The organism is Pseudomonas sp. HMSC076A11, from assembly GCF_001810205.1.
Classification (GTDB): Bacteria; Pseudomonadota; Gammaproteobacteria; order Pseudomonadales; family Pseudomonadaceae; genus Pseudomonas; species Pseudomonas aeruginosa.
Genome location: NZ_KV800299.1, coordinates 67,578 through 174,627, shown reverse-complemented (window position 1 = coordinate 174,627; position 107,050 = coordinate 67,578). Strand labels below are relative to the sequence as shown.

Annotated in this window: 102 protein-coding genes and 1 other RNA gene; 33 read left to right on the top strand and 70 right to left on the bottom strand. The window is 65.5% G+C overall.

Annotation, left to right across the window (positions count from 1 at the left end; translation table 11 throughout):
* Positions 1-114: 114 nt before the first annotated feature.
* A complete protein-coding gene (locus HMPREF2716_RS13130) occupies positions 115-594 on the bottom strand; it encodes a YajQ family cyclic di-GMP-binding protein (RefSeq protein WP_003106526.1) in 480 nt (159 codons plus the stop codon).
* A 103-nt stretch (positions 595-697) separates the two neighbouring features.
* Here HMPREF2716_RS13130 and HMPREF2716_RS13125 point away from each other — a divergent pair, with 103 nt between their 5' ends.
* Genes HMPREF2716_RS13125 through HMPREF2716_RS13110 form a run of 4 tightly spaced genes read left to right on the top strand, consistent with a single transcriptional unit; the run spans position 698 to position 5,476 of the window.
* Positions 698-1,798, top strand: a complete 1,101-nt coding sequence (locus tag HMPREF2716_RS13125) for a GGDEF domain-containing response regulator (RefSeq protein ID WP_003106524.1) — start codon at positions 698-700, stop codon at positions 1,796-1,798.
* 36 nt (positions 1,799-1,834) lie between these two features.
* A complete protein-coding gene (locus HMPREF2716_RS13120; protein WP_003110160.1) occupies positions 1,835-2,746 on the top strand; it encodes a putative 2-dehydropantoate 2-reductase in 912 nt (303 codons plus the stop codon).
* A gap of 50 nt (positions 2,747-2,796) precedes the next feature.
* Positions 2,797-4,893 carry a sensor histidine kinase gene (locus HMPREF2716_RS13115; RefSeq protein ID WP_003106517.1) on the top strand — a complete coding sequence of 699 codons (2,097 nt, stop codon included), beginning with the start codon at positions 2,797-2,799 and terminating at the stop codon, positions 4,891-4,893.
* 4 nt (positions 4,894-4,897) lie between these two features.
* On the top strand, positions 4,898-5,476 hold the full coding sequence (locus HMPREF2716_RS13110) for a cob(I)yrinic acid a,c-diamide adenosyltransferase (RefSeq protein WP_003106516.1): 579 nt from the start codon (positions 4,898-4,900) through the stop codon (positions 5,474-5,476).
* Between the two features lie 70 nt (positions 5,477-5,546).
* Here the strand turns inward: HMPREF2716_RS13110 and HMPREF2716_RS13105 are convergent, their stop codons facing one another.
* The 5 genes from HMPREF2716_RS13105 to HMPREF2716_RS13085 form a co-directional block, all read right to left on the bottom strand.
* Entirely contained in the window at positions 5,547-6,494 is a 948-nt protein-coding gene (locus tag HMPREF2716_RS13105; protein WP_003112754.1) for a Nudix family hydrolase, read from the bottom strand.
* A gap of 50 nt (positions 6,495-6,544) precedes the next feature.
* Complete coding sequence (locus HMPREF2716_RS13100) at positions 6,545-7,180, bottom strand: glutathione S-transferase family protein (protein WP_003116203.1); 636 nt, start codon at positions 7,178-7,180, stop codon at positions 6,545-6,547.
* A 120-nt stretch (positions 7,181-7,300) separates the two neighbouring features.
* Positions 7,301-8,518 (bottom strand): bifunctional glutamate N-acetyltransferase/amino-acid acetyltransferase ArgJ, encoded by a 1,218-nt coding sequence (gene argJ / locus HMPREF2716_RS13095; RefSeq protein WP_003094095.1) that lies wholly within the window; start codon positions 8,516-8,518, stop codon positions 7,301-7,303.
* A 146-nt stretch (positions 8,519-8,664) separates the two neighbouring features.
* Positions 8,665-11,415 carry a preprotein translocase subunit SecA gene (gene secA / locus HMPREF2716_RS13090; protein ID WP_003112752.1) on the bottom strand — a complete coding sequence of 917 codons (2,751 nt, stop codon included), beginning with the start codon at positions 11,413-11,415 and terminating at the stop codon, positions 8,665-8,667.
* A gap of 133 nt (positions 11,416-11,548) precedes the next feature.
* Entirely contained in the window at positions 11,549-12,472 is a 924-nt protein-coding gene (locus tag HMPREF2716_RS13085; RefSeq protein WP_003094103.1) for a M23 family metallopeptidase, read from the bottom strand.
* Positions 12,473-12,552: 80 nt separating this feature from the next.
* On the opposite strand from HMPREF2716_RS13085, the gene HMPREF2716_RS13080 reads away from it, so the two are divergent.
* Positions 12,553-13,014, top strand: coding sequence for a DciA family protein (locus HMPREF2716_RS13080; RefSeq protein ID WP_003148130.1), 462 nt, complete (start codon positions 12,553-12,555; stop codon positions 13,012-13,014).
* Positions 13,015-13,074: 60 nt separating this feature from the next.
* Here the strand turns inward: HMPREF2716_RS13080 and lpxC are convergent, their stop codons facing one another.
* From lpxC to rsmI, 18 genes are all read right to left on the bottom strand, one after another.
* Positions 13,075-13,986: a UDP-3-O-acyl-N-acetylglucosamine deacetylase gene (gene lpxC / locus HMPREF2716_RS13075; protein ID WP_003094111.1), complete on the bottom strand. Its 912-nt coding sequence runs from the start codon at positions 13,984-13,986 to the stop codon at positions 13,075-13,077.
* Between the two features lie 112 nt (positions 13,987-14,098).
* The gene (gene ftsZ / locus HMPREF2716_RS13070) at positions 14,099-15,283 is read right to left on the bottom strand and encodes a cell division protein FtsZ (RefSeq protein ID WP_003103118.1); all 1,185 of its coding nucleotides are present in this window, start codon (positions 15,281-15,283) and stop codon (positions 14,099-14,101) included.
* A gap of 50 nt (positions 15,284-15,333) precedes the next feature.
* Positions 15,334-16,587, bottom strand: coding sequence for a cell division protein FtsA (ftsA, locus tag HMPREF2716_RS13065; RefSeq protein ID WP_003094115.1), 1,254 nt, complete (start codon positions 16,585-16,587; stop codon positions 15,334-15,336).
* 21 nt (positions 16,588-16,608) lie between these two features.
* Positions 16,609-17,472 (bottom strand): cell division protein FtsQ/DivIB, encoded by an 864-nt coding sequence (locus tag HMPREF2716_RS13060; protein WP_003094118.1) that lies wholly within the window; start codon positions 17,470-17,472, stop codon positions 16,609-16,611.
* 3 nt (positions 17,473-17,475) lie between these two features.
* Complete coding sequence (locus tag HMPREF2716_RS13055; protein ID WP_023518066.1) at positions 17,476-18,435, bottom strand: D-alanine--D-alanine ligase; 960 nt, start codon at positions 18,433-18,435, stop codon at positions 17,476-17,478.
* Positions 18,432-19,874 (bottom strand): UDP-N-acetylmuramate--L-alanine ligase, encoded by a 1,443-nt coding sequence (gene murC / locus HMPREF2716_RS13050; protein ID WP_003094121.1) that lies wholly within the window; start codon positions 19,872-19,874, stop codon positions 18,432-18,434. Before murC ends, HMPREF2716_RS13055 begins: the two co-directional genes overlap by 4 nt.
* Positions 19,867-20,940 carry an undecaprenyldiphospho-muramoylpentapeptide beta-N-acetylglucosaminyltransferase gene (gene murG / locus HMPREF2716_RS13045; RefSeq protein WP_009315945.1) on the bottom strand — a complete coding sequence of 358 codons (1,074 nt, stop codon included), beginning with the start codon at positions 20,938-20,940 and terminating at the stop codon, positions 19,867-19,869. The genes murC and murG overlap by 8 nt, the downstream gene beginning before the upstream one ends.
* Complete coding sequence (gene ftsW, locus HMPREF2716_RS13040; RefSeq protein ID WP_003094125.1) at positions 20,930-22,129, bottom strand: putative lipid II flippase FtsW; 1,200 nt, start codon at positions 22,127-22,129, stop codon at positions 20,930-20,932. Before ftsW ends, murG begins: the two co-directional genes overlap by 11 nt.
* Positions 22,129-23,475, bottom strand: coding sequence for a UDP-N-acetylmuramoyl-L-alanine--D-glutamate ligase (murD, locus tag HMPREF2716_RS13035; protein WP_003103104.1), 1,347 nt, complete (start codon positions 23,473-23,475; stop codon positions 22,129-22,131). The genes ftsW and murD overlap by 1 nt, the downstream gene beginning before the upstream one ends.
* 13 nt (positions 23,476-23,488) lie before the next feature.
* Positions 23,489-24,571 (bottom strand): phospho-N-acetylmuramoyl-pentapeptide-transferase, encoded by a 1,083-nt coding sequence (mraY, locus tag HMPREF2716_RS13030; protein ID WP_003094129.1) that lies wholly within the window; start codon positions 24,569-24,571, stop codon positions 23,489-23,491.
* A complete protein-coding gene (gene murF / locus HMPREF2716_RS13025) occupies positions 24,571-25,947 on the bottom strand; it encodes a UDP-N-acetylmuramoyl-tripeptide--D-alanyl-D-alanine ligase (RefSeq protein WP_070621910.1) in 1,377 nt (458 codons plus the stop codon). The genes mraY and murF overlap by 1 nt, the downstream gene beginning before the upstream one ends.
* Positions 25,940-27,403: a UDP-N-acetylmuramoyl-L-alanyl-D-glutamate--2,6-diaminopimelate ligase gene (locus HMPREF2716_RS13020; protein WP_003094133.1), complete on the bottom strand. Its 1,464-nt coding sequence runs from the start codon at positions 27,401-27,403 to the stop codon at positions 25,940-25,942. Before HMPREF2716_RS13020 ends, murF begins: the two co-directional genes overlap by 8 nt.
* A complete protein-coding gene (ftsI, locus tag HMPREF2716_RS13015; RefSeq protein ID WP_003094139.1) occupies positions 27,403-29,142 on the bottom strand; it encodes a peptidoglycan D,D-transpeptidase FtsI in 1,740 nt (579 codons plus the stop codon). The genes HMPREF2716_RS13020 and ftsI overlap by 1 nt, the downstream gene beginning before the upstream one ends.
* Positions 29,139-29,432, bottom strand: a complete 294-nt coding sequence (gene ftsL, locus HMPREF2716_RS13010; protein WP_003094142.1) for a cell division protein FtsL — start codon at positions 29,430-29,432, stop codon at positions 29,139-29,141. Before ftsL ends, ftsI begins: the two co-directional genes overlap by 4 nt.
* The gene (gene rsmH, locus HMPREF2716_RS13005) at positions 29,429-30,370 is read right to left on the bottom strand and encodes a 16S rRNA (cytosine(1402)-N(4))-methyltransferase RsmH (protein ID WP_003110151.1); all 942 of its coding nucleotides are present in this window, start codon (positions 30,368-30,370) and stop codon (positions 29,429-29,431) included. Before rsmH ends, ftsL begins: the two co-directional genes overlap by 4 nt.
* A 2-nt stretch (positions 30,371-30,372) precedes the next feature.
* The gene (gene mraZ / locus HMPREF2716_RS13000; protein ID WP_003103101.1) at positions 30,373-30,828 is read right to left on the bottom strand and encodes a division/cell wall cluster transcriptional repressor MraZ; all 456 of its coding nucleotides are present in this window, start codon (positions 30,826-30,828) and stop codon (positions 30,373-30,375) included.
* Positions 30,829-31,142: 314 nt separating this feature from the next.
* An RNA gene (gene rnpB / locus HMPREF2716_RS12995) (RNase P RNA component class A) lies at positions 31,143-31,492 on the bottom strand.
* A gap of 40 nt (positions 31,493-31,532) precedes the next feature.
* Entirely contained in the window at positions 31,533-32,381 is an 849-nt protein-coding gene (gene rsmI, locus HMPREF2716_RS12990; RefSeq protein WP_070621909.1) for a 16S rRNA (cytidine(1402)-2'-O)-methyltransferase, read from the bottom strand.
* Positions 32,382-32,507: 126 nt separating this feature from the next.
* On the opposite strand from rsmI, the gene HMPREF2716_RS12985 reads away from it, so the two are divergent.
* From HMPREF2716_RS12985 to HMPREF2716_RS12970, 4 genes are read left to right on the top strand one after another with little or no spacing between them, the layout of a single operon-like run.
* A complete protein-coding gene (locus HMPREF2716_RS12985) occupies positions 32,508-34,322 on the top strand; it encodes a penicillin-binding protein activator (protein WP_023518069.1) in 1,815 nt (604 codons plus the stop codon).
* Positions 34,319-34,696 (top strand): YraN family protein, encoded by a 378-nt coding sequence (locus HMPREF2716_RS12980; protein ID WP_003110149.1) that lies wholly within the window; start codon positions 34,319-34,321, stop codon positions 34,694-34,696. The genes HMPREF2716_RS12985 and HMPREF2716_RS12980 overlap by 4 nt, the downstream gene beginning before the upstream one ends.
* Before the next feature lie 28 nt (positions 34,697-34,724).
* Complete coding sequence (locus HMPREF2716_RS12975) at positions 34,725-35,318, top strand: phosphoheptose isomerase (protein WP_003094149.1); 594 nt, start codon at positions 34,725-34,727, stop codon at positions 35,316-35,318.
* Complete coding sequence (locus tag HMPREF2716_RS12970; RefSeq protein ID WP_003094151.1) at positions 35,315-35,893, top strand: BON domain-containing protein; 579 nt, start codon at positions 35,315-35,317, stop codon at positions 35,891-35,893. Before HMPREF2716_RS12975 ends, HMPREF2716_RS12970 begins: the two co-directional genes overlap by 4 nt.
* Before the next feature lie 55 nt (positions 35,894-35,948).
* Here the strand turns inward: HMPREF2716_RS12970 and HMPREF2716_RS12965 are convergent, their stop codons facing one another.
* The 7 genes from HMPREF2716_RS12965 to rplM all read right to left on the bottom strand — a co-directional run bounded on the left by HMPREF2716_RS12965 (position 35,949) and on the right by rplM (position 40,742).
* Complete coding sequence (locus tag HMPREF2716_RS12965; protein WP_003094153.1) at positions 35,949-36,356, bottom strand: ClpXP protease specificity-enhancing factor; 408 nt, start codon at positions 36,354-36,356, stop codon at positions 35,949-35,951.
* A gap of 11 nt (positions 36,357-36,367) precedes the next feature.
* Complete coding sequence (locus tag HMPREF2716_RS12960; protein ID WP_003094155.1) at positions 36,368-36,985, bottom strand: glutathione S-transferase N-terminal domain-containing protein; 618 nt, start codon at positions 36,983-36,985, stop codon at positions 36,368-36,370.
* An 85-nt stretch (positions 36,986-37,070) separates the two neighbouring features.
* A complete protein-coding gene (locus HMPREF2716_RS12955) occupies positions 37,071-37,853 on the bottom strand; it encodes a cytochrome c1 (protein ID WP_003455493.1) in 783 nt (260 codons plus the stop codon).
* Positions 37,853-39,064, bottom strand: a complete 1,212-nt coding sequence (locus tag HMPREF2716_RS12950) for a cytochrome b (RefSeq protein WP_003094159.1) — start codon at positions 39,062-39,064, stop codon at positions 37,853-37,855. Before HMPREF2716_RS12950 ends, HMPREF2716_RS12955 begins: the two co-directional genes overlap by 1 nt.
* The gene (gene petA, locus HMPREF2716_RS12945; protein WP_003100631.1) at positions 39,064-39,657 is read right to left on the bottom strand and encodes a ubiquinol-cytochrome c reductase iron-sulfur subunit; all 594 of its coding nucleotides are present in this window, start codon (positions 39,655-39,657) and stop codon (positions 39,064-39,066) included. Before petA ends, HMPREF2716_RS12950 begins: the two co-directional genes overlap by 1 nt.
* Positions 39,658-39,906: 249 nt before the next feature.
* Entirely contained in the window at positions 39,907-40,299 is a 393-nt protein-coding gene (gene rpsI / locus HMPREF2716_RS12940) for a 30S ribosomal protein S9 (protein ID WP_070621908.1), read from the bottom strand.
* 14 nt (positions 40,300-40,313) lie between these two features.
* Complete coding sequence (gene rplM / locus HMPREF2716_RS12935; protein ID WP_003094164.1) at positions 40,314-40,742, bottom strand: 50S ribosomal protein L13; 429 nt, start codon at positions 40,740-40,742, stop codon at positions 40,314-40,316.
* Between the two features lie 245 nt (positions 40,743-40,987).
* Here rplM and HMPREF2716_RS12930 point away from each other — a divergent pair, with 245 nt between their 5' ends.
* Positions 40,988-42,025, top strand: coding sequence for an NADP(H)-dependent aldo-keto reductase (locus HMPREF2716_RS12930; RefSeq protein ID WP_043494738.1), 1,038 nt, complete (start codon positions 40,988-40,990; stop codon positions 42,023-42,025).
* 84 nt (positions 42,026-42,109) lie between these two features.
* On the opposite strand, the gene HMPREF2716_RS12925 is transcribed toward HMPREF2716_RS12930, so the two are convergent.
* Positions 42,110-43,255: an acyl-CoA dehydrogenase family protein gene (locus HMPREF2716_RS12925; protein ID WP_003120905.1), complete on the bottom strand. Its 1,146-nt coding sequence runs from the start codon at positions 43,253-43,255 to the stop codon at positions 42,110-42,112.
* 253 nt (positions 43,256-43,508) lie between these two features.
* On the opposite strand from HMPREF2716_RS12925, the gene HMPREF2716_RS12920 reads away from it, so the two are divergent.
* Both HMPREF2716_RS12920 and HMPREF2716_RS12915 read left to right on the top strand, forming a co-directional pair.
* Complete coding sequence (locus HMPREF2716_RS12920) at positions 43,509-44,408, top strand: GlxA family transcriptional regulator (RefSeq protein WP_003120906.1); 900 nt, start codon at positions 43,509-43,511, stop codon at positions 44,406-44,408.
* 158 nt (positions 44,409-44,566) lie between these two features.
* Complete coding sequence (locus tag HMPREF2716_RS12915) at positions 44,567-45,529, top strand: hypothetical protein (protein WP_003116213.1); 963 nt, start codon at positions 44,567-44,569, stop codon at positions 45,527-45,529.
* A gap of 64 nt (positions 45,530-45,593) precedes the next feature.
* On the opposite strand, the gene zapE is transcribed toward HMPREF2716_RS12915, so the two are convergent.
* The 3 genes from zapE to HMPREF2716_RS12900 form a co-directional block, all read right to left on the bottom strand.
* Positions 45,594-46,688, bottom strand: coding sequence for a cell division protein ZapE (gene zapE / locus HMPREF2716_RS12910; protein ID WP_003150430.1), 1,095 nt, complete (start codon positions 46,686-46,688; stop codon positions 45,594-45,596).
* Positions 46,689-46,782: 94 nt separating this feature from the next.
* Complete coding sequence (locus tag HMPREF2716_RS12905; protein ID WP_003098821.1) at positions 46,783-48,129, bottom strand: tryptophan--tRNA ligase; 1,347 nt, start codon at positions 48,127-48,129, stop codon at positions 46,783-46,785.
* A gap of 67 nt (positions 48,130-48,196) precedes the next feature.
* A complete protein-coding gene (locus tag HMPREF2716_RS12900) occupies positions 48,197-48,826 on the bottom strand; it encodes an alpha/beta hydrolase (protein WP_070621907.1) in 630 nt (209 codons plus the stop codon).
* Between the two features lie 144 nt (positions 48,827-48,970).
* Here HMPREF2716_RS12900 and HMPREF2716_RS12895 point away from each other — a divergent pair, with 144 nt between their 5' ends.
* Positions 48,971-49,417 carry a Z-ring associated ZapG family protein gene (locus HMPREF2716_RS12895; RefSeq protein WP_003094304.1) on the top strand — a complete coding sequence of 149 codons (447 nt, stop codon included), beginning with the start codon at positions 48,971-48,973 and terminating at the stop codon, positions 49,415-49,417.
* A 73-nt stretch (positions 49,418-49,490) separates the two neighbouring features.
* Here HMPREF2716_RS12895 and cysN read toward each other — a convergent pair whose 3' ends face one another.
* Together cysN and cysD are read right to left on the bottom strand one after the other, a co-directional pair.
* A complete protein-coding gene (gene cysN, locus HMPREF2716_RS12890) occupies positions 49,491-51,392 on the bottom strand; it encodes a sulfate adenylyltransferase subunit CysN (protein ID WP_004352874.1) in 1,902 nt (633 codons plus the stop codon).
* Positions 51,393-51,403: 11 nt separating this feature from the next.
* Positions 51,404-52,321 carry a sulfate adenylyltransferase subunit CysD gene (cysD, locus tag HMPREF2716_RS12885; RefSeq protein ID WP_003094311.1) on the bottom strand — a complete coding sequence of 306 codons (918 nt, stop codon included), beginning with the start codon at positions 52,319-52,321 and terminating at the stop codon, positions 51,404-51,406.
* Between the two features lie 344 nt (positions 52,322-52,665).
* Here cysD and mltB point away from each other — a divergent pair, with 344 nt between their 5' ends.
* Entirely contained in the window at positions 52,666-53,769 is a 1,104-nt protein-coding gene (mltB, locus tag HMPREF2716_RS12880; RefSeq protein ID WP_003116214.1) for a lytic murein transglycosylase B, read from the top strand.
* On the opposite strand, the gene HMPREF2716_RS12875 is transcribed toward mltB, so the two are convergent.
* Complete coding sequence (locus HMPREF2716_RS12875) at positions 53,756-54,514, bottom strand: Nif3-like dinuclear metal center hexameric protein (protein ID WP_003094318.1); 759 nt, start codon at positions 54,512-54,514, stop codon at positions 53,756-53,758. The genes mltB and HMPREF2716_RS12875 overlap by 14 nt on opposite strands.
* 116 nt (positions 54,515-54,630) lie before the next feature.
* Here HMPREF2716_RS12875 and algW point away from each other — a divergent pair, with 116 nt between their 5' ends.
* Positions 54,631-55,800, top strand: coding sequence for a Do family serine endopeptidase AlgW (gene algW, locus HMPREF2716_RS12870; protein WP_003098831.1), 1,170 nt, complete (start codon positions 54,631-54,633; stop codon positions 55,798-55,800).
* Between the two features lie 42 nt (positions 55,801-55,842).
* Here the strand turns inward: algW and hisC are convergent, their stop codons facing one another.
* The 10 genes from hisC to HMPREF2716_RS12820 all read right to left on the bottom strand — a co-directional run bounded on the left by hisC (position 55,843) and on the right by HMPREF2716_RS12820 (position 63,688).
* Positions 55,843-56,898, bottom strand: coding sequence for a histidinol-phosphate transaminase (gene hisC, locus HMPREF2716_RS12865; RefSeq protein WP_003098833.1), 1,056 nt, complete (start codon positions 56,896-56,898; stop codon positions 55,843-55,845).
* Positions 56,899-56,900: 2 nt separating this feature from the next.
* A complete protein-coding gene (gene hisD / locus HMPREF2716_RS12860) occupies positions 56,901-58,223 on the bottom strand; it encodes a histidinol dehydrogenase (protein ID WP_003094326.1) in 1,323 nt (440 codons plus the stop codon).
* A 125-nt stretch (positions 58,224-58,348) separates the two neighbouring features.
* Positions 58,349-58,984, bottom strand: a complete 636-nt coding sequence (gene hisG / locus HMPREF2716_RS12855) for an ATP phosphoribosyltransferase (RefSeq protein ID WP_003098837.1) — start codon at positions 58,982-58,984, stop codon at positions 58,349-58,351.
* A gap of 17 nt (positions 58,985-59,001) precedes the next feature.
* Complete coding sequence (gene murA / locus HMPREF2716_RS12850) at positions 59,002-60,267, bottom strand: UDP-N-acetylglucosamine 1-carboxyvinyltransferase (protein WP_003094332.1); 1,266 nt, start codon at positions 60,265-60,267, stop codon at positions 59,002-59,004.
* A 20-nt stretch (positions 60,268-60,287) separates the two neighbouring features.
* The gene (locus HMPREF2716_RS12845; RefSeq protein ID WP_003094334.1) at positions 60,288-60,527 is read right to left on the bottom strand and encodes a BolA family protein; all 240 of its coding nucleotides are present in this window, start codon (positions 60,525-60,527) and stop codon (positions 60,288-60,290) included.
* A 116-nt stretch (positions 60,528-60,643) separates the two neighbouring features.
* Entirely contained in the window at positions 60,644-60,952 is a 309-nt protein-coding gene (locus tag HMPREF2716_RS12840) for an STAS domain-containing protein (protein ID WP_003162785.1), read from the bottom strand.
* Positions 60,949-61,596, bottom strand: coding sequence for an MlaC/ttg2D family ABC transporter substrate-binding protein (locus HMPREF2716_RS12835; protein ID WP_003094337.1), 648 nt, complete (start codon positions 61,594-61,596; stop codon positions 60,949-60,951). The genes HMPREF2716_RS12840 and HMPREF2716_RS12835 overlap by 4 nt, the downstream gene beginning before the upstream one ends.
* An 11-nt stretch (positions 61,597-61,607) precedes the next feature.
* A complete protein-coding gene (gene mlaD, locus HMPREF2716_RS12830) occupies positions 61,608-62,081 on the bottom strand; it encodes an outer membrane lipid asymmetry maintenance protein MlaD (RefSeq protein WP_003094339.1) in 474 nt (157 codons plus the stop codon).
* Positions 62,082-62,879 carry a lipid asymmetry maintenance ABC transporter permease subunit MlaE gene (gene mlaE / locus HMPREF2716_RS12825; protein ID WP_003094341.1) on the bottom strand — a complete coding sequence of 266 codons (798 nt, stop codon included), beginning with the start codon at positions 62,877-62,879 and terminating at the stop codon, positions 62,082-62,084.
* Positions 62,879-63,688 (bottom strand): ATP-binding cassette domain-containing protein, encoded by an 810-nt coding sequence (locus tag HMPREF2716_RS12820; protein ID WP_003094343.1) that lies wholly within the window; start codon positions 63,686-63,688, stop codon positions 62,879-62,881. Before HMPREF2716_RS12820 ends, mlaE begins: the two co-directional genes overlap by 1 nt.
* A gap of 413 nt (positions 63,689-64,101) precedes the next feature.
* Between HMPREF2716_RS12820 and kdsD the strand changes: the two genes are divergently transcribed.
* From kdsD to HMPREF2716_RS12770, 10 genes are all read left to right on the top strand, one after another.
* Positions 64,102-65,082 carry an arabinose-5-phosphate isomerase KdsD gene (gene kdsD, locus HMPREF2716_RS12815; RefSeq protein WP_023518072.1) on the top strand — a complete coding sequence of 327 codons (981 nt, stop codon included), beginning with the start codon at positions 64,102-64,104 and terminating at the stop codon, positions 65,080-65,082.
* Positions 65,082-65,621, top strand: coding sequence for a KdsC family phosphatase (locus tag HMPREF2716_RS12810; RefSeq protein ID WP_003098849.1), 540 nt, complete (start codon positions 65,082-65,084; stop codon positions 65,619-65,621). The genes kdsD and HMPREF2716_RS12810 overlap by 1 nt, the downstream gene beginning before the upstream one ends.
* A gap of 8 nt (positions 65,622-65,629) precedes the next feature.
* Complete coding sequence (lptC, locus tag HMPREF2716_RS12805) at positions 65,630-66,202, top strand: LPS export ABC transporter periplasmic protein LptC (RefSeq protein WP_003094353.1); 573 nt, start codon at positions 65,630-65,632, stop codon at positions 66,200-66,202.
* Positions 66,189-66,716, top strand: coding sequence for a lipopolysaccharide transport periplasmic protein LptA (gene lptA, locus HMPREF2716_RS12800; RefSeq protein WP_070621906.1), 528 nt, complete (start codon positions 66,189-66,191; stop codon positions 66,714-66,716). Before lptC ends, lptA begins: the two co-directional genes overlap by 14 nt.
* Complete coding sequence (gene lptB, locus HMPREF2716_RS12795; RefSeq protein WP_003094355.1) at positions 66,716-67,441, top strand: LPS export ABC transporter ATP-binding protein; 726 nt, start codon at positions 66,716-66,718, stop codon at positions 67,439-67,441. The genes lptA and lptB overlap by 1 nt, the downstream gene beginning before the upstream one ends.
* A gap of 225 nt (positions 67,442-67,666) precedes the next feature.
* A complete protein-coding gene (locus HMPREF2716_RS12790; protein WP_003094357.1) occupies positions 67,667-69,160 on the top strand; it encodes an RNA polymerase factor sigma-54 in 1,494 nt (497 codons plus the stop codon).
* A gap of 77 nt (positions 69,161-69,237) precedes the next feature.
* Positions 69,238-69,546, top strand: coding sequence for a ribosome hibernation-promoting factor, HPF/YfiA family (gene hpf, locus HMPREF2716_RS12785; RefSeq protein ID WP_003094359.1), 309 nt, complete (start codon positions 69,238-69,240; stop codon positions 69,544-69,546).
* Between the two features lie 13 nt (positions 69,547-69,559).
* Positions 69,560-70,024 carry a PTS IIA-like nitrogen regulatory protein PtsN gene (ptsN, locus tag HMPREF2716_RS12780; protein WP_003098853.1) on the top strand — a complete coding sequence of 155 codons (465 nt, stop codon included), beginning with the start codon at positions 69,560-69,562 and terminating at the stop codon, positions 70,022-70,024.
* A 1-nt stretch (position 70,025) separates the two neighbouring features.
* Positions 70,026-70,886, top strand: coding sequence for an RNase adapter RapZ (gene rapZ, locus HMPREF2716_RS12775; RefSeq protein WP_003094361.1), 861 nt, complete (start codon positions 70,026-70,028; stop codon positions 70,884-70,886).
* 29 nt (positions 70,887-70,915) lie between these two features.
* Positions 70,916-71,188, top strand: coding sequence for an HPr family phosphocarrier protein (locus HMPREF2716_RS12770; RefSeq protein ID WP_003094362.1), 273 nt, complete (start codon positions 70,916-70,918; stop codon positions 71,186-71,188).
* 96 nt (positions 71,189-71,284) lie between these two features.
* On the opposite strand, the gene HMPREF2716_RS12765 is transcribed toward HMPREF2716_RS12770, so the two are convergent.
* From HMPREF2716_RS12765 to pmbA, 6 genes are all read right to left on the bottom strand, one after another.
* Positions 71,285-72,217 (bottom strand): ZIP family metal transporter, encoded by a 933-nt coding sequence (locus HMPREF2716_RS12765; RefSeq protein WP_003120918.1) that lies wholly within the window; start codon positions 72,215-72,217, stop codon positions 71,285-71,287.
* A gap of 18 nt (positions 72,218-72,235) precedes the next feature.
* Positions 72,236-72,847, bottom strand: coding sequence for a superoxide dismutase (locus HMPREF2716_RS12760; protein ID WP_003098862.1), 612 nt, complete (start codon positions 72,845-72,847; stop codon positions 72,236-72,238).
* A gap of 12 nt (positions 72,848-72,859) precedes the next feature.
* Positions 72,860-73,309 (bottom strand): hypothetical protein, encoded by a 450-nt coding sequence (locus tag HMPREF2716_RS12755; protein ID WP_003094369.1) that lies wholly within the window; start codon positions 73,307-73,309, stop codon positions 72,860-72,862.
* A 27-nt stretch (positions 73,310-73,336) separates the two neighbouring features.
* Positions 73,337-74,713, bottom strand: a complete 1,377-nt coding sequence (gene fumC, locus HMPREF2716_RS12750) for a class II fumarate hydratase FumC (protein ID WP_003116218.1) — start codon at positions 74,711-74,713, stop codon at positions 73,337-73,339.
* Positions 74,706-75,101 (bottom strand): hypothetical protein, encoded by a 396-nt coding sequence (locus HMPREF2716_RS12745; protein ID WP_003094374.1) that lies wholly within the window; start codon positions 75,099-75,101, stop codon positions 74,706-74,708. The genes fumC and HMPREF2716_RS12745 overlap by 8 nt, the downstream gene beginning before the upstream one ends.
* A 147-nt stretch (positions 75,102-75,248) precedes the next feature.
* Positions 75,249-76,598, bottom strand: a complete 1,350-nt coding sequence (gene pmbA, locus HMPREF2716_RS12740) for a metalloprotease PmbA (RefSeq protein ID WP_003110024.1) — start codon at positions 76,596-76,598, stop codon at positions 75,249-75,251.
* 98 nt (positions 76,599-76,696) lie between these two features.
* On the opposite strand from pmbA, the gene yjgA reads away from it, so the two are divergent.
* A complete protein-coding gene (yjgA, locus tag HMPREF2716_RS12735; protein WP_003094378.1) occupies positions 76,697-77,221 on the top strand; it encodes a ribosome biogenesis factor YjgA in 525 nt (174 codons plus the stop codon).
* Positions 77,222-77,251: 30 nt separating this feature from the next.
* On the opposite strand, the gene tldD is transcribed toward yjgA, so the two are convergent.
* The 8 genes from tldD to mreB form a co-directional block, all read right to left on the bottom strand.
* Positions 77,252-78,694, bottom strand: coding sequence for a metalloprotease TldD (tldD, locus tag HMPREF2716_RS12730; RefSeq protein WP_023518073.1), 1,443 nt, complete (start codon positions 78,692-78,694; stop codon positions 77,252-77,254).
* 2 nt (positions 78,695-78,696) lie between these two features.
* Positions 78,697-79,545 (bottom strand): carbon-nitrogen hydrolase family protein, encoded by an 849-nt coding sequence (locus HMPREF2716_RS12725; protein ID WP_003141315.1) that lies wholly within the window; start codon positions 79,543-79,545, stop codon positions 78,697-78,699.
* A 49-nt stretch (positions 79,546-79,594) separates the two neighbouring features.
* Complete coding sequence (locus HMPREF2716_RS12720; RefSeq protein ID WP_023518074.1) at positions 79,595-83,425, bottom strand: YhdP family protein; 3,831 nt, start codon at positions 83,423-83,425, stop codon at positions 79,595-79,597.
* A gap of 14 nt (positions 83,426-83,439) precedes the next feature.
* Positions 83,440-84,897 carry a ribonuclease G gene (gene rng / locus HMPREF2716_RS12715; protein WP_003094386.1) on the bottom strand — a complete coding sequence of 486 codons (1,458 nt, stop codon included), beginning with the start codon at positions 84,895-84,897 and terminating at the stop codon, positions 83,440-83,442.
* A 33-nt stretch (positions 84,898-84,930) separates the two neighbouring features.
* Complete coding sequence (locus tag HMPREF2716_RS12710; protein WP_023518075.1) at positions 84,931-85,536, bottom strand: Maf family protein; 606 nt, start codon at positions 85,534-85,536, stop codon at positions 84,931-84,933.
* Positions 85,537-85,625: 89 nt separating this feature from the next.
* Entirely contained in the window at positions 85,626-86,120 is a 495-nt protein-coding gene (mreD, locus tag HMPREF2716_RS12705) for a rod shape-determining protein MreD (protein ID WP_003094389.1), read from the bottom strand.
* The gene (gene mreC, locus HMPREF2716_RS12700) at positions 86,120-87,160 is read right to left on the bottom strand and encodes a rod shape-determining protein MreC (protein ID WP_071533941.1); all 1,041 of its coding nucleotides are present in this window, start codon (positions 87,158-87,160) and stop codon (positions 86,120-86,122) included. The genes mreD and mreC overlap by 1 nt, the downstream gene beginning before the upstream one ends.
* 31 nt (positions 87,161-87,191) lie before the next feature.
* Complete coding sequence (gene mreB / locus HMPREF2716_RS12695) at positions 87,192-88,229, bottom strand: rod shape-determining protein MreB (protein WP_003094393.1); 1,038 nt, start codon at positions 88,227-88,229, stop codon at positions 87,192-87,194.
* A 239-nt stretch (positions 88,230-88,468) separates the two neighbouring features.
* Between mreB and gatC the strand changes: the two genes are divergently transcribed.
* The 5 genes from gatC (at position 88,469) to HMPREF2716_RS12670 (ending at position 92,633) form a co-directional block, all read left to right on the top strand.
* Complete coding sequence (gatC, locus tag HMPREF2716_RS12690) at positions 88,469-88,756, top strand: Asp-tRNA(Asn)/Glu-tRNA(Gln) amidotransferase subunit GatC (RefSeq protein ID WP_003094397.1); 288 nt, start codon at positions 88,469-88,471, stop codon at positions 88,754-88,756.
* A 15-nt stretch (positions 88,757-88,771) separates the two neighbouring features.
* Positions 88,772-90,226: an Asp-tRNA(Asn)/Glu-tRNA(Gln) amidotransferase subunit GatA gene (gene gatA / locus HMPREF2716_RS12685; protein WP_023518076.1), complete on the top strand. Its 1,455-nt coding sequence runs from the start codon at positions 88,772-88,774 to the stop codon at positions 90,224-90,226.
* A gap of 91 nt (positions 90,227-90,317) precedes the next feature.
* On the top strand, positions 90,318-91,778 hold the full coding sequence (gene gatB, locus HMPREF2716_RS12680) for an Asp-tRNA(Asn)/Glu-tRNA(Gln) amidotransferase subunit GatB (protein ID WP_071536084.1): 1,461 nt from the start codon (positions 90,318-90,320) through the stop codon (positions 91,776-91,778).
* A gap of 59 nt (positions 91,779-91,837) precedes the next feature.
* Positions 91,838-92,215, top strand: a complete 378-nt coding sequence (locus tag HMPREF2716_RS12675) for a septal ring lytic transglycosylase RlpA family protein (RefSeq protein WP_023518077.1) — start codon at positions 91,838-91,840, stop codon at positions 92,213-92,215.
* 31 nt (positions 92,216-92,246) lie between these two features.
* On the top strand, positions 92,247-92,633 hold the full coding sequence (locus HMPREF2716_RS12670) for a carboxymuconolactone decarboxylase family protein (protein WP_003094405.1): 387 nt from the start codon (positions 92,247-92,249) through the stop codon (positions 92,631-92,633).
* Positions 92,634-92,731: 98 nt separating this feature from the next.
* Here HMPREF2716_RS12670 and HMPREF2716_RS12665 read toward each other — a convergent pair whose 3' ends face one another.
* The 8 genes from HMPREF2716_RS12665 to HMPREF2716_RS12630 all read right to left on the bottom strand — a co-directional run bounded on the left by HMPREF2716_RS12665 (position 92,732) and on the right by HMPREF2716_RS12630 (position 105,020).
* Complete coding sequence (locus HMPREF2716_RS12665) at positions 92,732-93,523, bottom strand: YfaP family protein (protein WP_003116226.1); 792 nt, start codon at positions 93,521-93,523, stop codon at positions 92,732-92,734.
* A gap of 4 nt (positions 93,524-93,527) precedes the next feature.
* Entirely contained in the window at positions 93,528-95,177 is a 1,650-nt protein-coding gene (locus HMPREF2716_RS12660) for a YfaQ family protein (RefSeq protein WP_023119051.1), read from the bottom strand.
* Complete coding sequence (magD, locus tag HMPREF2716_RS12655) at positions 95,174-99,724, bottom strand: alpha-2-macroglobulin MagD (protein WP_023518079.1); 4,551 nt, start codon at positions 99,722-99,724, stop codon at positions 95,174-95,176. The genes HMPREF2716_RS12660 and magD overlap by 4 nt, the downstream gene beginning before the upstream one ends.
* A gap of 26 nt (positions 99,725-99,750) precedes the next feature.
* Positions 99,751-100,389 carry a DUF1175 domain-containing protein gene (locus HMPREF2716_RS12650; RefSeq protein WP_003112865.1) on the bottom strand — a complete coding sequence of 213 codons (639 nt, stop codon included), beginning with the start codon at positions 100,387-100,389 and terminating at the stop codon, positions 99,751-99,753.
* Positions 100,386-102,155, bottom strand: a complete 1,770-nt coding sequence (locus HMPREF2716_RS12645; protein ID WP_004352865.1) for a DUF2138 domain-containing protein — start codon at positions 102,153-102,155, stop codon at positions 100,386-100,388. Before HMPREF2716_RS12645 ends, HMPREF2716_RS12650 begins: the two co-directional genes overlap by 4 nt.
* A gap of 38 nt (positions 102,156-102,193) precedes the next feature.
* Positions 102,194-103,003, bottom strand: coding sequence for a YfaP family protein (locus tag HMPREF2716_RS12640; RefSeq protein ID WP_003094417.1), 810 nt, complete (start codon positions 103,001-103,003; stop codon positions 102,194-102,196).
* A gap of 162 nt (positions 103,004-103,165) precedes the next feature.
* Entirely contained in the window at positions 103,166-103,726 is a 561-nt protein-coding gene (locus HMPREF2716_RS12635) for a response regulator transcription factor (protein ID WP_003106283.1), read from the bottom strand.
* A 25-nt stretch (positions 103,727-103,751) separates the two neighbouring features.
* Positions 103,752-105,020 (bottom strand): ATP-binding protein, encoded by a 1,269-nt coding sequence (locus HMPREF2716_RS12630; RefSeq protein WP_003094421.1) that lies wholly within the window; start codon positions 105,018-105,020, stop codon positions 103,752-103,754.
* Between the two features lie 276 nt (positions 105,021-105,296).
* Here HMPREF2716_RS12630 and HMPREF2716_RS12625 point away from each other — a divergent pair, with 276 nt between their 5' ends.
* The gene (locus HMPREF2716_RS12625; RefSeq protein WP_003094423.1) at positions 105,297-106,007 is read left to right on the top strand and encodes an SIMPL domain-containing protein; all 711 of its coding nucleotides are present in this window, start codon (positions 105,297-105,299) and stop codon (positions 106,005-106,007) included.
* Positions 106,008-106,259: 252 nt separating this feature from the next.
* Positions 106,260-107,050 (top strand): ABC transporter substrate-binding protein (locus HMPREF2716_RS12620; RefSeq protein WP_256548118.1); only part of this gene is annotated, 791 nt, incomplete at its 3' end.

Sequence of the window (107,050 nt, the reverse complement as noted above, 5' to 3'; positions counted from 1 at the left end):
GCAGCGCGGACGAACCGACGCTGCGCCGACAGGGGCGGACAACGCGGGAGAGGTCGCGGCGGCGCTACTCCCTATTGCGATGCCCGGGATGGCGAGAGGTTCCGAAAAACCTCGTCAATCGCGGAAGTTGGTGAACTGCAACGGCATGCCGAGCGATTCGCCGCGCAGCAGGGCGATGGCCTCCTGCAGATCGTCACGCTTCTTACCGGTGACGCGCACCTGCTCGCCCTGGATGGCGGCCTGGACCTTGAGCTTGCGCTCCTTGATCAGACCAACGATCTTCTTCGCCAGGTCCTTGTCGATGCCCTCGCGGAAGTTGACGTCCTGCTTGACCACCTTGCCCGACGGGTAGGCATCCTTGATCTCCATGCACTGGCTGTCGACCTTGCGCTTGACCAGGTTGGAACGCAGGATGTCGAGCATCTGCTCGAGCATGAAATCGGCTTCGGCGGTGAGGGTCACCGACTTGTCCTTGGCTTCGAAACTGCATTTGCCTTTCAGGTCGAAACGGCGATCCAGTTCCTTGATGGCGTTGTCCACGGCGTTGGTCAACTCGTGTTTGTCCAGTTCGGACACCACGTCGAACGAAGGCATGTCATCTCTCCAGATGGACGGCGCGACAGGGTTCACAGACGGAACCGCGCCTGGCTTGACGGTAAAAAATGCCCGCCCATTATAACCGAGCCCTCGCGAGCGAATGCCCGCCGGTGTGGCGGAGACCGACGATTTCTTCCCGATGGCGCGCGCGACCGCGGCCGGGACCCGGCCTCCCGCGACGAACCGGGCCCTTGCCGGCAGCGTACCGGCGCCCATCCTCTTCTCGAGTCCGTTCATGCCCAACCCCGATCTCAGCATCCTGGTCGTCGACGACGCCAAGTTTTCCAGCGCCATGATCGGCCGCGCCCTCAGCCAGGCCGGCTACCAGGACATCCGCTTCGCCAGCAGCGCCAGCGAGGCCCTGCAGCAGCTCGAACAACGCCCGGTCAGCGTGCTCCTGGCCGACTGGCTGATGCCGGAGATGGACGGCCTGGAACTGACCGCCCGGGTCCGCCAACTGGACGAAAGCATCAACCACTACACCTACATCGTCCTGCTCACCGGCAAGGAAGGCGAGAACGTCCTCGGCGAGGCCTTCGACCGCGGCGTCGACGACTTCGTCAGCAAGGCCGCGATGAACGAGCAACTGGTGCCGCGCATCTACGCAGCCGACCGCCTGTGCAACACCCTGCAACGGTTGCTGGTGGAAAACCGCCTGCTCACCGAAAACATCGCGCGGATGGAAGAACGCAACCTGGTGGATACCCTCACCGGCCTCGGCAATCCCCGCTACCTGCGACAGAAGCTGGCCGACAGCCTGCGCCAGGTGGAAACCCGCGGTGGAGCGCTGTGCTACCTGCTGGTCGGCATGCCCGAGGCACCGGTCCTGCGCCAGCGGCACGGCGAGGCCTTCCATCGCGAGCTGCTGCTCGGCGTGGCCAGGCGCCTGCAACAGCTGGTCCGGCCGCTGGACGTGCTGGTGCGCCTGGACGAGCAGCATTTCGCCCTGATCACCCTGGTGGAGGACCTGCACGAATGCTCGTCGAGCAGCTTCAAGCGGCTGCACGACGGGCTCAACCTGAAGGCCTTCAAGACCAGCGAAGGCTTCATCAGCCTGAAAGCCGGCATCGCCATGCTCGGCCTCGACAGCGGGGCATTGCCGCTGGGCATCGACGAACTGCTGCAGCGCACCGAGGCCCTGTTGCCCGATGCCTATGCCAGCGGCAGGATCGCAACCTGCCGGCTACCGGCACTGCGCTAGACTTCGCCCTATCGTCAGCCATTCGCAGTAGCCACCATGACCTGGCATATCCTCGGCGCCGGTAGCCTCGGCAGCCTCTGGGCCGCGCGCCTCGGGCGCGCCGGCCTGCCCGTCCGCCTGATCCTGCGCGACCGCCAGCGCCTGCGCCGCTACCAACAGGCCGGCGGACTGAGCCTGGTGGAAGACGGCCAGGCCAGCCTCTACCCGATCGCCGCGGAAACCCCGGACGGCGGGCAACCCATCCAGCGCCTGCTGCTGGCCTGCAAGGCCTACGACGCGGAGGAAGCCGCCTCCAGCGTGGCCCATCGCCTGGCCGGCAACGCCGAACTGCTGTTGCTGCAGAACGGCCTGGGCAGCCAGCAGGCGGTCGCCGCCCGCCTGCCGCGCAGCCGCTGCCTGTTCGCCTCCAGCACCGAAGGCGCGTTCCGCGATGGCGATTTCCGCGTGGTCTTCGCCGGCCGGGGGCACACCTGGCTCGGCGATCCGCGCGACACAAGCGCCCCCGCCTGGCTGGCGCAGCTGTCCCAGGCCGGGATCCCGCACAGCTGGAGCGACGACATCCTCGAACGGCTGTGGCGCAAGCTGGCCCTGAACTGCGCGATCAACCCGCTGACCGTCCTCCACGATTGCCGCAACGGCGGCCTGCGGCAGCACCCGGAAGAGATCGCCGCGCTTTGCGACGAACTCGGCCAGTTGCTCCACGCCAGCGGCTACGACGCCGCCGCCAGGAGCCTGCTGGAGGATGTCCGGGCGGTGATCGACGCCACCGCGGCCAACTATTCCTCGATGCATCAGGACGTCACCCGCGGCCGGCGCACGGAAATCGGCTACCTGCTCGGCTACGCCTGCCAGCACGGGCAGCGCCTGGGACTACCGCTGCCGCGCCTGGGAACCTTGCTCGCCCGCCTCCAGGCCCATCTGCGCCAGCGCGGTTTGCCCGACCGCTAAAGCGCGTTACCCTGCCCGCCATTCCTTTTCGCCGCGGACCGCCAGAGCCCATGAACCTGCGCCAGCGCCTCGACAACCTGCCCGTAGGGCAGAAACTGCTCGCCGCCCTGCTGATCCTGCTGGCTACCGTGCTGCTGGTGGCCAACCTGGCGTTCATCAGCGCCGCCTACTGGATTTCCCAGGAGAGCGTCGCCCCCCAGGCGATGCAGACCATCGGCCGGCTGATCGCCAACCCGGCGCTCAGCCAGCCGGCACTCAGTTCGCCGCAGACCGCCGAGGTCCTGCTGCGCCAGCTCAACGATTACCAGCCGTTGCGCGCCGCGGCCCTGTACGACAGCAATGGGCTGATGCTGGCCGACCTGCAACGCGGCGACACCCTCAAGCTGCCGGCCCGCCTGGACCGCCTGGAGCACTGGAGGCGCGGCGAGTACCGCCTCAACGCGCTGATCGAACTGCCCCAGGAAAACGCCCGCCCCGGCTACCTGCTGCTGGTGGCCAGCGGTGAACTTCCGAGCGCGTTCTACACCGGAACCCTCACCGCCAGCCTGGCGATCCTCGGCGTCAGCGTGCTGCTCTGGCTGCTGGTGGCGCAGCAGATACGCCGCCTGATCACCCGGCCGATCCGCGATCTCGAGGAACTGTCGCGGCAGGTCACCCGCGAGGAGAACTACGCCCTCCGCGCCCAGCGCGGCAACGGCGACGAGATCGGCCGCCTGGCCGACGCGTTCAACACCATGCTGACCCGCATCGAGGCCCGCGAGCAGCAGCTCAAGCGCGCCCGCGACGATGCCCAGGAAGCGGTCGAGCAGGCCCAGAGCCTGGCCGAGGAAACCCGCCGCTCGAACCGCAAGCTGGAACTGGAAGTGCAGGTGCGCAGCAAGATCGAGAAGAAGCTCACCGGTTTCCAGCACTACCTCAACAGCATCATCGACTCCATGCCTTCGGCGCTGATCGCGGTGGACGAGCAACTCTACGTCACGCAGTGGAACCAGGAGGCCAGCCAGCTTTCCGGCACCAGCCTGGACGATGCGGTCAACCAGCCGGTGTTCCTCGCCTTTCCCTCGCTCAAGCCGTTCCTTCCGCAGCTCACCCGGGCTGCCGAGAAGCACAGCGTGGAGCGTGTCGAACGGGTCACCTGGGCGCTGATCGACACGCCACGCCACTACGCCCTGACCTTCTACCCGCTGATGGGCGGCACCGGCCGCGGCGCGGTGATCCGCATCGACGACATCACCCAGCGGCTGAGCCTGGAAGAAGTGATGGTGCAATCGGAGAAGATGCTCTCGGTCGGCAGCCTCGCCGCCGGCATGGCCCACGAGATCAACAACCCGCTCGGCGCGATCCTGCACAACGTGCAGAACATCAAGCGGCGCCTGTCCCCGGAGCTGGCGAAGAACGTCGAGCTGGCGGCCGAGGTCGGAGTGCCGCTGGAAGACATCAATCACTACCTCGACGGCCGCGACATCCCGCGCCTGCTGGAAGGCATCCAGCACGCCGGCTCGCGGGCAGCGAAGATCGTCACCCACATGCTCGCCTTCAGCCGCCGCAGCCACCGGCAGATGACCGCTTGCGAACTGCCCGCACTGCTCGAACAGGCGGTGGAAATCGCCGGTAACGACTTCGACCTGGCCGAAGGCTTCGACTTCAAGTCGTTGCAGATCGTCCACGAGTTCGACCCCAACCTCGGCCCGGTGCCGGTGATCGCCAACGAGGTCGAGCAGGTCCTGCTCAACCTGCTGAAGAACGCCGCCCAGGCCATCCACCAGCGCGACGACGAAGAGGAAGGCGAACAGGGCCGGATCGTCCTGCGCACGCGCCTGACGCCGCCCTGGGCGGAAGTCCAGGTGGAAGACAACGGCAGCGGCATGCCCGAACTGGTGCGCAAGCGTATCTTCGAGCCGTTCTTCACCACCAAGGAAGTCGGCCAGGGCACCGGTCTCGGCCTGTCCGTCTCGTATTTCATCATCACCAACAATCACAAGGGCCAGATGGAAGTACGCTCGGAACTGGGCCGCGGCACCTGCTTCAGCATCCGCCTGCCGCTGGAAAGCTCCGAAGCGGTCGCCCCGGCACAAGCCAAGGCCCTGCCGCCCGCTCTGCCGCAACCCGGTAGCAGCCTGCGGCGGGGCGACGAAGAGGAAGGTTGAATCCATGGGCAATCGATTGTCGAAGATCTACACCCGTACCGGCGACCGCGGCGAGACCGGCCTGGCCGGCGGACGCCGGGTGCCCAAGAGCCATCCACGCATCGAGGCGATCGGCGCGGTGGACGAATTGAACAGCCAGTTGGGCCTGCTCCTTGCCGAGCTGCTGGAAGCGCGTGGCGCACATCCCGGCCTGGAGGAGATCGTCCAGGCGCTGGCGCCGGTGCAACACCGCCTGTTCGACCTCGGCGGGGAGCTGGCGATGCCGGAGTATCGGGCCCTGGACGAGACGGAAGTGGCACGCCTGGAAAGCTGCATCGACCGCTGGAACGACGAGCTGGGCCCGCTGAAGAATTTCATCCTCCCCGGCGGTTCCCGCCTGGTCGCCCAGGCCCATGTCTGCCGCAGCCTGGCGCGCAGTGCCGAACGGCGCTGCCAGGCGCTGGACCAGGAGGAAACGCTGGAGGGCGTCGGCCTGTGCTACCTGAACCGGCTCTCCGACCTGCTGTTCGTCGCCGCCCGCGCCATCGCCCGGCGCCAGGGCGTGGCGGAGATTCTCTGGGAGGCGGCGGCAAAACCGGACTGACGGCGAGCGAGGGCTCGGCATCGAGACGAAAAAAAGGAGGCCGAAGCCTCCTTTTTTCTTCATTCCACCGTCAAAGGCCGCCCGGCCAGAACGCACGGATACCCGCCACGCCTTGGGCTCCATGCTCCCAAGCCTGCTCGGCTTGCTGCGGACCGAGGCCACCCAGCAGGTAGACCGGCTGGTTGAAGCCGGCGATCAGTTCGGCGGCCTTGTCCCAACCCAGCGCCGGCTCGCCGGGATGGCTCTCGGTCGGCTGTACCGGCGAAAGAGTGACGAACTCCACTCCCATCGAGGCAGCCAGGGCCAGTTCCTCCGCGTCGTGGCAGGAGGCGGCCAGCAGGCGCCCTTCGGGGAACGGCCGACCGGCGCTGGCGTATTTGCGCAGTTGAGCGGAGGTCAGGTGCCAACCGGCAGCCGGGAAGTCGCCCAGCCACTCCAGCGGGCCTTTCAGCATCAGTTGCGCCTTGCCGGCGCAGAGTCCCTGGATATCGATGGCGAGATCGCGGTATTCGGGACTGAACATGTTCGGCGCGCGCAACTGGATCAGGCGGATGCCCGCCTCCACCGCCTTGCGTACGCCGCTGATCAGCTCGCCCGGCTCCAATCCGTCCGGGGTGATCAGGTAGTGCGCCGGCAGGCGCGCGGCCTGGACGATCGGCGCGTTGGCGGCGGGGAACTCGTAGTCGGCCAGCTCGCGCGGCTCCACCCAGGCCAGCGGTTGGCCCTCGGCGCCGTGGGCTTCGCCGGAAAACCCGTCGACCTCCCAGACATCGAGCAGGACGTGCTTGTCGGCATAGTCGTGCCGGACCTGGATCAGCGGCCGGGCCCGCTCGACACGGATGCCCAGTTCCTCTTCCAGCTCACGGGCCAACGCCGCGCGCACCGGCTCGCCGTCCTCCACCTTGCCCCCGGGAAACTCCCACAGGCCGCCCTGGTGCTTGTCTTCCGGCCGCCGGGCGATCAGCACCCGGCCATCGGAGCCACGAATCACGGCCGCGGCGACATGTACTCGTTTCACGGATCATCTCCTCGCTACTGCCGTCACGCACCGCAAGCGGCGGACGGCCATCAACTACCGGCCTGCTCGCGCAATGCCGCGTCGTACCAGGCGCGGAACGCAGGCCACTGATAAATCGTCTCGACATAGGTCCGGGCGATATCCGGCAACTCCACCGCATAACTGCGGAAACGCGCCGCCACCGGTGCGTAGAACGCATCCGCCAGGCTGGCGTGGCCGAACAGGAACGGACCGTCCTGGCCGAAGCGCCGCCGGCAATCCGCCCAGGCTTCGCAGATACGTTGAATATCCTGTCGTGTCGCCTCGGACAATTCCACCAATGGCTGCTGGCGCCGCAGGTCCATCGGCAGCTCGCCGCGCAACGCGGCGAAACCGCTGTGCATTTCCGCGCAAACCGAACGGGCCAGCGCCCGCGCCGCCTCGCCGCGCGGCCACAGGTGGGCCTCGGGGAAGCGCTCGGCGAGGTACTCGGCGATGGCCAGGGAATCCCAGATGTCGCCATCCTCGCTTTTCAGCAAGGGCACCTTGCCGGTCGGCGAATATTGCAGGATCCGCTCCCGGGTATCGGGCCGCCCCAGCGGGACGAGGATCTCGTCGAACGCCGCCCCGCTCATGCGCAGGGCCAGCCAGCCCCGCAGCGACCAGGACGAGTCATTGCGATTGCCAATCACGATGGTCAGGGCCATGCGCCTCTCCTCTTCGGCCGCCCGACGCGGACGGCCATGCACCAGAGAACTTAAGAGGCGCACGGACCGATGGCAAATTCCCGATTTTCATCCATCGATGAAGGATCGGAATGCCTGGCTTCAGGTGCGGTACTCTGCGTTGATCTTCACGTATTCGTGGGACAGGTCGGTGGTCCAGATGGTCTCGCTGCAGGTGCCGCGTCCCAGTTCGATGCGGATGCCGATCTCGGCCTGGGCCATCACCGCCGCGCCCTGTTCCTCGGTGTAACTGGCCGCCCGGCCGCCACGGCTGGCGATACAGACGTCGCCAAGGAACACGTCGATCTTGCTCACGTCCAGATTGGCCACGCCGGCACGTCCGACCGCGGCGAGAATGCGTCCCCAGTTCGGGTCGGAGGCGAACAGCGCGGTCTTGATCAGCGGCGAGTGGGCCACGGCATAGCCGACATCCAGGCACTCCTGGTGGGTGGCGCCGCCGTTGACCTGAACAGTGACGAACTTGGTCGCGCCCTCGCCGTCGCGAACGATGGCCTGGGCCAGCTCCATGGAAACCTCCAGTACCGCTTGCTTCAACGCGGCGAACAGCGCGCCGCTGGCCTGGGTGACTTCCGGCAGCGCCGCGCGACCGGTGGCGATCAGCATGCAGCAGTCGTTGGTGGAGGTATCGCCGTCGATGGTGATGCGGTTGAAGGACTTGTTGGCGGCGTCGCGCAACAGATCCTGCAGCACGCCCTGGGCGACCTTGGCGTCGGTGGCGATATAACCGAGCATGGTCGCCATATTCGGCTTGATCATCCCGGCGCCCTTGCTGATCCCGGTGACGGTCACGGTCACGCCATCGTGCACGAACTGGCGGCTGGCGCCCTTGGGCAGGGTATCGGTGGTCATGATCCCCGCGGCAGCTTCGGCCCAGCGGTCCTCGGCCAGGTCGGCCAGGGCCGCAGGCAACGCCGCCTCGATCTTGGCCACCGGCAGGGGTTCGCCGATCACCCCGGTGGAATATGGCAGCACCGAAGTCTCGGCGACCCCGGCCAGTTCGGCGAGCTTGGCGCAGGTTTGCGCGGCGGCGACGAGGCCGGCCTCGCCGGTACCGGCGTTGGCGTTGCCGGTATTGGTCAGCAGGTAGCGCACCTCACCGAGGAAACGCTGTTTGGCCAGGGTCACCGGCGCGGCACAGAACGCGTTCAGGGTGAACACCCCGGCCACGCTGGAGCCTTCGGCGCAGCGCATGACCACCACGTCTTTGCGCCCCGGTCGCTTGATGCCGGCGGAAGCGATGCCGAGTTCGAAACCGGGGACCGGGTGCAGGGTGGACAGGGGGCCAAGACCGACAGCCATGGGAACGCGCTCCTTTACCAAACAGTGGACTCGATGCCGTCTGCGACGGCGTGACGGAAAACGCATCGGCGCCGGGCTGGCGCCAATTCGAACAAACGCCGCGAGCGGCAGGACCGGTCGCGGCGTTGGTGAACCAGGCGGGAAGCTTAGTCCAGCTGCCCGTGGCAGTGCTTGTATTTCTTGCCGGAACCGCACGGGCAAGGCTCGTTGCGGCCGATCTTCTGCTCGTTGCGCACAGGCTCGAGCGGCACGACCGGAGCCGGGCCCTCGGGAAGCTCTTCTTCCTCGCCGGCCACGGCCTGCTCCATCGAGGGAGCCTCGGCGTGCTGGAACTGCATGCGCTTGGCCAGTTCCTCCGCCTCGCGACGCAGGCGGGCCTCCTCTTCGGCCGGGTCTTCGCGACGGACCTGGACGTGGGACAGCACGCGGATGGTGTCGCGCTTGATCGAGTCCAGCAGCTCCTGGAACAGGGTGAAGGACTCGCGCTTGTATTCCTGCTTAGGATTCTTCTGCGCGTAGCCACGCAGGTGGATGCCGTGCCGCAGGTGGTCCATGGTCGACAGATGGTCCTTCCACAGGTCGTCCAGCACCCGCAGCAGCATCTGCTTCTCGAAGGCGCGCAGGGCTTCGGCGCCGGCCAGCTCTTCCTTCTCGTAGTAGGCGGCGACGATCTGCTCGAGGATCTTGCTACGCAGGGTTTCCTCGTACAGCTTGTCGTCTTCGTCCAGCCACTGCTGGATCGGCAGGCGCACGGCGAAGTCGCTGTACAGCGCAGCCTCCAGGCCTTCGATGTCCCACTGCTCGGGCAGCGACTGCGGCGGAATGTGCTGGTTGATGGTGGCGCTGAGGGTTTCCTCGCGGAATTCCTTGATGGTCTCGCCCACGTCCTCTGCCGACAGCAGGGTATTGCGCATGTGGTAGATCACCTTGCGCTGCTCGTTGGCTACGTCATCGAATTCCAGCAGTTGCTTGCGGATGTCGAAGTTGCGCCCTTCGACCTTGCGCTGAGCCTTCTCGATGGCGTTGGTCACCATGCGGTGCTCGATCGCCTCGCCGGACTGCATGCCCAGCGCCTTCATGAAGTTCTTCACCCGGTCGGAGGCGAAGATCCGCATCAGGTTGTCTTCCAGCGACAGGTAGAAGCGGCTGGAACCCGGGTCGCCCTGACGACCGGCACGGCCGCGCAACTGGTTGTCGATCCGGCGGGACTCGTGGCGCTCGGAGGCGATCACGTGCAGGCCGCCCGCCTCGATCACCTGCTGGTGGCGCTTCTGCCATTCGGCCTTGATCTGGGCGATCTGCTCCTCGGTGGGGTTCTCCAGGGCCGCGACTTCGACTTCCCAGTTGCCGCCGAGGAGGATGTCGGTACCGCGGCCGGCCATGTTGGTGGCGATGGTCACCGAACCGGGCGCGCCAGCCTGGGCGATGATCTCGGCTTCCTTCTCGTGGTACTTGGCGTTGAGCACCTTGTGCTCGATGCCTGCCTCTTGCAACAGCTTGGAAACGTACTCGGAACTCTCGATCGACGCGGTGCCGACCAGGATCGGCCGGCCGAGGGCCTGGCACTGCTTGATGTCGGTGATGATCGCCGCGTACTTCTCTTCCTGGGTCAGGTAGACCAGGTCGTTGAAGTCCTTGCGCGCGATCGGCCGGTGGGTCGGGATCACCACCACGTCGAGACCGTAGATCTGGCGGAACTCGAAGGCCTCGGTATCGGCGGTGCCGGTCATGCCGGCCAGCTTGTTGTACAGGCGGAAGTAGTTCTGGAAGGTGGTGGAGGCCAGGGTCTGGCTCTCGGCCTGGATCGGCAAGCCTTCCTTCGCCTCGATGGCCTGGTGCAGGCCCTCGGACAGGCGACGGCCAGGCATGGTGCGGCCGGTGTGCTCGTCGATCAGGAGGATCTGGTCGCCCTGGACGATGTACTCGACGTTGCGGTGGAACAGGGTGTGCGCGCGCAGCGCTGCGTAAACGTGGGTCAGCAGGCTCAGGTTGTGCGCCGAGTAGAGGCTCTCGCCTTCGCCGAGCAGGCCGTTCTGGCTCAGCAGGTCCTCGATGAACTGGTGGCCCTGCTCGTTGAGTTCGACCTGGCGGGTCTTCTCGTCGATGCTGTAGTGGCCTTCCTCGGTCGGCTTGCCCTCGACCTCTTCGACCTGGCGCTTGAGACGCGGGATCAGCTTGTTGATCTTGATGTACAGCTCGGAGCTGTCTTCGGCCTGGCCGGAGATGATCAGCGGGGTACGCGCCTCGTCGATGAGGATCGAGTCCACTTCGTCGACCACGGCGAAGTTCAGCTCGCGCTGGAACTTGTCGTCCAGGCTGAAGGCCATGTTGTCGCGCAGGTAATCGAAGCCGAATTCGTTGTTGGTGCCGTAGGTGATGTCGGCGGCGTAGGCGGCGCGCTTGTCTTCCGGCGGCTGGAAGGGAGTGACCACGCCGACGCTGAGGCCGAGGAACTCGTACAGCGGGCGCATCCAGTTGGCGTCGCGGCGCGCCAGGTAGTCGTTCACCGTGACCACGTGCACGCCCTTGCCGGACAGCGCGTTGAGGTAGACCGGCAGGGTGCCCACCAGGGTCTTGCCCTCGCCGGTACGCATTTCGGCGATCTTGCCGTCGTGCAGGGTCATGCCACCGATCAGCTGGACGTCGAAGTGGCGCATGCCCATCACCCGCTTGCCAGCCTCGCGAACCACGGCGAAGGCTTCGGGCAGCAATTGGTCGAGCGTTTCGCCCTTGGCGTAGCGCTGCTGGAATTCAGCCGTTTTCGCCTTCAACTGCTCGTCGGAGAGCGCCACCATCTGGGGCTCGAGCGCATTGATGGCCTGTACAGCCTTGGCCATGCGCTTTACATCACGCTCGTTCTTGCTTCCAAAGAGTTTCTTCAACAAAGGCGCAAACATATCGACTTGGTCATCCACACGTGGGGAATGGAAGGCTCACCCATCCGGCGGCCCGTGCCGATCAACGGCATGAAAGGGAACATTCTACCCGGAAACGGGTATGAGAAAAGTACAGCAGATCAATGCGCGTCGCTCACTCGGAAACAGACGCGCGTGCGATGAAGCTTTGCGGATTCATTACCCGGCCATCCTTCATCACTTCGAAATGTACGTGGTAGCCGGTGGAGCGTCCGGTGCTGCCGACCTTGGCCAGCACCTGGCCGCGCTTGACCAGGTCACCGACCTCGACCAGGTTCTTCTGGTTATGGGCATACAACGTGGTGTAGCCATCGGCGTGCCCGACCTCGACCACGTTGCCATAGCCGTTCTTGCGCCCGGACCAGGTCACCACCCCCGCCGCCACGGCCACCACGTCGCTGCCGGCCGGCGCGGCGAAGTCGATGCCCTTGTGCATGCTCAGGCGGCCGCTCACCGGATTGACCCGGCGCCCGAACGGCGAGGAGATGTAGCCCTGGCGCACCGGCTGGCCGGCCAGGTAGGTCGACTGGCTGATGTGCTTGTCGGCGAGCAGTTGCTCCAGCACCTCGAGCTGCTGCTCGCGGGTATCCAGGCGTGCCGCCAGTTCGTCTAGCGTCGCCATGAACGACGGCGGGGCATAGGCGCTGCCCTCCAGCGGTTCGTCGACGCCACCCTGGCCGACGCTCAGGGAGAAGTCGAACTCGTCGGGGTCGACGTCGGCCAGCTCGGTGAGACGTTCGCCGAGGGCATCCAGCCGAACCAGGCGCGCCTGCAGTTCGCCGAGATGCACGCTCAGTGCGTCCATCTGCCGCTGCGCGTCCTCGCGGGCGCTGCTGATCTCGGCGCTCTGCGCCTGCAGCGCGGCATCGACTTCGATGCCGGCCACCGGAGCCGGCGCGCGGAACAGCCAGGCGCCCATGAAGCCCCCGGCCAACAGGCTGGCACCGACCACGCAGGCCCCGGCCAGCATCAGCAACCGCGGCTGCAGATGGACGGAGCGAGCGGCCCCATGGTGCCGGCTCAGAAAAATGATGTGCATGACTTATCCTTCATACGGGCCGGCAGTAGCGAAACGCTTTCTGCTACCATTCCGACTCAGTAACCCCCAGGCTTCCCGCCATGTCTTTTCGTCCCTTGCCCGCCCAGGCATCGACCCAGTTGCTGCGCCAGGCCAGGCCGCTGCAGATGCTGTTCGCCGAAGCCCAGCGCATCTGCCGCCTGCAGCAACTGCTGGAAAGCCAGTTGCAACCGGCGGCGCGCCCGTACTGCCATGTGGCTTCGTGGCGCGGCGGTTGCCTGCTGCTGATCGTCACCGATGGCCACTGGGCCACACGCCTGCGCTATCAGCAGCGGCGCCTGCAGCGGCAGCTGCAGGCTTTCGAAGAATTCGCGAACTTAGCGAAAATCCTTTTCAAGGTGCAACCCACCACGTCCACACAACGTGCGGCACGTCGCAGCTTGACCCTGTCTGCCGTCGCGGCGGAAAACCTTCGCGAATCCGCCGAGATCGTCGGCAATCCACGCCTGCGGGAAGCGCTCGAGCGGTTGGCAAGCCGCGCCGAGAAAAGCCGGCAAGAATAAATCCCGAAATAAAAAGAGGCCACCCTGAGGTGGCCTCCAAATATGGAAAGGAGAGTTTTCCTACACTGCCGCCGCCGGGCGCATATAGGAAATAGGCGCGGTACGCGCGTCTTCGAAGGTCACCACTTCCCAAGCATCCTTGTCTGCGATCAACGTACGCAGCAGTTGGTTGTTCAGGGCATGGCCGGACTTGAAGCCACGGAACTCGCCGATAAGACTGTTGCCGAGCAGATACAGGTCGCCGATGGCATCCAGGATCTTGTGCTTGACGAACTCGTCCTCGTAACGCAGGCCGTCTTCGTTGAGCACGCGGTTCTCGTCGACCACGATCGCGTTCTCCACGCTACCGCCGAGTGCCAGGTTCTGCGAACGCAGGTACTCGATGTCGCGCATGAACCCGAAGGTACGGGCGCGGCTGACCTCCTTGACGAAGGAAGTACTGGAGAAATCGACCGAGGCCTGCTGGGTGCGACCACGGAAGACCGGATGATCGAAATCGATCTCGAAGCTGACCTTGAAGCCGTCGAACGGAACGAAGACGGCGCGCTTGTCGCCCTCTTCCACGCTGACTTCGCGCTTGATGCGGATGAACTTCTTGGCAGCTTCCTGCTCTTGCAATCCGGCGGACTGGATCAGGAATACGAACGGACCAGCGCTGCCATCCATGATCGGCACTTCCGAAGCGGACAGCTCGACGTAGGCGTTGTCGATACCCAGGCCGGCCATGGCCGAGAGCAGGTGCTCCACCGTATCCACTTTGACGTCACCCTTGACCAGGGTGGTCGACATGGTGGTTTCGCCGACGTTCTCGGCCCGGGCCGGGATTTCCACGACCGGATCCAGGTCGGTGCGGCAGAACACGATACCGGTGTCCACCGGCGCCGGTTTCAGGGTCAGGTAAACCTTTTCCCCCGAGTGCAGACCGACGCCAGTAGCCCGGATGATGTTCTTCAAGGTGCGTTGTTTGATCATGGCTTTGGCCGCTTAAGCGCTGACTGCGAACTGTTTTCAACAATGGCCGGCGATGATAGCAGAACCGGCCTTTGCTGAACACCAATCACATCTCTACTCCTGATTAATTACTTCAATCGGCCTGACGACGCAGGAACGCCGGGATATCCAGGTAATCCAGGTCATCCTGCGGGTTCAGCTTGGCCGCGGTCGCCGCGCTGCCGTGAGACTGGTTGCGCATCACGGTAGGACGGTCGAGGTCGCGGTAGTTCACCGACTGCTGCTCGCGCTGAGCCGGAGCGGCTGCCTGGGTTGCACTGCCCTGCACGGTGTTGTCGACGACCTTCACCGGCTTCTCCAGGCGCGCGCCCAGGCCGGTGGCGACTACGGTGACGTGCAGTTCATCGCGCATGTCCGCGTCGATCACGGTGCCCACCTTCACAGTGGCGTGCTCGGAAGCGAACTGTTCGATGATGTTGCCGACATCGGAGTACTCGCCCAGGGACAGGTCCGGACCCGCGGTGATGTTCACCAGGATGCCGCGCGCGCCCTGCAGGTTGACGTCTTCCAGCAGCGGGTTGCGGATTGCCGCCTCGGTGGCCTCGCGGGCACGGTTCGGACCGCTGGCGCAGCCGGTACCCATCATCGCCATGCCCATTTCGCTCATGACGGTCTTCACGTCGGCGAAGTCGACGTTGATCATGCCCGGACGCTTGATGATGTCGGAGATACCGCGCACGGCACCGGCCAGCACGTCATCGGCCTTGGCGAAGGCGGCCAGCAGGCTGGCGTCCTTGCCGAGGATGGTCAGCAGCTTCTCGTTCGGGATGGTGATCAGCGAATCGACGCTCTCGGCCAGCGCACGGATGCCCTCGTCGGCGATCTGCATGCGCTTGCGACCTTCGAACGGGAACGGGCGGGTCACCACCGCGACGGTGAGGATGCCCATTTCCTTCGCCACTTCGGCGATGATCGGCGCGGCGCCGGTACCGGTGCCGCCACCCATGCCGGTGGTGATGAAGACCATGTCGGCGCCTTCCAGCACTTCGGAAATGCGCTCGCGATCTTCCAGAGCCGCCTGACGACCAACTTCCGGATTGGCGCCGGCACCCAGCCCCTTGGTGACGCCCGGGCCGAGTTGCAGAACGGTGCGCGCCGCGATGTTCTTCAGCGCTTGTGCGTCGGTGTTGGCGCAGATGAACTCGACGCCCTCGACGTTGTTCTTGGCCATGTGATTGACGGCGTTGCCGCCACCACCACCTACACCGATCACTTTTATGACGGCGGTTTGTGCGATGTTATCGACCAGTTCAAACATTTCCCCTCTCCTTCCTTTCTAGTTTTGTCGCCTACTGTTACCGCGTTGAATCAGAAATTGCCCTGGACCCAGCGTTTGAGCCGCTCCAGGACAGGTGCCTTGGGTTCGTCGCTGCTGTAGCTGCTGCCTGACACAGACATCGACATGCCATCGGACTGCTTCTGCAGTCCGTACATCAGCAGGCCGACGCCCGTCGAATAGATCGGGTTGCGCACCACGTCGGTGAGGCCCTTCACGCTATACGGCACGCCGAGGCGTACCGGCATGTGGAAGATTTCCTCGGCCAGCTCGACCGCGCCTTCCATCTTCGAGGTGCCGCCGGTGAGGACGATCCCTGCCGGGATCAGGTCCTCGTAGCCGCTGCGGCGCAGCTCGGCCTGGACCAGGGTGAACAGCTCGTCGTAACGAGGCTCGACCACTTCGGCCAGGGCCTGGCGCGACAGTTCGCGCGGCGGCCGGTCGCCGACGCTGGGCACCTTGATGGTCTCGCCGGCACCGGCCAGCTTGGCCAGGGCGCAGGCGTAGCGGATCTTGATCTCTTCCGCGTACTGGGTCGGCGTCCGCAGGGCCATGGCGATGTCATTGGTGACCTGGTCGCCGGCGATCGGGATCACCGCGGTATGGCGGATCGCGCCTTCGGTGAAGATCGCGATATCGGTGGTGCCGCCGCCGATATCCACCAGGCACACGCCCAGTTCCTTCTCGTCCTCGGTCAGCACCGAATAGGCCGAGGCCAACTGCTCGAGGATGATGTCGTCGACCTCGAGGCCGCAGCGGCGCACGCACTTCTCGATGTTCTGCGAGGCATTCACCGCGCAGGTCACCACGTGCACCTTGGCTTCCAGGCGCACCCCGGACATGCCCAGCGGCTCGCGCACGCCTTCCTGGTTATCGATCACGTAATCCTGGGCCAGGGTATGCAGCACCCGCTGGTCCGCCGGGATCGCCACCGCCTGGGCGGCATCCAGTACCCGTTCGATATCCGCCGGGTTCACCTCGCGATCGCGGATCGCCACGATGCCGTGGGAATTGAGGCTGCGGATGTGGTTGCCGGCGATGCCGACGAACGCCGAGTGGATACGGCAACCGGCCATCTGCTGGGCCTCGTCGATGGCGCGCTGGATCGACTGCACGGTGGACTCGATGTTCACCACCACGCCCTTCTTCAGGCCGCGGGACGGATGAGTACCGATGCCAACGACCTCCAGCTGGCCATCGGCCGTCACCTCGCCCACCAGCGCCACCACCTTGGAGGTACCGATGTCGAGGCCGACGATCATCTTGCCGCTCTGCACGCTTGCCATGGTTATTACTGTCTCCTCAACTCATTGCACGGCGCTGGCCGTGGCCACCGTCGCGGGCGTGACCGGCTCGCGCCACGCAACGGCGAGGCCGTTGGGGTAACGCAGGTCGATCCGCGCAATGTTCGAAATCTGATCTTTGAGTGCCTTGTCGTAGATGCTTACGAAGCGGCGAATCTTGTCTACCACGTGGTCGCGCCCGATCTGGATCTCGACGCCCTGGGCCGTGGTCAGCGCCCAACCGCCGCGATCGCTCATTTCCAGGCGGGCGATGGAGAACCCGAGGGGACGCAGCAACTGGCTGAGCAACTGGTATTGCTGCATCACCTGCTGTTGCGCCCGCTGTGGACCATGCAAGCGGGGCAGATGTTCATAATTCGCCAGTTCCTTTGGCGTAAAAGCCTGTCCCTGGTTGTTCAGCAGCGCTTCGTCGCCCCACCGCGCGATCGGCAGTTGCTCGTCCAGGCGGATCACCACCTGGTCCGGCCACACCCGGCGCACCTCGGCGTGGGCGATCCAGGGCATCTGTTCCAGTTGCCCGCGCATGCCCGCCAGGTCGATGGTGAAGAAGCTCGCCGCCAGGTACGGGGAGATCCGCTGCTGCACCGCGCGCTGGCTGATGTAGCTGAGGTCGCCCTCGACACTGACCTTGGCGATCGGCCGGTCGGCGTACGGCAGGATGTACTCGGCGCCGCGATAGGCGCCATAGCCGAGAACGGCCAGCAACAGCGGCCAGGCCAGGTACTTGAGGAAACTGAAGTCGGCTTTCGGCAGGCGCACGCTCAGCGGTTCCTTGGCCACCAGACGGCTGGCGCCGCGCGGCATCGGCTTGCGCGGAGCGCGGCCGAGTCCACCGGGTTGCTGATGACGGAGCAGTACGCCATTCATGGCTTATCCCCTCGCCTCGCGGCTATCGGCCAGGATCGCCAGCACCAGTTGCTGGAAATCCAGGCCGGCGGCCCGCGCGGCCATAGGCACCAGGCTGTGGTCGGTCATGCCTGGTGCGGTGTTGACTTCAAGCAGCCAGAAACGCCCTTCGGCGTCCTGCATCACGTCCGCCCGCCCCCAGCCCTGGATGCCCAGGGCGTCGCAGGCGCGCGCGGTGAGTTCCTTCAGCTCGCGTTCCTTGGCCTCGTCGAGACCGCAGGGCACCTGGTAGCGGGTATCGCTGGCCAGGTACTTGGCGTCGTAGTCGTAGAAGGTGTGCGGCGTGCCCAGGCGGATCGCCGGCAGCACCTGCCCGCGCAAGGTCGCCACGGTGAATTCCGGGCCGCTGATCCACTGCTCGACCAGCACCTGCGAGTCGTAGCGGGCCGCTTCGCGCCACGCCGCGATCAATTCGTCTAGCCCGCCGACCTTGGCCATGCCGATGCTCGAGCCTTCGTGAGCCGGCTTGACGATCAGCGGGAAACCCAGTCGCTGCGCCGCTTCGCGGCAGTCATCCTCGCTGGCCAACACCGCGTAGTCCGGGGTCGGCAGGCCGAGGCTGAGCCAGACCCGCTTGGTCCGCAGCTTGTCCATCGCCAGCGCCGAGGCCAGCACGCCGCTGCCGGTGTAGGGAATGCCCGCGCACTCGAGCAGGCCCTGCATGCTGCCATCCTCGCCGCCACGACCGTGGAGAATGATGAAGACACGGTCGATCTTCTCCTCGACCAGGCGTTGCAGCAGGTCTTCGCCGACATCGATGCCGAAGGCATCGACCCCGGCGGCCAGCAGGGATTGCAGGACCATCGCGCCGGACTTCAGCGACACCTCGCGCTCGGCGCTCTTGCCGCCGAACAGCACGGCGACACGGCCGAACGCCTTGGGATCCTGGGTGCCGTTCAGCAGGCTATCGAGGCAAAGGTTCATGCGCCCTTCCCTCCCTTGCCGGCGAACAGCGGGTTCTTGATCAGTTGCGGGGCCAGGCCGCCGACATCGCCAGCGCCCTGGCAAAGCAGGATGTCGCCAGCGCGCAGCAGCGGCTTGACCAGCGGCGCCAGGTCGGCGTCGCGCTCGAAGTAGATCGGGTCAAGCTGGCCGCGCTGGCGGATGCTGTGGCACAGCTGGCGGCTGTCGGCTCCCGGGATCGGCTCTTCGCCGGCCGGATAGACCTCCATCAACAGCAGCACGTTGGCTTCGCCCAGCACCTGCACGAAGTCTTCGTACAGGTCGCGGGTACGGGTATAGCGATGCGGCTGGTAGACCATCACCAGGCGACGCTCCGGCCAACCGCCACGGATCGCCTTGATCACCGCGGCGACTTCGCGCGGATGGTGGCCGTAATCGTCCACCAGCATCACGCTGCCACCCTCGACCTGCAGCTCGCCGTAGACCTGGAAGCGCCGGCCTACGCCCTGGAAGCCGGACAGCCCCTGGACGATGGCTTCGTCGGAGATGCCCTCGTCGGTAGCGATGACGATGGTCGCCAGGGAATTCAGCACGTTGTGCAGGCCGGGCATGTTCACCGAGACGTCCAGCGGCTCGCGCTCCGGGCGCAACACGGTGAACCAGGTGCGCATGCCTTCCTGGCGGATGTTGATCGCGCGCACGTCGGCGTCTTCGCTGAGGCCGTAGGTCACGGTCGGGCGGGCGATCTGCGGGAGGATCTCACGCACAACCGGATCATCCACGCACATCACCGCCAGTCCGTAGAACGGCAGGTTGTGGAGGAACTCGACGAAGGTCTTCTTCAGCTTGTTGAAGTCGCCGCCGTAGGTCGCCATGTGGTCGGCGTCGATATTGGTGACCACCGCGACCATCGGTTGCAGGTGCAGGAAGCTGGCGTCGCTCTCGTCGGCCTCGGCCACCAGGTAGCGGCTGGCGCCGAGCTGGGCGTTGGTCCCGGCGGCGTTCAGCCGGCCGCCGATGACGAAGGTCGGGTCCAGGCCGCCGGCGGCGAACACCGAGGCGATCAGGCTGGTAGTGGTGGTCTTGCCGTGGGTGCCGGCTACCGCGATGCCGTGCCGGTAGCGCATCAGCTCGGCGAGCATCTCCGCACGCGGCACCACCGGAATCCGCCGTTCCAGGGCCGAGGCCACTTCCGGGTTGGCCCGGTTGATGGCACTGGACACCACCAGCACGTCGGCACCGTCGGCGTTTTCCGCCTGGTGGCCGATGAAGATCTGCGCGCCGAACTTCTCCAGGCGCTCGGTCACCGCCGAGGCCTTGAGGTCCGAGCCGGATACCTCGTAGCCGAGGTTCAGCAGCACTTCGGCGATCCCGCACATGCCGGCGCCGCCGATGCCGACGAAATGGATGCGGCGGATACGGCGCATGGTCCGGGTGACGCCATTCGGTTCTTTAACCACGGGCCACCTCCAGGCAGGCATCGACCACCGTCCGGGTAGCCTCGGGTTTCGCCAGGCTGCGTGCCTGGTCTGCCATGGAGCGCAGGGTTTCGGGATGCATCAGGACCTCGGACAGCTGCGCGGCCAGTTCGGCCGCGCCGGTAGACTTTTGCGGCAGCAGGCGGCCGGCGCCGCTGCGTACCAGGAATTCGGCATTGCGGGTCTGGTGATCGTCGATCGCGTGAGGCAACGGCACCAGGAAGGCGGGTAATCCCGCCGCCGTCAGCTCGCTGACGGTCAGCGCGCCGGCGCGGCAGATCACCAGGTCGGCCCAGGCGTAGGCCGCGGCCATGTCGCTGATGAAGGGCGCGACGTCCGCTTCGACCGCCACTGTGCGATAACGCTCGGCGGTAATCTCGGCATGCTGACGACCGGCCTGATGGCGGATTGCCGGACGGATTTCCCGCGGCACCTGCGCCAGGGCCTCTGGCAACAGCTTGTTCAGCGGTTCCGCGCCAAGGCTGCCGCCGAGCACCAGCAGGTTGACCCGACGGCCGGTCAGCGGCGCGCGGGCGTGCGCGTCGAGGAACAGCTCGCCGCGCACCGGATTGCCGGTGGTCAGACGCTTGTCACTGGCCGGGAAGGTATCCGGGAATGCCTCGCAGACGCGCCTGGCGATCGGCGCCAGGCTGCGGTTGGCGGTGCCGGCCACGGCGTTCTGCTCGTGGATCACCAGCGGCACGCCGTTGAGGCGCGCAGCCAGGCCGCCCGGGCCGGTGACATAGCCACCCAGGCCGAGCACGCAGACCGGCCTCAGCTGGCGAATCACCCGCAGCGCCTGGAACAGCGACTTGAGCAGTTCCAGCGGCGCCTTGACCAGCGACTTCAGGCCCTTGCCGCGCAGCCCGCTGACCTGGATCAGGTGCAACGGCAGGCCGGCCTTGGGTACCAGGTCATTCTCGATGCCGCGCGGCGTCCCCAGCCAGTGCACGGCATAGCCGCGCGCCTGGAACTCCCGCGCACAGGCGAGCGCCGGGAACACGTGTCCGCCGGTGCCACCCGCCATGATCAGGACATTACCTTTCATCGGCAAAGTCCTCTTCGTTGAACTCATATTCCTCGCTACCCAGGTGGGTTCGCCGTTCCCATTCGATGCGCAGCAACATCCCCAGACAGGCACAGCAGATCACCAGCGAACTGCCGCCGTAGCTGAGGAACGGCAGGGTCAGGCCCTTGGTCGGCAGCAGGCCGACGTTCACCCCGATGTTGATCAGGAACTGGCCGATCCAGAGGAAGGCCAGGCCGTAGGCCACGTAGGCGGAGAAGAACTGCTTGGCCTGCTCGGCCCAGATGCCGATGTACAGCGCGCGCAGGCTGACGAACACGAACAGGGCGACGGTCGCCAGGGCGCCGACGATGCCCAGCTCCTCTGCAAGCACGGCGAAGACGAAGTCGGTGTGCGCCTCCGGCAGGTAGAACTGCTTCTGGATGCTGTTGCCCAGTCCCATGCCCAACCAGCCGCCGCGGCCGAAGGCGATCAGCGCCTGGCTCAACTGATAGCCGGCGCCGAACTGGTCGGCCCAGGGGTCGGTGAAGTTGGTCAGGCGTGCCATCCGGTAGGGCTGGGTCTGGATCAGCAGGACCACCGCGCCGACCGCCAGCAGCACCATCAGGCCGAAGCGGAACAGCCCCACCCCGCCGAGGAACAGCATGGCCGCGGCAGCGCCCATCATTACCACGGTGGCGCCGAAGTCCGGCTCGCGCAGCAGCAGGCCGGCCATCGGCAGCAACACCACGAAGGGCTTGAAGAAGCCCATCCAGCTTTCCCGGACCTCCTGCTGGCGGCGGATCAGGTAGCCGGCCATGAAGATCACCACGCAGACCTTGGCGATCTCCGAAGGCTGGATGTTGAACAGGCCGAAGCCGATCCAGCGCATCGAGCCGTTCACCTCGCGGCCGATACCGGGGGTGATCACCAGCACCAGCAGGCCGAAGGCGACCAGCAACAGCTTCCAGCCCCAACGCTGCCAGGTGGCCATCGGGACCATCATGGTCAGGCCGCAGGAAATCAGGCCGATCACCAGGTAGATCAGGTGACGGACGGAGAAGTACAGCGGGTTGCCCGACTGCGCCGCCGCCACCTCGGAAGAGGCGGAAGTCACCATCACCAGGCCGAGGCCGAGCAGCGCCAGGCAACCCGCCAGCAGCGGGAAGTCCAGGTCGATGCCGTGCCGGCTCAACAGCGGCGACGGGAAGGGGCGCAACACCGACAGCATCACGCTAGCTCCTCTACGGCTTTGGCGAACAGGCGTCCGCGTTCTTCGAAGTTCTTGAACATGTCCAGGCTCGCGCAGGCCGGCGACAACAGCACCGCATCGCCCTCGCGGGCCAGCTCGGCGGCCTGCCGGACTGCCTCGTCCAGCGTTGCGACGCGCACCAGCGGTACCGCGTTGCCCAGCGCCTGGGCAATCAGCCCGGCGTCGCGGCCGAGCAGTACCACCGCCCGGCAGAAGCGCGCGACCGGCTCGCGCAGGTCATGGAAATCGGCGCCCTTGCCGTCTCCGCCGGCGAGCAGCACCAGCTTGCCGTCGATGTCGGCACCCAGCCCCTCGATCGCCGCCAGGGCGGCGCCGACGTTGGTGGCCTTGGAATCGTCGTAGTAGCTCACGCCCTGCCGCTCGCGTACCCACTGGCAGCGATGAGCCAGGCCGGAAAACGCCTTCAGCGCGCCGAGCATGGCGTCGAACGGCAGGCCGACCGCATGGCCCAGCGCCAGCGCGGCGAGCGCGTTGGAATAGTTGTGGGCGCCACGGATCTTCAGTTCGCCAACCGGCAGCAGCTTGTCGAACTGGAACGCCAGCCACTTCTGGCCGTCTTCCTCGATCAGGCCGAAAGCCTTGAAGTCCGGCTTGTTCAGGCCGAACGACCAGCACGGCACGGTATCGGCGATCAGCGGTCGGGTCAGGGCATCGGCGCGATTCACCACGACCTGGCGGGCACCGCGGAAGATCCGGTGCTTGGCCAGGTGGTAGTCAGCCATGCCGTCGTAGCGATCCATATGGTCTTCGCTGACGTTCAGCACGGTCGCCACCTCGGCGTTGAGGCGATCGCAGGTTTCCAGCTGGAAGCTCGACAGCTCCAGCACGTACAGCTCGATGTCGTCGGCCAGCAGGTCGAGCGCCGGGGTGCCGAGGTTGCCGCCGACGGCGACACGCTTGTCCGCGGCCACCGCCATTTCGCCCACCAGGGTGGTCACGGTGCTCTTCGCGTTGGAACCGGTGATGGCGACGATCGGGGCCTTCGCCTCGCGGGCGAAGAGATCGATGTCACCGGAGATGCGCACGCCTTTCGCGGCGGCCTGTACCAGCGCAGGGGTGCGCAGCGACAAGCCGGGGCTGACATAGAGTTCGCGGGCGGAGCAGAGGAACTCGGCGTCGAGTTCGCCGCAACGCACTTCCACCTGCGGATACTGGGCACGCAGGGTGGCCAGCTCCGGCGGGTTCTCTCGGGTATCGACCACGGCGAAAGGCAAGCCGCGGCGCGCCAGGTAGCGCACCAGGGACATGCCGCTCTTGCCGAGGCCGACAACGATGCGGAAGTGGTCGGAGGCGATCAGGCTCATGCTCTCTTCGTCCTCAACGCAGCTTCAGGGTGGCGAGGCCGATCAGCACCAGGATCACGGTGATGATCCAGAAGCGCACGATCACGCGCGGCTCCGGCCAGCCTTTCAGTTCGAAATGGTGATGGATCGGCGCCATGCGGAAGACGCGGCGTCCGGTCAGCTTGAAGGAAGCGACCTGGATCATCACCGAGAGGGTTTCCATGACGAACACCCCACCCATGATGAACAGCACGATCTCCTGGCGCACGATCACCGCGATGGTGCCCAGCGCGGCGCCCAGCGCCAGCGCGCCGACGTCGCCCATGAAGACCTGCGCCGGATAGGTGTTGAACCAGAGGAAGCCGAGGCCGGCGCCGACCAGCGCGGCGCAGAACACGATCAGCTCGCCGGCGCCCGGTACGTTGGGAATCAGCAGGTACTCGGCGAACTTCACGTTGCCCGACAGGTAGCAGAAGATGCCCAGCGCGCCGGCAACCATTACCGTCGGCATGATCGCCAGGCCGTCGAGACCGTCGGTGAGGTTCACCGCATTGCTCGAACCGACGATGACGAAGTAGGTCAGGACCACGAAGAAGATGCCCAACTGGATCTCGACGCTCTTCAGCATCGGCACGATCAGGGTGGTCTCGATCGGGGTTTCGGCAGTCATATAGAGGAACACGGCGGCGCCGATGCCGAACACCGACTGCCAGAAGTACTTCCAGCGGCTCGGCAGGCCGCGGGAGTTCTTCTCGATCACCTTGCGGTAGTCGTCCACCCAGCCGATGGCACCGAACAGCAGGGTAACGACCAGCACCACCCACACGTAGCGGTTGGAAAGATCCGCCCACAGCAGCGTGCTGATGGCGATGGCGGTAAGGATCAGGGCGCCGCCCATGGTCGGGGTGCCCTTCTTCGACAGGTGCGACTGCGGACCGTCGTTGCGCACGGCCTGGCCGATCTGGCGGATCTGCAAGGTACGGATCATCCAGGGCCCCAGCCACAGCGACAGCGACAGCGCGGTGAGCACGCTGAGAATGCCGCGCAGGGTCAGGTACTGGAAGACGCCGAAGCCCTTGTAGAACTGTTGCAGGTATTCGGCCAGCAGCAGGAGCATTAGTGACTCTCCTCGGAGGAACCGCACAGCGCCGCGACGACTTTGTCCATCGCCGCGCTGCGGGAACCCTTGATCAAAATGGTGGTTGTCGGTTGTTCGGTGGCCAGCGCCCCGATCAGGCTGGCCTGGTCGGCGAAGTGCCGGCCCGTGGCGCCGAACGCCTGTACGGCGTGGGCCATCAGCGGTCCGACCGCATAGAGCGCGGACACCTTGCCAACGGCGTAGGCGCCCACCTCGCGGTGGGCCTGCTCGGCCCAGGAACCGAGTTCGCCCATGTCTCCGAGGACCAGGACGGTGCGCCCGGAAAAGTCGCTCAGTATATCAATCGCCGCCAGCATTGACGCGGGGTTGGCGTTGTAGCTGTCGTCTATCACACGCAGCCCGCTGGCGGTCAGTTGCGCTACCGCGCGGCCCTTGACCGGCTGCAGCGCCTGCAGCCCGGCGACGATCCCATCCAGCGGCACGCCCAGTGCATGGGCGGCAGCGGCGGCAGCCAGGGCATTGGCGACATTGTGCCGCCCCAGCAGGTTGAGCTGGACCTGCGCTTCACCCGCTACGCCCTGCAGCCTGAAGCCCATGCAGCCGCGCGCATCGCGCTGCAGATCGGCGGCGCGGAAATCGGCCTGGGGCCGGTCGAGGGAGAAAGTCAGCAACGGACGGCCGCTGGCACGGGCCTTCCAGGTGTCGAAGGCCTTGTCGTCCAGGTTCAGCACGGCGGTGCCGTCGGCGGCCAGCCCTTCGAGTATCTCGCCCTTCGCCTCGACGATCTTCTCCGGTCCGCCGAACTCGCCGACATGGGCGGTTCCGGCATTGGTGATGATCGCCACGTGCGGGCGGGTCAGCTCAACCGTGTAGGCGATCTCGCCGATGCGCGAGGCGCCCAGTTCGATCACTGCGCTACGGTGCTGCGGCGCCAGTTGCAGCAGGGTCAGCGGTACGCCGAGGTCGTTGTTCAGATTGCCACGGGTAGCCAGCACCGACTCGGCATCGCCGGCCTGGGTACGCAGGATGCTGGCGAGCATCTCCTTGACCGTGGTCTTGCCGCTGGAGCCCGTCATGGCCGCCAGCGGGCCGGTGAACTTGCGCCGGTTCAGCGCGCCCAGTCGCCCCAGGGCCGCACGGGTATCGCGCACCAGCAATTGCGGCAGGGGCGCGTCGGCGACTTCGCGCTCCACCAGCGCAGCCACCGCGCCCTTGGCGGCAACCTCGGCGAGATAGTCGTGGCCGTCGAAACGCGGCCCACTCAGGGCAATGAACAGTTGGCCGGGCCCGATGGCGCGACTGTCGGTGGAAACCGCCGAAAAGACGGCGTCCTCGCCGATCAGGCGGGCGTCCAGCGCGACCGTCAACTGGCTGAGGCGAAGAGGCTCAAGCATGCGGCACCTCCCAGGCGGCCAGGGCGCGCTCGGCCTGCTCGATGTCGGAGAACGGATGGCGTACGCCGTCGATCTCCTGATAATCCTCGTGACCCTTGCCAGCCAGGAGCACCACGTCATCCACCGCAGCGGAAGCGATCAGATGGGCGATCGCCTCACCGCGCGACGGCAGGAAGGTAACCTTGTCAGCGGCAGCGAAGCCTTTGCGGATATCGGCGATGATCGCCGCACTGGCCTCGGTGCGCGGGTTGTCGTCGGTGACCAGCACCCCATCCGCCAGGCGTTCGGCGATCGCAGCCATCAGCGGACGCTTGCCGGCATCGCGATCGCCACCGCAGCCGAACAGGCACAGCAGGCGCGCGGCCGCGTGCGGACGCAGGGCCTCCAGGACTTTTTCCAGGGCGTCGGGAGTATGCGCGTAGTCCACCACCACCAGCGGCTTGTCGCCGCCTCCCAGGCGCTGCATGCGGCCGACCGGCCCCTGCAGTTGCGGCAAGGTGCGGAGGATATCGCCCAGGGGATAACCCAGGCCAAGCAACGCACCGACCGCCGCCAGCAGGTTGCTCAGGTTGAAGCGGCCGAGCAACGGGCTGCGCAGCAGGCCCTCGCCGTGCGGAGTGACCAGCGCCGCCTCGATGCCGGCGTCGCCGAAGCGCGCTTCGCGGCAATAGAGGAACGCCGAGCTGTCGGTGAGGCTGTAGGTGATCAGCTCCGAGTCCTGCTCCTCGCCGGCCAGTCGACGGCCGAAGTCGTCGTCCAGGTTGATCACCCGGCAGCGCAGGCCCGGCCAGGCGAACAGCTTGGCCTTGGCGGCGGCATAGGCTTCCATCGAACCGTGATAGTCGAGGTGGTCGCGGGACAGATTGGTGAACACCGCAATATCGAAACCGAGCGCCGCCACGCGGCCCTGGTCGAGGCCGTGGGAAGACACTTCCATCGCTACCGCGCGGGCGCCGGCCTGCTTCAGCGTGGCCAGCGTGGCCTGCACCGCGAGCGGGTCCGGCGTGGTGTGCCGGCCGCTCTCCAGGGCGCCGTAGAAACCGGTGCCGAGGGTGCCGACGATGCCGCAGCGCTCGCCGAGCAGATCCAGGGCCTGGGCCACCAGTTGGCTGACGCTGGTCTTGCCGTTGGTGCCGGTGACGCCGATCAGGTCCAGCCCGCGGCTCGGCTCGCCGTAGAAACGCCCGGCGACCGCCGACAGTTGCGCGGCCAGCCCCTTCACCGCGATCAGCGGCGCATCGCTGGGCGGCAGCTCTCCGGCGCCTTCCGCCTCGTAAGCCACGGCAGCCGCGCCCTTGGCCAGGGCATCGGCGATGTGCGCACGACCATCCTGGCGCCCGCCCGGCACCGCCAGGAACAGGTCGCCCGGACGAACGCCGCGGCTATCCAGGGTCAGCTCGCGGATCAGCAGATCGCGCTCGGCCTGGGGAAACAGTTGGTTCAGGCTCATAGGCATCAGCCACGCCCTCCTTTTGCGGGCGCAGCATTGACCTGCTGCTGTTCGGTGGCCGTCGGCAGGTTATCCGGCGGCACGTTCATCAGGCGCAGCGCGCCAGCCATGACCTTGCTGAACACCGGCGCCGACACCAGGCCGCCGAAGTAGCCCGCCTTGCTCGGCTCGTCGATCACCACGACCATCGCGATGCGCGGATCGGTGGCCGGGGCGAAACCGGCGAACAGCGAGCGATAGGCGTTTTCCCGGTAGCCCTTGGTGCCGACCGAGACCTTGCGCGCGGTCCCGCTCTTGCCGGCGGCGTGGTAACCCGGCACCTGGGCGCGGAACACCCCGCCCTGGGCCTCGACCACTTGTTGCAGCATGCCCTGCACGGTGGAAGCCACTTCAGGCGAGATCACCTGCACGCCATCCGGCACGCGGTCGACTCGGGTCATGCTCAGCGGCACGCTCTTGCCGTCGTTGGCCAGGGCCGCATAGGCATGCGCCAACTGGATCGCGGTTACCGAGAGACCGTAGCCGTAGGCCAGGGTCGCGGTTTCCGCCTTCGGCCACTTGCGGTGGTTGGGCAGGTTGCCGACGCGCTCGCCGGGGAAGCCCAACCCCGTGTCCTGCCCGAGGCCGACCTGTTGCATGACCGAGTAGATGGATTCGGCGCCGATGTCGAAGGCGATCTTGCTGATGCCGACGTTGCTCGACTTGATCAGGATGCCGGTGAGATCGAGTTGCCGCGAATTGCGCGATACGTCGCGAATGGTGTAGCGGCCGATCTGCAGGGTGCCCGGGTAGACGTCGACGATATCGCTGGGTTTCCAGCGCCCGCTGGCCAGCGCCGCGCTCATCGAGAACGGCTTGACCGTCGAGCCCGGCTCGAACACGTCGATCATCGCCCGGTTGCGCATGGCCGCCGGCTGCAGGTTACGACGATTGTTCGGGTTGTAGGTGGGCTGGTTGGTCATGGCCAGGATCTCCCCGGTCTTCACGTCCATGATCACCAGGCTGCCGGCCTTGGCGCCGTTTTCCAGCAGAGCGTTGCGCAGTTCGCGATGAGCCAGGTACTGCAGGCGCAGGTCGATGGACAGCGCAAGGGTCTTGCCCGGTTTGGCATTCTTGGTGACCTGCACGTCCTTGATCACGCGGCCACGGCGATCCTTGAGCACCTGGCGCTTGCCCGGCACGCCGGCCAGCCATTCGTCGAAAGCCAGCTCGATACCTTCGCGACCGCGGTCGTCGACATCGGTAAAGCCGACCGCATGGGCCACCACTTCGCCAGCCGGGTAGAAACGCCGAAACTCCTCGATGGAGTACACGCCGGGCACCTTCAGGGCGATCACGCCTTCGCCCTGCTCCGGGGTCAGCCCACGGACCAGATAGATGAACTCGCGCTCGGCGTTCTGCTCGATGCGGTCGGCGAACAGCTTGGTATCCTGCCCGAGCGCCGCCGCCAGTTGCGGCCAGCGTTCCTTGGCGGTCATCAGCTCCTTGGGGTTGGCCCACAGGGTGGTGACCGGGGTGCTCACCGCCAGCGGTTCGCCGTTGCGGTCAGTGATCAGGCCCCGGTGCGCAGGGATGGCTATATGCCGCACGCTACGCGCGTCGCCCTGGCCCTTGAGGAAGTCATGGTCGATCACGTGCAGGTCGACGATTCGCCAGACGATGGCGCCGACCATCGCCAGCAGCAGGCCGACGATCACGCAGAACCGCCATGGGTAGAGGGCGCCCTGGAAATAATTCAGTTTCATGGCGCCACCATCCTGACCTCGGCCGGGTCGGGAACGCGCATGCGCAACTGTTCCACCGCCAGGCTTTCGATGCGGCTATGGGCGGTCCAGGTGCTCTGCTCGAGAATCAACCGGCCCCACTCGGCCTGCGCCTTGTCGCGCACGCTCAGCTCGGAATACAGCGAGTTGAGCAGTTGCCGGTTCCAGTAGGTGCTGTAGGCCACGGCAATCGCCGAGAGCAGCAGACCTATATAAAGCAGCAACATGAGGAAGCTGCCGGTAGGCAGGCGCTTGACGAAGAGACGGCTCATCTCAGCTTCTCCGCCACGCGCATGACCGCGCTGCGCGAGCGCGGGTTGGCCTTGAGTTCTTCTTCCGAAGCGTACTGCGGCTTGCCCAGCAGCTTCAGGCGCGGCTCGAAGACCTTGGAACGGATCGGCAGGTCGCGCGGCAGGTTGTCCGCCTCGCCCTTGGCGTGCTTGCGCATGAACAGCTTGACGATGCGGTCTTCCAGGGAATGGAAACTGATCACCACCAGCCGGCCGCCGACGGCCAGCGATTCGAGCGCGGCGTCAAGGCCACGCTCGAGATCGCCCAGCTCATTGTTCACATGGATGCGCAGGCCCTGGAATGCGCGGGTCGCCGGATTCTTGCCCTTCTCCCAGGCGGGGTTGGCAACCGTGATCACTTCGGCGAGATCGGCAGTCCGTTCGAACGGCCGCTCCTGACGGCGCTGCACGATGGCGCGGGCCATCCGCTTGGCGAAGCGCTCTTCGCCATATTCCTTGAAGACCCGGGCGATTTCCTCTTCGGTGGCGTTGGCGATGAACTCCGCTGCGCTGATGCCCTGGCCGGGATTCATGCGCATGTCCAGCGGACCATCGTTGAGGAAGCTGAAGCCGCGCTCGGGATCGTCGAGTTGCGGCGACGACACGCCAAGGTCGAGCAGGACGCCATCGACCCGCCCTTCGAGACCGCGTGCGCGCACCTCATCGCCCAGTTCGGCGAACGAGCGCTGCACAATGACGAAGCGGCCGTCTTCGGCCGCCAATGCTTTTCCTGTCTGGATGGCCTGGGGATCTTTGTCGAATCCGAGCAGGCGTCCCCCGGCGCCCAGTTTCTCGAGCAAGGCTCGACTATGGCCCCCTCTTCCGAAGGTACCGTCCAGATAGCAGCCGTCCTCCCGCGGGGCCAGTGCGGAAACGGCCTCCTCGAGCAGAACGGTGATATGGCGGTAGGTGGCATTCATAGTCAAAGGATCAGGTCGCGTAGTTCGTCCGGCAGCCCACCGGGTTGTTTGATTGCCGCCAGGTCGGCTTCAGCCATGGCGTTCCAGGCATCCTCATCCCACAACTGAAACTTGTTCAGTTGCCCCACCAGCATCGCCCGCTTGTCCAGCTTGGCGTACTCGCGCAGGCGCGGCGGAATCAGGAAACGCCCGTTTCCGTCCAGTTCCAGATCGACGGCATTACCGATCAGCAGCCGCTGCAGGCGCCGCGTTTCTTCTCGCAAAGAAGGCAGCTCGCGCAGCTTGGCTTCGATCAGTTCCCATTCGGGTAAGGGGTAAACGGTGAGGCAGGGGTCGACTGCGTCGATAGTGACGATGAGCTGGCCGGCACAACGCGAAACGAGCTCGTCACGATACCGACTCGGCATCGCGAGGCGCCCTTTGGCGTCGAGACTTATGGCATTAGCTCCGCGAAACACGTCAGCGCTTCCCCTGTGGTTGGCTTTCCATGCCAATTGATCCCACTTTTACCCACTTCATACCACTTCTGCACACTATAGAAATCCACACTCCCCACCGTCAAGGCGCGTCAGAAGTGAAAAATCCTTACAGGACGGAGATTTAGCGTGCTTTTGGAAGGTTGCGGAGCGCTTTTAGAAGTAAAAGAGATGACAAAACACAATAAGTCCAAAGTCTTAGCCTTCGAACTTAAAGTGATTTATCAAGAGTTGCGGCTTTTCGCTTTTGCGACGGACGGATAAAACCGGGAAAAAGCGAAGAGAGTGGGAAGAAGTGGGAGAGTCGATCTATAAGCCGGGTTCTGTCGAGGACAGCCATTCCTCTGGGACGCACATCACTGTACGCCTCAAGCGACCTACCCGAATCCAACGCGGGCCGCGCCAATGGATTCCTATTTGGTCTTGCTCCGAGTGGGGTTTACCTAGCCACGCACTGTTGCCAGCCGTGCGGTGCGCTCTTACCGCACCTTTTCACCCTTACCGGCGCTGTTGCGCTTAGGCGGTTATTTTCTGTGGCACTTTCCGTAGGCTCGCGCCTCCCAGGCGTTACCTGGCACTCTGCCCTATGGAGCCCGGACTTTCCTCCACCGCGCTATTGCGCGACAGCGACTGTCCAATCGACTCTCCGCCGACAAGGTTAGCGGGAGCAGGCGCGAAGAACAAGCTCAACTCTTCCCTTGGCGTTGCAAAGCCTGTTGATACAAAAGGTTTTTTCGCAGCCCGGTAATTTCCGCCGCCAGCGCCGCGGCTTTCTTCAACGGCAGCTCGGCAAGCAGCAGGTCGAGCACCCTGAGCGCCTCCGCACCGATCGACTCCTCGCCTTCCGGCGCCTGCCACCCCGCCACCAGCACAACGCACTCGCCGCGCTGCTGGTTGCTGTCCGACGCGACCCAATCGTGCAGTTCGGCCAACGGCAGGCTGCGAATGGTCTCGAAGGTCTTGCTCAGCTCCCGCGCCAGCACCGCACGGCGCTCCCCGCCGAACACGTCGCGCATGTCCGCCAGGCTTTCCAGCAGACGATGGGGCGCCTCGTAGAAAATCAGCGTGCGCGGCTCTTCCTGTACCGCCTGGAGGCGGCTGCGTCGTCCCGCAGCCTTGGCGGGCAGGAAACCTTCGAAGATGAACCGGTCCGACGGCAATCCCGCCGCCGACAGCGCCGCGATCAGCGCGCAGGAGCCCGGCACCGGGACCACCCGGATACCCAGCGCCTGTGCCTGGCGCACCAGGTGGAAGCCGGGATCGGAAATCAGCGGGGTACCGGCGTCCGAGATCAGCGCGACGTCTTCCCCACCCTGCAGCCGGGAGATGAAGCGCCCGCCCTCCTCGCGCTCGTTGTGCTCGTGGCAGGCCGCCAATGGCGTCTCGATGCCGAAGTGCTGGAACAGCCGGATCGAATGGCGGGTATCCTCCGCAGCCACCAGGGCCACCTCCCGCAGCACCCGCAGGGCCCGCGGGCTGATGTCGTCGAGATTGCCGATCGGGGTCGCCACTACGAACAGAGTGCCTGCTGACACGAAAATACCTCGGGAGCTATCTGAAAAGGCGGCATTGTATCGCGATTCAGGGTGCCGCCATCGCACCCGAGGCGGGCCTCCGGTACAATCGGCGACTCTTCGTGAATGCGCCATGAGAAGCCCTATATGATCGCTTGCCTGCGTCCGCTTTCTGCTCTGATCCTGGCCGGTCTGCTGACCGCCTGCGCGACCTCGTCCAATTCCGGACTGGGCGAACTTCCCCGTACGCCGAATGCCAGCATCGAGCAGTTGTTGCAACAGGCCAGCCAGAGCAAGCCCGAGGAAGCGGCGCTGCTGCGCCTCTCGGCAGCGGACCTTGCCTACCAGCAGAAGGACCTCGCCAGGTCCACCGCCATCCTGGGACAGATCCCGCTGGAAAGCCTGAAACCGGCCCAGCAGGTCTTCGCCAGCACCCTGAACGCCGAACTGGCCCTCGCCCGCAGCAAGCCCAAGGCCGCCCTGCAGGCATTGCAGCATCCGAGCATGCAGCATCTCAGCGAACTGCCGGTGACCCAGCAGGTTCGTACCCAGCGCGCCAAGGCCCAGGCCCTCGCCGCCGACGGCCAGGTCCTTGCCGCAGCCAAGGAGCGCATCTACTTCGCACCGCTGCTCGAGGGCCCGGCGGTGATCGAGAACCAGGAAAAGATCTGGACCCTGGTCAGCAGCCTGCCGGTCGACCAGTTGCAACCGAGCGCCAACGAAGGCGACCTCAGCGGCTGGCTGACCCTGGCACGCATCACCAAGACCTCGCCGACCCTGCAGCAACAGCAGGCCAGCATCGAGAGCTGGCAACAGCAGAACCCCGAGCACCCGGCGGCCAAGCACTTGCCGGCGGCGCTGGAGAAACTCAAGACGCTGTCCCAGCAGCCGCTGACCCGCATCGCCCTCCTGCTACCCCAGCAGGGGCAGTTGGCCAACGTCGCCCGGGCCCTGCAGGACGGCTTCCTCGCCGCCCACTTCCAGGCCCAGCAGGCCGGCCAGAACCCTCCTTCGATCAAACTCTACGACAGTACCCAGGTGCGCTCGCTAGATGACTTCTACCGCCAGGCCCAGGCCGATGGCGTCGAACTGGTCGTCGGTCCACTGGAGAAGCCGCTGGTCAAGCAACTCGCCAGCCGCGAGCAACTACCGATCACCACCCTCGCACTCAACTACAGCGACAACAGCCAGGAAGGCCCGGCGCAGCTGTTCCAGTTCGGCCTCGCCGCCGAGGACGAAGCGCGCGCGGTGGCCAGCCGGGCCTGGGGCGACGGCATGCGCCGGGCCGTGGCGCTGGTGCCGCGCGGCGAATGGGGCGACCGCGTGCTGGCCGCCTTCAGCCAGAGCTGGCAGTCCGCGGGCGGCAGCCTGATCGCCGCCGAGCATGTCGACCAGCCGGTCCAACTGGCGCAACAGATCGCCGACCTGCTGCAACTGCGCCAGAGCGAAGGCCGCGCCCAGCGCCTGCAAGGCGCCCTCGGCAGCCAGATCGCCACCCAGCCGTCGCGCCGCCAGGACATCGACTTCGTGTTCCTCGCCGCCACCCCGCAGCAGGCCCGCCAGATCAAGCCGACCCTGGCCTTCCAGTACGCCGGCGACCTTCCGGTCTACGCCACTTCGCACCTCTACACCGGGACCAACAACCCGACCCAGGACCAGGACCTCAACGGCATCCGCTTCTGCGAGACCCCGTGGCTGCTCAACCCCAGCGACCCGACCCGCCAGCAGGTCGCCGCCCAATGGCCCCAGGCCAACGGCAGCATGGGCCGCCTCTACGCCATGGGCGTCGACGCCTACCGCCTCGCTCCGCGACTGCCTGAACTGAAGGCCGTGCCGAGCCTGCAGATCGACGGCCTGACCGGTACCCTGAGCCTGAATCCGACCCAGCGCATCGAACGCCAGTTGCAATGGGCCGAATTCCGCAATGGCCAGGCCCAGCCGCTGGGGACCACCAGCTTTTGACCGATAGGGAAAGCTCCCGGGACAAGGGGCGCCAGGCCGAGGAACTGGCCTGCGCCCATCTACGGCGACAGGGCCTTGCCACACTTGGCAAGAATTGGACCTGTCGCCGCGGAGAGCTCGATCTGGTCATGCTCGACGGCGATACAGTAGTATTCGTCGAAGTCCGCTCCCGCCGGCATCGCGCCTGGGGCGGAGCCCTGGAGAGCATCGACGCGCGCAAGCGGCAACGCCTGATTCTCTCCGCCGAACTTTTTCTGCAACAGGAGGCGCGCTGGGCCAAACGCCCCTGTCGCTTCGATGTGGTCACCGTCGATACCAGCGACGGACAATCACCACCGCGACTGGACTGGATTCAGAACGCATTCGACGCCTGATCAGCCGCCCCACCGAAGGTCATTACCGATGGACATGCAACACCGTATCCGCCAGCTCTTCCAGGCCAGCATCGAGACCAAGCAGCAGGCCCTGGAAGTACTGCCTCCCTATATCGAGCAAGCCAGCCTGGTGATGGTCAATGCGCTGCTCAACGAGGGCAAGATCCTCTCCTGCGGCAATGGCGGCTCGGCCGGCGATGCCCAGCACTTCTCCTCCGAACTGCTCAACCGCTTCGAGCGCGAACGTCCGAGCCTGCCGGCCGTGGCCCTGACCACCGACAGCTCGACCATCACCTCGATCGCCAACGACTACAGCTACAACGAAGTCTTCTCCAAGCAGATCCGCGCCCTGGGCCAGCCGGGCGACGTCCTGCTGGCGATTTCCACCAGCGGCAATTCGGCCAACGTGATCCAGGCCATCCAGGCTGCCCACGACCGCGAGATGCTGGTGGTCGCCCTGACCGGCCGCGACGGTGGCGGCATGGCTTCGCTGCTGCTGCCGGAAGACGTGGAGATCCGCGTTCCTTCCAAGATCACCGCACGCATCCAGGAAGTCCACCTGCTGGCCATCCACTGCCTCTGCGACCTGATCGACCGCCAACTGTTCGGGAGTGAAGAATGAGCCGTACCGCCTTCGTCGCCGCCACCCTGGCCCTGAGCCTGGCCCTGGGAGGCTGCAGCAGTTTCCTCAGCGCCACCCGGGACAAACCGATCGACGACGATCGCGGGACCCGAACCATCGGCAGCAAGATCGACGACTCGCTGATCGAGACCAAGGCCGCGGTGAACATCGCCAAGGCCGATCCGGCCCTGGACAAGGACTCTCACATCGTCGTGGTCAGCTACAACGGCATCGTGCTGATCGCCGGCCAGACCCCGCGCGCCGACCTCAAGAGCAAGGCCGAGCAGGCCGCACGCACGGTGCAGAAGGTCAAGAACGTGCATAACGAACTGCAGGTGACCTCGCCCTCCTCCCTGCTCGCCCGCAACAACGACGCCTGGATCACCACCAAGCTGAAGACCCAGATGCTCAGCGATCCCAACGTGCCCTCGTCGCGGATCAAGGTGGTCACCGAGAACGGCATCGTCTACATGATGGGCCTGGTCAACCAGCAGGAAGCCGCCCAGGCTGTCCGCGTCGCCCAGGGCGTCGACGGGGTGCAGAAGATCGTCAAGCTGTTCGAATACATAAACTGAAGAACAGCGAACGAAAAAAGGCGATCCTTCGATCGCCTTTTTCATTGCCCGCCGTTTACTTGACCACCTTCAGGGATGGCCTGCCACTGGGACGCGGCGGCTCATCGGACGGCCCACCATCGTCATCGCCCGGCTCGTCGTCCACCGGACCCGGCTGCTCCAGATCGAAGACCATGCCCTGTCCGTTTTCCCGGGCGTAGATGGCCATTACCGCCAGCGCTGGAATGTACAGGCTCTGCGCCACGCCGCCGAAACGCCCCTCGAAGCTGACCGCCTCGTTGTCCATGTGCAGATGCCGCACGGCAGAGGGCGAGACATTGAGCACGATCTGCCCATCGCTGGCATAACCCGGAGGCACCTTTACCCCGGCGAACTCTGCGTTCACCAGGATATGTGGCGTGCAATCGTTGTCGACGATCCATTCATAGAGCGCGCGGACCAGATAGGGACGGCTGGAATTCATCTTCATGTTCCTTAACGCATATCTCGTTCAACGGAAGACAGGCTGGCCCGGAAGCTTTCCCGGGCGAATCCGCGCTCCATGTAGTCGAGCAACGGCTTGGCCTGCCGCGGCAACTCGATGCCCAGCAACGGCAGACGCCAGAGGATCGGCAACAGGCAGCAATCCACCAGGCTGAAATCCTCGCTGAGGAAATATGCCTTGTCGGCGAACAGCGGGGAAACCCCGGTCAGGCTCTCGCGCAACTCCTTGCGCGCCTGGACCCGCTCGGCCTCCTTGCTGCGCGCATCCAGGATCCGGTCCACCAGGGAACACCAGTCCCGCTGGATACGATGGATCAACAGGCGGCTGTTGGCACGCTTCACCGGATAATCGGGCAGCAGCGGCGGATGCGGATAGCGTTCGTCGAGGTATTCCATGACCACCGTCGGCTCGTACAGCGCCAGGTCGCGATCGACCAGGGTCGGTACGCTGCCGTAGGGGTTGACCTCCGCCAGCATCGGCGGACAGCGGCCCGCCTCGATATCGATCACCTCTACCGCCACGTTCTTCTCGGCCAGGACCAGGCGGATGCGATGGCAGTAATGATCGGCAGGGTCGGAATAGCAGGTCAGCTTGTTGATTGAAGCCATGGAGCCCTCCTCGCAGGTCGACTTGTGGGAGGTGAAAAGACGCGCGCGCCCCGTAGGGCGCGCGCTTCGAAGACCAACGTGCGGGTTAGTGCACGTCCTTCCAGTACTCGCGCTTGAGGAGATAGGCGAATACGAAGAAGAAGGCCAGGTAGAGCAGGACGTAGGTACCGATACGCTCGGAGGCCAGCTTGTTCGGGTTGGCCGAATAGGCCAGGAAGGTCACCAGGTTCTTGACCTTCTCGTCGAACTGGGCTTCGTTCAGCTCGCCGGTCTTCGGCACCACGGTCAACTGGTCACAAGCTTCGTGAGTCAGCGGGGTACCGGTCAACGGATCGAACTGCTTCTTGCCATCCTCGACCACCTGTACCTGCTTGCAGCCGATCACCTGGCGTCCCTGCAGGGGCGCCAGGACGTTCGGCATGCCGACGTTGGGGAAGATCACGTTGTTCACGCCCCACGGACGCTTGGGATCCTCGTAGAACGAGCGCAGGTAGCTGTACAGCCAGTCGGTGCCGCGTACGCGGGCAACCAGGGTCAGGTCCGGCGGAGCGGCGCCGAACCAGGTCTTGGCGTCGGCCGGCTTCATGCCGATGTCCATGTGGTCGCCGATCTTGGCGCCGGTGAACACCAGCTTCTCCATCATCAGATCGGTAGGAATGCCCAGGTCGGTGGCGACACGCTCGTAACGCTGGAACTTGGCGCTATGGCAGCCCATGCAGTAGTTGGCGAAGGTACGCGCGCCATCCTGCATGGCCGCCTTGTCGGTCAGGTCGATGTCGACATGATCCAGTTGCGGCCCATGGCCGCCAGCGGCGAAACCCAGGACTGGCAGTACCGCCAGAATCAGTGCAGCGAATTGCTTTTTCATCAGCCAGTCACCCTTTCCGGAACCGGTTTGGTCTTCTCCATCCGGGTGTAGAACGGCATCAGGATGAAGAAGGCGAAATACAGGACGGTGCAAACGCGCGACAGGGTAGTACCCAGCGGGCTCGGAGCCTGGGCGCCGTAGTAGCCGAGGATCACGAAGGACACCGCGAAGATCACCAGCCACAGCTTGCTCAGCCAGCCCTTGTAGCGGATCGAGCGAACCGGGCTGCGATCCAGCCACGGCAGGACGAACAGCACGGCGATCGCCGCACCCATCGCCACCACGCCCATCAGCTTGTCCGGAACCGCGCGGAGGATCGCGTAGAACGGGGTGAAGTACCAGACCGGAGCGATGTGCTCGGGGGTCTTGAACTGGTTGGCCATCTCGAAGTTGGGCTTCTCGAGGAAGTAGCCGCCCATTTCCGGGAAGAAGAAGATCACGGTGCAGAAGATGAACAGGAACACCACCACACCGACGATATCCTTCACGGTGTAGTACGGATGGAACGCGATGCCGTCCAGCGGTACGCCGTTCTCGTCCTTCTTCTTCTTGATGTCAACGCCGTCCGGGTTGTTCGAACCGACTTCGTGCAGCGCCAGGATGTGCAGCACGACCAGGCCGAGCAGGACGATCGGCAGGGCGATCACATGCAGGGCGAAGAAGCGGTTCAGGGTGATGCCGGAGATCAGGAAGTCACCGCGGATCCACTGGGCCAGGTCTTCGCCGACCACCGGAATCGCGCCGAACAGGGAAATGATCACCTGGGCGCCCCAGTAGGACATCTGACCCCAAGGCAGCAGGTAGCCCATGAAGGCCTCGGCCATCAGCGCCAGGTAGATCAGCATGCCGAAGATCCACACCAGCTCGCGCGGCTTCTGATAGGAGCCGTAGAGCAGGCCGCGGAACATGTGCAGGTAGACCACGATGAAGAACGCCGATGCACCGGTGGAGTGCATGTAGCGAATGATCCAGCCGTAGTCGACATCGCGCATGATGTATTCGACGGAAGCGAACGCCTCTTCGGCCGACGGCGTGAAGCTCATGGTCAGCCAGATGCCGGTGAGGATCTGGTTGACCAGCACCAGCAGCGCCAGGGAACCGAAGAAATACCAGAAGTTGAAGTTCTTCGGTGCGTAGTACTTGCTCAGATGGTCTTCCCACATCTTGGTCGCGGGAAAACGCGCATCGACCCAAGCCATGAACTTGTTCATCAGGCTTTCTCCTGGTCCACGCCGATGGTGATGACGTCGTCAGCATCGAACGTATAAGGCGGAATCGGCAGGTTCAGCGGCGCTGGCTGGCCTTTGTAGACACGACCGGCGAGGTCGTAGTGGGAGCCGTGGCAAGGGCAGAAGTAGCCACCCTTCCAGTCCGGACCGAGGTCGGCGGGGGCGACTTCGGGACGGAAGGTCGGCGAGCAGCCCAGGTGGGTGCAGATGCCGACGATCACCGCCAGTTCCGGCTTGATCGAGCGAAGCTTGGGATCGACGTACTCCGGCTGCTCCGAGGCCTTGGAGTCCGGGTCGGCCAGTTGTCCTTCGAGGCTCGGCAGGGCGTCCAGCATCTCCTTCGTGCGGTGCACGATGAATACAGGCTTGCCGCGCCATTCAGCGATGATCTGCTGACCTGGATCGATCTTGCCCACGTTCACCTGCACCGGCGCGCCAGCAGCCTTGGCTTTGGCACTGGGGAACCATGACCCTACGAACGGGACCGCAGCACCCACCGCTCCCGCCGCGCCAACCACAGAGGTGGCCGCGACGAGGAAGCGACGCCGGCCTGCATTCACGCCGTCATTACTCATTCAGTCGTCTCCCATCAGCTTCAGACCTGTTCTAATCAGGCCTTTAAGTAAAAATTCGAGCCGCGCAAAAAATTCGCCAAATGGTAAAGAAAACCCCCTTTGATGACAAGGTAATAGCCTGACACAAAACGCCCGAAACCCTTGTAGGGCGCGCCCTTCGGCCATGCGACACCTTGCCGCAGAGTTAAAGCGTAGACATAAAAAAACGCCCAGCTCCGAAGAGGTGGGCGTTTTTCAGCAAGCGTCGAATTAACGCTTGGAGTACTGCGGACGCTTACGCGCTTTACGCAGACCGACTTTCTTACGCTCGACTTCACGGGCATCGCGAGTCACGTAGCCGGCCTTGCGCAACGAGCTACGCAGGGTTTCGTCGTACTCGATCAGGGCACGGGTGATGCCGTGACGGATCGCACCGGCCTGACCGCTTACGCCACCGCCAACGACGGTAACGAAGATGTCGAACTTCTCGACGGTCTCGGTCAGCTCGAGCGGCTGACGCACGACCATGCGAGCGGTTTCACGACCGAAGAACTGATCGAGACCACGGTTGTTGATGGAAATCTTGCCAGTACCCGGACGCAGGAAGACGCGAACGGTAGCGGTCTTACGACGGCCAGTGCCGTAATTTTGAGTCGCCGACATAATGAGCTATCCCGTTAAATCTTCAGTTCTTGGGGCTGCTGAGCGGTGTGCGGGTGGCTGGCACCCTTGTACACCTTCAGCTTGCGATACATATCGCGACCCAGAGGGTTCTTCGGCAGCATGCCTTTTACAGCGGTCTCGATGACGCGCTCAGGGGCCTTGGCGATCAGCTTCTCGAAGTTGATCGACTTGATGCCGCCCGGGAAGCCGGAGTGGTGGTAGTACATCTTGTCGGTGGTCTTGGCACCGGTCACACGCACCTGCTCGGCGTTGATGACGACGATGTAGTCACCGGTGTCAACGTGCGGAGTGTACTCAGGCTTGTGCTTGCCACGCAGGCGGCGGGCAATTTCGGTCGCCAGACGACCCAGGGTCTGGCCGGCAGCGTCGACGACGAACCAGTCGCGCTGTACAGTTTCCGGTTTCGCGGTATAGGTTTTCATTCGTTATAGCCTCAGGGGCCGCCTGAAAATAAGACGGCGAATCTTACTGGACAGTGGTTGCCTTGACAAGTCAAGGACAGCCGAAAACAGACACGAATTGGGGCTCGGGTCGGTGTGCGTCCGTAACGACTAGATACATCGATCGGCAGGCTTGGCATCCCCCACCGATGAAAGGCTGCGGAATTATGCAGATTTCGCCAGAATTTACAACCGCATTAACCACTTAATTTCACGAGGACACCCGCATGGAGTATCGCCCGCTCGGCCGCACCGATCTGAAAGTCAGCGCCCTCTGCCTCGGCACCATGACCTGGGGCGAGCAGAACAGCGAGCAGGACGCCTTCGCCCAGATCGCCAGGGCCAAGGCCGCCGGGATCAATTTCATGGATACCGCCGAAATGTATCCGGTGCCGCCCCGCGCCGAGACCTACGCCAGCACCGAGCGCATCATCGGCAACTGGTTCCGCCGCAGCAGCGACCGCGCCGACTGGATCCTCGCCAGCAAGATCGCCGGCCCCGGCAACGGCATCAGCCATGTGCGCGACGGCAACCTCAAGTTCAACCGCCAGCACATCGTCGCCGCCCTCGATGCCAGCCTGGAGCGCCTGCAGACAGACTGGCTGGACCTCTACCAGTTGCACTGGCCGGAGCGGCGGACCAACTTCTTCGGCCAGCTCGGCTACCAGCACCAGGAAGAGAGCTTCACACCGCTGGAGGAAACCCTGGAAGTGCTCGACGAGCAGGTGCGCGCCGGCAAGATCCGCCACATCGGCCTGTCCAACGAGACGCCCTGGGGCACCATGACCTTCCTCAGGCTCGCCGAGGAGCGCGGCTGGCCGCGCGCGGTATCGATCCAGAACCCCTACAACCTGCTCAACCGCAGCTTCGAGGTGGGCCTGGCGGAAATCGCCATCCGCGAGCAGTGCGGCCTGCTGGCCTACTCGCCGATGGCCTTCGGCATGCTTTCCGGCAAGTACGCGGACGGCGCCCGCCCGGCCAACGCGCGCATCAGTCTGTACAGCCGCTTCACCCGCTACACCAACCCGCAGGCGGAAGCGGCCTGCGCGCGCTACGTAGCGCTGGCCCGCGAACATGGAATGGAACCGGCGCAGATAGCACTGGCCTACGTCACCTCGCGGCCGTTCGTGACCAGCAACATCATCGGCGCGACCTCGCTGGAACAGCTGGAAACCAATCTCGGCAGCATCGACCTGAGGCTGGACGAGGAGGTGCTCGCCGGTATCGATGCGATCCACCGGGAGCAACCGAACCCGGCTCCCTGAGGCTCCAGGGGCCTGGCGCTGCCGCGGGTTCGGCGGACAACCGCGCGATGCGGTCGTCCGCCCCTCCCGGTGACCAGGCGCGCTTCACAGGGCCCGCGCGATGATCTCCTTCATGATCTCGTTGGTACCGGCGTAGATCCGCTGCACCCGGGCATCGGCCCAGGCCCGCGCCACCGGATATTCCCACATGAAGCCGTAGCCGCCGTGCAACTGCACGCATTCGTCGAGCACCTTGCATTGCAGGTCCGTCGTCCAGTACTTGCACATGGCGGCGGTGGGTACGTCCAGCTTGCCCTGGAGATGCTGCTCCATGCAGCGATCGACGAAGACCCGGCCGACCTGGATCTCGGTAGCCATCTCGGCAAGCTTGAAGCGGGTATTCTGGAAGTCCGCCACCGACTTGCCGAACGCCTTGCGCTCGCGAGTGTAGTCGAGCGTCCATTGCAGGGCCGCCTCGGCCGACGCCAGCGCGCCGATACCGACGGTCAGGCGCTCCTGCGGCAGCTCCTGCATCAGGTAGATGAATCCCTGGCCGTCCTTGCCGAGCAGGTTCTCCCGGGGAATCCGCACATCCTGGAAGAACAGCTCGGAGGTGTCCTGGGCCTTCATCCCGACCTTCTCCAGGCGCTTGCCCTTGCTGAAGCCCGGCGTACCCGCCTCGACCACGAACAGGCTTATGCCCTTGGCGCCAGCCTTCGGATCGGTCTTCGCCACCACGATCACCAGGTCGGCGAGGAAGCCGTTGGTGATGAAGGTCTTCGAGCCATTGATGACGTACTCGTCGCCATCCAGTACCGCAGTGGTCTTCACCCCTTGCAGGTCGGAACCGGCCCCCGGCTCGGTCATGGCGATGGCCGCGACCATCTCGCCGGATACCAGCTTCGGCAGGTACTTGCGCTTCAGCGCCTCGCTGCCGTAGTGGAGGATGTAGGGCGCAGCGATGTCCGAATGCAGGGAGAAACCGATCCCGGTCAGGCCGGCCCGACCGATCTCTTCGATGACCACGGCGCTGTAGAGGAAGTCCGCGCCCATCCCGCCATACTCTTCCGGCAGGTGCGAACAGAGCATTCCGGCCTCGCCGGCCTTGTTCCAGAGCGCGCGGTCGACATGCCCATCCTTTTCCCATTGGTGATGGAAAGGCACGGCTTCCTGTTCGAGGAACTTGCGCACGCTGTCGCGAAACAGTTCGTGGTCGGAGCTGAACAGGGTTCTCGGTATCATCGTGGTCACCTGGAAACGGTCTGGGATCGGGTTGGCTGCACGCGGCAGGTCTTCGACTGTAGGGAAATGCCCTGACCGACGCACTGGACAGTTGCGCCAAAAAATAAGACGATCCAGCCGCCTTTTGACCGCTTTCCCTTACTCACAACAACGATAAAAATCCATGCGCGCTCAATCCGCTCCGGTGCTGAAACATGTCGGCATCGTCGCCATCGACGGCGTCTTCGCCTCGACCCTGATGCAGGCCAAGGACTTCTTCCACATGGCCAGCCTGCGCCACGGCAAGCAGCAGGGCCTCGGTCTCCAGCCGGCCTTCCGCACCCGCATCCTCAGCCCCGACGGCCAGCCGGTACGCAGCTTCAGCGGCGACAGCATCGCCGTCGACGGTCCCCTCGCCGCCTGCGATATCGTGGTCCTGCCCGCCTTCTGGGGCGATTTCGACGCGCTCGAACGGCGCTATCCGCAAATCGTTCCCTGGTTGCGCCGCAGCCATGCCGAGGGAACCGCCCTCTGCGGTGAGGCGACCGGGGTCTTCTGGCTGGCCCAGGCAGGTCTGCTGGATGGCAAGGAAGCGACCACCTACTGGCGCTTCTATCGAGAATTCGCCGAACGCTTCCCGAACGTGCTGCTCAATCAGGAGAAGCACCTGACCGATGCCGACGACCTGTTCTGCGCCAGCGGCGTCACCTCCGCCTGCGACCTCTACATCTATCTGATCGAGCGTTTCTGCGGCGGATCGGTGGCCCAGGCGGTGGCCCGGGATACCCTCTACGAAGTACAGCGCAGCTACACCCCAGGGCGCATCGGCTTCGGCGGACAGAAGCTGCACCATGACCCGACGATCCTGCAGATCCAGCAATGGCTGGAAGACCACTTCGCCGACAAGTTCCGTTTCGAGGACGTCGCCCGCGACCACGGCATGAGCATCCGCAACTTCATGCGGCGCTTCCAGGCCGCTACCGGCGACAAGCCGCTGCACTATCTGCAGCGACTGCGGATCGAGACCGCCAAGGGCATGCTCTCGAGCACGCGCAAGAGCATCAAGACGATCAGCTACGAGGTCGGCTACGACGACGCCAGCTTCTTCGCCCGCCTGTTCCGCCAGCACACCGAACTCTCTCCCCACCATTACCGTCGCCAGTTCATGCAGAAGGAAAGCTGAGCCGGACTTCGCCGGGCCTGCCCGAACGGCATCGGCGCCGGCGCTTTTCCTACAGAACCTAGGATAGGTAGCCAGGTCGGCCTTCGCGGGTTCTCATGAATCCGCAGGCCCGCCGCAGACGCGGGCGTTCCGAACAACGACAAGAACGGACCTTTGCCATGCGCCTTTATCTGCTCGCCTTCCTGGCCCTCTTCGGTATGAATGCTATGGCCGCCGACAACTGGAAAGCCTTCCCCTACGACCAGAGCGCCTATGACTATCCAGGCGACAAGTTGAAGGAAGCCTGGCCGCGCCTGACCCGCGGCTTCGGCGACTATCCCTATCCGGACGCCGACTGGGTGGTGAACATGGCGACCGCCCATCCGGATGCCCTGGAAAAGACCGTGAAGGCCGGCACCGGCTTCACCGGCAAGCCGGAAGAGGCCGCGCAATATGCGGCACGACTGCAGGATGTCTGGCGCCTGCTGTTCCGCGGCGACTACGCCAAGGCCAAGGAGCAGGGACTGGCCCTGGGAGTCGGCGGCCAGGTACCGGCGATGTTCGCCCAGGTGCTCTACGCCATGTTCCTGGCTCCCGACCAGGCGGAGAAACAGCGCCTGCTCGAAGAAGTCATCGACTACACCGAACAGGCCGGCCCGCTGGTCAAGGCCGATATCGTCGCCCAGTTCGGCAGCGTCTACGCCAAGGCGCGCCTGGCCGAGGAGCTATCGGTACCGGTAGTGCTCAAGCGCGGCTATACCAGCGAAATACCCAAGGAACTGGACGCTCTCCTGGCCAGGCAACCCAACCAGCCGTTCGCCCTGGCGCTCTACGGCGGCTACGAGGCGGGAGTGATCCGCAAGGTCGGCAAGCTGGTCGGCAAGATGACCTACGGGGTCAGCGCCGACAAGATGGAGCAGTACTTCGCCCGCTCCTTCCGCCAGGCCAACGACCTGCCGATCGGCCACTACGAGTACGCCAACGCGCTGACCTACGTATACGGCGACAACGAGCGGGAGAAGGCCATCGCCCAACTGAAGCAGGCCGTGGCGATCAAGCCGATCAACGCCATGGAAGCCCTCGAAGTGGCCCATGCGAAGAAGCTCCTCGCCGGCTTCGAGCAGAACACCGCGCAGCGCTGAAACGCCGCGCGCCCATGAAAAAAGGGGTGGCCATCGGCAACCCCTTTCTCGTTTCCGCCCCGGATCAGGGCCGGTGCGGACGCGTCAGGTATTCGTGGGACTGCATTTCCAGCAGACGACTGAGGGTGCGCTGGAATTCGAACTCCAGCCGGCCGCCGCTGTAGAGATCCTTTAGCTCGACCTCGGCGGAGATGATCAGCTTGACGCTGCGGTCGTAGAACTCATCCACCAGGTTGATGAAACGCCGCGCCATGTCGTCCTTGGCGACGCCCATCTGCTCGACGTTGGAGATCAGCACGGCGTGGAAAATCTTCGCCAGTTCGATGTAGTCGTTCTGGCTGCGCGGGCCGTCGCACAGCTCACGGAATTCGAACCAGGCCACGTCGTCGCAGGTCAGGCGCGCGCGGATCTCGCGGTTCTCGATCATCAGCGCCTCGTCGCGCTGGGCCTTGGCACAGTCCGGGGTCAGGGCCTTGAAGCTGCGCGCCATCTCCTCCTCGACCTGTTCGCTGAGCGGCCAGTGGAACAGCTCGGCCTGCTCCAGCGCGCGCAGGCGATAGTCGACGCCGCTATCGACGTTGACGATCTCGGTATGCTCCTTGAGCAGGGCGATCGCCGGCAGGAAACGGGCGCGTTGCAGGCCATCCTTGTACAGGCCGTCCGGCACGATGTTGGAGGTCGCCACCAAGCTCACGCCGTTCTTGAACAGCTCTTCCAGCAGGGTGGCGAGGATCATCGCATCGGTGATGTCGGAGACGAAGAACTCGTCGAAGCAGATCACCCGCGCCTCGTCGGCGAAGCGCTTGCCGATGATGGTCAGCGGGTTCTTCTCGCCCTTGAGGGTCTTCAGTTCTTCGTGCACCCGCTTCATGAAGCGGTGGAAGTGCGTGCGCACCTTCTGCTCGAACGGCAGCGACTCGAAGAAAGTGTCCACCAGGTAGGTCTTGCCACGGCCGACGCCGCCCCAGAAATACAGGCCCTTCACCGGCCCGCCGGACTTCCTGCCGAGCAGCTTGCCGAACAGGCCGGGCTTGGCGTGGTCGGCGGCGACCAGGTCATCGTAGAGGCGTTGCAGATGCTTCACGGCATTCGCCTGTGCGGCATCGTGGAAGAAATCGGGGCGTTGGAGATCGGCCTGGTAGCGCTCGAGGGGCGTCATGATCGGTAGCAATGCAACGAAAACGGGGCCGTCACTTTAGCGACGACCCCGTCTCTTGGCAATCGGCCATCCGTCGAGGATGTACCGGGGCTGCCTACTCCTGCGGTGCCAGCGCTTCGCGGGTGCGCTCGATGGCGGCGTCACGGGCGGCGGCGTCGGCGAAGGCCGGGCTCTGCGCCACCGCCTCGCCATCCAGCCACAGGCCAAAGGCATTGCCCTCGGCCCGCAGGTCGGCAGTCTCGCCAGCCAGCAGGCGCTTGCTCACCGCACCGGCGGCCTTGCCGTCGGCGAAGGCGCGGGACAGCAGTAGCTGTTCGCCGGCGGCGTCCAGCAGGCGGAAGCGGAAGCTGCCGTCGTCGTCGCGGAAGCTGACCAGGCGCGCAGCCTTGGCGGCCTTCTTCTTGCCGCTCTCGGCACTTTTCAGCGGCTCGCGCAGGGAGCGCAGGCCGACTGCCTCGCGCAACTCGGCGATGAATGGGGTGGCGATGCGGCGCGCCTTGGCGGCGCCGGCGAGGAGAATGTCCTCGATATCGTCGGGCTTGGCGATCAGCGCCTGGTAACGCTCGCGAGCCTCGCCCAGTTCGTTGTCGAGCAACTGGAACAGGCGCTGCTTGGCTTCGCCCCAGGCCAGGCCGTCGAGCAGTTCCTGGCGGAACGCGGCGACCTGTTCGGCGCTGGCGAAGGCCGAGTAAAGAAGGAACAGGTGCGAACTGTCCGGGTCCTTCGGCTCACCCGGCGCGCGCGAGTCGGTGACGATGCGTGCGATGGCGTCCTTGAGCTGCCTGGACGGGCTGAACAGCGGGATGGTGTTGTCGTAGCTCTTGGACATCTTGCGTCCGTCCAGGCCCGGCAGGGTGGCGACGTTTTCCTCGATCACCGCTTCGGGCAGGACGAAGAACTCGCGGCCGTTGCCGAACAGGTGGTTGAAACGCTGGCCGATGTCGCGGGCCATCTCCACGTGCTGCACCTGGTCGCGGCCGACCGGGATCTTGTGCGCGTTGAACATCAGGATGTCCGCGGCCATCAGCACCGGATAGCTGTAGAGGCCCATGGTCACGCCGGCGTCCGGGTCTTCGCCGGCCTCGACATTGCGGTCCACCGCGGCCTTGTAGGCATGCGCGCGGTTGAGCAGACCCTTGGCACTGACGCAGGTGAGCAACCAGGTCAGCTCGGGAATCTCGGGGATGTCCGACTGCCGGTAGAAGGTCGCACGCTCGACGTCCAGGCCGCCGGCCAGCCAGGTCGCGGCGATTTCCAGGCGCGAGCGCTGGATACGAGCGGGATCGTCGCACTTGATCAAGGCGTGGTAGTCCGCCAGGAAGTAGAACGAATCCACGTCGCTCCGACGGCTGGCGAGGATCGCCGGGCGGATGGCGCCGGCGTAGTTGCCCAGGTGCGGAGTGCCGGTAGGAGTGATGCCGGTCAGGATACGAGTAGTCATGCGATACCAGATGTCAGGCAAAGAAAAGAATGGCGCGCCGGATGGTAGCAGGGCCGGCGCGACGACGTCAGTCCTGCAGGCGTGGCAGCAACAGGTCCTTCAGATCGATCAGCTTGCCATGGAAGAAATGTCCGCTTTCTGCCACCCGCAACAGCTCATGCGGTCGTGCCAGGGACTCGCTCCAGGCATATACCGCGGCCGGCGTGACCACGTCGTCGTCCTCCGGCTGCACCACGGTCAGCGGGCAACGCGCAGGCAGGCTGACCGCGAAGCGTTCCACCGGCGGCGCGATCATGAACAGCCGCGCCAGCCCGACGCCCTGCGCTTCCAGGCGACCCGCCAGATTGCCGGCGACGCAGGAGCCGAAGGAAAAGCCCATCAGTGTCAGCGGCAACCCCGGATGGCGTGCCAGCAACCAGCGCGCGGCGGCCTCGGCGTCGTCGATCTCGCCGATCCCCTCGCCATAGCTGCCAGCGCTCTGGCCAACGCCACGGAAGTTGAAACGCAGGGTCGCCAGGCCGGCATCGCGGGCGCTGCGTTGCAGAGTGGCGACCACCTTGTTCTGCATGGTGCCGGCGAACAGCGGGTGCGGATGGCAGACCAGGGCGATGCCGCGGGCATCGGGCAGATCGAGGGGCAGGGCTTCCAGCGGCCCGCAGGGGCCATCGATGGATACAGGGATTTCGCGGGTAGACAAACAGGAACTCCGTGACCCCGGCTCGGGTCGACTCGTCTAGCAGATTACTCCAAGCGACACAGGCACTTACTCGCGTGCCGTGGTATACAGCTCGGACTCAAGCCGTTAACGTAAAGCAAAGCCGTCTATAGAGGAAGGATTCGCGTGGAACAGTCGCTCACCGCCTGGCTGCTGCCGGCCCTCGCCCTGGTCGCCGGGGTCGCCATCGGTTTTCTGATCGCCCGCCTGCTGCCCAACGCCGCGCCGAACAAGGTGCAACGCCAGATGGACGACCTGCAGGACCGCTTCGACAGCTATCAGCGCGAAGTCGTGACCCATTTCAACACCACCGCCAGCCTCGTGAAGAAGCTGACCCAGAGCTACCAGGACGTGCAGGAGCACCTCTCCGACGGCGCCCAGCGCCTGGCCCTGGACGAACAGACCCGCCAGCGCCTGCTGGCTGCGCTGCATGCCGACGAGGCCTATCCGGCCGAGCGCCGCGAGCGCCTGACTCCGCCGGCCTCCGGCGAAGTGCCGAAGGACTATGCGCCGAAAAGCCCGGACAGCCCCGGCACCCTCGACGCCACCTACGGCCTGAAAGGCAAGTACTGACGCGCTGCGCGAACCTGCCGACGCCCATGAAAAAGCCCCGCATCCGCGGGGCTTTTTCATGGCTGCGAGACGATCAGATCGCCTGGCGCTCGCGCAACAGGTCGAGCACCTGCTTCACGCCGTCCTCGACGCTCAGCGCCTGGGTATCGATCACCAGGTCGGCATCCAGCGGCACGTCGTAGGGGAAGGACTCGCCGGGGATATTGTCCTCGCCCGCCGCATACAGCCCCTGTGGATCGCGTTCGCGGCAAACCTGCGGCGACGCCTGCACATAGACGGTGATCAGGCGCTCGGCGCCGATCAGCGCCCTGGCCTGCTCGCGCCCTTCCGCGCTCGGCGCGACGAAGGCGCAGAGGCTGATCAACCCGGCCTCGTTGAACTGCTTGGCGACATGGGCGGTGCGCAGCCAGTTCTCGGTGCGTCCGGCGCGGTCCTGCGGCAACCCCTTGTTCAGGTCGTGGCGCAGGTTCTGCCCGTCCAGCACGTAGACCGCGCGGCCCATATCGAACAGCTTGCGCTCCACGGCGTAGGCCAGGGTGCTCTTGCCGGCGCCGGAGAGGCCGCTGAACAGTACGGTCGCCGGCTGCTGGCCGAAGCGGCCGGCACGCTCCTCGCGCGTCACATGGGCATTCGAACCGTGATGCGCGCTGCTGCCATGGGCCGCCGACGGAGCGGAGATGATCATGCCGGCGCCAACGGTGCCGTTGGTCAGGCGATCGATGACGATGAAGGCGCCGGTGGTGCGGTTCTGCTCATAGCCATCGAGCGCGATGGGCGCGTCCAGGCTGACCTTGACCCTGGCGATCTCGTTCAGCTTCAGCTCGCTGCCCGGGGTCCGCTCCAGGGTATTCACGTCCACCTTGTGGACGATGCTCGGAATCGAACCCGGCACATAGCTGGTAGCGCGCTTGATATCGTACTTCTTGCCCGGAAGCATCGGCTCCTCGGCCATCCACACCAGCATGGCATCGAAGCCGTCGGTGACCAGCGGGCGATTGTCGGCATGCACCAGCATGTCGCCGCGGGAAACGTCGATCTCGTCTTCCAGGGTCAGGGTGACGGCCTGGCCGGGACCGGCCTGCTCCAGTTCGCCCTCGAAGGTGACGATGGATTTCACCTTGCTGCCCTTGCCCGACGGCAAGGCCACCACCTCGTCGCCCTTGCGCACCACGCCGCTGGCCAGGGTGCCGGCGAAACCGCGGAAGTTCAGGTTCGGCCGGTTCACGTACTGCACCGGGAAGCGCATGTCATCGAGGTTGCGGTCGGCGGCGATCTCGACGGTTTCGAGGATTTCCATCAGCGACTGGCCGGCGTACCAGGGCGAACGCTCGGACTTGTTGACCACGTTGTCGCCCTTGAGCGCCGACATCGGCACGAAGTGCAGCGAACTGGTCTTCAGACCGATCTTCTCGGCAAAGGCCAGGTAGTCGGCCTTGATCTGTTCGAAGACACCCTGGTCGAAGTCCTTCAGGTCCATCTTGTTGATGGCGACCACGATATGCCGGATGCCCAGCAGGGACGCGATGAAACTGTGCCGGCGGGTCTGGGTCTGCACGCCGTAGCGGGCATCGATCAGGATGATCGCCAGGTCGCAGGTCGAGGCACCGGTGGCCATGTTGCGGGTGTACTGCTCATGGCCGGGCGTGTCGGCGATGATGAACTTGCGCTTGGCGGTGCTGAAGTAGCGGTACGCCACGTCGATGGTGATGCCCTGCTCGCGCTCGGCCTGCAGGCCGTCGACCAGCAGCGCCAGGTCGACGTCGTCGCCCGTGGTGCCGACTTTCTTCGAGTCGCGGGTGATGGCCTCGAGGTGATCCTCGTAGATCATCTTGGAGTCATGCAGCAGGCGCCCGATCAGGGTGCTCTTGCCGTCATCGACGTTGCCGCAGGTAAGGAAGCGCAGCAGTTCCTTGCGTTCGTGCTGCCCCAGGTAGGCGAGGATGTCCTCGCTGATCAGATCGGATTGATGAGACATGCTGCGTACCCTCAGAAATAGCCCTGACGTTTCTTTTCTTCCATCGAACCGGCCTGGTCATGGTCGATGACCCGGCCCTGGCGTTCGGAAGTACGCGTCAGGAGCATTTCCTGGATGATTTCCGGCAGCGTGGTGGCGCTGGACTCGACCGCGCCGGTGAGCGGGTAGCAGCCGAGGGTACGGAAGCGCACCATGCGCTTCTCGATGCGGGCTTTCTCTTCGTCAGAGAGATGCTCGAGGATGCGCTCGTCGTCGATCATGATCAGCGTGCCGTTCTTCTCGATAACCTCGCGCTCGGCGGCGAAGTACAGCGGGACGATCGGGATGCCTTCCAGGTAGATGTATTGCCAGATATCCAGCTCGGTCCAGTTGGACAGCGGGAAGACGCGGATCGACTCGCCCTTCTTCACCTTGCCGTTGTAGATGTTCCACAGCTCGGGACGCTGGTTCTTCGGGTCCCAGCGGTGCTTGCTGTCGCGGAACGAATAGACCCGTTCCTTGGCCCGCGACTTCTCCTCGTCGCGGCGCGCACCGCCGAAGGCAGCGTCGAAACCGTACTTGTCCAGGGCCTGCTTGAGTCCCTCGGTCTTCATCACATCGGTGTGCTTGGCGCTGCCGTGGGTGAACGGGTTGATGCCCTGGGCGACGCCGTCCGGGTTGACGTGGGTGATCAGGTCCAGGCCCATTTCCTCGACCATCCGATCGCGGAACCTGTACATCTCCTGGAATTTCCAGCGGGTGTCCACGTGCATCACCGGGAAGGGCAGCTTGCCGGGGAAGAAGGCCTTGCGGGCCAGGTGCAGCATGACCGCGGAATCCTTGCCGATCGAGTACAGCATCACCGGGTTATCGAACTCGGCGGCCACCTCGCGGATGATGTGGATGCTTTCCGCCTCCAGCTGTTTCAGGTGCGTCAGTTTGTCGACCATGGCTACTCACGGAATTGCTTATGGACGGCCGTCGGGCCGTAGACGAACGCGCACTCTATCACAGCGCAAGGCTCTAAAAGATTCGCCATTTATACCGAAAAAATATAGCCATATAGCCATCCGCGCTCAGGGTTGCAGCCGGCGAAAACACTGGCATGGAGAGGCTTTCCTGGGCGTTTCGCGGAGCGGACGGACAGGCCTGCGACGGCATCGCCCCCGGACCGAGCGAAGCCACCGCCGCGACAGCGAGCAGACGGTCCGCCCCCCTTTCGGCGGCTCGACTTGTACGCCAGCGGCACTGCGCTAGCATAGCGGGCATCGTCATTCCGCCAAGAAGCCCCCAGATGCGCCGTACCGCCCTCGCCCTGCCCCTGTTCCTTCTGGTCTCAGCATGCAGCAGCGAACCGACGCCACCACCGAAACCCGCCGCCAAACCCCAGGCCCGCACCGTCATTTCCCCCCGCCCCGTACGCCAGTCGGTGCAACCGATACTGCCGCTGCGCGGCGATTACGCGAACAATCCGGCGGCACAGCGCTTCATCGACAGGATGGTCAGCCAGCACGGCTTCAACCGCCAGCAACTGCACGACCTGTTCGCCCAGACCCAGCGCCTGGACTGGGTGATCCGCCTGATGGACCGGCAAGCCCCGACCTATACCCCACCCAGCGGACCGAACGGCGCCTGGCTGCGCTACCGGAAGAAGTTCGTCACGCCAGGCAACGTACAGAACGGCGTGCTGTTCTGGGACCAATACGAAACCGACCTGCAACGGGCATCGCGCGTCTACGGCGTGCCGCCGGAGATCATCGTCGGCATCATCGGCGTGGAAACCCGCTGGGGGCGTGTGATGGGCAAGACGCGGATCATCGATGCGCTGTCCACCCTGTCCTTCTCCTACCCTCGCCGCGCGGAATTCTTCAGCGGCGAACTGGAGCAATTCCTCCTCCAGGCGCGCAAGGAAGGCACCGACCCGCTGGCCCTGCGCGGTTCCTATGCCGGCGCCATGGGCTACGGCCAGTTCATGCCGTCTTCATTCACCAAGTACGCGGTGGACTTCGATGGCGATGGGCATATCGACCTGTGGAATCCGCGTGACGCCATCGGCAGCGTCGCCAACTATTTCAAGCAGCACGGCTGGGTCAGCGGCGATCGCGTGGCGGTTCCCGCCAGTGGCCGGGCTCCCTCGCTGGAAGATGGCTTCAAGACGCTGTACCCGCTGGACGTGCTCGCTTCCGCCGGATTACGCCCGCAGGGTCCGCTCGGCGGCCACCGGCAAGCCAGCCTGCTGCGCCTGGACATGGGCAGGAACTACCAGTACTGGTACGGCCTGCCGAACTTCTACGTGATCACCCGCTATAACCACAGCACCCACTACGCGATGGCCGTCTGGGAACTGGGCAAGGAAGTCGACCGGGTGCGTCACCGCTCCGTCGTCAGGCAGGATTAGGACAGTCGATGAACAAGTGCTCGATGGCGAAGCGCTTGCCCAGGTAGTCGCCCAGCGCCTGTACCCCGTAGCGCTCGGTGGCATGGTGTCCGGCGGCGATGAAGCTGATGCCGTTCTCCCGCGCGCTGTGCACGGTCTGCTCGGAAACCTCGCCGGTCAGGTAGGCATCGACGCCAGCGGCGATCGCCTGGTCGATATAGCCCTGGGCGCCGCCGGTGCACCAGGCGATGCGCCGGATCGGCTGACCGGCATCGACCAGCAGCGGCTCACGCCCCAGCGCATCGCGCACATGCCGAGCGAAATCGGCAGGCTGCATCGGCTCGGCAAGCGAACCGAGGAGGACGATGGAACGCGGGTTGCCCGGCTCCAACGGCCCTTCCACTTCGAAGCCGAGCTGCCGGGCGAGCTGCACGTTGTTGCCCACCTCCGGATGCAGATCCAGCGGCAGGTGGTAAGCGAGCAGACTGATATCGTTGTTCAGCAGGGTCTTCAGGCGCCGTTGCTTCATGCCGACCACGCAGGGGTTCTCACCCTTCCAGAAGTAACCGTGATGCACCAGCACCACGTCGGCGTCGGCCTCCACGGCGGCATCCAGCAGCGCCTGGCTGGCAGTGACCCCGCTGACGATCCGCCGCACCTGCGGCCGGCCTTCGACCTGCAGGCCGTTCGGGCAGTAGTCCTGGATGCGCGCGGCATCCAGATAACGGTCGGCCTCTTCGACCAGGGTGCTCAGGGCGATAGCCATGCAAATTCCTCTTCATTCAGGCAGGGCGCGCCGCTCCTCTAATGGACGGCTTCCCCCTATAATGGGCGCCACCTTATCGGCCGCTTTTCGGCCTCGCAACCCCAAGGATTTTCCCGATGCCCAAGGCCCTGCGTTTCCTCGGCTGGCCCGTGCTGGTCGGCGTGCTGCTGGCCCTGCTGATCATCCAGCACAACCCCGAGCTGGTCGGCCTGCCACGCCAGGAGGTGCACGTCGAGCAGGCGCCTCTGCTCAGCCGCCTGCAGGAAGGCCCGGTGTCCTATGCCAACGCGGTGAGTCGAGCGGCTCCGGCAGTGGCCAACCTGTACACCACCAAGATGGTCAGCAAGCCCTCCCACCCCCTGTTCGACGACCCGATGTTCCGCCGCTTCTTCGGCGACAACCTGCCGCAACAGAAGCGCATGGAGTCGAGCCTCGGCTCGGCGGTGATCATGAGCGCGGAAGGCTACCTGCTGACCAACAACCACGTGACCGCTGGCGCCGACCAGATCATCGTGGCCTTGCGCGACGGCCGCGAAACCATCGCCCAGTTGGTCGGCAGCGACCCGGAAACCGACCTGGCCGTGCTGAAGATCGACCTTAAGAACCTGCCGGCGATGACCCTCGGCCGCTCCGACGGCATTCGCACCGGCGACGTCTGCCTCGCCATCGGCAACCCGTTCGGCGTCGGCCAGACCGTGACCATGGGCATCATCAGCGCCACCGGACGCAACCAGCTCGGCCTGAACACCTACGAAGACTTCATCCAGACCGACGCGGCGATCAACCCCGGCAACTCCGGCGGCGCGCTGGTGGACGCTGCCGGCAACCTGATCGGCATCAACACGGCGATCTTCTCCAAGTCCGGCGGCTCCCAGGGTATCGGCTTCGCCATCCCGACCAAGCTGGCCCTGGAGGTCATGCAGTCGATCATCGAGCACGGCCAGGTGATCCGCGGCTGGCTCGGCGTCGAGGTCAAGGCGCTGACCCCGGAACTGGCGGAGTCGCTGGGCCTCGGCGAAACCGCCGGGATCGTCGTCGCCGGCGTCTATCGCGACGGCCCGGCGGCGCGCGGCGGCCTGCTGCCGGGCGACGTGATCCTGACCATCGACAAGCAGGAAGCCAGCGACGGCCGCCGCTCGATGAACCAGGTGGCGCGCACCCGTCCGGGACAGAAGATCAGCATCGTGGTGCTGCGCAACGGACAGAAGGTCAACCTGACCGCCGAGGTCGGCCTGCGTCCGCCGCCGGCACCGGCTCCACAGCAGAAACAGGACGGCGGCGAGTGATCCCCGCCATTGAAAACGGCGCCCTCGGGCGCCGTTTTCGTATCACTTGAGGAAGTGCAGGGCGTCCAGTAGCGCCTGGTTCTGCTCCGGACTGCCGATGGTGATACGCAGGAACTGGTCGATCCGCGCCTGCTTGAAATGGCGGACGATCACTCCCTGCTCGCGCAGGGTCGAGGCAATCTGCCCGGCATCGTGCCGCGGATGACGGGCGAAGACGAAGTTGGCGGCCGACGGTAGTACCTCGAAGCCCAGCGCCTGCAAAGAGGCGCTCAACGCCTCGCGGCTATCGATCACTGCCTGGCAGGTCCGACGGAAATAAGCGTCGTCCTCGAAAGCCGCCGCCGCGCCGGCGATCGCCAGGCGATCCAGCGGGTAGGAATTGAAGCTGTTCTTGATCCGCTCCAGCGCCTCGACCAGATCGGCATGGCCGACCGCCAGGCCGACCCGCAGGCCGGCCAGGGAGCGCGACTTGGACAGCGTCTGGGTGACCAGCAGGTTCGGGTAGCGATCGACCAGGGCGATGGCGCTCTCGCCGCCGAAGTCGACATAGGCCTCGTCGACTACCACCACCGAATCCGGCGACGCCTTCAGCATCGCTTCGATGGCGTCCAGCGGCAGCAGGCAGCCGGTCGGCGCGTTCGGATTGGGGAAGATGATTCCGCCGTTGGGCCGCGCGTAGTCTTCGACGCGGATGCGGAACCTTTCATCCAGCGCGATCTTCTCGTGCGCGATCCCGTACAGGCCGCAATAGACCGGATAGAAGCTGTAGGTCACGTCCGGAAACAGCAGCGGCAGGTCGTGTTGGAAGAGGCCATGGAAAATGTGCGCGAGCACCTCGTCGGAGCCGTTGCCGACGAACACCTGGTTGGCCTGTACGCCGTAGTGCGCGGCGACCGCCTGCTTCAACCGCTCGCCGTTGGGATCGGGATACAGGCGCAGGTCGTCGTTGAGTTCCGCCTGCATCGCGGCGAGCGCCTGTGGCGACGGACCGTAGGGATTCTCGTTGGTGTTCAGCTTGACCAGCCGCGACAGCTTCGGCTGCTCGCCCGGCACATAAGGCACCAGGTCCTTGACGAAGGGACTCCAGAATTTGCTCATGCTCAGGCCTCCTTCTCGTCGAGGATGCGGTATTCGGCACTACGCGCGTGGGCGGTCAACGACTCGCCGCGAGCCAGCACCGAGGCGGTACGACCGAGGACCGAAGCGCCCTCGGCCGAGCAGTTGATGATCGACGAACGCTTCTGGAAGTCATATACCCCCAGCGGCGAAGAGAAACGCGCGGTACCGGAGGTCGGCAGCACGTGGTTCGGGCCGGCGCAATAGTCGCCCAGGGCCTCGGCAGTGTAGCGGCCCATGAAGATCGCGCCGGCATGGCGGATCTCCGGCAGCCAGCTTTCCGGATCGGCCACCGACAGCTCCAGGTGTTCCGGGGCGATGCGGTTGGCGACCGCACAGGCCTGGGCCTGGTCGGCGACCTGGATCAGCGCGCCGCGCCCCTCCAGGGAGGTGCGGATGATCTCGGCGCGCTCCATGGTCGGCAGCAGGCGAGCGATGCTGTCCGCGACGCGGTCCAGGAACGCCGCGTCCGGACTGACCAGGATCGACTGGGCGTCTTCGTCGTGTTCGGCCTGGGAGAACAGGTCCATGGCGATCCAGTCGGGATCGGTCTGGCCGTCGCAGACCACGAGGATTTCCGAGGGACCGGCGATCATGTCGATGCCGACCTGGCCGAACACGTGACGCTTGGCGGTGGCCACGTAGATGTTGCCGGGGCCGACGATCTTGTCCACCCGCGGCACGCTTTCGGTGCCGTAGGCCAACGCGGCCACGGCCTGTGCCCCGCCGATGGTGAAGACACGGTCGACGCCGGCGATGCAGGCGGCGGCGAGGACGATCTCGTTGATCTCGCCGCGCGGGGTCGGTACGACCATGACCACTTCGGACACCCCGGCGACCTTGGCCGGGATCGCGTTCATCAGCACCGAGGACGGGTAGGACGCCTTGCCGCCCGGCACATAGAGCCCGGCGCGGTCCAGGGGGGTGACCTGCTGGCCGAGCACAGTGCCGTCGGCCTCGGTGTAGCGCCAGGAACCCTGCTTCTGCTTCTCGTGGTAGCTGCGCACGCGCTCGGCGGCGACTTCCAGGGCTTCGCGCTGGGCTACGGTGATGCGGGTGAGAGCCAGCTCCAGGCGCTCGCGCGGCAGGATCAGGTCAGCCATCGAGGCGGCCTGGAGACCGTCGAAGCGCTGGGTGAACTCGACCACGGCGGCGTCGCCACGGCTGCGTACGGCGGCGATGATGTCGAGGACGCGCTGGTTGACCGAATCGTCGGAGACACTTTCCCAGCTCAGCAGATGATCCAGATGACGCCCGAAGTCCGGATCAGCGGCATTGAGTCGACGGATAGCGAAGGGAGCGGTCATAGCGAGCCTCTTTTATGGATGGCGTTGTCTCGGGCGCCGCTAGACTACCAAGCCCACCGTGCGGGCACCCGAGAAAATTTGGCTATGACACGGATAGGCAGGTGCGGCGCGGAGCCGCACGGGTATCAGTGACGGTGTCGCGCCTCGACGGCGTCGCGCAGGGTATCGATCAGCGACTGGATGCGACCGTGCTGCATCTTCATCGAGGCCTTGTTGACCACCAGGCGCGAGCTGATCGTGGCGATCAGTTCCTGGGGCTCCAGGCCGTTGGCGCGCAGGGTATTGCCGGTATCCACGACGTCGATGATCTTGTCGGCGAGACCGACCAGGGGCGCCAGCTCCATCGAGCCGTACAGCTTGATCACGTCGACCTGGCGGCCCTGCTCGGCGTAGTAGCGCTTGGCGACATTGACGAACTTGGTGGCCACCCGCAGGCGTCCCTTGGGTTCAGGCGCGCCAATGGCGCCGGCGGTCATCAGCTTGCAGTTGGCGATACGCAGGTCCAGCGGTTCGTAGAGCCCCTGGCCGCCGTACTCCATCAGCACGTCCTTGCCGGCCACGCCGAGATCGGCGGCGCCATGCTCGACATAGGTCGGCACGTCGGTGGCGCGCACGATGAGCAGGCGCACATCGGACAGGGACGTCGGGATGATCAGCTTGCGGCTCTTGTCCGGGTTCTCCGACGGCACGATGCCCGCCGCTGCGAGCAGCGGCAGGGTATCGTCGAGAATCCGGCCCTTGGACAAGGCGATGGTCAGCATTTGCGCGACAGCCTCCGCTAGCCCGGTACGCGGCGGATCTTGGCGCCGAGCAGCTGGAGTTTCTCTTCGATGCACTCGTAGCCACGATCGATGTGGTAGATGCGATCGATCAGGGTGTCGCCTTCGGCCACCAGGCCGGCGATCACCAGGCTCGCGGATGCGCGCAGGTCGGTCGCCATGACCGGAGCGCCCTTGAGCTTGGGTACGCCGGTGACGATGGCGGTGTTGCCTTCGACGAGGATTTGCGCGCCCATGCGGTTCATTTCGTAGACATGCATGAAGCGGTTCTCGAAGACCGTCTCGATGACCGCGCCGGTGCCTTCGGCAACCGCGTTCATGGAGATGAACTGGGCCTGCATGTCGGTGGGGAACGCCGGGTACGGCGCGGTACGCACGTTGACCGCCTTCGGCCGGTTGCCCTTCATGTCCAGCTCGATCCAGTTGCTGCCGGTGCTGATGTGGGCACCGGCCTCTTCCAGCTTCTGCAGGACCGCCTCGAGGATGGTCGGGTCGGTATCCTTCAGCTTCACCCGGCCGCCGGTCGCGGCCGCGGCCACCAGGTAGGTGCCGGTCTCGATACGGTCGGGCAGTACGTCGTAGCGAGCGCCGCCGAGGCGCTTCACGCCTTCGATGACGATGGTATCGGAGCCAGCGCCCTGGACGTTGGCGCCCATGGCGTTCAGGCAGTTGGCCAGGTCGACCACCTCCGGCTCGCGAGCGGCGTTCTGCAGCACGGTGCGGCCGTTGGCCAGCGCGGCGGCCATCATCAGGTTCTCGGTGCCGGTCACGCTGACGGTATCGAAGAAGAAGTGACCGCCACGCAGGCCGCCGGCCGGCGCCTTGGCCTTGATGTAGCCGCCTTCGACCTCGATCTGCGCGCCCATGGCCTCGAGACCGCGGATATGCAGGTCGACCGGACGCGAACCGATCGCGCAACCGCCCGGCAGGGCCACTTCGGCCTCGCCGAAGCGCGCCAGCATCGGGCCCAGCACCAGGATCGAGGCACGCATGGTCTTCACCAGTTCGTACGGCGCGACCAGGGTCTTGATGCTGCTGGCGTCGACTTCGACGTTGAGCTTCTCGTCGATGATCGGCTGCACGCCCATGCGGCCGAACAGTTCGATCATGGTGGTAATGTCGTGCAGGTGCGGCAGGTTGCAGACGGTGACCGGAGTATCGGCCAGCAGGGTCGCGGCCAGGATCGGCAGCGCCGAGTTCTTCGCGCCGGAAATGCGGATTTCGCCATCGAGGCGGTTACCGCCGGTAATAATCAGTTTATCCATTGCAATGATCCCCCGTGGGCTCAGGAACGCTCGGCCCAGGCGGCGCGGCTGAAGAATTTCATGGTGACGGCATGGATGCTGCCATCGGCGATCCAGGCGTTCAAATGGGCGTAGACCTGCTGCTGACGCTTGACCGGGCTCTGGCCGGCCAGTTCGTCGCTGATCAGATTCAGTTGGAAATTGCACCCTTCGCCCTCGACTTCCACCTGGGTGCCGGGGAGTTTTTCCTGGAGAAGGCTCTTAACGTCTTCGGCCTGCATGCTCAACCTCAATCGGGCGCCCTACGCGCACGGTCGGCCATCATACAAAAAAGCCCTCCGCCTGCGAACCCCAGGAAGGGACGCGCAGACGGAGGGCCGCTCGTTCCGCCGGCCGGTCATTCCTGCAAAGGCAGGATCTCCAGAAGGCTGCTGACCTTGGCAATCTCCCGCATGTCTTCCGGCAACGCCCTGACGCTCAGGACCTTGCCGGCCTTGCGTGCGTCGCGCATGAAGGCCAGCAACAGGGAAATGCCCACGCTGCTGGAGCGCTCCACCGCCGAGCAGTCGACGACCAGTTCCGCCGCCTGGCTGGCGCGGATCAGCCGACCGCCCTGCTCGCGCAACGCCGGCCCGCTGCTGTAGTCGAGCACGCCGGCGAGCTGCAGTTCGCCGGCCGCGCCTTCGCGCAGGCTGGCCTGGCTCATTTCGCCCCGGCCTCTTCCGCTTTCGCGGTTTCCTTGGCCTTGGCGACCACCTCGCCCCAGCCGGCGATGGTCTTCTCGAGGTCGTTGCGGTTCTTCTGCATGGTGTCGGCGAACTGGTCGCGGAACAGCTTGCCGATGTTGATGCCGTTGATGATCACGTTGCGGACCTTCCAGCCACCGGCCAGGTTGGTCATGGTGTAGGAGACCGGATAGACCGTGCCCTTGCTGTCACGGATCTCCATGTTGACGCTGGCGCGATCGTCGCTCGGCTTGGCCGAACTAGGCAGCACGCGGATGTCCTGGTTGTCGTATTCGAGCAGCGCGTTGCCGTAGAACTGCATCAGGCTGTTCTTGAACACTTCCTCGAAGCGCTTGATCTGCTCGGGTGAGGCCTGGCGCGAGTACTTGACGGTCATCACGCTCTTGGCGATGCCTTCGGCATCGACCACCGGCCCAAGGATACGATCGAGAGTGGCGTAGAGCTTTTGCGGATCGGCCTTGTAGGCGGCCTTGTTGGCCTTGATGTCGGAAAGCAGTTCGTCGACCGTGCCCTGCACCACCTGTTGCGGGGTCGGCGCCGCCATGGAAAGCAGCGGGAAAGCCGCCAGGAACACCAGCAGGCCGCGACGCAGAAGAGTCAGCATGGAAGAAAACCTCACTTTTTGGCTTCGTCTTTGTTAACCGAGTTCAGCAGGAACTTGCCGATCAGGTCTTCCAGCACCAGCGCCGACTGGGTGTCGTGGATGGTGCTGCCGTCCTTCAGAACGTCCTCGTCGCCGCCGACGCTGATGCCGATGTATTTCTCGCCCAGCAGGCCGGCGGTCAGGATCGACGCCGTGGAATCGACCGGCAGGTTGTTCACGTTCTGGTTGATCTCCATGGTCACGCGACCAGTGTAGCTGTCGCGATCCAGGTCGACCGCCGTCACCTTGCCGATCGTCACGCCGGCCAGGGTGACCTTGCCGCGCACGGTAACACCGGCGATGTTGTCGAAGTAGGCGTAGACCTTGTAGGTATCGCCGGCGTTGCCCACGCTCAGGCCGCTGACCCGCAGGGCCAGCAGCAACAGGGCCAGCAGGCCGGCCAGGAGGAACAGGCCGACACCGATTTCCAGGGTGCGGGTTTGCATTCAGAAATCTCCAAACATCAAAGCAGTCAGAATGAAGTCGAGCCCCAGCACCGCCAGGGAGGCATAGACCACGGTCCGGGTCGTCGCCCGGCTGATTCCTTCCGAGGTCGGCTCGCAGTCGTAGCCTTGGTAGACCGCGATCCAGGTCACCACGAAGGCGAATACGATACTTTTGATCACGCCGTTGAGCACATCCTCGGTGAACTGCACGCTGTTCTGCATGTTCGCCCAGAACGACCCCTCGTATACGCCCAGCCAGTCGACCGCGACCATCGCCCCGCCCCAGATGCCGACCACGCTGAAGATCGCGGCGAGCAGCGGCATGGAGATGAAACCGGCCCACAGGCGCGGCGCGACGATGTACTTGAGCGGGTCGACACCGATCATTTCCAGGCTGGAAAGCTGTTCGGTGGCCTTCATGTTGCCGATTTCCGCGGTAAGCGCAGAGCCGGCACGGCCGGCGAACAGCAGGCCGGTCACCACCGGCCCCAGTTCGCGCAGCAGGGTCAGGGCCACCATCTGCCCGACCGCCTGCTCGGAACCATAGGAAATCAGGATGTTGTAGCCCTGCAGGGCCAGCACCATGCCAATGAACAGGCCCGAGACGACGATGATCGCCAGCGACAGCACGCCTACCGAGTAGAGTTGCTTCACCAGCAGGTGCAAACCGGTGCCTGGCGTGCGCCGGCCGAGCAGGGCGTGGCCGAGGAACAGGGTCGAGCGGCCGAGCGCGGCGACCACGTCCAGGCCGGCGCGGCCGAACAGGCGGATACGTTCGAGGGGAGAGACTCTACGCATCAGCGCTCTCCCAGCAGGTCGGCCCGGTAGTCGCGGGCCGGATAATGGAACGGAACGGGACCATCCGGGATTCCCTTGACGAACTGGCGGATACGAGGATCGTCGGTTTCCTTGAGGACGTCCGGCGTCCCGTGGCCAAGTACCCGGCCGTCGCCGACGATATAGATGTAGTCGGCGATGCTGGCGGTCTCGGCCAGGTCATGGGAAACCACGATGCTGGTGATGCCGAGGGCATCGTTGAGCAGGCGGATCAGGCGCACCAGGACGCCCATGGCGATCGGATCCTGCCCCACGAACGGCTCGTCGTAGAGCAGGATCTGCGGGTCCAGGGCGATCGCCCGGGCCAGGGCGACGCGGCGCTTCATGCCGCCGGAAAGCTCGTCCGGCATCAGTTCCACGGCGCCGCGCAGGCCGACGGCCTGAAGCTTCATCAGGACGATGTCGCGGATCATCTCTTCCGGCAGTTGGGTATGCACGCGCAGCGGAAATGCGACGTTCTCGAAGACGTCGAGATCGGTGAACAGCGCCCCGCTCTGGAACAGCACGCCGAACTGCTTGCGCATGTCGAACAGGTCGCCGCGCGAAAGCTGCGGCAGGTTCTGCCCGTTGACCCAGACCTCCCCCTTCGAAGGACGCAACTGGGAGGCGATCAGCCGCAGCAACGTGGTCTTGCCGCAACCGGACGGGCCCATGATGCCGGTCACCTTTCCGCGCGGGATACGCACATCGATGTTGTCGAAAATCGCCCGCGATCCGCGCTTGAAGGTCAGGCCCTTCAACTCGACCGCGTAGGCACTATCGGTGCTCATCAGGACTCCTTGCGATGCGACCCGTCCATGCTGGACGCCTTGCCCCGTTGCAAAGGCACGCATCCCGGAGGGGTCGAATGGGCGCGGACTATAGCACTGCGGCGGGTTCTGGCCCAAGGCCTGGCACCGTGCCGTTCAGCTTGGATTCAGCTTGTTCGGAGCGTTCTCTCAGCCCTTTAGGACATATCGCACACTTCAGGTTCACTACGGACAGAAAAAAATCGCGTCGACGTCGAATATATCGACATTTATGCAGTCATAGCGCGGAGTGCAGATAACGGCGGCGTAACAGAGCATTGCAGTCCATACAACATTGCGCCGCGGGGGATGCGGACCGACTTCACAGCATGGCTGGTGTAAGCGGGGCACGCTTTCCCGTTATAATCCCGCCTTTAATCCAGGCGCCACATTCGTTGAACATGAGCCAGAACCTCGATTTCATCCATTCCGCCCAGCGCACCATCGGCCTCGAGCGCGACGCGGTAAACAGCCTGCTGGCGCGGATTGGCGACGATTTCGTCAAGGCCTGCGAACTGCTGCTGGCCGGCAAGGGCCGGGTCGTCGTCGTCGGCATGGGCAAGTCCGGTCACATCGGCAAGAAGATCGCCGCTACCCTGGCCAGCACCGGCACCCCCTCCTTCTTCGTGCATCCGGCCGAGGCCAGCCATGGCGACATGGGCATGATCACCAAGGACGACGTGGTCCTCGCCCTGTCCAACTCCGGCTCGACTGCCGAAATCGTCACCCTGTTGCCTCTGATCAAGCGCCTGGGCATCACCCTGATCAGCATGACCGGTAACCCCGAGTCGCCCCTGGCCAAGGCTGCGGAAGTGAACCTGGACGCCAGTGTCGGCCAGGAAGCCTGCCCACTGAACCTGGCCCCGACCTCCTCCACCACCGTAACCCTGGTCCTCGGCGACGCCCTGGCGATCGCCCTGCTCGAAGCCCGCGGCTTTACCGCGGAAGACTTCGCCTTCTCGCACCCGGGCGGTGCGCTGGGCCGCCGACTGCTGCTGAAGGTGGAAGACGTCATGCACGTTGGCGAAGGGCTGCCGCAGGTGCTGCTCGGCACCTCGCTGACCGGCGCGCTGATGGAAATGACCCGCAAGGGCCTGGGCATGACCGTAGTGCTCGACGAACATGGCAAGCTTGTCGGCATTTTCACCGATGGCGACCTGCGTCGCGCCCTGGATCGGGGCATCGACGTCCGCCAGGTCACCATCGACCAGGTGATGACCGTCCACGGCAAGACCGTCCGCGCCGAGATCCTCGCCGCGGAAGCCCTGAAGATCATGGAAGACAACAAGATCGGCGCCCTGGTGGTGGTCGACGCGGACGACCGTCCGATCGGCGCCCTGAACATGCACGACCTGTTGCGCGCAGGAGTGATGTAATGAGCGATACCCATTCGGCCGCGGAACTCCCGGTCCGGGCCAGCCGGATACGCCTGGCGATCTTCGACGTCGACGGCGTGCTGACCGACGGCAAGCTGTATTTCCTCGTCGACGGCAGCGAGTTCAAGACCTTCAACACCCTGGACGGACATGGCATCAAGATGCTCATCGCCTCCGGCGTGCGCACCGCCATCATCACCGGCCGCGACACTCCGGTGGTCGAACGGCGCGCGCGCAACCTGGGCATCCAGCATCTCTATCAGGGCCGGGAAGACAAGCTCGCCGTCCTCGACGAACTTCTCGGCGAACTCGGACTAGGCTATGAGCAAGTCGCCTACCTTGGCGACGACCTGCCCGATCTGCCGGTGATCCGCCGCGTCGGCCTGGGCATGGCGGTAGCCAGTGCCGACCCGTTCGTGCGCCAGCATGCCCATGGCGTCACCGCGGCCCGCGGCGGCGAAGGCGCCGCCCGCGAGTTCTGCGAACTGATCATGCGCGCCCAGGGTACGCTCGAAGCCGCCCAGGGCGCCTATCTGTAGAGCCGACCATGCCGAAGACACTACGCCAGAAACTGCTGCTCGCCCTGATCGCCCTGTTGCTGATCGTCGCGGGCTACTACTGGAACGTCGGGCTCGAGCTGTTCAACGAACAGCCGACCCGTCCCGGCCAGGACAATACCATCGACTACTATGCCGAGAATGCCCATAGCCTCCAGTACCAGGAGGACGGCAGCCTCGACTACGAGATGACCGCGGTGAAGCTGGAGCACCAGAAAGCCACGGACATCACTTTCGTCACCACCCCCGACCTGCTGCTCTTCCGTGGCAACGTGCAACCCTGGCACATCCAGAGCGCCCGCGCCGAAGTCGGACCGAAAGGCAAGGAGGTCGAACTCATCGACGACGTGCGCGTCGCACGTACCGATGCCAAGGGCCAACCAAGCATCCTGACCACCACTCGGCTGACCGTATTCCCCGACAAGAATTATGCACAGACCGAGCAAGCCGTTAAAATCGACGCGGCCAATGGAGTGACGACGGCTGTTGGAATGAAAGCGTATCTGAAAGACAGCCGGATGCACCTGCTGTCCAACGTAAGAGGTCAGCATGAGGTTCGTTAATACCCTCCCCCTTATTTTCGGTCTGACTGCCGCCCTCGGCAGCTCCATGGCCTTGGCCCTGCCTTCGGACCGCGAACAACCGATCCGCGTCCAGGCCGACAGCGCCGAACTGGACGACAAGCAGGGCGTCGCGGTCTACCGCGGCGACGTCGTGGTGACCCAGGACAGCACCAAGCTGACCGGCAACACCGTGACCCTGAAGCAGGACAAGAACGGCGACATCGAGGTCGTGACCTCGGTCGGCAAACCTGCCTACTACGAGCAGAAACCCGCTCCGGACAAGGACGTGACCAAGGCCTATGGCCTGACCATCCAGTACTTCGTCACGCAGAACCGGGTCGTGCTGATCGACCAGGCCAAGGTGATCCAGGAAGGCAACACCTTCGAAGGCGAGAAGATCGTCTACGACACCCAGCGCCAGATCGTCAACGCGGGTCGTGCCACCGGCTCCCAGGTGACCAGCCCGCGCCCGCGCATCGACATGGTCATCCAGCCGAAGAAAAAGGCCCAGTAATGGCAACGCTCAAAGCCCAGCACCTGGCCAAAAGCTATAAAGGCCGGCAAGTCGTCCGCGACGTCAGCATGTCCATCGATAGCGGGCAGATCGTCGGCCTGCTCGGTCCGAACGGTGCCGGCAAGACCACCTGCTTCTACATGATCGTCGGCCTGGTCCAGGCCGACCAGGGCGTGGTCCGCATCGACGAGCAGAACGTCACCCACCTGCCGATGCACGGGCGCGCCCGGGCCGGCATCGGCTACCTGCCGCAGGAAGCCTCGATCTTCCGCAAGCTGTCGGTATCCGACAACATCATGGCGATCCTCGAGACCCGCAGCGACCTCGATCGCAACGGTCGCAAGGAAGCCCTGGAAGGCCTGCTGCAGGAATTCCACATCCACCACATCCGCGACAACCTCGGCATGAGCCTGTCCGGCGGCGAACGACGCCGGGTGGAAATCGCCCGCGCCCTGGCCAGCGCGCCGAAATTCATCCTCCTCGACGAGCCCTTCGCCGGCGTGGACCCGATCTCGGTCGGCGACATCAAGCAGATCATCCATCACCTCAAGGCGAAGGGTATCGGCATCCTCATCACCGACCACAACGTCCGCGAGACCCTGGACATCTGTGAAACGGCGTATATCGTCAATGATGGGCAGTTGATCGCGGAAGGGGATGCCGAGAGCATCCTCGCCAACGACCTGGTCAAGGAAGTCTACCTGGGGCACGAGTTCCGCCTCTGAAGAAATCTCCTAGCGCGCCCTCCGGCCTCGCCGGAGCGGTTCCGCTCGCCCGCGGTTTCGCAACCACGAGTGCCGCCTGGAGCGGATGATTTATTCAGAGCAACCCTAGGCAAAGTACGAAAATTCAGGCATATAATTTGCTTCCTGGCGGTGCCGCCACCTCGGCACCCGTAGTAGTGGATGGTGCCATCCGGTACCAGCGAATAAGGTACTAAGCCCTCAGCCATGAAACCATCGCTAGTCCTCAAGATGGGCCAGCAGCTGACGATGACGCCGCAGCTGCAACAGGCCATACGCCTCCTCCAGCTATCCACCCTGGACCTCCAGCAGGAAATCCAGGAAGCGCTGGAATCCAATCCCATGCTCGAACGCCAGGAAGACGGCGACGATTTCGACAACAGCGACCCTCTCGCCGATGGCGCCGAACAGGCGGCCAGCGCGCCCCAGGAGAGCCCTCTCCAGGAAAGCGCCACGCCCAGCGTCGAAAGCCTCGACGACGACCAGTGGAGCGAACGCATACCCAGCGAGTTGCCGGTGGATACCGCCTGGGAAGACATCTACCAGACCAGCGCCAGCAGCCTGCCCAGCAACGACGATGACGAATGGGACTTCACCGCGCGCACCAGCAGCGGCGAGAGCCTGCACAGCCACCTGCTCTGGCAGGTCAACCTGGCACCGATGTCGGACACCGATCGGATGATCGCGGTGACCATCATCGATAGCATCAACAACGATGGCTACCTCGAAGAGTCCCTCGAGGAAATCCTCGCCGCCATCGATCCGGAACTGGACGTCGAGCTCGACGAAGTGGAAGTCGTGCTGCGCCGCATCCAGCAACTGGAACCCGCCGGCATCGGCGCCCGCAACCTGCGCGAGTGCCTGCTGCTGCAACTGCGCCAGTTGCCGTCCACCACGCCCTGGCTGAACGAAGCGCTGCGCCTGGTATCCGACTACCTCGACCTGCTCGGCGGCCGCGACTACAGCCAATTGATGCGGCGCATGAAGCTCAAGGAAGACGAACTGCGCCAGGTCATCGAGCTGATCCAGTGCCTGCATCCCCGGCCCGGTTCGCAGATCGAATCGAGCGAAGCCGAATACATCGTCCCCGACGTCATCGTGCGCAAGGACAACGAGCGCTGGCTGGTCGAGCTGAACCAGGAGGCGATGCCACGCCTGCGCGTCAACGCCACCTACGCCGGCATGGTCCGCCGCGCCGACAGCAGCGCCGACAATACCTTCATGCGCAACCAGTTGCAGGAAGCCCGCTGGTTCATCAAGAGCCTGCAGAGCCGCAACGAAACGCTGATGAAGGTCGCCACCCAGATCGTCGAGCACCAGCGCGGTTTCCTCGACTACGGCGAAGAAGCCATGAAGCCGCTGGTCCTGCACGACATCGCCGAAGCGGTGGGCATGCACGAATCGACCATTTCGCGGGTCACCACGCAGAAATACATGCATACGCCGCGCGGCATTTTCGAGCTGAAATATTTCTTTTCAAGTCACGTCAGTACCGCCGAAGGCGGGGAATGCTCGTCCACCGCGATCCGCGCGATCATCAAGAAACTGGTGGCCGCGGAAAATGCGAAAAAGCCATTGAGCGACAGCAAGATCGCTGGTTTACTGGAGGCACAGGGCATTCAAGTGGCTCGCCGCACCGTCGCCAAATACCGCGAATCCCTGGGCATAGCCCCTTCGAGCGAGCGCAAGCGACTGGTGTGACGTTGATCCACGCCAAGGTGTTCCGGAGGCAGGTTGCTAACCTGCCACTTACACACGGGCAACAAGGAGAACGCGGTATGCAAGTCAACATCAGTGGCCATCAACTGGATGTGACCGACGCCCTGCGCGACTATGTCGGCGAGAAACTGAGCCGTCTGGAGCGCCATTTCGACAAGATCACCAATGTTCAGGTGATCATGGAGGTCGAGAAACTGAAGCAGAAGATCGAAGCCACCCTGCGCATCGCCGGTGGCGAGATCGTAGCCAATGCGGAACATGAGGACATGTACGCGGCCATCGACCTGCTGATCGACAAACTCGACCGTCAACTGATCAAACACAAAGAGAAGTATCTCGAACGGCAGCAAGGCGTAGGCGCCCGCTGATCTCCCCTCCCCTATGATCCGACTTGAGCAAATCCTGACCCCCGGCCGTTCCCTCGTGAACGTGCCGGGCGGCAGCAAGAAACGCGTACTCGAACAAATCGCCAACCTGGTAGCCAGGGAGCTGCCGGAGTTCGACGCCCAGACCATCTTCGAAAACCTGGTGGCCCGGGAAAAACTCGGCTCCACCGGCTTCGGCAATGGCATCGCCATTCCGCACTGCCGCCTGTCTGGCTGCCAGAGCCCCATCAGCGCCGTGCTGCACCTGGATGCTCCCGTGGACTTCGACGCGCTGGACGGCGCGCCGGTCGACCTGCTCTTCGTCCTGCTGGTACCGGAGGCCGCGACCGAAGAACATCTCGAACTGCTCCGGCAGATCGCCGCCATGCTCGACCGTGCCGACGTACGCGACCGCCTGCGCAGCGCTCCCACTGCCGAAGCGCTTTATCAGATCGTGGTAGACGTACAGAACGGGCAATGACATGCGCCTGATCATCGTCAGTGGCCGCTCGGGCTCGGGCAAGAGCACCGCCCTGAACGTCCTCGAAGACAACGGCTTCTATTGCATCGACAACCTTCCCGCCAGCCTGCTTCCCGACCTGGCGCAGCGCGCCCTGTTGCACACGGAGCTACTGCAGCCACAGGTGGCGGTGTCGATCGACGCCCGCAACCTGCCCAGCCAGTTGCAGCGCTTCCCCGAACTGTTGCAGGAAGTGCGGGACAACCACATCAACTGCGATGTGCTATATCTCGACGCCGACGACGAGACGCTGCTCAAACGATTCTCGGAAACCCGCCGGCGCCACCCGCTGACCACCGACACCCGTTCGCTGGCGGAGGCGATTGGCGACGAGAGCCAATTGCTCGGACCGATCGCCGACCTCGCCGACCTGAAGCTGGACACCACCAGCCTCAACCTCTATCAGTTGCGCGACACCATCAAACTGCGCCTGTTGAACAAGCCGGAACCCGGCACCGCGTTCCTCGTCGAATCCTTTGGCTTCAAGCGCGGCATGCCAGTCGACGCCGACCTGGTGTTCGATGTGCGCTGCCTGCCGAACCCCTACTGGAAGCCCGAGTTGCGCGATCATTCGGGGCTGGAGCCGGAAGTCCGCGAGTATCTGGCCGCCCAGCCGGACGTCGAGGAAATGTACCAGGACATCGTCGGCTACCTGAACAAATGGCTGCCGCGCTTCGCCGCCAGTAACCGCTCATATGTAACAGTTGCGATAGGCTGTACCGGCGGGCACCATCGTTCGGTCTACCTCGCCGAGCGGATTGGCGCTGCACTCAGGGATTCCCTGAAGAACGTGCAGATTCGCCACCGCGATCTCAGCAGCTAGCCCATAACAAGAAGGACAGACTCCCCAAGATGCCCGCCCTCGAGATCACCATCATCAACAAGCTCGGTCTGCACGCCCGCGCGGCGGCCAAGTTCGTCGGCGTCGCGGGGCGCTACCCTTGCCAGGTCCGGGTCGGCCGCAATCCTGAAAGCTGCGTCGACGGCAAGAGCATCATGGCCGTGATGATGCTGGCTGCCGGCAAGGGCACCAACCTGCACCTGCATACCGAAGGCGAACAGGAAGACGAGGCGTTGAACGCGCTGGTCGAACTGATCAACAACCGTTTCGACGAAGGCGAGTAGCCTCTTCCCAGCGACAACGAAAAAGCCGCCAACTGGCGGCTTTTCCTTTCCGGCGATTACGGCCGACGTCAATTCAGCGCGGGTCGGATGAGTCCCCTAGCCCAGCGCGGTATCCAGCACCATCATCAGGCAGAAGCCGAACACCAGGCCCAGCGTAGCCTCGGCGGCATGTCCCTGGCGGTGGGACTCGGGAATGATCTCGTGGGTGACCACGAAGAGCATCGCTCCCGCCGCGGCGGCCAGCCCCCAGGGCAGGAGCAGCGCGGAGAGGCCGACCAGCCAGGCGCAGAGCACCGCGAACAGCGGCTCGACCAGGCCCGACGCGGCACCGACCAGCATCGCCTTGAAACGCGACATACCGACTCCGGCCAGCACCAGCGCCACCACCAGCCCTTCCGGTACATCCTGCAGAGCGATGCCCAGGGCGAGGCCGTTGGCCTCGTCCAGGCCGGCACCGGCCGACACGCCAACCGCCATGCCTTCGGGGATGTTGTGCAGGACGATGGCCGTGACGAACAGCAGGATGCGCGGGGGAATGCCACCGGACAGTGGCGCGCCCTCGCAACCGGGATGGACGTCCGGCATCAGCCGGCCGAGGATGAACAGCCCCATCACGCCGACCGCCAGGCCGAAACTGACCAGGAACCCCGCGCCGAACTTCGAGTAGCCGAGGTCGCCGGCCGCGGATAGCGCCGGCATGATCAGCGAGAAGGCCGTCGCCGAGAGCATCACGCCGGCACCGAAGCCCAGCAGCGCATCCGACAGGCGCGCCGGCATGGTCTTCACCACCAGCACCGGCATCGCCCCGAGGGCGGTACCGAAGGCGCAGAGCAGGCCGCCTTTCAACGCCAGCACGATGGGCGCCGGCAGGTTGAGTTCGGCCAGCAACAGCGCGTGGCGGCCGAGCAGGTAGCCGCCGCCGATGAAGATCAGCAGGCCCAGCAGGTTGCGCAGCGTCCGCCCGTTACCTTCGGCGATGCCATGGAGCAACGCCTTCATCGCCGCACCGCCAGGCTGCCGGCCAGCCATCTCGCATCACGGGTAGCATTAGGCCAGGGCTTGCGCATAGCGACGCGCGACCTCCCGCCAGTCGATCACGTTGTAGAAAGCGCCGATGTATTCCGGGCGGCGGTTCTGGTACTTCAGGTAATAGGCGTGCTCCCATACGTCCAGGCCGAGGATCGGCGTATTGCCGTTCATCAGCGGGCTGTCCTGGTTGCCGCTGCTCTCCACCAGCAAGCTGCCCTGGGGAGTCACGCTGAGCCAGGCCCAGCCGCTGCCGAAGCGGGTCAGCGCGGCCTTGGTGAACGCATCCTTGAACGCCTCGAAGCCCCCGAGCTGCTCATCGATGGCCCGCCCCAGGTCGCCATCGGGACGGCCACCGCCCTGGGGCGACATCACGGTCCAGAACAACGAGTGGTTGGCATGCCCACCGCCATTGTTGACAACCGGGGTGCGCAGCTTCTCCGGCAGACCAGCCAGTTGCCGCAGCAGGCTTTCCACCGGCTGCTCGGCATAGGGCGTGCCTTCCAGCGCGGCGTTCAGGTTGTTCACATAGGTCTGGTGGTGCTTGCTGTGGTGGATCTCCATGGTCAGCGCATCGATGTGCGGTTCCAGGGCATCGTAGGCGTAGGGCAAGGGCGGCAAGGCGTGGGGCATGGAAACTCTCCGTCAGTGATAGCGAAGTGAGGGGGGCGGAGCGAGGAACTCGGGTCGGACCTCCGCGTTCGGCGGTCCCTTGAGCAGGCGCTCGGTGCGCGGATAGGCACCGTGTTCGCCGATGAACGACAGCAGTTCGACATAGGTGCGCCGGCTGTGATGCTGGGCCGCCTGGCGCAGGGCCAACGGCAGCTTCTGGTCGGCGCTGACCCGCAACAGGCGCTCGTGGCAGGCGCAGAGGTATTCGGCGGTTTCCTCCGGTTGCTCCAGTTGCAGGTGCAAGTCGGCCAGGTTGTGATGGGAAATGACGAACGCCATCACCGCCTCGTCGGCGTCGCCCCAGCGTTCCAGCAGCACCTGGGCCAGGGCCAGGGCATGGAGGTAGTGCTCACGCGCATCGATCAATGCGCCGGTGACGAAACAGCGGTTGCCCTGTTCGATCGTTCGTTGCCAATGACGCATGGCGGTACCTCCAATGGTGGGGCGGCCTCAGAGGCCGCCAGCCGTGAGTTTTTCCGGATCCAGCAACACCTCCAGGCGCGCACGGTCCAGATCAGTGTTTTCCAGCGCCACATCGATGATCGGCCGTCCCTCGCGATAGGCCTGCTTGGCGATTTCCGCAGCCTTCTGGTAGCCGATGATCGGGTTCAGCGCAGTGACCAGGATCGGGTTGCGCGCCAACGCCTCGCTGAGCTTGCCCTGGTTGACCTTGAAGCTGGCGATGGCCTTGTCCGCCAGCAACCGGCTGACGTTGGCCAGCAACTGGATGCTGTGCAACAGGTTGTCCGCCACCAGCGGCAGCATCACGTTCAGTTCGAAGTTGCCCGATTGGCCAGCGACGGCAATGGCGGCGTCATTGCCGATCACCTGGGCGGCGACCATCGCGGTGGCCTCCGGGATCACCGGGTTGACCTTGCCGGGCATGATCGAGGAGCCTGGTTGCAGCGCTTCCAGCTCGATCTCGCCGAGCCCGGCAAGCGGCCCGGAGTTCATCCAGCGCAGGTCGTTGGCCAGCTTCATCAGGGTCACGGCCAGGGTCTTCAACTGGCCGGACGCAGCGACCGCCGTGTCCTGCGAACCGATCAGGGCGAAGAAGTCGTCGCCGGGGCGGAACGCCAACCCGGTCAGGTCGTTCAGCTCCTGGCTGAAACGTTCGGCGAACCGCGGATGGGCGTTGATCCCGGTGCCCACCGCGGTGCCGCCCTGTGCCAACTGCTGCAAGGCAGGAAGTACGCTCTCGATGTGCACGCCGGCCTGTCGCACCTGCTGCGCCCAGCCACCGAGCACCTGGCTCATGCGTACCGGCATCGCATCCATCAGGTGGGTGCGGCCGGTCTTCACATAGGCATGCACTTCGCCGGCCTTGCTCTGGATAGTCTGCTCCAGGTGGCGCAGCGCCGGCAGCAGGCATTCGCTGATCTCGAGGGCGGCACTGATGTGGATGGTCGAGGGGATGATGTCGTTACTGCTCTGCCCGCAGTTCACATGGTCGTTCGGATTGACCTTGCCGCCCAGGCGACGACTGGCCAGGGTCGCCACCACTTCGTTGGCGTTCATGTTGGAACTGGTGCCGGAGCCGGTCTGGAACACATCCACCGGGAAATGCTGCATGAAGTCCTCCTGCAGCAACTGCAGGCAGGTCTCGGCGATCGCCTCGCCCATCGGTGCATCCAGTTGCTGCAGGGAGACGTTCGCCCGCGCCGCCGCGGCCTTGGCCAGCAGCAGGGCGCGGACGAAGGCCTGGGGCATGCGCTGGCCGCTGACCGGGAAGTTGTTCACCGCGCGCTGGGTCTGGGCGCCGTAGAGGGCGGTCGCCGGGACCGCCAGTTCGCCCATGCTGTCGCGTTCGATGCGGGTGTCAGTCATCTTGGTTTCCTTGTTGCGGGTGATCGAAGCTCATCGACGGCGCCAGGTCCTGCCTGGCCATTCGTACGGAGAGCTGGCGCAGCCGTCGCCGCTGGCTGCCGTTGGTGGTCAATCGCTGAAGTTCGCAGAGGGGCCGGTAGGCGTAGTCGAGGCAGAGGCTGCGCCAGTGCCAGGGCAATATCGGATCGCGACCGGTATCGAGCAGGAGGTTGTAGGCTTTCTCGAACAGCGGCCAGGCGGCCACACCTTCCCAACCGGCGAGATAGCGCGCCTCGCCGAGGTACTGGTCGAGCAGGCGCGGTTCGTCGGGATCGAGCGCGCAGCGGATCTGCGTGCCCAGCCAGTACCAGTGATCCAATGCTTGCGGGTCGTGCGCCTCGAAGGACATGGCAACCTCACCAGACGATAATGAGATTGATTATTGTTTTCTTCTTGGCAAAAGACAAGCATGGTCCCCATAGAGGGGGACAATCGAACAGGCGGAAACGAAAACGCCAGCGACGAGCGCTGGCGTTCTACAGAGGGAAACCCGGCCTCAGCGTCCGGCTACCATCATCGACTCGACCAGTACAGAACCGGTATGCAGGTTGCCGCGCCGTTCGATGTCCTTGCCGACCGCGACGATACGGCGGAACAGGTCGCGCAGGTTGGCGGCGATGGTGACTTCCTGGACCGGGAACTGGATCTCGCCGTTCTCGACCCAGTAGCCGGCGGCGCCGCGGGAATAATCGCCGGTCACCAGGTTGACGCCCTGCCCCATCAACTCGGTGACCAGCAGGCCACGCCCCATCCGGCGTATGAGAGCGGCCTGGTCCTCGTCGCCATGGCTGACGAACAGGTTATGCACGCCGCCGGCGTTGGCCGTGCTCGGCAGACCGAGCTTGCGCCCGGAATAGGTGCCCAGGACATAGGACACCAGCTCGCCGTTCTCGACGAATGGCTTGGCGTAGGTCGCCAGGCCGTCGCTATCGAAGCTGGCGCTGCCGAGCGCGCCGACCAGGTGCGGCCGCTCGTCGATGCTCAACCACTCGGGAAACAGGCGCTGGCCCAGCGCGCCTTCGAGGAAGGATGACTTGCGATACAGGCTGCCGCCTGAGATCGCCCCGAGGAAATGGCCGAACAGGCCAACAGCGATTTCCGGAGCGAACAGCACCGGCACTTCGGCGGTCTGCACCGGCCGCGCGCCCAGTCGGCTGGCGGCGCGCTCGGCGGCGCGCCGGCCGATCGACTCGGCGCTGGCCAAGGCCTCGCCACGGCGGTTGACGTCATACCAATAGTCACGCTGCATCTGTCCTTCGCCCTCGGCGATCATCACGCAGCTGAGGCTGTGCCGGGTGCTGGCGTAACCACCGATGAAACCGTGGCTGTTACCGTATACCCGGCAGCCCTGGTGGGTATTCAGGGTGGTGCCGTCGGCCTTGGTCACCCGCTTGTCGGCGGCGAACGCCGCTGCCTCGCAAGCCAGGGCACGTTCCACGGCCTGCTCGGGACTCAGGCTCCATGGATGATAGAGGTCCAGCTCGGGCAACTCGCGGGCCATCAACGCGGCATCGGCGAGACCGGCGCATTCGTCCTCGGAGGTATGGCGGGCGATCGCCAGCGCCGCCGCCACCGTCTCGCGGATGGCCGCCTCGCCGGTCGCCGAGGTGCTCGCCGAGCCCTTGCGCTGACCTGCGTAGAGGGTGATGCCGAAACCTTGGTCACGGTTGAACTCGACGGTTTCCACCTCGCCCTGGCGCACGCTGGTGGACAGGCCCTGCTCCAGCGACACCGCCACTTCGCAGGCACTGGCGCCCTGGCGGCGGGCCTCGGCGATGATCTGCTCGACCTGCTCGCGAAGGTCCGGAAGCACGGAGGGACCGACTGCCGCGGCATGTAGACTCATCTGTTGACTCTCCTGTTGACGTGGCCGCCCACGCGGCCGGGCCGGACAAGCGGCCCCTGACTCGTTATCATGGCGGCGTTTTCCACTGGACCACCACCATGGCTGAATTTCACGACGACGACTCGCAATTCGAAGAGAAGAGCAAGTCGCAGATCAAACGCGAGCTGCATGCCCTGCAGGACCTCGGCGAGCGCCTGACCACCCTGCAACCGCAGTTGCTGGAGCGCCTGCCGCTCACCGACCCGCTACGCAAGGCGCTGCTCGAGGCGCCGAAGCACAAGGCGCACATCGCCCGCAAACGGCATATCCAGTACATCGGCAAACTGATGCGCGACCAGGACGTGGACGCCATCGTCGCCCTCATCGACCAGGTGGACTCCTCCACCCGCCAGTACAACGAACGTTTCCATGCCCTCGAACGTTGGCGCGACCAGTTGATCGCCGGCGGCGACGCAGCGCTCGACGCCTTCGTCGGGGAGTTCCCCGAGTGCGATCGCCAGCACCTGCGCGGCCTGGTCCGCCACGCCCAGCACGAGGCCGCGCACAACAAACCGCCGGCCGCCGCACGCAAAGTGTTCAAGTACATCCGCGAACTGGACGAAACCAAGCGCGGCCTGCGCTAGGTTTCGTCGCGCCGGCGCCCGGGCCATGCCTCAGGCGCCGGTGCCGCCGACGGTGATCGCATCGATCTTCAGGGTCGGCTGGCCGACGCCGACCGGCACCGACTGACCGTCCTTCCCGCAGGTTCCCACGCCACTGTCCAGGGCCAGGTCGTTGCCGACCATGGATACCCGGCTCATCGCTTCCGGACCGTTGCCGATCAGGGTGGCGCCTTTCACCGGGGTGGTGATCCTGCCGTTCTCGATCAGGTAGGCCTCGCTGGTGGAGAACACGAACTTGCCGCTGGTGATATCGACCTGGCCACCGCCGAGGTTGGCGCAGTAGATACCCTTCTCCACCGAGGCGATGATTTCCTGCGGATCGCTCTCGCCGGCCAGCATGTAGGTGTTGGTCATGCGTGGCATCGGCAGGTGCGCGTAGGACTCGCGGCGGCCGTTACCGGTGCGCGCCACGCCCATCAGGCGGGCGTTGAGCTTGTCCTGCATGTAGCCCTTGAGCACGCCGTTCTCGATCAGCACGTTGCAGTTGCTCGGCGTGCCTTCGTCATCCACGCTCAGCGAGCCGCGACGCCCGGCCAGGGTGCCGTCGTCGACGATGGTGCACAGGCTCGAGGCGACCTTTTCGCCGATCCGGCCGCTGTAGGCGGAGCTGCCCTTGCGGTTGAAGTCGCCCTCCAGGCCGTGGCCGACCGCTTCGTGGAGCAGGACCCCGGACCAACCCGCGCCCATCACCACCGGCAGGGTGCCGGCCGGCGCGGGAATCGCCTCGAGGTTGACCAGCGCCTGGCGCAGGGCCTCGCGGGCGTAGCCCATGGCACGATCTTCCTGGAGGAAATAGCGATAGTCGGTGCGACCGCCGCCGCCGTGGCCGCCGCGTTCGCGTCGGCCGTTCTGTTCGACGATCACGCTGACGTTGAAACGCACCAGCGGACGAATGTCGGCGGCCAGCGAACCGTCGCTGGCCGCTACCAGGATCTGCTCCCAGACGCCGGCCATGCTCACCGTGACCTGCTGGATGCGGGGATCGAGCGCACGGGTAGCGGCGTCGATCTGCTTCAGCAACTCGACCTTCTCGGCACGGCTGAGCACGCCCAGCGGGTTCTCGCCGGCGTACAGGCGAGCCGGCACCACGGCCTTGAACGCCTGCACGCTGCCGTTCTGTCCCGCACGGGAAATCGAACGGGCCGCCACCGCGGCCTGTTTCAACGCCTCGGCGGTGATCGCATTGCTATAGGCGAAGCCGGTCTTCTCGCCCGACTGCGCGCGTACCCCGACGCCCTGGTCGAGATTGAAGCTGCCTTCCTTGACGATGCCGTCCTCGAGCATCCACGACTCGGAGACCTGGCTCTGGAAATACAGGTCGGCGGCATCGATGCCCGGGCCGTTCAGTTCATGAAGAATGCCGGGCAGGCTGTCCAGCTCCAGACCACCGGGGGCCAGCAACTGCTGGCTGACGGATGACAACAACTCGCTCATATTCACTCCGTACGCGCCGGCCGCGGTTCGGCCGGCGGGAAAAATCGTCTGTGCGCCACCACCGGCATGCGCCGGCGGATATCCGCCTGTTCTGCGGCGTCGCGCGCCGCCAGCAGCACCGCTTCGCCCTGCGGCCGCTCGGCCAGGACCCGGCCCCAGGGATCGACGATGGCCGAATGGCCGAACGTCTCCCGGCCCCGTGGGTGGACGCCACCCTGTCCGGCCGCCAGTAGGTAGCACTGGGTCTCGATGGCGCGGGCGCGGACCAGCACCTGCCAGTGCGCCGCGCCGGTCACCGCGGTGAACGCCGACGGCGCCGTGATCAGCTCTGCGCCGGCCTCGCGCAGCGCGGTATAGAGTTCCGGAAAACGCAGGTCGTAGCAGACCGTCAGGCCAAGGCGACCGACCGGCGTATCCGCCACCACGATCTTCTGACCGAAAGCATAGTCGTCGGATTCACGATAGCGGCCCCGCGCATCGGCTACGTCCACATCGAACAGGTGCAGCTTGTCGTAGCGGGCGACCCGCTCTCCGTGCTCGTCGATCAGCAGCGAACAGGCATTCGCCTTCGCCTCGGGCTGCCCATCCGGCGGCAGCGGCAGCGTTCCGGCGACTATCCACAACCTGAGGTCGCGAGCGGCGGAATTCAACCACGACAGGATCGGCCCGTTCCCCCGCGCCTCGGCGCGCCCCAGTTCGGCCAGGTCGCGCCGGCCCATGGCGGCGAAGTTTTCCGGCAGCACGGCGAGCCGCGCCCCACCCTCGGCGGCCTGTTCCAGCAGGCGACGGGCGGCGGCCAGGTTGGCCGTCACGTCGTCCTGGCTGACCATCTGGATCACGGCAATGGACATGATTTCCTCCTCGCGGACGAAAGCGCCGCGTCGCGGCACCGGGCGCCGCTCAGCGGGGCTTCTCGAATGGCTTGTCGAAGCTGATCTTCGGATCCTGCCAGGGGCCCTTGACGCTGTATTGCACGCTGGCGAAGCGCGAGACCCGGTCGCCGAGCAGCTTGTCGACGACGAAGACCGCGCCACCGACCGCCGGACCGCCGACTATCAGTGCCGCCAGGGTCAGGTTGTTGGTCAATGGCAAGGTCACCAGCAGCTTGGCGTCGACCCGATCGTGAGCCAGGTCCAGGGTACCGTTCAACTCCAGGTTGCTCGACGGCCCTTCCAGCTTCAGCGGCTCGCGGGTGATGTAGACGCCGTCGGTGGCGGAGAGAACCCCCTTCACCCGGTCATAGCTCAGTCCCTTGCCGAGGATGTCCGAGAAGTCCAGGCGCAGCCGGCGGTTGATCGCGTTGAAATTGAGCAGGCCGAACACTCGCAGCGCCTGGGCGCTGCCTTCGACCTCGACGAACTGCCCCTTGCGCAGCGATGCATCCATGCTGCCGCTGAAGCGCTTCAGGGCCATGTAGGCCGGCGATCCCGGCCACTGGCCGTTGATATCCATGCGGAAACGTTCGCTGGTGGCGCTCGGCGCGAAATTCCAGGCCTTGAGCACATCCGCCAGGTTCTTGCCCTCGATCCGTCCCTGATAGGTGCTGCGGGTATTGCCCGGACTGCCGTCCCAGCGCAGGCTGCCGTTGACGTGCAGGCCACGCAGGTCGAGGTCCAGGTCGTTGAACGCCACGCCGTTGCTGCCCGGCCGTACCTTCAGGCTCCAGGCGCCCAGCGGCTGGCCGCCGAGGGCGACCTGGCCGATCTTCACGTCTACCGCCGGCAGGCTGCGCGGATCGACGGCGGCCAGCGGGTCCGAATCCTCCACCTTGTTCTCGTCGGGAAGGGTCGACTTCGGCAGGTTCAGGCGGTCCAGATCGACCACGATCGGCGCGCCCCTGGCATCCGGCAAGACCAGACGCCCCGATGCGAGGTCGCTGACCAGCACCAGTTGCCAGGCCCGCTCCTGGCGGGCCAGGTCGACGGTCAGGTTCTTCAGCTCCTGGCCGAAGCCCTTGAAGCTGTCGATGCGCAGGTCGGCGCCGCGCAGCAAGCCCGCAGCGCTACTGGCAGCCTGGTCGCCATTGCCGTAGCGCTTCAGGGTGGCCTGCCAGGCGTCCCAGTCCAGTTCCGCCAGACGCCCGCGCACCCGCAGCCCCTGTGCCGAGGGCAGCAACGCCGGGTCACCGCCCAGGCGCAGGGCGCCGCGTCCGTTCAGCGGCTTGTCCGCCGGGGCCGCATAGGCCAGGCTGGCGAGGCCGTCGTAACGCGCCCAGTAACGCCGTTCGGCGCCATCCAGGGTCATCCGCCATTGGGTCGGCCGCGCCTGGGCGGCCGTCTTGCCGAACGGCGCCGGCAGGTCGACGACGGCGCCCTTGAGATCCGAATCGATCTGCAACTGGCTGTCCTTGCCATCCAGCAGCAGGTTGAGCTGGAACGGCAGGCGTCCCGAGACCGGCAACGGACGCTGGCCAGCGCCGAGCCAGTCGCTCAGCGACTTGACCGCCACCTGGCCGTTGAGCAGCAAGCGCGTGCGCGCATCGCCGCGCCCCTCGGCGACGATCCGCCCACGTACCTCGCTGCCCAGCACCCGGGCCTGCACCGCCGGGGCGCTCAGGCCCTTGGCCAGGTCGAAACGGAAGTCGCCCTTCACTTCGCTCATATCCAGCTTCGGACTGGGCATCTTCAGGGTCACGCCCACGGTGGAGAAATCCACGACCACCCCGGTCTTGCCGGCCTCGTCGTGGTCCAGCGGAATATCCAGCTTCAGGTGGCCCTGCAAGGGCCCATCGCCCTCCCAGCCGGCGAAGATCTTGCGGGTCGGGATCGGCGCTTCCTGGAGCAGCTTGATGCCGTCCTTCAGGTTACTGTCGACGGCCCCATCCACATACAGGTGCGGCGTCTGTCCCGGACGGCCGAGGGGAATGTCGACCTTGACGTCGCTGACCCGGGAATTCAGCAGATTCCCGCTGGAGGCCAGCACGCGGACTCCGGAATCCTCGACGAACACCTCGCCGACCGTTTTGCTCAGGACGGGCCAGCCGGGCTGGTAGGCCAGCTCGCCGTCGCGGACCTTGAAGTAGAGGTTCATGACGTGGGCTTCGGCCGCCGCGCCGCGGTTCAGCGAGCCCTGCCACTGGAAGTAGCCCTGCTCGACATGGCCACTGCGGATCGCCGTCTTCAACCAGTTCGCCAGGCTTTTGTTCATTCCCGGCAACTGGGTCGGCAGGTACTTGGCGGTGAAGCGCGCGTCGCCGTCGCTGAGGCCGACCTGCAGGTCCATGTAGTCTTCAGCGCCGGGATCGCGCATCAGGCGGATCAGCATGTCGCCGGCCAGGCGGCCCTCCTCGCCCTCGACCCGCATCAGGTGGCTGCCGAGGGTGAAGGCGCGGTCGTCCAGGCTCCAGAACATCCGCGTGCGGGCCTCGCGGTAGCGCCACGGCTCGGGAAACACCTTGGCCAGGTGCAGCATGAAATCCTGCGCCGACGCGTCGAGCTGGCCTCCGGCCAGGGTGCCGGTCAAGGTGCCGCTGACGTTTTCCACCGCCGGGACCTCATGGAACGCCGAGATACCGACCTTTTCCAGGTTGGTCGCGTAGCTGACCCGCTCGGGCACCTCTCGCTGCGGCCAGAAATCGGCGTTCAGGTTGTGCAGGATGCCCTTCGGCTTCAGGCCCGCCACCCACTCCGCCGCCGCGTCCGGCAGCGGCGCCAGCGCTTCTATCGCCGGCACCAGGGGCGTCAGGTCGACGCGGTCGGCCTGCAGCTTCCAGTGTGGCTCGTTGTTCTGCTGGTCGCGACGCAACAGCAACTCCACCTCGCCCCAGCGCTGCTCGCCGAAATTCGCCGCCAGGTCGCCGACCCGAACCTTCCAGCCCTGCGCTTCGCGATCGAAGAACAGGTTCATGCCCAGGTCGTTGATTTCCACCGGCTTGCGCGCGGCATACGAGGCCTTCAACTGCGGCGCCAGCAGCCGTGCCACCAGCCGTTGCGCCTTGCCGTCGCGCCAGTCGAACCAGAAGTCTCCGCCGGCCTTGGCCCGGACGATCTTCCATTCCTGGGTCAGACCGGCCGGCAACCATTGCGCCCAGTCGCTCTGCGGCAGGCTGAGATAGACCCTGGCGCTGCTGCGCGGCCAGTCCTCGCTGTCGATCCGCCCTTCGGCGTGCAGCGCCAGGGGTTGGCCATCCGGCAGTTGCAGGCGGGCATCGAGACTCTGCCCACCGACCGATGAACTGCGCAGGGTCGCGCCGACCGCGCTGAGCGACAGCGCTGCGCTTCCCCGCGGCGCCACCTCCAGTTGGCTGTCCAGCAGCGAGATGCGTTGGGTCTGCAGCAGGAATTGCAGGAGCTTCCGGGGATCGCTGGGCTTGTCACTGTGCGGCAGGCCATCCAGGCTCCACTGGCCATCCTCGCCTTCGCGCAGGGTCAGCTTGAGTCCCTCCAGCTCCAGGCTGCCGATCCGCACCTGGCGCGCCAGCAGGCTGCCGAGCAGGTCCGGCGCCAGCCGCACCCGCGCCAGGCGCAGACTCTGTTCGCCGTCGCCGACCTGGATGTCGCGCGCCACCACCAGAGGCTCGAAGCCGCGCCAGGAGCCCGTCAGCTCGGCAATCCGCACCGGTATGCCGAGTTGCTTGCCAGCTTCCTCCTCCAGCTGCTGGCGGTATTCGGCCACCAGCGGCACCAGTTGCCGGCCAAGGCTGACGTACAGCGCCAGCAGCACCAGTACCAGGGCGCACAGACCCAGGACGATCCGTAGCAGTCGCGTTCCGAGGCTTCCCACATCCGCCATTTCAGCCATACGCCTCAGAGCAGGACCACGTCATATTGCTCCTGCGAGTACATCGCCTCGACCTGGAACTTGATGGTGCGGCCGATGAACGCCTCGAGATCGGCGACGTTACCCGACTCCTCGTCGAGCAGCCGGTCCACCACCTTCTGGTTGGCCAGCACCAGGTAGGAGTCGGCCTGGTAGGCACGCGCCTCGCGGAGAATCTCGCGGAAAATCTCGTAGCAGGTGGTTTCCGCAGTCTTCAGCATGCCGCGTCCCTGGCAGCAGGGGCACGGCTCGCAGAGGATCTGCACCAGGCTTTCGCGGGTGCGTTTGCGGGTCATCTGCACCAGGCCCAACTCGGTGATGCCGATGATGTTGGTCTTCGCGTGGTCGCGCTCCAGTTGCTTCTCCAGGGTGCGCAGGACCTGCCGGCGATGCTCCTCGTCCTCCATGTCGATGAAGTCGATGATGATGATCCCGCCCAGGTTGCGCAGGCGCAGTTGGCGGGCGATCGCGGTGGCCGCCTCGAGGTTGGTCTTGAAGATGGTTTCCTCGAGGTTGCGATGGCCGACGAAGGCGCCGGTGTTCACGTCGATGGTGGTCATCGCCTCGGTCGGATCGACGATCAGGTAGCCGCCGGACTTCAGCAGTACCTTGCGCTCCAGGGCTTTCTGGATTTCGTCCTCGACGCCGTAGAGATCGAAGATCGGTCGCTCGCCCGGGTAGTGTTCGAGGCGATCGGAAATCTCCGGCATCAATTCTTCGACGAAGGAAGTGATCTTCTGGAAGTTCTCTCGCGAGTCGATGCGGATCTTCTCGATCCGCGGGTTCACCAGGTCGCGCAGGGTACGGATCGCCAGGGACAGGTCTTCGTAGATCACCGAAGGCGCGCCGACGGTCTGGATCTGCGCGGCGATCTGGTCCCATAGCCGGCGAAGGTAGCGGATGTCGGCGAGAATCTCGTCCTCGCCCGCACCTTCCGCGGCGGTGCGCAGGATGAAGCCACCCTGTCCCTCGATGCCTTCCGCCGCCACGCAGTCGGCCACCACCTTCTTCAGGCGCTCGCGCTCGACTTCGTCCTCGATCCGCAGGGATATCCCGACATGGCTGGTGCGCGGCATGTACACCAGATAGCGCGAAGGAATCGACAGGTGGGTGGTCAGCCGTGCGCCCTTGGTGCCGATCGGATCCTTGGTCACCTGCACCACCAGCGCCTGCCCCTCATGGACCAGGGCACTGATGCTTTCCACGGCGCTGCCTTCGCGATTGGATATCTCGGCGGCATGGATGAACGCCGCACGTTCCAGGCCGATGTCGACGAACGCCGCCTGCATCCCCGGCAGTACCCGTACCACCCGCCCCTTGTAGATATTGCCGACGATGCCGCGCCGCTGGGTGCGTTCGACATGCACTTCCTGCAGGACGCCGTTTTCCACCACCGCCACGCGCGACTCCATCGGCGTGATATTGATCAGGATCTCTTCGCTCATGCGTCCACTGTCCTTATTTCGGCGCGTTAGGCGTTACGGCGGGTTGCCACCCACGGGCTGCCAGCAAGGGATGCCGAATTCCCTCAACAGTTCCGCAGTTTCACACAAAGGCAGCCCGACCACCGCACTGTAACTGCCTTCGATGCGACTGACGAATATCGCCCCGAGGCCCTGGATCGCATATCCGCCTGCCTTGTCCGCCGGCTCGCCGCTCTGCCAGTAGCGCAGCGCTTCTTCCGGAGCGACCTGGCGGAAGCGCACCCGGCACTCCACCACCCGCGCCTCGACGCCACCAGCGGCGGCCAGGGCCACGGCGGTGAGAACCTGGTGTTCGCGCCCGGACAGCGCAGCCAGCATGGCCAGCCCGTCGGCCTGGTCCACGGGCTTGCCGAGAATTCGCCCGTCGATCACCACCGAGGTATCCGCGCCCAGGACACAACCGTCCTCGCCACGCCCTTCCAGCATAGCCAGCCCGGCGGCCGCCTTGCCGCGCGCCAGGCGCTCGACGTAGGCGGCGGGCGCTTCGCTCGGCAAGGGGGACTCGTCGATAGCGGTGGCGAGCACGGACAGCGGCACGCCGATCTGGGTCAGCAGTTCACGGCGACGGGGCGAGGCGGAGGCGAGATACAGCGACGGCATGGAGGCTCCCGGGAAACGCGTCGGGCGATGCGCCGATCACCCGTTTCGAAGAATGACGATATCCGCCGCAGCATAGCTGCGAAGCGGACCTACCTCACGTTGAGACGCAGGCGGACGAACTGCAGCAGGGCGTACACCCAGGGCCAGAGCAGCGCGCTGACCAGGGCCGGGAGCAGGAAGGTCAGGGTCGGCGGACGATTGCCGGTCAGGGCGTTGAGCCAGAGCTGGAGCAGCTGCGCCAGGCCGTAGACCACCACCAGCACCAGGCACTGCTGCCAGGCCGGGAACATGCGCAGGCGCTGGTGCAGGGACAGCACGAGGAAGGTGATCAGGCCGAGGATCAGCGCGTTCTGCCCGAGCAGGTTGCCGTAGAGCACGTCCTGGGCCAGGCCGAGCAGCCAGGCGGTGACCATCCCGACGCGCTCGGGCAGCAGCAACACCCAGTAGGTCAGCAGCATCGCCAGCCACAGCGGGCGGCCGATCTCGGTGAAGGTAGGCATCGGCGCTACGGCCAGCACCAGCCCGACCAGCAGGCTCAGCCAGATCACCCAGACATTGTTCGAACCTTGAGTCGCGCGAGCCATCAGCGGCGTCCCCCGTTGGCCGCCGGAGCGGCAGGCTGCGTGGGGGCTGGCGCGGGCGCGGCGGCGGGCTGCTGCGCAGCGCCCTGGGCTGCCGGGGTGGCCGGCGACGGCGCGGCGGCCGGTTGCGCGGCAGGCTGGGGCGCCTGGGCGCCGGCGGCGGCTTTCTTGTCCGCCTCTTCCTGGGCCTCGGCGGCGTCGTTGGCGCGCTGTTCCGGGGTGCGGCTGTCGCTGAACACCAGCAGCACGTAGCGGCTACGGTTCATCTTCGCGGTCGGCACCGCGCGCACCACGGCGAACGGCTGGCCGGAATCGTGGATCACTTCCTTGACCGTGGCCACCGGATAGCCGGCGGGGAAGCGCTGCCCCAGGCCGGAGCTGACCAGTAGGTCGCCTTCCTTGATGTCGGCGGTGTCGGCGACGTAGCGCAATTCCAGGCGCTCGGGATTGCCGGTGCCGACGGCGATGGCGCGCAGGCCGTTGCGATTGACCTGCACCGGGATACTGTGGGTGGTGTCGGTGAGCAGCAGGACCCGCGCGGTATAGGGCATCACCTCGACCACCTGGCCCATCAGGCCGCTGGCATCGAGCACCGGCTGGCCGACGAAGACGCCGTCGTTCTCGCCCTTGTCGATCATGATGCGTTGGGTGAAGGGGTTCGGATCGACGCCGATCAGCTCGCTGACCAGTACCTTGTCGTCGACCAGCGCGGCGGAATTGAGCAGCTCGCGCAGGCGCACGTTCTGCTCGGTGAGCGCGGCGAGTTTCTGCACCCGGCGCTGCATCAGCAGGGACTCGGCCTTGAGGCGTTCGTTCTCGGCGATCAGCTCGCTACGGCTGCTGAACTGGTCGCGCACGCCTTCCCAGGCGCGCACCGGCATTTCCGCCAGGCCGTAGAAAGGCGTGAGCACCATCCCCAGCTTGCTGCGGACGGGCTCCAGATAGTCGAACCGGGCGTCCACCACCATCAGGCTGACCGACAGCACGGCCAGCACCAACAGGCGAACGCCCAGCGACGGGCCTTTGGAGAATAGCGGTTTGATGATCCGCTCCTAGGCGACGATGCTCGCCACCTTACTCGGTGGAGAGCAGGTCCATGGAGTGGCGGTCCATCATCTCCAGCGCGCGGCCACCGCCGCGAGCCACGCAGGTCAGCGGCTCCTCGGCGACGATCACCGGCAGGCCGGTTTCCTGTGCCAGCAGCTTGTCCAGGTCGCGCAGCAGCGCGCCACCGCCGGTCAGCACCAGGCCGCGCTCGGCGATATCCGAGGCCAGCTCCGGCGGCGATTGCTCGAGGGCGCTCTTGACCGCCTGGACGATGGTCGCCAGGGACTCCTGCAGGGCCTCGAGGACCTCGTTGGAGTTCAGGGTGAAGCTGCGCGGTACGCCTTCGGCCAGGTTACGGCCGCGGACGTCGACTTCGCGAACGTCGCCGCCCGGGAAGGCGGTGCCGATCTCCTGCTTGATGCGCTCGGCGGTGGATTCGCCGATCAGGCTGCCGTAGTTGCGGCGCACGTAGGTGACGATGGCTTCGTCGAAGCGGTCGCCGCCGACGCGGACGGATTCGGCGTAGACCACGCCGTTGAGGGAAATCAGGGCGATCTCGGTAGTGCCGCCGCCGATGTCTACGACCATCGAGCCGCGGGCCTCCTCGACCGGCAGGCCGGCGCCGATGGCGGCAGCCATCGGCTCTTCGATCAGGAACACCTCGCGGGCGCCGGCGCCCAGGGCGGATTCGCGGATGGCCCGGCGCTCGACCTGGGTGGACTTGCACGGTACGCAGATCAGCACGCGCGGGCTGGGCTGCAGGAAGCTGTTCTCGTGAACCTTGTTGATGAAGTACTGCAGCATCTTCTCGCAGACGCTGAAATCCGCGATCACGCCGTCTTTCATCGGACGGATGGCGGCGATGTTGCCCGGGGTACGGCCGAGCATGCGCTTGGCCTCGGTGCCCACGGCGACGACGCTCTTCTGGCTGCCATGGCTGCGAATGGCGACCACGGACGGTTCGTTCAGGACGATGCCGCGCTCGCGCACATAAATAAGGGTATTGGCAGTACCCAGGTCGATCGACAGATCGCTGGAAAACATGCCACGCAATTTTTTGAACATGGGAAAGAAACCCTAGGCGAAGCGTGGGTGAAAAATACGCGGGTAAAAAAGTGCGGCAAACTCTAACAACGACGGGGATTTTGGGCAAGGCGGGCAATATGCTAAATTGCAGGCTTTTCCCGGCCCCACAAGGCCCGTCCAGGCGGAGTTAGACCGCCGACCGCGGCATCCGTTCCCTGCCTTATATAACGCATGGCGCCCCGCCGCCCTTCCAAGGCCGCTTTTGCTGGAGACTCCCGATGGCGCTTGAACGCTCCGACGTGGAAAAAATCGCCCATCTCGCCCGCCTGGGCCTGAGCGAGGCCGATCTTCCGCGCACCACCGAGACCCTGAACAACATCCTCGGCCTGATCGACCAGATGCAGGCGGTCGACACCAGCGGCGTCGAACCGCTCGCCCACCCGCTGGAAGCCACCCAGCGCCTGCGTCCGGACGCGGTCACCGAGACCGATCACCGCGACGCCTACCAGACCATCGCCCCCGCCGTGGAAGAAGGTCTGTACCTGGTTCCGAAAGTCATCGAGTAATAAGGACGCGGACACATGCTGCATCAATTGACCCTCGCCGAGATCGCCCGCGCCCTCGCCGACAAGCAATTTTCCGCCGAAGAGCTGACCCGCACCCTGCTCGGTCGCATCCGGCAGCTGGATCCCCAGCTCAACAGTTTCATCAGCATCACCGACGACCTGGCCATCGCCCAGGCCAAGGCAGCCGACGAACGGCGCGCCAACGGCGAGAACGGCGCCCTGCTCGGCGCGCCGATCGCCCACAAGGACCTGTTCTGCACCCAGGGCGTACGCACCAGCTGCGGTTCGAAGATGCTCGACAACTTCGTCTCGCCCTACGACGCCACCGTGGTCGAGAAGCTCGCCGCCGCCGGCACCGTTACCCTCGGCAAGCTGAACATGGACGAATTCGCCATGGGCTCGTCGAACCAGTCCAGCCACTACGGCGCGGTGAAGAACCCCTGGAGCCTCGACCGCGTGCCGGGCGGCTCCTCCGGCGGCTCCGCCGCGGCAGTCGCCGCGCGCCTGCTGCCGGCCGCCACCGGCACCGATACCGGCGGCTCGATCCGCCAGCCGGCGGCGCTGACCAACCTCACCGGGATCAAGCCGACCTACGGCCGGGTTTCCCGCTGGGGCATGATCGCCTACGCCTCCAGCCTCGACCAGGGCGGCCCGCTGGCGCGCACCGCCGAGGACTGCGCGCTGATGCTGGGGGTGATGGCCGGATTCGATCCGAAGGACTCGACCAGCGTCGAACAGCCGGTGGACGACTACCTGGCCGCCCTGCAGAAGCCGCTGAGCGGCCTGCGCATCGGCCTGCCGCGGGAATACTTCGGCGCCGGCCTCGACAGCCGCATCGCCGATGCGGTGCTGGCCGTGGTCGAGGAGCTGAAGACGCTCGGCGCCACGGTGAAGGACATTTCCCTGCCGAACATGCAGCACGCCATCCCGGCCTACTACGTGATCGCGCCGGCCGAGGCGTCCTCCAACCTGTCGCGCTTCGACGGCGTGCGCTATGGCTATCGTTGCGACGCCCCGCAGAACCTGGAAGACCTGTACAAGCGCTCGCGCGCGGAAGGCTTCGGCAGCGAAGTGAAGAACCGCATCATGGTCGGCACCTACGCACTGTCGGCCGGCTACTACGATGCCTATTACCTGCAGGCTCAGAAGATTCGCCGGCTGATCAAGAACGACTTCGTCAGCGCCTTTGCCGAAGTGGACGTGATCCTCGGCCCGACCACGCCGAACCCGGCCTGGAAGATCGGAGAGAAGAACGACGACCCGGTTTCCCAGTACCTGGAAGACATCTACACCATCACCGCCAACCTCGCCGGCCTGCCGGGGCTGTCCATGCCCGCCGGCTTCGTCGACGGCCTGCCGGTGGGTGTCCAGTTGCTCGCGCCCTACTTCCAGGAAGGTCGCCTGCTCAACGTCGCGCACCAGTACCAGCAGGTCAGCGACTGGCACACCCGCACCCCGGCCGGTTTCTAAGCCATGGCAACGCCACGCAGTCCCCTCCCCTCTCCCGGCGCGGAGAGGGCGACCCGCAGGGTCGGCAGCGGGACTGCGCAGGCACAGAAGGATTGAGGAACACCACATGCAATGGGAAACCGTGATCGGGCTGGAAATCCACGCACAGCTCGCCACCCAATCGAAGATCTTCTCCGGCAGCTCGACCGCCTTCGGCGCCGCGCCGAATACCCAAGCCAGCCTGGTCGACCTGGCCATGCCGGGCACCCTGCCAGTGCTCAACGAGGAGGCCGTACGCATGGCCTGCCTGTTCGGCCTGGCGATCGACGCACGGATCGACCGGCAGAACGTGTTCGCCCGCAAGAACTACTTCTACCCCGACCTGCCGAAGGGCTACCAGACCAGCCAGATGGACCATCCCATCGTCGGCAAGGGCCATCTCGACATCACCCTGGAAGACGGCACCACCAAGCGCATCGGCATCACCCGCGCGCACCTGGAGGAGGACGCCGGCAAGAGCCTGCACGAAGACTTCCAGGGCATGAGCGGCATCGACCTGAACCGCGCCGGCACGCCGTTGCTGGAGATCGTTTCCGAGCCGGACATCCGCAGCGCCAAGGAAGCCGTGGCCTACGTCAAGGCGATCCACGCCCTGGTGCGCTACCTGGGCATCTGCGACGGCAACATGGCCGAGGGCTCGCTGCGCTGCGACTGCAACGTCTCGGTGCGACCGAAGGGCCAGGCCGAATTCGGCACCCGCGCCGAGATCAAGAACGTCAACTCCTTCCGCTTCATCGAGAAGGCGATCAACCACGAGATCCAGCGCCAGATCGAGCTGATCGAGGACGGCGGCAAGGTGGTCCAGGAAACCCGCCTGTACGACCCGAACAAGGACGAGACCCGCTCCATGCGCGGCAAGGAAGAAGCCAACGACTACCGTTACTTCCCCTGTCCCGACCTGCTGCCGGTGGTCATCGAGCCCGAGTACCTGGCGAAGCTGCGCGAGCAACTGCCGGAACTGCCGGTGCAGAAGCGCGAACGCTTCGAGAGCCAGTACGGCCTGTCCGCCTACGATGCCAGCGTGCTGTCCGCCAGCCGCGAGATGGCCGACTACTTCGAGAAGGTCCAGGGTATCTGCGGCGACGCCAAGCTGGCGGCCAACTGGGTGATGGTCGAGCTGGGCAGCCTGCTCAACAAGGACGGCCTGGAGATCGAGCAGTCTCCGGTGTCCGCCGAGCAACTGGGCGGCATGATCCTGCGCATCAAGGACAACACCATCTCCGGCAAGATCGCCAAGATGGTCTTCGAAGCCATGGCCAACGGCGAGGGTTCCGCCGACCAGATCATCGAGGCCAAGGGCCTGAAGCAGGTCACCGACAGTGGCGCCATCGAGAAGATGCTCGACGAGGTGCTGGCGGCCAACGCCGAGCAGGTCGAGCAGTACCGCGCCGCCGACGAGGCCAAGCGCGGCAAGATGTTCGGCTTCTTCGTCGGCCAGGCGATGAAGGCCTCGAAAGGCAAGGCCAACCCGCAGCAGGTGAACGAGTTGCTGAAGAAAAAGCTCGAAGCGTGAGTCAAAGCCAGACGCCGGGTTCGCCCGGCGTCTTCTTGTCCGCCAGGAGCCTGTTGTCCATGCCCAACCCATCCGCCGCCGCGCGCCTCGCCCTCGCCGTCCTGCCCCTGTTCCTCGCCGGCTGCTCCAGCCTCGCCGGCAGCGGTTCCGCGGATACCGGCGAAGCCTCCTACTATGGCAGCCGCCACGCAGGCCTGCGTACTGCCAGCGGCGAGCGCTACAACCCCAACGCAATGACCGCTGCCCACCGCACGTTGCCGTTCGGTACCCGCGTGCGGGTAACCAACCTCGACAACCGCCGCAGCGTGGTGGTGCGGATCAACGATCGCGGGCCTTTCCGCCGCGGGCGGATCATCGATGTATCGCGCAAGGCCGCCGAAAGCCTGGGTATGATCCGCAGCGGCGTGGCGCCGGTTCGGATAGAGTCGCTGGATTGAGCCACCTTCTACCCACGACAGGAACCTTCCGATGAGCGAACAAGGCAAGACCGGCCTGGAGATCCGACGTGAAGTCATGGGCGACGCCTTCGTCGAGCGCGCCATGGGCAACGCCACCGCCTTCACCCAGCCATTGCAGGACTTCGTCAACGAGCATGCCTGGGGCTCGGTCTGGGCCCGCGAGGCGCTGCCGCGCAAGACCCGCAGCCTGATCACCCTGGCCGCCCTGACCGCCCTGAAATGCCCGCAGGAACTCAAGGGGCACGTGCGCGGCGCGCTGAACAACGGCTGCACGGTGGAGGAAATCCGCGAGGCACTGCTGCACTGCGCGGTCTATGCCGGGGTGCCGGCGGCGATCGATGCGTTCCGTGCGGCGCAGGAAGCGATCGATACCTGGCAGGGCGAACAGCCCGCCTGAGCCCAGGAGCCATTCGCAGCGGCATGAGCGCCGCCGTCAGGCCACGCGGTTGGTAACGCCGATGCCTGAACGACGGCGAATAACGCCAGCGCAGGCGCCTACGGATAACTGAAGCGCTTCACCAGCGTCAGCTCGCCAGGCTTGCGCATCGGCACCAGGAAGGTTTCCTGTTTCTCGTTCGGCGTGCCCTCTTCGGTGACCAGGGTGATGCGCGCCGTGGTCAGGTCCTGGGCGGCCTGTTCGGCGCCATCCTCGCTGCTGCCGTAGCCACCGCCGAAGTAGTTGACGTAGACCAGGTAGGGCCCCTTCTGCGGCGTCGGCGTGGCGATGATTTCCGGGCCGTAGCCAGTGGTGACGTCGACATCCAGGGTCGCGCCGTTGGCCAGCGAACGATTGCCATACCAGACATGGTCGCCGTCCGGGGTCACCAGGTGCAGGTCGAGGTCGGTGTTGTCACTGTCCCAGGACAGCAGCACGCGCAGCTTGGCCGGCACTTCCCCGCCGCCGCCACCGTGATAGAACTGGACCCGCCGCGACTGCCCGGCGGCGTTGCGCACCTCGACGCTGTTGCTGCCGGACGGGAAGGCGAACGGGCGGTCGAAGCTGCCATCGGCGTCCACCTTCAGCGGCATGCTCACACCGTTCACCACCAGCGTCGCCGGGCGGTCCTTGGGCTGGCTCTCGATCGCGCCGCGAATGCGCGCGGTGGTCGCCTGGTCGGCGGCGACGTTGACCGAGGACGCCGGGTAGTTCACCACCTGCCGGTAATTGGCGGCGGAACCGTCGCCGGCACGCCAGCCGGAGACCGGCGTATCCAGTTTCACGGGGTTGTCCGCCCAGGCGACGAGGGGAACGCAACTGAGCAGGGCGGCAAGGGACATTCGGTTCATGGAGTCATTCCAGTAGCAGGCGCCGGGCCAGGCTTTCGACATAGTTTTCGTCCTGGCCGCTGGGATGGGCGCGGAAGGCCAGGTGCAGGTATTCGTGGGTGAGGTCCAGGCGTTCCTGTAGGGAATACAGGCCGCGGACGAAGATGCGTTCGCGCTCGCGATCGACATAGGGCCGCCCGGAAGCCAGGCGGCACACGGAAAAACTCTGAATCTCCTCGTAGCCGGGCTCTCGGTCGAGGCGCTCGCGCCACTGCCGGCGCTGCTTGCGCAGCCAGTCTTCGGCAGCCGGCAACGACTGGCAGGCGGCCACCGGGTTGTCCCAGCGGCTCAGGCTGCTGCGCGGGAAAGCCTGGGCGAGGATGCTGTCGTAGCCCAGTCCCTGCCCGGCTTGCTCCACCGCGTGCTTCCAGGACAGGCGCGCCGGACCAGGCTGGTCGGAGTGATAGTTGACGGTCGCCCCGGCCAGCACCAGGTCGGCGCTCCAGGCAGCGATCTGCCGCGTCGGCGCGCTGGCCGGGCGCGGCGCCACGCGCTGGCGCTGGCTGCTGTCATCGATGGCCAGGCATTCGCCGCGCGGCGCGGCGTTTTGCAATAGATAGGTGCGAATGGTCACCGCCAGCGCGCGAGCGGCTTCCTTCGGCTGCGCCGAGGCTTCGCGCTCCAGCACCCGCGCCACGTACTCTTCGCGCGAAACCCGCGCGACCAGGCGCGGCACGCCATCCACCCGTTGCAGGAAGAGGTCGCCGGCGCTGGCGATGTCCAGTCGATTGCCGTTGGCGAAGAGCACTTGCTGCGGACCATGCAGCAGGCCTTCGGCGGCCGGGTGGCCGGAGGGATCGCTGACCGAGCGCAGCGGATAGCGGCTGAACAGGTTCACTTCCACGCAACGGCCCGGATCGGCCGGCCACGGACTCGGCAGGAAGCGCCCGAGCACCTCGGCGTAGCGGTCCAGAATCACCTTGCTGGTTCCCGGGCCGCCGAGCCAGAGCGGCGTTCCATCGACCAGCCAGCCGGCGAAACCGCCCTGGCGCGCCTGCGGGTCATGGTCGTCGAGCCAGCTCCAGGTCTTCACCCGCAGGCGGCCGCCAAGGCTGGCCACGGCATGGCCGTCGCCGGCCTGCAACGCCACATCGAGCAGTACCCGCCGCGCCTCGCCCTGGGCCGGCAGTTGCTGCAACTGCTCCAGAAGCTCCTTAACCGGCACCCGCGTCTGCGGTTGCAGCCGTTCCAGATCGAGCAACCAGGCCGGTGCCTGGCGCGCCTGCCAGTAGCCGCGCCAGGCCTCCGGCCGCAAGGCGAGGCGCTGCGGCTCGAAATACAGCCCGCAGGAGCGCACCAGGGCGCGGTCACGACCGATCGTCTGGCCATTCTCGCAGCAGTAGACCTCCTCGCGGCTGCGCCCCTGGCAGGTATAGGGCGGCTCGGCCTGGCCGGTGTCGCTCAGCCAGGCGAAGACGAACAGTTTCCACAGGCTGCCCAGCGGAGCCTGCAAATCGGCCGGCAACGGCCGGCGCTCGAGCACCCGCTGGCGATCCAGGCTCACCAGTTCGTAGCCCTGGGTCGTGCGCCAGGCCAGCTGGACCGGCGCCTCCGCTGCGCGAAGCAGCAACGGCACGGCGCACAGCAGGACCAGCCAGGCGCGCAACGCAATCACTCGACCTTGACCTTGGCCAGCGCCGGCTTGGCTTCCAGGGCCTGCTGTTCCGGCGCGTAGAGACGCAGGTAGCGGGCCGGTGGCAGGTTGAAGCTGCCTTTCTGGGAGAAACGCACCAGGTGACGGAAACGCTGCTCGCCACTCAGGCTGTCCACCGGCACCCCGTAGAACAACTCGCCCGGTTCGTTGCGCGCGCGCTCCAGGGTGGTCGCTTCGTCGCCGGCCAGGCCGCTGATCTTGATGCCCCAGGTGGTGCGCTCGACATCCGCACCGGGCGGCAGCGGCAGTTCCAGCATGCCGTAGCGTAGAGCGGTGTCTTCCGGAACGGTCAGGGTCACTTCGTCGAGATACAGTTCGTCGCTGGAAAGCGGCTTGTCGCCGACCTCCTCGACCTTGAACTCGAACGCCCCCTCGCCGGGCACCAGGCGCAGCAGGCGACGGCTGATCTGCACCGGCAGTTGCCCGCTCGGCGCCTGGGCGCTGCGGTAGCTGAGCGCAACCGGCAACGGCCGGGCCGGCGCCTCGTCCAGGTCGACCCAGCTCGGAATGCCGCGGCCGCGCCATTGCCAGTAGGTTTCGCCGGTGGCGCCGCGCTGCGCCTGCCAGTCCTTCGGCGGCTGCGGCAGCTTGCCCTGCGGCGCCTGGGCCAGGGCGCCCTGCAGCCAGGTCAGGGCCAGGGCGCGTTCCAGGGTCGATTGCGCCGGCGCCAGGCGTTGCAGCAGAGCGCTGGCCTGCTGGCCGTCCACGGCCGAGCGAGAGGCCAGCAAGGCATCGGTGAACGGCAAGCCGGCCTCACGCAGGCGCTGCGTCGCCGTCTCGGCCTGGGCGGCCAGCGGCGCGGGCACCGCAACCCGCAGATGCCGTGCCAGGTCCACCGCCAGCACTCGCGCGGCGGCCAGGCCGACGGCCGAGTCCGGGTCGCCCAGCACCAGGCCGTCGTCGGCCTCCAGCGGCTCCGCGCGCGCCTGCCCTTCGCCGGCGTTGGCCAGATCGTTGAGCAGGCCGCCGAGCAGGGTGTTCACCGGCAACTGCATGTCGCGGGCGAAAGCCAGGATCAGCGCGCGCTGCAGCAGCGGGGTCTGCGTCGCCTGCTTGGCGTAGGGCTCGAGGATGCGCTGCCAGTGTTCGGCCGGCAGTTGGATCTCCAGTGCGCGGCTGGCGTACCAGTCGGCGTAGTAGGCGTAGGCGGTGAGGAAAGCGTCGCCATCGACGTCGCCGCCCCACCAGGCGAACCAGGCGTCCGGGCCGGCCATCTGCACCAGGCGCAGGCGACTGTTCTGCATGATCAGGCGCAGGCGGTCGCGAATCCGCGGCTCGCCGCCGGCCAGCGCCGGATAGGCGATGCTCAGCGGCAGCAGTTGGCTGGCGGTCTGCTCGACGCCGCCGTAGGGATACTCCAGCAGATCATCGAGATTGCCCAGGTAGGCCGCGGCCGGGCCATCGGCCAGGCGCAGGCGTACGTCGCGGGCGTCCGCCGGCAGTTGCAACGGGTTGCTCGCCGCCGCCAGGCTGAGGTTCTGCGCCTGCTCCACCTGCCAGCCGTCGGCCAGCAGGTTGAAGCGCACCGCCAGGCGGTCGCGGACCTGCCCGTCCTGGCGCAGCTCGGCGCTCCAGTCGCCATCGCTGAGCGGCTGTTGCGCCAGCGGAATGTAGTTGACTCCCTTGGCCAGCTCCAGGGGCTGGCTGCGCTGGCTGCCAGGCGGCCCGCTGAGCAGCTCGGCCTTGACCGGCTGTTCGCCCTGGTTGAAGACGAACAGGCCGAGGTCGGGCTGGTCACCCTGGCGGAAGCGGGTCGGCCCGCTCCATTTCAGGTACAGCGGCTTCTCCGAGCGAAGGAACTGCTTCTTCTGGCCGACCTGGCCGTTGTCGTCGATGGCCCGTGCGGTGATCCGCCAGCGGGTCAGCGAGTCGGGCATGCGGAAGCTGAAGCTGGCCTTGCCCTGGGCGTCGGTGACCAGCTCCGGCTGCCAGGCGGCGGTGTCGACGTCCTCGCGGCGCGGCCGCTCCAGTACCTTGACGCCGCGCTCGCTGCGATTCGCCCGTCCGGGTGCGCTGGTGCTGCCGGGCAACGCCACGTCGTAGCTGATGAAGGCCAGGCTGGCGCTGGTGCGCACGTTGTTGCGCCGCGGATGGTAGAAGAACTGGTCGATGCCGGGGGCGATCTCCGCCTGCAGGGCATAGACCATCTCATCCACCACGCTGACGGTCAGGTGGCTGGAAACCGGTTTGCCGGCGAAGCGCGTGGCCAGGGTCACGGTCACCGTCTCGCCCGGTTCGTAGCGCTCCTTGTCGGTGGCGATGTCGATCTCCACCTGGGGCATGCCGACCTTGATCCCGGCGTTCTGGAAGCTGTAGTCGCCGCCCTTGGTGTAGAGCACCGAGAAGGTCAGGTTCGGCGAGAACTCCTCGCGCACCGGGATCCGCACGCGGTACTGGGTCGGATTGAGCTTTTCCAGGCGCAGCCAGTCGGCGCCCTTGGACAGCAGGGCGGTGGCCTCGACCTTGTCGCGCTCCAGGGACAACAGTGCATCCTCCACCGGCTCGGGGAAGGTGATCAGTGCGGAGGCTTCCTCGCCGGTGCGGTACTCGGGCTTGTCGAACACCACCTCGACGGTGCCCGGCACCGACTTCACGCCCTCGCCGCTCACCGAGTGGCCGGTAGCGCCAAGGAGCTGGCCCTTGTCGTCGCGCAGCTCCACGGAATAGGTACCGGGGCGCTCGAAGGCCAGCGCGAAGCGGCCGTCGGCGACCGGACCGCTGTCGGTGGCGCGGTCCTCCAGGCGGATCCACTGGTAGCTGCTCGGCTTGAGCGGGGTCGGCTGTTCGCTGGCATAGCTGAACTCGACCTTCTCGCCGGCGGCGCTGAAGCGCTGCGGCGCGCTCAGGCGGTAGCGCGCGGCACCGCGCTCGATGAGGATCTCCTTGCTGGTCTTGACCCGGTAGGCGGCGCCGTCGCTGGCGAAGATGGTCAGCATGTAGCGACTGGGTTTCTCGGCCGGCGGCAATTCGATGGCGGCGCGGCCCTTGCCGTCGGTGGTCAGTTCGGTGCTGCTCAGTTCCACCGGGAACTGGCCGAGATACTGCAGTTCGTTGTCCACCATCGACAACTGCTGGGCGCGCAGGCTCAGTTGCAGGCGCGCGTTGGCCACCGGCTTGCCGTCCGGATAGAGCAGGACGATCTCGCCCTTCACCGGCTCGGCGGTCTTGAAGTCCGGCTTGGCCAGGTCGAGGGAGACTTCGAAGTGCGGCTTGATGTATTCGGCGACGCGGAAGGCGCTGCTGTAGGTCTGCCCGCGGTAGTCGAAGCGCAACTCGTAGCCGCCGGCGACGGCGTTCTCCGGCAGTTGGAAGCGGCCATTGGCGCCGCTCTTCGCGTCGAAGCGGAGGTCCAGGCTTTGCAATACCGTGCCGCTGGCGTCGATCACGCTCAGGCGCACCGGCGCGCTGGCGGCGGCCTGGGATTGACGGGCGTCCTTGAACTCGCGGCCGACCATCTTCAACGAGACCCAGTCGCCCGGCCGGTACAGCGGGCGGTCGGTGAAGGCGTAGATCTTGGTGTCGTAGATCTCGCTGTCGTAATAGAAGTTCTCGGAGACGAAGACCCCACCCTCGCGGTCCTCGCCGATCACGTAGGAGCGCTCCGGACTGGCGTGCTTGAGCCGCAGCAGGCCGTCGGCGTCGGTATTGCCGCTGCTCATCACGCCCAGGCCGTCGGTCCACAGCACCTTGGTGTCGGGCACCGGGGTGCCTTCGTGCTTGCGTGCGGTCCAGACCAGCAGCTCGTCGCCGGCGACCTTGCTCACCGCCACGCTGTTGGAGACGAACACCACGGTGGTGGCGCGGTACTTGCCGACCAGCGCCTCGACCAGGTACAGGCCCGGCTTCAGCTTGCCCAGCGGGATGTAGACATTGCCCGGCACGACGTTGATGAACTCGCTGGAGGAACCGGCCAGCTTGACGTCCTGCGGCGGCTCGATGGGCTTGGCGTCCCACAGCGGATAGCGGAACTGGCTGACCAGCGGCAGGCCGGGAATCGGCGCGTATTGCGGCTGAGCGTCGTAGGGCGTCGGCGCGGTCATGGCGTTGCCCATCTTCAGCTCGGGCACCGCCTCGGTGACCTGTTGCCGCGACTCGTAGGAGAAGGCGCGCTGCATCACCCGGCGCGACTTGCGATACCAGTTGTCCCAGAGATAGGCCAGGGTGTTCGACAGGCCTTCGCCCTTGAACTGTCCCTCGGCCAGGACCCGGTGCAGGTTCTTCTGCCGCTTGAGGAACTCCAGCGGCTGTTCGATCCGGTACAGGCGCACGTCGACCCCGCCATAGGGCTCCATGCGGTAGCGCCGGTAGTCGCGGCCGGGCGCTTCGAGACGGACCCGCGCTTCCTCGTCGGTGGCGAAGCTGCTGTCGGCGAGCAGGAAGAAGGATTCGCCGGCCATCGGCGTGTAGCCGCTCGGTTCCACCGTGTCTTCCGCCTGGACGGCGGCGAACGGCAGCAGGACCAGGGCGGCGACCGCCAGGCTACGGCTGAAACGGCGCAGGTTGCTCATTGCTGTGGTCTTCACTGGGACGCGATTCATTGAGAGAGGAAAGCCAGCCGATAGATGCCGATAAAGTTGGGATTGGATTCGTCGGGGATCCATCGGGTGTCCTTCCATGTCATGAGTTGTTGCAGGCTGACCGAGCGCATGCCGTTATCGGTCGGGGTGCTGCTGCCGGTGTGATAGGCGATGGAGCGGCCCATCCAGATCATCAGGTGCTGGTCGTCGCCCTGGTCGTAGAACATCAGGTCGCCGGGACGCGCCTGGTTGAGGTCGCGACCGACCAGCCGGCTGTTGAACTGCACCAGCTTGATCGCATTCACGTAGGGCCCGACCTGGCCGCCACCCTGCTGCCAGTTCTGCGCCAGGCGCCGTTGCTCGGGACTGAGCGCCAGCTCCGGGGGCAGGTAGCGGTTGGACAGGCCGTTGGCGCGCAGCCACTTGCCATCGTGGACTTTCAGCGCCTCGTTGGCGGCGAAGCGCACCAGGCCGGCGCAGTCCTGCTGGTGCCAGCGCGGACTCGGCCCTTGGCGCAACTGTTCCTGGGCGATGCGCACGAACCAGGCGCGGAATACCTGCGATTGCTGCGGGTCGAGCGTTACCGCGGGCTCGCCGCGGGCAACGCCGCTGGCCAGCAGGAGCAGCGCCAGGCCGAAGGCAGTCAGGCGTCTCACAGCGACCGCCATTCCAGCGGCAGCCATTGCCACGGTGCGTTGGCCTGGCTTCCGGCAGGCAGCCCGAGGGCGTAGCTGCCCTTGCCGGCGAGGGTTTTCAGGCGCGGCATCAGGTAGGTGTCGGCGGCATTGCGGAATACCGGCTCCATGTCCTGCGGCAGGCTGTCGAGGGTTTCCCGTTGCAGCAGTTCGGAGAGCGGCTGCGGCGCCAGGTAGGCCGGTACCAGCGCATCCTTCGGCAACACCTCGGCGAGCGGCGGATAGCGCTTGTCGAGGGTGTCCAGGGCCTTGCCGAGCAACTGGTCGTCGAGGGAGAACAGCAGGGTCTGGCCATGGCGCGCCATGCCGATGCGGAAGAACGCGCGGCCGCTGATGCTGTCCGGGTTGTCCGCCTGGCTGGCCGGATAGGCGCCGAAGTTCGAGCTGACCTGGCGGGTCCAGCGGCGGGTCTGGCCATCCACCCGGTCTTCCACCGGGAAGCTGCCACCCTCGACCTTGGCTTCCTTCGCGCCGATCACACGGCCGAACAGCTTGCCCAGCTCGTCGTCGAGTTCGGCACTGGCCGGCGCGCTCAACTGGCCCACCAGCAGCGGCGAATGCAGCCGCGAACTGGCGTACCAGCAGAGACCGGCGGCGCCGCTGAGATGCTCGGAGAAGGCCTGGGCCATCTTCTGCTCGGCCCCCAGGCGCTCCAGCATCACCCCGTACAGGCCGGGGGTGACCGGCAGCGCCACGCAGGCGCTGGCGCCCATCGGCATGGCCTGCCAGACCGGGGCGAAGTCCAGCGGCGGCTGGCGTTCCACCTCGTTCAGCGCCAGGTAGCTGCTCCAGCCCTGCTCGCCCTTCTCGAAGCGCACCCCGGCAAAGCTCGGGATGAAGCGCTGGTAGCCCATGGCCAGGACGCTGGCATTGAGGGTGATGCGCTGGCGCAGCTCGCCGCGGCCCGGCAGGCCGAAGCGCTCGGGGAACAGTTCGTCGCCGTCGAGCAGTGCCTCCAGGTCTTCGCTGGCCGGAGCGTTCAGCGGGCTGTCGTCGCTCTCGCCACCATCGTCGAAGAGCATCCGAGGGTTCGACAGCAACAACAGCCGGTCGCCCTTGGACAGGAACAGCATCGCCTTGTCGTTGCCGTAGCGCAGGCGATAGACCGAGGTTCCCGCCAGCTCGCCGACCTTGCGCAACTGCTGGTCGTCGGCGGCGATATGGGCCAGCGGCTCGAGCACCCGCGCCAGGCCGCCGCGCTTGAGCACCACCACGAAGTCGCGCAGGCGGCCGTCGGCGCCGCGCCAGAGGGCGACCTGGGCCGGTTGGTCGAGCAGTTCCTCGACCAGGCTGTCCTTCAGGGTCAGGTCGTGCTCGTAGATGATCCGCCGCAACGTACCGGTCAGGCCGAGGCGGTCGCCATTGTTCTCGTAATAGAAGACGAAGTCCTCGGTCAGGGTATCGCGCAGCAACGGCACCTCGAGGATTTCCTTCGGCAGGCGGCTCAGCGACACGCTCTCGATCAGCGCGTCGGGCTTGCGCAGGTCACGGTAGGCACGTGGCGCGTCGGCGTCCGCGGGTGCCTGGGCGCCGATCGGCTGGCCGAGGTCCTCTTCGGCCGGGCGCCCTCCGCCGAGCCGCTCCAGCCAGCCCATCTGCCAGGCCAGCACACCGCCGGCGGCCAGCGCGGCGACGATCCCCAGCACCGGCCACAGGGCGCTTCGGGTGCGCGCAGCGGCGGGCGCAGGGGTTCCGTTGGCAGGGCTGGGGGTGTTGTTCTCGCTCATGGTTCGCTAATCCCGTGTCATCCGTACGAGGGGATGCTTCAGTAGGTAAAGGTCTTGACCAGCACCAGGTCACCGATGGTGCGCAGGGGCACGACGAAGGTCTCGTGCTTCTCGTCGACGCTGTTTTCGTTGAACACCAGGTTGACCTGCGCGGTGATCACGTCCTGTACGTTGCTGCCGGCCTGGAAGTTGTAGCCCTGGTTGTTGAGGTTGCCCCAGTAGTTCACGTAGATCAGGTAGGTGCCGTGCAGCGGCGCGCCCATGGTGAACATCTCCGGGCCGGGCCCGTCGACGCCGTCCGGATCGAGGCCGCCGCTGTTGCTCAGGCGCGGATGCGCCCAGTAGGCGTGCTGGCCATCGGGGGTGACGATATGCAGGTCGAGCTCGGCCTTCGGATCGTCCCAACCCAGCACCACGCGCACGCGCGGCGGCAGTTGGGAGCGATTGGCCTCGTAGAACTGTACGCGCTTGAGGATCTTGCCGTCGGCGCTGCCGACCTGGACGCCGTTGGAGCCGTGGCCGAACGCATAGGGGCGGACGAAGCGCCCGGCGCCGTCGGTATAGAGAGGGAGAGGATTGCCGTTGACCACCAGGCGCTGGGCGCGCTCGGTGCCGACCAGTTCGCGCAGGTGTCCTTCGATCAGGCTGCGGCCGCGCTGGCCGCCGCGATCGATGGGCGGAGTCGGATAGGCGACACGCGGGGCATCGGGCTGCTCGAGCAGGCCGGAATAGCGCCAGCCTGCCGTCGGACCATCCAGGTCCACCGAAGGCTCGGCTAGTGCAGGCAGCCCGAAGGCCAGTCCGAACAGCACCGACAGGCAGCCGGCACTCGAACCGAAGATACGCATGATCAATCCCTGGTCGTGCGATTCATGAAAGTTGCATCTTAACGATTGCGCTGTCCGCTGGATATCCCCGGCGACCGGCGGAATGTGCGAAATCCACCGCGATTCGACGGAAAGCGGAAAGTATAGGGGGCGCCATGCGGCGCCCCCGTTGTCATTTACGCTTCAGCGCCGTACCGGCCGCTTCTGCAGCTTGCGCTGCAAGGTCCGTCGATGCATGCCCAGGGCGCGGGCGGTGGCGGAGATGTTGCCCTCGTGCTCGGCGAGCACGCGCTGGATGTGCTCCCATTGCAGGCGATCCACCGACATCGGGTTTTCCGGCACCAGGGTGTCCAGGTCGGCGTGCTCGGAGAGCAGCGCGGCCAACACGTCATCGGCATCCGCCGGCTTGCACAGGTAGTTGCAGGCGCCGCGCTTGATCGCCTCCACCGCGGTGGCGATGCTGGAATAGCCGGTGAGGATCACCACCCGCATGTCCGCGTGCAGCTCCAGCAGCTTCGGCAGCAGCACCAGGCCGGAGTCGCCTTCCATCTTCAGGTCGAGCACGGCATAGTCCGGCGTGTCCTGCTGGGCCAGCGCCAGGCCTTCCTCGGCGGAGCCGGCGGTGCTGACCCGCAGGCCGCGACGGCTCATGGCCCGCGCCAGGACCCGGGTAAAGGTGGGATCGTCGTCCACCAGCAGGAGATGGGGTTGTTCTTCCCCTTCGAAGAGCAGCTCTTCAGACATAGGCAGGGCCTCTCAGACGGATCACTCAAGCCATTCCGTAGCTGCGCGGCAAGCGCAGTTCGGTCAGAGTGCCGCCATCTTCGTGGTTATACAACTTCACCGTTCCACCAGCGCGGGTCACGCTGGCCTGACTGAGAAACAGGCCGAGGCCGAAGCCCTTGCCCTTGGTGGTGAAGAACGGTTTGCCGATCTGTTCGGCGATCGCCAGGGGCACCCCGACGCCGTGGTCGCGGATACTCAGGCAGATACTGCTGCTGTCCCAGTCCAGGCGGATGTCGAGGTCGTCGGGACAGGCGTCCGCCGCATTGTTCAGCAGGTTCAGCAGAGCCTGGCTGAGGTCGGTCGGCGGGGTCAGGCGCGGCGCGGAGCCGAGGCCCAGGCACTGGTAGCGGTAGGAAGCCTCCGGACGCATCAGGTGCCAGCGGCGCAGCACCGATTCCAGCCATTCCGCGGCGCTTTGCTCCTCGATCGCCTGACGACGGTCGGCCTCGGCCGCCCGTACCAGTTGCTGGAGGGTGTGCTTGCACTGCTTGACCTGTTCCTGGAGCAATGCCAGGTCTTCCTGCAGGGTCGGGTCCTGCGGGCGCTCCTGGCGCAGCTCGTTGAGCAGCACGCTCATGGTCGCCAGCGGCGTACCCAGTTCGTGCGCGGCACCGGCCGCCTGGGTGGCCACCGCGAGCAACTGCTGGTCGCGCATGCTTTCCTCGCGCCGCTCGGCCTGCATGTGCGCCTGCCAGCGCAGGGCCTCGGACATCTTCACCACGAAGAAGGTGATGAAGGCCGCCGACAGGGCGAAGTTCAGCCACATGCCGAACAGGTGCAGGTTGATCAGCATCGCCTCGTGCTGAACCGCCTGCAGGTGCAGCGGGTGGTACCAGATCAGCAGCAGGGTGTAGCCAGTCAGGGCCAGGCCGGAGAGCACCATGGAGTAGATCCAGGGCAGGGTCGCAGCGGCGATGGTCAGCGGTACCAGGTAATAGGAGACGAAGGGGTTGGTCGAGCCGCCCGAGTAATACAGCAAGGTGCTGTGGATGATCAGGTCGCAGGCCAGTTGTACCGCGTACTCCTGGTCGGTCACCGGCCACGGCGCGCGCAGGCGCAGCGCGGTGAACAGGATCAGGCAGGCGGACAGGCCAAGGGTCAGGCCGAGCGCCAGCCACGGCAGCGGCAACAGGTCGGAGAGCCAGGCGAAACCCACCGAGCCGGCCTGCGCGGCCAGCACGAGAATACGGATGAGGAGCAGACGGCCAAGGTTCTGGCGACTGGCGGAGAGCAGGAAAACCGGTGCGCGCATGTTTTCTTCCGGAATAAGCGCGAGTATAGCCAAGACGCTGTCGGCAACTCTGCGGCAAAGTGACTCAGAAACCTCGCAGGTCGCCATCCTGCCCTGTTTCGCCGAGCGCTGTCAGGGCTCAGATCAGTAAATTTCACGTTTTTTCCGAAATCGCCTAACCCGTTCCGGGAAAAGCCTTCGTCTCATGGTCCAAGACTGGCGTATAGGCGTGTTTGCCGCGCCTGCCGGAACGATGCTCTACAGTGTGAATTCAGCCTTAGTACAAGGAGTTGCCCAATGTCTGCGATTTCCCGCCTGGCCGCCGCCGTCACCCTCTGCGCCGCCAGCCTCTCGGCCGTCGCCGAGGAAGCGCCGCGCTACAACCAGGTCTCGCTGCACGCCGAAGTCAGCCAGCAGGTGGCCCACGACCTGATGCAGGTCACCCTCTACAGCGAAAACCAGGGCAGCGATCCGGCCAAGCTCGCCGCCGAGACCACCAGCGTCCTCAACGCCGCCGTCGCCGACGCGCGCAAGGTCAAGGGCGTGACCATCAGCCTGGGCAGTCGCAACAGCTATCCGGTCTACGACGACAAGGGCCAGAAGATCACCGGCTGGCGCGAGCGCGCCGAGCTGCGCCTGGAAAGCTCCGACTTCGCCGCCCTCGGCCAGCTTTCCGCCGACCTGCTGGGCAAGCTGAAGATGGGCGGCATGGACTTCAGCATCGCCGATGCGACCCGCAAGAAGAACGAGGACCAATTGATGAAAGGCGCCGTGGACGCGTTCAAGGAGCGCGCCCAGTTGCTCACCGAGGCGCTCGGCGGCAAGGGCTACAAGCTGGTCAGCCTGAGCGTGAACAGCGCCGGCGCACCGCGCCCGTACCCGGTGATGCGGATGGCGGCGATGAAGGCCGACGCCAGCTTCGGTGGCGCCCAGGCGCCGGAGATCGAGGCCGGGACCAGCCAGGTCACGGTCAACGCCGACGGTGTGATCGAGGTGCAGATGCCCTGATCCGGTCGGCGCGCACCACAAGAGGCAGCCTCCGGGCTGCCTCTTGCGTTTCCACTGTCTCTCGCGCAGCAAACGCGGCCTGCGTCGCGTTTGCGCAAATTCGAAAATGCGACATTCCCTTTCAAACGGATAACAACATCTACACTGAACCGACCTCGACGCTTGCGGCCGGCACATGCCCTGCATAGCTTCGCGCAAGACAGCTCACGAGGCTGTCCCTCGCAGACAATCAAAATAACCAGAGGTCACTCCATGCGTAGAAACGCCGTCATCCGCTCCGCGATCATTCCCTCGCTGCTCGGCGCAGCGCTGGTCGCCGCCGCTCCCCAGGCCTTCGCCAGCAACCTGATCTTCTGCTCGGAAGGCAGCCCGGCCGGCTTCGATCCCGCCCAGTACACCACCGGTACCGATTTCGACGCCGCGGCGGAAACCGTCTTCAACCGCCTGACCCAGTTCGAGCGCGGCGGCACCAAGGTCCTTCCCGGCCTCGCGGAAAGCTGGGACGTCAGCGACGACGGCAAGACCTATACCTTCCACCTGCGCAAGGGCGTGAAGTTCCACAGTACCGACTACTTCAAGCCGACCCGCGAATTCAATGCCGACGACGTGCTGTTCACCTTCGAACGCATGCTCGACAAGGATCATCCGTTCCGCAAGGCCTACCCCACCGAGTTTCCCTACTTCACCGACATGGGCCTGGACAAGAACATCGCCAGGGTCGAGAAGCTCGACGAGCATACGGTGAAGTTCACCCTCAACGAGGTCGACGCGGCCTTCATCCAGAACCTGGCGATGCCCTTCCCATCGATCCAGTCCGCCGAATACGCCGCGCAACTGCTCAAGCAGGGCAAGGCCAGCGACATCAACCAGAAGCCGATCGGCACCGGCCCGTTCGTGTTCAGCCGCTACCAGAAGGATGCGCAGATCCGCTTCAAGGGCAACAAGGACTACTGGAAGCCGGACGAGGTGAAGGTCGACAACCTGATCTTCGCTATCAACACCGACGCCTCGGTGCGCGCGCAGAAGCTCAAGGCCGGCGAGTG

Coding starts and splice junctions, on each gene's coding strand:
- zapE (WP_003150430.1), bottom strand. CDS start 46,688: ATGACGCCCCTCGAGCGCTACCAGGCCGATCTCCAACGCCCCGATTTC.
- HMPREF2716_RS12630 (WP_003094421.1), bottom strand. CDS start 105,020: ATGCGCGCACCGGTTTTCCTGCTCTCCGCCAGTCGCCAGAACCTTGGC.
- ftsA (WP_003094115.1), bottom strand. CDS start 16,587: ATGGCAAGCGTGCAGAGCGGCAAGATGATCGTCGGCCTCGACATCGGT.
- ftsZ (WP_003103118.1), bottom strand. CDS start 15,283: ATGTTTGAACTGGTCGATAACATCGCACAAACCGCCGTCATAAAAGTG.
- mreD (WP_003094389.1), bottom strand. CDS start 86,120: ATGGCTCGCGCGACTCAAGGTTCGAACAATGTCTGGGTGATCTGGCTG.
- HMPREF2716_RS13120 (WP_003110160.1), top strand. CDS start 1,835: ATGACCTGGCATATCCTCGGCGCCGGTAGCCTCGGCAGCCTCTGGGCC.
- HMPREF2716_RS12840 (WP_003162785.1), bottom strand. CDS start 60,952: ATGAGCCAGGCCAGCCTGCGCGAAGGCGCGGCCGGCGAACTGCAGCTC.
- HMPREF2716_RS12810 (WP_003098849.1), top strand. CDS start 65,082: ATGAGCGATACCCATTCGGCCGCGGAACTCCCGGTCCGGGCCAGCCGG.
- HMPREF2716_RS13130 (WP_003106526.1), bottom strand. CDS start 594: ATGCCTTCGTTCGACGTGGTGTCCGAACTGGACAAACACGAGTTGACC.
- HMPREF2716_RS12625 (WP_003094423.1), top strand. CDS start 105,297: ATGTCTGCGATTTCCCGCCTGGCCGCCGCCGTCACCCTCTGCGCCGCC.
- HMPREF2716_RS12745 (WP_003094374.1), bottom strand. CDS start 75,101: ATGTCCTTCGAGGCGCACGACCCGCAAGCATTGGATCACTGGTACTGG.
- HMPREF2716_RS12835 (WP_003094337.1), bottom strand. CDS start 61,596: ATGCTGACTCTTCTGCGTCGCGGCCTGCTGGTGTTCCTGGCGGCTTTC.
- HMPREF2716_RS13110 (WP_003106516.1), top strand. CDS start 4,898: ATGGGCAATCGATTGTCGAAGATCTACACCCGTACCGGCGACCGCGGC.
- HMPREF2716_RS13100 (WP_003116203.1), bottom strand. CDS start 7,180: ATGGCCCTGACCATCGTGATTGGCAATCGCAATGACTCGTCCTGGTCG.
- HMPREF2716_RS12635 (WP_003106283.1), bottom strand. CDS start 103,726: ATGTCTGAAGAGCTGCTCTTCGAAGGGGAAGAACAACCCCATCTCCTG.
- HMPREF2716_RS12930 (WP_043494738.1), top strand. CDS start 40,988: ATGGAGTATCGCCCGCTCGGCCGCACCGATCTGAAAGTCAGCGCCCTC.
- fumC (WP_003116218.1), bottom strand. CDS start 74,713: ATGACTGACACCCGCATCGAACGCGACAGCATGGGCGAACTGGCGGTC.
- algW (WP_003098831.1), top strand. CDS start 54,631: ATGCCCAAGGCCCTGCGTTTCCTCGGCTGGCCCGTGCTGGTCGGCGTG.
- tldD (WP_023518073.1), bottom strand. CDS start 78,694: ATGAGCGAGTTGTTGTCATCCGTCAGCCAGCAGTTGCTGGCCCCCGGT.
- HMPREF2716_RS12985 (WP_023518069.1), top strand. CDS start 32,508: ATGATCGCTTGCCTGCGTCCGCTTTCTGCTCTGATCCTGGCCGGTCTG.
- HMPREF2716_RS12710 (WP_023518075.1), bottom strand. CDS start 85,536: ATGCCGTCGCTGTATCTCGCCTCCGCCTCGCCCCGTCGCCGTGAACTG.
- mreB (WP_003094393.1), bottom strand. CDS start 88,229: ATGTTCAAAAAATTGCGTGGCATGTTTTCCAGCGATCTGTCGATCGAC.
- murD (WP_003103104.1), bottom strand. CDS start 23,475: ATGAGCCTGATCGCCTCCGACCACTTCCGCATCGTTGTCGGCCTCGGC.
- HMPREF2716_RS12950 (WP_003094159.1), bottom strand. CDS start 39,064: ATGAACAAGTTCATGGCTTGGGTCGATGCGCGTTTTCCCGCGACCAAG.
- ftsL (WP_003094142.1), bottom strand. CDS start 29,432: ATGAGCCGTCTCTTCGTCAAGCGCCTGCCTACCGGCAGCTTCCTCATG.
- rng (WP_003094386.1), bottom strand. CDS start 84,897: ATGAGCGAAGAGATCCTGATCAATATCACGCCGATGGAGTCGCGCGTG.
- hisC (WP_003098833.1), bottom strand. CDS start 56,898: ATGAGCAAATTCTGGAGTCCCTTCGTCAAGGACCTGGTGCCTTATGTG.
- rplM (WP_003094164.1), bottom strand. CDS start 40,742: ATGAAAACCTATACCGCGAAACCGGAAACTGTACAGCGCGACTGGTTC.
- murG (WP_009315945.1), bottom strand. CDS start 20,940: ATGAAAGGTAATGTCCTGATCATGGCGGGTGGCACCGGCGGACACGTG.
- ftsW (WP_003094125.1), bottom strand. CDS start 22,129: ATGCTGTCGGTGTTGCGCCCCTTCCCGTCGCCGCTGTTGAGCCGGCAC.
- mraY (WP_003094129.1), bottom strand. CDS start 24,571: ATGCTCCTGCTGCTGGCCGAATACCTGCAACAGTTCTACAAGGGCTTC.
- murF (WP_070621910.1), bottom strand. CDS start 25,947: ATGCTTGAGCCTCTTCGCCTCAGCCAGTTGACGGTCGCGCTGGACGCC.
- HMPREF2716_RS13085 (WP_003094103.1), bottom strand. CDS start 12,472: ATGCACATCATTTTTCTGAGCCGGCACCATGGGGCCGCTCGCTCCGTC.
- rpsI (WP_070621908.1), bottom strand. CDS start 40,299: ATGTCGGCGACTCAAAATTACGGCACTGGCCGTCGTAAGACCGCTACC.
- HMPREF2716_RS12765 (WP_003120918.1), bottom strand. CDS start 72,217: ATGGCTGGCCGGCAGCCTGGCGGTGCGGCGATGAAGGCGTTGCTCCAT.
- petA (WP_003100631.1), bottom strand. CDS start 39,657: ATGAGTAATGACGGCGTGAATGCAGGCCGGCGTCGCTTCCTCGTCGCG.
- mltB (WP_003116214.1), top strand. CDS start 52,666: ATGCGCCGTACCGCCCTCGCCCTGCCCCTGTTCCTTCTGGTCTCAGCA.
- HMPREF2716_RS12965 (WP_003094153.1), bottom strand. CDS start 36,356: ATGAATTCCAGCCGTCCCTATCTGGTCCGCGCGCTCTATGAATGGATC.
- rapZ (WP_003094361.1), top strand. CDS start 70,026: ATGCGCCTGATCATCGTCAGTGGCCGCTCGGGCTCGGGCAAGAGCACC.
- HMPREF2716_RS12820 (WP_003094343.1), bottom strand. CDS start 63,688: ATGAGCACCGATAGTGCCTACGCGGTCGAGTTGAAGGGCCTGACCTTC.
- gatA (WP_023518076.1), top strand. CDS start 88,772: ATGCTGCATCAATTGACCCTCGCCGAGATCGCCCGCGCCCTCGCCGAC.
- HMPREF2716_RS13055 (WP_023518066.1), bottom strand. CDS start 18,435: ATGAACCTTTGCCTCGATAGCCTGCTGAACGGCACCCAGGATCCCAAG.
- HMPREF2716_RS13060 (WP_003094118.1), bottom strand. CDS start 17,472: ATGAATGGCGTACTGCTCCGTCATCAGCAACCCGGTGGACTCGGCCGC.
- HMPREF2716_RS12645 (WP_004352865.1), bottom strand. CDS start 102,155: ATGAGCGAGAACAACACCCCCAGCCCTGCCAACGGAACCCCTGCGCCC.
- HMPREF2716_RS12790 (WP_003094357.1), top strand. CDS start 67,667: ATGAAACCATCGCTAGTCCTCAAGATGGGCCAGCAGCTGACGATGACG.
- HMPREF2716_RS12845 (WP_003094334.1), bottom strand. CDS start 60,527: ATGCAGGCCGAAGACGTTAAGAGCCTTCTCCAGGAAAAACTCCCCGGC.
- murA (WP_003094332.1), bottom strand. CDS start 60,267: ATGGATAAACTGATTATTACCGGCGGTAACCGCCTCGATGGCGAAATC.
- HMPREF2716_RS12725 (WP_003141315.1), bottom strand. CDS start 79,545: ATGTCCATTGCCGTGATCCAGATGGTCAGCCAGGACGACGTGACGGCC.
- HMPREF2716_RS13115 (WP_003106517.1), top strand. CDS start 2,797: ATGAACCTGCGCCAGCGCCTCGACAACCTGCCCGTAGGGCAGAAACTG.
- pmbA (WP_003110024.1), bottom strand. CDS start 76,598: ATGAGTCTACATGCCGCGGCAGTCGGTCCCTCCGTGCTTCCGGACCTT.
- rsmH (WP_003110151.1), bottom strand. CDS start 30,370: ATGAATGCCACCTACCGCCATATCACCGTTCTGCTCGAGGAGGCCGTT.
- HMPREF2716_RS12915 (WP_003116213.1), top strand. CDS start 44,567: ATGCGCCTTTATCTGCTCGCCTTCCTGGCCCTCTTCGGTATGAATGCT.
- HMPREF2716_RS12760 (WP_003098862.1), bottom strand. CDS start 72,847: ATGCCCCACGCCTTGCCGCCCTTGCCCTACGCCTACGATGCCCTGGAA.
- HMPREF2716_RS13125 (WP_003106524.1), top strand. CDS start 698: ATGCCCGCCGGTGTGGCGGAGACCGACGATTTCTTCCCGATGGCGCGC.
- HMPREF2716_RS12970 (WP_003094151.1), top strand. CDS start 35,315: ATGAGCCGTACCGCCTTCGTCGCCGCCACCCTGGCCCTGAGCCTGGCC.
- HMPREF2716_RS12665 (WP_003116226.1), bottom strand. CDS start 93,523: ATGAACCGAATGTCCCTTGCCGCCCTGCTCAGTTGCGTTCCCCTCGTC.
- HMPREF2716_RS13020 (WP_003094133.1), bottom strand. CDS start 27,403: ATGCCTATGAGCCTGAACCAACTGTTTCCCCAGGCCGAGCGCGATCTG.
- HMPREF2716_RS12675 (WP_023518077.1), top strand. CDS start 91,838: ATGCCCAACCCATCCGCCGCCGCGCGCCTCGCCCTCGCCGTCCTGCCC.
- ptsN (WP_003098853.1), top strand. CDS start 69,560: ATGATCCGACTTGAGCAAATCCTGACCCCCGGCCGTTCCCTCGTGAAC.
- lptC (WP_003094353.1), top strand. CDS start 65,630: ATGCCGAAGACACTACGCCAGAAACTGCTGCTCGCCCTGATCGCCCTG.
- lptB (WP_003094355.1), top strand. CDS start 66,716: ATGGCAACGCTCAAAGCCCAGCACCTGGCCAAAAGCTATAAAGGCCGG.
- HMPREF2716_RS12720 (WP_023518074.1), bottom strand. CDS start 83,425: ATGGCGGATGTGGGAAGCCTCGGAACGCGACTGCTACGGATCGTCCTG.
- hisG (WP_003098837.1), bottom strand. CDS start 58,984: ATGCTGACCATCGCCTTGTCCAAGGGCCGGATTCTCGACGATACCCTG.
- cysN (WP_004352874.1), bottom strand. CDS start 51,392: ATGTCTCATCAATCCGATCTGATCAGCGAGGACATCCTCGCCTACCTG.
- HMPREF2716_RS12960 (WP_003094155.1), bottom strand. CDS start 36,985: ATGGCTTCAATCAACAAGCTGACCTGCTATTCCGACCCTGCCGATCAT.
- hisD (WP_003094326.1), bottom strand. CDS start 58,223: ATGACCGCTCCCTTCGCTATCCGTCGACTCAATGCCGCTGATCCGGAC.
- argJ (WP_003094095.1), bottom strand. CDS start 8,518: ATGGCTGTCGGTCTTGGCCCCCTGTCCACCCTGCACCCGGTCCCCGGT.
- HMPREF2716_RS13080 (WP_003148130.1), top strand. CDS start 12,553: ATGTCTTTTCGTCCCTTGCCCGCCCAGGCATCGACCCAGTTGCTGCGC.
- HMPREF2716_RS12640 (WP_003094417.1), bottom strand. CDS start 103,003: ATGCGTATCTTCGGTTCGAGTGCCGGCTGCCTGTCGGTGCTGTTCGGA.
- hpf (WP_003094359.1), top strand. CDS start 69,238: ATGCAAGTCAACATCAGTGGCCATCAACTGGATGTGACCGACGCCCTG.
- HMPREF2716_RS12955 (WP_003455493.1), bottom strand. CDS start 37,853: ATGAAAAAGCAATTCGCTGCACTGATTCTGGCGGTACTGCCAGTCCTG.
- lpxC (WP_003094111.1), bottom strand. CDS start 13,986: ATGATCAAACAACGCACCTTGAAGAACATCATCCGGGCTACTGGCGTC.
- yjgA (WP_003094378.1), top strand. CDS start 76,697: ATGGCTGAATTTCACGACGACGACTCGCAATTCGAAGAGAAGAGCAAG.
- magD (WP_023518079.1), bottom strand. CDS start 99,724: ATGAGCAACCTGCGCCGTTTCAGCCGTAGCCTGGCGGTCGCCGCCCTG.
- gatC (WP_003094397.1), top strand. CDS start 88,469: ATGGCGCTTGAACGCTCCGACGTGGAAAAAATCGCCCATCTCGCCCGC.
- mlaD (WP_003094339.1), bottom strand. CDS start 62,081: ATGCAAACCCGCACCCTGGAAATCGGTGTCGGCCTGTTCCTCCTGGCC.
- HMPREF2716_RS12975 (WP_003094149.1), top strand. CDS start 34,725: ATGGACATGCAACACCGTATCCGCCAGCTCTTCCAGGCCAGCATCGAG.
- HMPREF2716_RS12670 (WP_003094405.1), top strand. CDS start 92,247: ATGAGCGAACAAGGCAAGACCGGCCTGGAGATCCGACGTGAAGTCATG.
- secA (WP_003112752.1), bottom strand. CDS start 11,415: ATGTTTGCGCCTTTGTTGAAGAAACTCTTTGGAAGCAAGAACGAGCGT.
- HMPREF2716_RS12875 (WP_003094318.1), bottom strand. CDS start 54,514: ATGGCTATCGCCCTGAGCACCCTGGTCGAAGAGGCCGACCGTTATCTG.
- cysD (WP_003094311.1), bottom strand. CDS start 52,321: ATGGTCGACAAACTGACGCACCTGAAACAGCTGGAGGCGGAAAGCATC.
- HMPREF2716_RS12905 (WP_003098821.1), bottom strand. CDS start 48,129: ATGACTACTCGTATCCTGACCGGCATCACTCCTACCGGCACTCCGCAC.
- HMPREF2716_RS12920 (WP_003120906.1), top strand. CDS start 43,509: ATGGCCAGCCTGCGCCACGGCAAGCAGCAGGGCCTCGGTCTCCAGCCG.
- HMPREF2716_RS12755 (WP_003094369.1), bottom strand. CDS start 73,309: ATGCGTCATTGGCAACGAACGATCGAACAGGGCAACCGCTGTTTCGTC.
- lptA (WP_070621906.1), top strand. CDS start 66,189: ATGAGGTTCGTTAATACCCTCCCCCTTATTTTCGGTCTGACTGCCGCC.
- ftsI (WP_003094139.1), bottom strand. CDS start 29,142: ATGAAACTGAATTATTTCCAGGGCGCCCTCTACCCATGGCGGTTCTGC.
- mlaE (WP_003094341.1), bottom strand. CDS start 62,879: ATGCGTAGAGTCTCTCCCCTCGAACGTATCCGCCTGTTCGGCCGCGCC.
- HMPREF2716_RS12770 (WP_003094362.1), top strand. CDS start 70,916: ATGCCCGCCCTCGAGATCACCATCATCAACAAGCTCGGTCTGCACGCC.